Origin of the sequence: Dyadobacter soli (genome assembly GCF_900101885.1) — a bacterium.
GTDB lineage: Bacteria > Bacteroidota > Bacteroidia > Cytophagales > Spirosomataceae > Dyadobacter > Dyadobacter soli.
Genome location: NZ_FNAN01000006.1, coordinates 115,343 through 230,685 on the forward strand (window position 1 = coordinate 115,343; position 115,343 = coordinate 230,685).

The 115,343-nt window shown below is 49.5% G+C and carries 104 protein-coding genes (2 of these 104 running past the window's edge); 66 read left to right on the forward strand and 38 right to left on the reverse strand.

From position 1 onward, the window contains the following. The 6 genes from BLQ88_RS10820 to BLQ88_RS10845 form a co-directional block, all read left to right on the forward strand. Positions 1-1,374 carry the end of a DUF1553 domain-containing protein gene (locus BLQ88_RS10820; protein ID WP_090149173.1) on the forward strand. Its footprint begins 1,380 nt before the window's first position, so only the last 1,374 of its 2,754 coding nucleotides appear in the window; the start codon falls outside the window, past its left edge; it ends in the stop codon at positions 1,372-1,374. Between the two features lie 360 nt (positions 1,375-1,734). Then, positions 1,735-3,216 carry a DUF1501 domain-containing protein gene (locus BLQ88_RS10825; RefSeq protein ID WP_090149175.1) on the forward strand — a complete coding sequence of 494 codons (1,482 nt, stop codon included), beginning with the start codon at positions 1,735-1,737 and terminating at the stop codon, positions 3,214-3,216. 35 nt (positions 3,217-3,251) lie between these two features. After that, positions 3,252-3,572, forward strand: a complete 321-nt coding sequence (gene rhaM, locus BLQ88_RS10830; protein WP_090149178.1) for an L-rhamnose mutarotase — start codon at positions 3,252-3,254, stop codon at positions 3,570-3,572. 46 nt (positions 3,573-3,618) lie between these two features. After that, positions 3,619-5,145 carry a c-type cytochrome domain-containing protein gene (locus BLQ88_RS10835; RefSeq protein ID WP_090149180.1) on the forward strand — a complete coding sequence of 509 codons (1,527 nt, stop codon included), beginning with the start codon at positions 3,619-3,621 and terminating at the stop codon, positions 5,143-5,145. A gap of 201 nt (positions 5,146-5,346) precedes the next feature. Further along, a complete protein-coding gene (locus tag BLQ88_RS10840) occupies positions 5,347-6,282 on the forward strand; it encodes a sugar phosphate isomerase/epimerase family protein (RefSeq protein WP_090149182.1) in 936 nt (311 codons plus the stop codon). A gap of 70 nt (positions 6,283-6,352) precedes the next feature. Then, entirely contained in the window at positions 6,353-6,799 is a 447-nt protein-coding gene (locus tag BLQ88_RS10845) for a barstar family protein (protein WP_090149185.1), read from the forward strand. A gap of 166 nt (positions 6,800-6,965) precedes the next feature. Here the strand turns inward: BLQ88_RS10845 and pnuC are convergent, their stop codons facing one another. Further along, a complete protein-coding gene (gene pnuC, locus BLQ88_RS10850; RefSeq protein WP_090149186.1) occupies positions 6,966-7,574 on the reverse strand; it encodes a nicotinamide riboside transporter PnuC in 609 nt (202 codons plus the stop codon). Between the two features lie 206 nt (positions 7,575-7,780). On the opposite strand from pnuC, the gene mfd reads away from it, so the two are divergent. Both mfd and gldJ read left to right on the forward strand, forming a co-directional pair. Continuing rightward, positions 7,781-11,128 carry a transcription-repair coupling factor gene (gene mfd, locus BLQ88_RS10860; RefSeq protein WP_090149190.1) on the forward strand — a complete coding sequence of 1,116 codons (3,348 nt, stop codon included), beginning with the start codon at positions 7,781-7,783 and terminating at the stop codon, positions 11,126-11,128. A 122-nt stretch (positions 11,129-11,250) separates the two neighbouring features. Beyond that, positions 11,251-12,513: a gliding motility lipoprotein GldJ gene (gene gldJ, locus BLQ88_RS10865; protein ID WP_090149191.1), complete on the forward strand. Its 1,263-nt coding sequence runs from the start codon at positions 11,251-11,253 to the stop codon at positions 12,511-12,513. A gap of 56 nt (positions 12,514-12,569) precedes the next feature. Here the strand turns inward: gldJ and BLQ88_RS10870 are convergent, their stop codons facing one another. After that, positions 12,570-13,262, reverse strand: a complete 693-nt coding sequence (locus tag BLQ88_RS10870; protein WP_090149194.1) for a ComF family protein — start codon at positions 13,260-13,262, stop codon at positions 12,570-12,572. A 74-nt stretch (positions 13,263-13,336) separates the two neighbouring features. Here BLQ88_RS10870 and BLQ88_RS10875 point away from each other — a divergent pair, with 74 nt between their 5' ends. Then, entirely contained in the window at positions 13,337-14,698 is a 1,362-nt protein-coding gene (locus BLQ88_RS10875) for a dihydroorotase (RefSeq protein ID WP_090149196.1), read from the forward strand. Here BLQ88_RS10875 and BLQ88_RS10880 read toward each other — a convergent pair. From BLQ88_RS10880 to BLQ88_RS10890, 3 genes are all read right to left on the reverse strand, one after another. Further along, positions 14,681-15,106, reverse strand: coding sequence for a (deoxy)nucleoside triphosphate pyrophosphohydrolase (locus BLQ88_RS10880; protein ID WP_090149199.1), 426 nt, complete (start codon positions 15,104-15,106; stop codon positions 14,681-14,683). The genes BLQ88_RS10875 and BLQ88_RS10880 overlap by 18 nt on opposite strands. An 88-nt stretch (positions 15,107-15,194) precedes the next feature. Further along, positions 15,195-16,220, reverse strand: a complete 1,026-nt coding sequence (ruvB, locus tag BLQ88_RS10885) for a Holliday junction branch migration DNA helicase RuvB (RefSeq protein ID WP_090149200.1) — start codon at positions 16,218-16,220, stop codon at positions 15,195-15,197. Positions 16,221-16,321: 101 nt separating this feature from the next. Next, on the reverse strand, positions 16,322-19,144 hold the full coding sequence (locus BLQ88_RS10890) for a PKD domain-containing protein (RefSeq protein ID WP_090149203.1): 2,823 nt from the start codon (positions 19,142-19,144) through the stop codon (positions 16,322-16,324). Positions 19,145-19,422: 278 nt separating this feature from the next. Here BLQ88_RS10890 and BLQ88_RS10895 point away from each other — a divergent pair, with 278 nt between their 5' ends. The 3 genes from BLQ88_RS10895 (at position 19,423) to BLQ88_RS10905 (ending at position 22,444) form a co-directional block, all read left to right on the forward strand. Further along, positions 19,423-20,454: a PorP/SprF family type IX secretion system membrane protein gene (locus BLQ88_RS10895; protein WP_090149205.1), complete on the forward strand. Its 1,032-nt coding sequence runs from the start codon at positions 19,423-19,425 to the stop codon at positions 20,452-20,454. Between the two features lie 99 nt (positions 20,455-20,553). Further along, positions 20,554-21,336 carry an NIPSNAP family protein gene (locus tag BLQ88_RS10900; protein WP_090149207.1) on the forward strand — a complete coding sequence of 261 codons (783 nt, stop codon included), beginning with the start codon at positions 20,554-20,556 and terminating at the stop codon, positions 21,334-21,336. Positions 21,337-21,433: 97 nt separating this feature from the next. Beyond that, positions 21,434-22,444, forward strand: coding sequence for a zinc-binding dehydrogenase (locus BLQ88_RS10905; protein WP_090149812.1), 1,011 nt, complete (start codon positions 21,434-21,436; stop codon positions 22,442-22,444). Positions 22,445-22,446: 2 nt separating this feature from the next. Here BLQ88_RS10905 and murQ read toward each other — a convergent pair whose 3' ends face one another. Beyond that, complete coding sequence (gene murQ, locus BLQ88_RS10910; protein ID WP_176884969.1) at positions 22,447-23,250, reverse strand: N-acetylmuramic acid 6-phosphate etherase; 804 nt, start codon at positions 23,248-23,250, stop codon at positions 22,447-22,449. A gap of 327 nt (positions 23,251-23,577) precedes the next feature. Between murQ and ilvD the strand changes: the two genes are divergently transcribed. The 14 genes from ilvD (at position 23,578) to BLQ88_RS10980 (ending at position 39,190) form a co-directional block, all read left to right on the forward strand. Continuing rightward, the gene (gene ilvD, locus BLQ88_RS10915) at positions 23,578-25,263 is read left to right on the forward strand and encodes a dihydroxy-acid dehydratase (protein WP_090149209.1); all 1,686 of its coding nucleotides are present in this window, start codon (positions 23,578-23,580) and stop codon (positions 25,261-25,263) included. Positions 25,264-25,314: 51 nt separating this feature from the next. After that, positions 25,315-27,075: a biosynthetic-type acetolactate synthase large subunit gene (ilvB, locus tag BLQ88_RS10920; protein ID WP_090149212.1), complete on the forward strand. Its 1,761-nt coding sequence runs from the start codon at positions 25,315-25,317 to the stop codon at positions 27,073-27,075. A 19-nt stretch (positions 27,076-27,094) separates the two neighbouring features. Next, a complete protein-coding gene (ilvN, locus tag BLQ88_RS10925; RefSeq protein ID WP_090149214.1) occupies positions 27,095-27,628 on the forward strand; it encodes an acetolactate synthase small subunit in 534 nt (177 codons plus the stop codon). 64 nt (positions 27,629-27,692) lie between these two features. Continuing rightward, entirely contained in the window at positions 27,693-28,739 is a 1,047-nt protein-coding gene (gene ilvC, locus BLQ88_RS10930; protein WP_090149217.1) for a ketol-acid reductoisomerase, read from the forward strand. Positions 28,740-28,866: 127 nt separating this feature from the next. Then, the gene (ilvA, locus tag BLQ88_RS10935) at positions 28,867-30,123 is read left to right on the forward strand and encodes a threonine ammonia-lyase IlvA (protein WP_090149220.1); all 1,257 of its coding nucleotides are present in this window, start codon (positions 28,867-28,869) and stop codon (positions 30,121-30,123) included. 23 nt (positions 30,124-30,146) lie between these two features. After that, the gene (locus BLQ88_RS10940) at positions 30,147-31,307 is read left to right on the forward strand and encodes a hypothetical protein (RefSeq protein ID WP_143016829.1); all 1,161 of its coding nucleotides are present in this window, start codon (positions 30,147-30,149) and stop codon (positions 31,305-31,307) included. 15 nt (positions 31,308-31,322) lie between these two features. Then, entirely contained in the window at positions 31,323-32,171 is an 849-nt protein-coding gene (locus BLQ88_RS10945) for an AraC family transcriptional regulator (protein WP_090149225.1), read from the forward strand. A 61-nt stretch (positions 32,172-32,232) separates the two neighbouring features. Further along, a complete protein-coding gene (locus tag BLQ88_RS10950) occupies positions 32,233-32,439 on the forward strand; it encodes a hypothetical protein (protein ID WP_090149228.1) in 207 nt (68 codons plus the stop codon). Between the two features lies 1 nt (position 32,440). Continuing rightward, a complete protein-coding gene (locus tag BLQ88_RS37530) occupies positions 32,441-32,734 on the forward strand; it encodes a type II toxin-antitoxin system RelE/ParE family toxin (RefSeq protein WP_374754758.1) in 294 nt (97 codons plus the stop codon). A gap of 181 nt (positions 32,735-32,915) precedes the next feature. After that, positions 32,916-34,319, forward strand: a complete 1,404-nt coding sequence (gene leuC, locus BLQ88_RS10960; protein ID WP_090149233.1) for a 3-isopropylmalate dehydratase large subunit — start codon at positions 32,916-32,918, stop codon at positions 34,317-34,319. Positions 34,320-34,409: 90 nt separating this feature from the next. Next, entirely contained in the window at positions 34,410-35,006 is a 597-nt protein-coding gene (gene leuD, locus BLQ88_RS10965; protein WP_090149237.1) for a 3-isopropylmalate dehydratase small subunit, read from the forward strand. Between the two features lie 80 nt (positions 35,007-35,086). Beyond that, on the forward strand, positions 35,087-36,649 hold the full coding sequence (locus BLQ88_RS10970; protein ID WP_090149239.1) for a hydroxymethylglutaryl-CoA lyase-like TIM-barrel protein: 1,563 nt from the start codon (positions 35,087-35,089) through the stop codon (positions 36,647-36,649). Between the two features lie 52 nt (positions 36,650-36,701). Continuing rightward, positions 36,702-37,772: a 3-isopropylmalate dehydrogenase gene (gene leuB / locus BLQ88_RS10975; RefSeq protein ID WP_090149242.1), complete on the forward strand. Its 1,071-nt coding sequence runs from the start codon at positions 36,702-36,704 to the stop codon at positions 37,770-37,772. A 263-nt stretch (positions 37,773-38,035) separates the two neighbouring features. Continuing rightward, complete coding sequence (locus BLQ88_RS10980; protein ID WP_090149244.1) at positions 38,036-39,190, forward strand: 2-isopropylmalate synthase; 1,155 nt, start codon at positions 38,036-38,038, stop codon at positions 39,188-39,190. A gap of 141 nt (positions 39,191-39,331) precedes the next feature. On the opposite strand, the gene purU is transcribed toward BLQ88_RS10980, so the two are convergent. Beyond that, a complete protein-coding gene (purU, locus tag BLQ88_RS10985; RefSeq protein ID WP_229212677.1) occupies positions 39,332-40,141 on the reverse strand; it encodes a formyltetrahydrofolate deformylase in 810 nt (269 codons plus the stop codon). A gap of 169 nt (positions 40,142-40,310) precedes the next feature. Between purU and msrC the strand changes: the two genes are divergently transcribed. After that, entirely contained in the window at positions 40,311-40,796 is a 486-nt protein-coding gene (gene msrC, locus BLQ88_RS10990; RefSeq protein WP_090149818.1) for a free L-methionine (R)-S-oxide reductase MsrC, read from the forward strand. Between the two features lie 61 nt (positions 40,797-40,857). Here msrC and BLQ88_RS10995 read toward each other — a convergent pair whose 3' ends face one another. Then, positions 40,858-41,154, reverse strand: a complete 297-nt coding sequence (locus BLQ88_RS10995; RefSeq protein ID WP_090149248.1) for a muconolactone Delta-isomerase family protein — start codon at positions 41,152-41,154, stop codon at positions 40,858-40,860. A 245-nt stretch (positions 41,155-41,399) separates the two neighbouring features. Between BLQ88_RS10995 and BLQ88_RS11000 the strand changes: the two genes are divergently transcribed. The 6 genes from BLQ88_RS11000 to BLQ88_RS11025 all read left to right on the forward strand — a co-directional run bounded on the left by BLQ88_RS11000 (position 41,400) and on the right by BLQ88_RS11025 (position 47,388). Then, a complete protein-coding gene (locus tag BLQ88_RS11000; protein WP_090149250.1) occupies positions 41,400-41,969 on the forward strand; it encodes an RNA polymerase sigma factor in 570 nt (189 codons plus the stop codon). Beyond that, on the forward strand, positions 41,938-43,506 hold the full coding sequence (locus BLQ88_RS11005) for an anti-sigma factor (protein ID WP_229212660.1): 1,569 nt from the start codon (positions 41,938-41,940) through the stop codon (positions 43,504-43,506). The genes BLQ88_RS11000 and BLQ88_RS11005 overlap by 32 nt, the downstream gene beginning before the upstream one ends. 98 nt (positions 43,507-43,604) lie before the next feature. Next, complete coding sequence (locus tag BLQ88_RS11010; RefSeq protein ID WP_229212661.1) at positions 43,605-44,837, forward strand: serpin family protein; 1,233 nt, start codon at positions 43,605-43,607, stop codon at positions 44,835-44,837. Between the two features lie 306 nt (positions 44,838-45,143). Next, positions 45,144-46,322 (forward strand): LVIVD repeat-containing protein, encoded by a 1,179-nt coding sequence (locus BLQ88_RS11015; protein ID WP_090149256.1) that lies wholly within the window; start codon positions 45,144-45,146, stop codon positions 46,320-46,322. A gap of 1 nt (position 46,323) precedes the next feature. Beyond that, positions 46,324-46,902, forward strand: coding sequence for a hypothetical protein (locus BLQ88_RS11020; RefSeq protein ID WP_090149258.1), 579 nt, complete (start codon positions 46,324-46,326; stop codon positions 46,900-46,902). A 12-nt stretch (positions 46,903-46,914) separates the two neighbouring features. Further along, a complete protein-coding gene (locus BLQ88_RS11025; protein WP_229212662.1) occupies positions 46,915-47,388 on the forward strand; it encodes an META domain-containing protein in 474 nt (157 codons plus the stop codon). A gap of 19 nt (positions 47,389-47,407) precedes the next feature. On the opposite strand, the gene BLQ88_RS11030 is transcribed toward BLQ88_RS11025, so the two are convergent. Both BLQ88_RS11030 and BLQ88_RS11035 read right to left on the reverse strand, forming a co-directional pair. Further along, entirely contained in the window at positions 47,408-48,529 is a 1,122-nt protein-coding gene (locus BLQ88_RS11030) for a glycosyltransferase family protein (RefSeq protein ID WP_090149261.1), read from the reverse strand. Positions 48,530-48,531: 2 nt separating this feature from the next. Continuing rightward, positions 48,532-49,398 carry a UDP-2,3-diacylglucosamine diphosphatase gene (locus BLQ88_RS11035; RefSeq protein WP_090149263.1) on the reverse strand — a complete coding sequence of 289 codons (867 nt, stop codon included), beginning with the start codon at positions 49,396-49,398 and terminating at the stop codon, positions 48,532-48,534. A 173-nt stretch (positions 49,399-49,571) separates the two neighbouring features. On the opposite strand from BLQ88_RS11035, the gene BLQ88_RS11040 reads away from it, so the two are divergent. The 5 genes from BLQ88_RS11040 to BLQ88_RS11060 all read left to right on the forward strand — a co-directional run bounded on the left by BLQ88_RS11040 (position 49,572) and on the right by BLQ88_RS11060 (position 55,205). Next, a complete protein-coding gene (locus tag BLQ88_RS11040; RefSeq protein WP_090149266.1) occupies positions 49,572-51,041 on the forward strand; it encodes an energy transducer TonB in 1,470 nt (489 codons plus the stop codon). Between the two features lie 133 nt (positions 51,042-51,174). Further along, a complete protein-coding gene (locus BLQ88_RS11045; RefSeq protein ID WP_090149268.1) occupies positions 51,175-52,038 on the forward strand; it encodes an SPFH domain-containing protein in 864 nt (287 codons plus the stop codon). Between the two features lies 1 nt (position 52,039). Beyond that, on the forward strand, positions 52,040-52,222 hold the full coding sequence (locus BLQ88_RS11050; RefSeq protein ID WP_090149271.1) for a type II toxin-antitoxin system antitoxin: 183 nt from the start codon (positions 52,040-52,042) through the stop codon (positions 52,220-52,222). Between the two features lie 56 nt (positions 52,223-52,278). Continuing rightward, the gene (locus BLQ88_RS11055; RefSeq protein WP_090149273.1) at positions 52,279-54,459 is read left to right on the forward strand and encodes a S9 family peptidase; all 2,181 of its coding nucleotides are present in this window, start codon (positions 52,279-52,281) and stop codon (positions 54,457-54,459) included. After that, positions 54,459-55,205, forward strand: a complete 747-nt coding sequence (locus BLQ88_RS11060; protein ID WP_090149276.1) for a hypothetical protein — start codon at positions 54,459-54,461, stop codon at positions 55,203-55,205. Before BLQ88_RS11055 ends, BLQ88_RS11060 begins: the two co-directional genes overlap by 1 nt. A gap of 55 nt (positions 55,206-55,260) precedes the next feature. Here the strand turns inward: BLQ88_RS11060 and BLQ88_RS11065 are convergent, their stop codons facing one another. The 3 genes from BLQ88_RS11065 to BLQ88_RS11075 form a co-directional block, all read right to left on the reverse strand. Next, complete coding sequence (locus BLQ88_RS11065) at positions 55,261-56,781, reverse strand: M28 family peptidase (RefSeq protein ID WP_090149279.1); 1,521 nt, start codon at positions 56,779-56,781, stop codon at positions 55,261-55,263. Between the two features lie 90 nt (positions 56,782-56,871). After that, positions 56,872-57,855 carry a porphobilinogen synthase gene (gene hemB, locus BLQ88_RS11070; protein ID WP_176884972.1) on the reverse strand — a complete coding sequence of 328 codons (984 nt, stop codon included), beginning with the start codon at positions 57,853-57,855 and terminating at the stop codon, positions 56,872-56,874. 200 nt (positions 57,856-58,055) lie between these two features. Continuing rightward, a complete protein-coding gene (locus BLQ88_RS11075; RefSeq protein WP_090149281.1) occupies positions 58,056-58,742 on the reverse strand; it encodes a response regulator transcription factor in 687 nt (228 codons plus the stop codon). Positions 58,743-58,916: 174 nt separating this feature from the next. Here BLQ88_RS11075 and BLQ88_RS11080 point away from each other — a divergent pair, with 174 nt between their 5' ends. From BLQ88_RS11080 to BLQ88_RS11090, 3 genes are all read left to right on the forward strand, one after another. Next, entirely contained in the window at positions 58,917-59,936 is a 1,020-nt protein-coding gene (locus BLQ88_RS11080; RefSeq protein ID WP_090149283.1) for an alpha/beta hydrolase, read from the forward strand. A 111-nt stretch (positions 59,937-60,047) separates the two neighbouring features. After that, positions 60,048-60,878, forward strand: a complete 831-nt coding sequence (locus BLQ88_RS11085; RefSeq protein ID WP_090149286.1) for an enoyl-ACP reductase FabI — start codon at positions 60,048-60,050, stop codon at positions 60,876-60,878. Between the two features lie 143 nt (positions 60,879-61,021). Then, positions 61,022-61,843 carry a hypothetical protein gene (locus BLQ88_RS11090; protein ID WP_090149289.1) on the forward strand — a complete coding sequence of 274 codons (822 nt, stop codon included), beginning with the start codon at positions 61,022-61,024 and terminating at the stop codon, positions 61,841-61,843. Between the two features lie 11 nt (positions 61,844-61,854). Here the strand turns inward: BLQ88_RS11090 and BLQ88_RS11095 are convergent, their stop codons facing one another. Continuing rightward, the gene (locus BLQ88_RS11095) at positions 61,855-62,529 is read right to left on the reverse strand and encodes a Uma2 family endonuclease (RefSeq protein WP_229212663.1); all 675 of its coding nucleotides are present in this window, start codon (positions 62,527-62,529) and stop codon (positions 61,855-61,857) included. 42 nt (positions 62,530-62,571) lie between these two features. Further along, complete coding sequence (locus BLQ88_RS11100; RefSeq protein ID WP_090149294.1) at positions 62,572-64,113, reverse strand: YifB family Mg chelatase-like AAA ATPase; 1,542 nt, start codon at positions 64,111-64,113, stop codon at positions 62,572-62,574. 133 nt (positions 64,114-64,246) lie between these two features. On the opposite strand from BLQ88_RS11100, the gene BLQ88_RS11105 reads away from it, so the two are divergent. Beyond that, entirely contained in the window at positions 64,247-65,245 is a 999-nt protein-coding gene (locus BLQ88_RS11105; protein ID WP_090149296.1) for an N-acetylmuramoyl-L-alanine amidase family protein, read from the forward strand. Positions 65,246-65,264: 19 nt separating this feature from the next. On the opposite strand, the gene BLQ88_RS11110 is transcribed toward BLQ88_RS11105, so the two are convergent. The 3 genes from BLQ88_RS11110 to BLQ88_RS11120 form a co-directional block, all read right to left on the reverse strand. Next, positions 65,265-65,735 carry a Uma2 family endonuclease gene (locus BLQ88_RS11110; RefSeq protein ID WP_090149826.1) on the reverse strand — a complete coding sequence of 157 codons (471 nt, stop codon included), beginning with the start codon at positions 65,733-65,735 and terminating at the stop codon, positions 65,265-65,267. 86 nt (positions 65,736-65,821) lie between these two features. Beyond that, the gene (locus tag BLQ88_RS11115; RefSeq protein WP_090149298.1) at positions 65,822-66,670 is read right to left on the reverse strand and encodes a TIGR01459 family HAD-type hydrolase; all 849 of its coding nucleotides are present in this window, start codon (positions 66,668-66,670) and stop codon (positions 65,822-65,824) included. Between the two features lie 42 nt (positions 66,671-66,712). Beyond that, positions 66,713-67,753 (reverse strand): hypothetical protein, encoded by a 1,041-nt coding sequence (locus tag BLQ88_RS11120; protein WP_090149301.1) that lies wholly within the window; start codon positions 67,751-67,753, stop codon positions 66,713-66,715. A gap of 158 nt (positions 67,754-67,911) precedes the next feature. Here BLQ88_RS11120 and BLQ88_RS11125 point away from each other — a divergent pair, with 158 nt between their 5' ends. Continuing rightward, complete coding sequence (locus BLQ88_RS11125; RefSeq protein ID WP_090149304.1) at positions 67,912-68,892, forward strand: 1-acyl-sn-glycerol-3-phosphate acyltransferase; 981 nt, start codon at positions 67,912-67,914, stop codon at positions 68,890-68,892. Here BLQ88_RS11125 and BLQ88_RS11130 read toward each other — a convergent pair. Beyond that, a complete protein-coding gene (locus tag BLQ88_RS11130) occupies positions 68,889-70,076 on the reverse strand; it encodes an ATP-binding protein (protein WP_090149307.1) in 1,188 nt (395 codons plus the stop codon). The two genes, BLQ88_RS11125 and BLQ88_RS11130, sit on opposite strands and share 4 nt — an antisense overlap. A gap of 81 nt (positions 70,077-70,157) precedes the next feature. After that, positions 70,158-71,216: a VOC family protein gene (locus BLQ88_RS11135; protein ID WP_090149310.1), complete on the reverse strand. Its 1,059-nt coding sequence runs from the start codon at positions 71,214-71,216 to the stop codon at positions 70,158-70,160. Positions 71,217-71,495: 279 nt separating this feature from the next. Between BLQ88_RS11135 and aroB the strand changes: the two genes are divergently transcribed. Next, positions 71,496-72,530 carry a 3-dehydroquinate synthase gene (gene aroB, locus BLQ88_RS11145; RefSeq protein WP_090149314.1) on the forward strand — a complete coding sequence of 345 codons (1,035 nt, stop codon included), beginning with the start codon at positions 71,496-71,498 and terminating at the stop codon, positions 72,528-72,530. A gap of 93 nt (positions 72,531-72,623) precedes the next feature. Next, the gene (locus BLQ88_RS11150) at positions 72,624-73,199 is read left to right on the forward strand and encodes a DUF4136 domain-containing protein (RefSeq protein WP_090149316.1); all 576 of its coding nucleotides are present in this window, start codon (positions 72,624-72,626) and stop codon (positions 73,197-73,199) included. Between the two features lie 122 nt (positions 73,200-73,321). Here the strand turns inward: BLQ88_RS11150 and BLQ88_RS11155 are convergent, their stop codons facing one another. From BLQ88_RS11155 to BLQ88_RS11170, 4 genes are all read right to left on the reverse strand, one after another. Next, positions 73,322-74,206, reverse strand: a complete 885-nt coding sequence (locus tag BLQ88_RS11155; protein WP_090149319.1) for an NAD(P)-dependent oxidoreductase — start codon at positions 74,204-74,206, stop codon at positions 73,322-73,324. A gap of 24 nt (positions 74,207-74,230) precedes the next feature. Continuing rightward, positions 74,231-75,844, reverse strand: coding sequence for an acyl-CoA carboxylase subunit beta (locus BLQ88_RS11160; RefSeq protein WP_090149321.1), 1,614 nt, complete (start codon positions 75,842-75,844; stop codon positions 74,231-74,233). Positions 75,845-75,949: 105 nt separating this feature from the next. Then, positions 75,950-76,915 carry an MlaD family protein gene (locus BLQ88_RS11165; RefSeq protein WP_090149323.1) on the reverse strand — a complete coding sequence of 322 codons (966 nt, stop codon included), beginning with the start codon at positions 76,913-76,915 and terminating at the stop codon, positions 75,950-75,952. Between the two features lie 104 nt (positions 76,916-77,019). Continuing rightward, on the reverse strand, positions 77,020-77,817 hold the full coding sequence (locus BLQ88_RS11170) for an N-acetylmuramoyl-L-alanine amidase family protein (RefSeq protein WP_090149325.1): 798 nt from the start codon (positions 77,815-77,817) through the stop codon (positions 77,020-77,022). A gap of 243 nt (positions 77,818-78,060) precedes the next feature. Between BLQ88_RS11170 and BLQ88_RS11175 the strand changes: the two genes are divergently transcribed. Further along, positions 78,061-80,817 carry a putative LPS assembly protein LptD gene (locus tag BLQ88_RS11175; protein WP_229212664.1) on the forward strand — a complete coding sequence of 919 codons (2,757 nt, stop codon included), beginning with the start codon at positions 78,061-78,063 and terminating at the stop codon, positions 80,815-80,817. Positions 80,818-80,887: 70 nt separating this feature from the next. Here BLQ88_RS11175 and BLQ88_RS11180 read toward each other — a convergent pair whose 3' ends face one another. After that, the gene (locus BLQ88_RS11180) at positions 80,888-81,286 is read right to left on the reverse strand and encodes a DUF1573 domain-containing protein (protein WP_090149328.1); all 399 of its coding nucleotides are present in this window, start codon (positions 81,284-81,286) and stop codon (positions 80,888-80,890) included. A 208-nt stretch (positions 81,287-81,494) separates the two neighbouring features. Between BLQ88_RS11180 and BLQ88_RS11185 the strand changes: the two genes are divergently transcribed. The 4 genes from BLQ88_RS11185 to BLQ88_RS11200 are packed head-to-tail and all read left to right on the forward strand — an operon-like array spanning position 81,495 to position 86,213. After that, on the forward strand, positions 81,495-83,909 hold the full coding sequence (locus BLQ88_RS11185) for an alpha-ketoacid dehydrogenase subunit alpha/beta (protein ID WP_090149331.1): 2,415 nt from the start codon (positions 81,495-81,497) through the stop codon (positions 83,907-83,909). A gap of 4 nt (positions 83,910-83,913) precedes the next feature. Further along, the gene (locus tag BLQ88_RS11190) at positions 83,914-84,486 is read left to right on the forward strand and encodes a sugar transferase (RefSeq protein ID WP_090149334.1); all 573 of its coding nucleotides are present in this window, start codon (positions 83,914-83,916) and stop codon (positions 84,484-84,486) included. Beyond that, positions 84,480-85,067, forward strand: coding sequence for an acetyltransferase (locus BLQ88_RS11195; protein ID WP_090149337.1), 588 nt, complete (start codon positions 84,480-84,482; stop codon positions 85,065-85,067). Before BLQ88_RS11190 ends, BLQ88_RS11195 begins: the two co-directional genes overlap by 7 nt. Before the next feature lie 12 nt (positions 85,068-85,079). Beyond that, positions 85,080-86,213 (forward strand): aminotransferase class I/II-fold pyridoxal phosphate-dependent enzyme, encoded by a 1,134-nt coding sequence (locus tag BLQ88_RS11200; protein WP_090149340.1) that lies wholly within the window; start codon positions 85,080-85,082, stop codon positions 86,211-86,213. Positions 86,214-86,272: 59 nt separating this feature from the next. Here BLQ88_RS11200 and BLQ88_RS11205 read toward each other — a convergent pair whose 3' ends face one another. From BLQ88_RS11205 to BLQ88_RS11220, 3 genes are all read right to left on the reverse strand, one after another. Next, positions 86,273-87,130, reverse strand: a complete 858-nt coding sequence (locus tag BLQ88_RS11205) for an FKBP-type peptidyl-prolyl cis-trans isomerase (protein WP_090149343.1) — start codon at positions 87,128-87,130, stop codon at positions 86,273-86,275. A gap of 71 nt (positions 87,131-87,201) precedes the next feature. Then, entirely contained in the window at positions 87,202-87,864 is a 663-nt protein-coding gene (gene nth, locus BLQ88_RS11210) for an endonuclease III (RefSeq protein ID WP_090149344.1), read from the reverse strand. A 379-nt stretch (positions 87,865-88,243) separates the two neighbouring features. After that, positions 88,244-88,843: an RNA polymerase sigma factor gene (locus tag BLQ88_RS11220; protein WP_015813074.1), complete on the reverse strand. Its 600-nt coding sequence runs from the start codon at positions 88,841-88,843 to the stop codon at positions 88,244-88,246. Positions 88,844-89,225: 382 nt separating this feature from the next. Here BLQ88_RS11220 and BLQ88_RS11225 point away from each other — a divergent pair, with 382 nt between their 5' ends. Then, entirely contained in the window at positions 89,226-89,921 is a 696-nt protein-coding gene (locus BLQ88_RS11225) for a YjjG family noncanonical pyrimidine nucleotidase (protein WP_090149350.1), read from the forward strand. A gap of 15 nt (positions 89,922-89,936) precedes the next feature. On the opposite strand, the gene BLQ88_RS11230 is transcribed toward BLQ88_RS11225, so the two are convergent. From BLQ88_RS11230 to BLQ88_RS11245, 4 genes are read right to left on the reverse strand one after another with little or no spacing between them, the layout of a single operon-like run. Beyond that, entirely contained in the window at positions 89,937-90,830 is an 894-nt protein-coding gene (locus BLQ88_RS11230; RefSeq protein WP_090149352.1) for a S1 family peptidase, read from the reverse strand. Positions 90,831-90,857: 27 nt separating this feature from the next. Further along, positions 90,858-91,400 (reverse strand): DUF2911 domain-containing protein, encoded by a 543-nt coding sequence (locus BLQ88_RS11235; RefSeq protein WP_090149354.1) that lies wholly within the window; start codon positions 91,398-91,400, stop codon positions 90,858-90,860. A 3-nt stretch (positions 91,401-91,403) separates the two neighbouring features. Further along, on the reverse strand, positions 91,404-92,081 hold the full coding sequence (gene porG, locus BLQ88_RS11240) for a type IX secretion system protein PorG (protein ID WP_229212665.1): 678 nt from the start codon (positions 92,079-92,081) through the stop codon (positions 91,404-91,406). 34 nt (positions 92,082-92,115) lie between these two features. Further along, positions 92,116-93,135, reverse strand: a complete 1,020-nt coding sequence (locus tag BLQ88_RS11245) for an outer membrane beta-barrel protein (RefSeq protein WP_229212666.1) — start codon at positions 93,133-93,135, stop codon at positions 92,116-92,118. Positions 93,136-93,248: 113 nt separating this feature from the next. Between BLQ88_RS11245 and BLQ88_RS11250 the strand changes: the two genes are divergently transcribed. From BLQ88_RS11250 to BLQ88_RS11260, 3 genes are read left to right on the forward strand one after another with little or no spacing between them, the layout of a single operon-like run. Then, positions 93,249-93,875 carry an ABC transporter ATP-binding protein gene (locus tag BLQ88_RS11250; RefSeq protein ID WP_090149358.1) on the forward strand — a complete coding sequence of 209 codons (627 nt, stop codon included), beginning with the start codon at positions 93,249-93,251 and terminating at the stop codon, positions 93,873-93,875. 5 nt (positions 93,876-93,880) lie between these two features. After that, on the forward strand, positions 93,881-95,125 hold the full coding sequence (locus BLQ88_RS11255; protein WP_090149361.1) for an ABC transporter permease: 1,245 nt from the start codon (positions 93,881-93,883) through the stop codon (positions 95,123-95,125). 59 nt (positions 95,126-95,184) lie between these two features. Then, complete coding sequence (locus BLQ88_RS11260) at positions 95,185-95,637, forward strand: DUF3299 domain-containing protein (RefSeq protein ID WP_090149364.1); 453 nt, start codon at positions 95,185-95,187, stop codon at positions 95,635-95,637. On the opposite strand, the gene BLQ88_RS11265 is transcribed toward BLQ88_RS11260, so the two are convergent. Then, a complete protein-coding gene (locus BLQ88_RS11265) occupies positions 95,638-96,723 on the reverse strand; it encodes a complex I subunit 1/NuoH family protein (RefSeq protein ID WP_090149367.1) in 1,086 nt (361 codons plus the stop codon). Between the two features lie 46 nt (positions 96,724-96,769). Beyond that, entirely contained in the window at positions 96,770-97,780 is a 1,011-nt protein-coding gene (locus BLQ88_RS11270; protein ID WP_090149369.1) for a gliding motility protein GldB-related protein, read from the reverse strand. Between the two features lie 16 nt (positions 97,781-97,796). Between BLQ88_RS11270 and BLQ88_RS11275 the strand changes: the two genes are divergently transcribed. Then, on the forward strand, positions 97,797-98,666 hold the full coding sequence (locus tag BLQ88_RS11275; RefSeq protein WP_090149371.1) for an NAD(P)-binding domain-containing protein: 870 nt from the start codon (positions 97,797-97,799) through the stop codon (positions 98,664-98,666). Between the two features lie 218 nt (positions 98,667-98,884). On the opposite strand, the gene BLQ88_RS11280 is transcribed toward BLQ88_RS11275, so the two are convergent. The 3 genes from BLQ88_RS11280 to BLQ88_RS11290 all read right to left on the reverse strand — a co-directional run bounded on the left by BLQ88_RS11280 (position 98,885) and on the right by BLQ88_RS11290 (position 102,198). Continuing rightward, positions 98,885-100,036, reverse strand: coding sequence for a TlpA disulfide reductase family protein (locus tag BLQ88_RS11280; RefSeq protein WP_090149373.1), 1,152 nt, complete (start codon positions 100,034-100,036; stop codon positions 98,885-98,887). Positions 100,037-100,067: 31 nt separating this feature from the next. After that, positions 100,068-101,558 (reverse strand): Asp-tRNA(Asn)/Glu-tRNA(Gln) amidotransferase subunit GatB, encoded by a 1,491-nt coding sequence (gene gatB / locus BLQ88_RS11285; RefSeq protein ID WP_090149375.1) that lies wholly within the window; start codon positions 101,556-101,558, stop codon positions 100,068-100,070. 97 nt (positions 101,559-101,655) lie between these two features. Then, positions 101,656-102,198, reverse strand: coding sequence for a c-type cytochrome (locus BLQ88_RS11290; RefSeq protein WP_090149378.1), 543 nt, complete (start codon positions 102,196-102,198; stop codon positions 101,656-101,658). A gap of 274 nt (positions 102,199-102,472) precedes the next feature. On the opposite strand from BLQ88_RS11290, the gene rpmG reads away from it, so the two are divergent. The 6 genes from rpmG (at position 102,473) to BLQ88_RS11320 (ending at position 106,671) form a co-directional block, all read left to right on the forward strand. Further along, entirely contained in the window at positions 102,473-102,655 is a 183-nt protein-coding gene (gene rpmG / locus BLQ88_RS11295; protein ID WP_019944752.1) for a 50S ribosomal protein L33, read from the forward strand. A gap of 102 nt (positions 102,656-102,757) precedes the next feature. Further along, entirely contained in the window at positions 102,758-102,910 is a 153-nt protein-coding gene (locus tag BLQ88_RS11300) for a DUF4295 domain-containing protein (RefSeq protein WP_015813059.1), read from the forward strand. Between the two features lie 88 nt (positions 102,911-102,998). After that, entirely contained in the window at positions 102,999-103,961 is a 963-nt protein-coding gene (gene ftsY / locus BLQ88_RS11305; protein WP_090149381.1) for a signal recognition particle-docking protein FtsY, read from the forward strand. 102 nt (positions 103,962-104,063) lie between these two features. Next, entirely contained in the window at positions 104,064-104,681 is a 618-nt protein-coding gene (locus BLQ88_RS11310; protein WP_090149384.1) for a hypothetical protein, read from the forward strand. A 130-nt stretch (positions 104,682-104,811) separates the two neighbouring features. Then, positions 104,812-106,122 (forward strand): 30S ribosomal protein S12 methylthiotransferase RimO, encoded by a 1,311-nt coding sequence (gene rimO, locus BLQ88_RS11315; protein ID WP_090149387.1) that lies wholly within the window; start codon positions 104,812-104,814, stop codon positions 106,120-106,122. A gap of 72 nt (positions 106,123-106,194) precedes the next feature. After that, the gene (locus tag BLQ88_RS11320; RefSeq protein WP_090149389.1) at positions 106,195-106,671 is read left to right on the forward strand and encodes a DUF4293 domain-containing protein; all 477 of its coding nucleotides are present in this window, start codon (positions 106,195-106,197) and stop codon (positions 106,669-106,671) included. A 51-nt stretch (positions 106,672-106,722) separates the two neighbouring features. Here the strand turns inward: BLQ88_RS11320 and BLQ88_RS11325 are convergent, their stop codons facing one another. Continuing rightward, on the reverse strand, positions 106,723-107,697 hold the full coding sequence (locus BLQ88_RS11325) for a KpsF/GutQ family sugar-phosphate isomerase (RefSeq protein WP_090149392.1): 975 nt from the start codon (positions 107,695-107,697) through the stop codon (positions 106,723-106,725). A gap of 93 nt (positions 107,698-107,790) precedes the next feature. Between BLQ88_RS11325 and recQ the strand changes: the two genes are divergently transcribed. The 5 genes from recQ to lhgD all read left to right on the forward strand — a co-directional run. Beyond that, the gene (gene recQ / locus BLQ88_RS11330; RefSeq protein WP_090149395.1) at positions 107,791-110,004 is read left to right on the forward strand and encodes a DNA helicase RecQ; all 2,214 of its coding nucleotides are present in this window, start codon (positions 107,791-107,793) and stop codon (positions 110,002-110,004) included. 55 nt (positions 110,005-110,059) lie between these two features. After that, a complete protein-coding gene (gene purD / locus BLQ88_RS11335) occupies positions 110,060-111,349 on the forward strand; it encodes a phosphoribosylamine--glycine ligase (RefSeq protein ID WP_090149398.1) in 1,290 nt (429 codons plus the stop codon). A 117-nt stretch (positions 111,350-111,466) separates the two neighbouring features. Beyond that, complete coding sequence (locus BLQ88_RS11340) at positions 111,467-113,080, forward strand: regulatory iron-sulfur-containing complex subunit RicT (RefSeq protein ID WP_090149401.1); 1,614 nt, start codon at positions 111,467-111,469, stop codon at positions 113,078-113,080. Between the two features lie 69 nt (positions 113,081-113,149). Further along, the gene (locus tag BLQ88_RS11345) at positions 113,150-114,343 is read left to right on the forward strand and encodes an anhydro-N-acetylmuramic acid kinase (protein WP_090149403.1); all 1,194 of its coding nucleotides are present in this window, start codon (positions 113,150-113,152) and stop codon (positions 114,341-114,343) included. Positions 114,344-114,366: 23 nt separating this feature from the next. Further along, positions 114,367-115,343 carry the 5' portion of an L-2-hydroxyglutarate dehydrogenase gene (lhgD, locus tag BLQ88_RS11350; RefSeq protein WP_090149406.1) on the forward strand. Its footprint extends 223 nt past the window's final position, so 977 of the gene's 1,200 nt are visible here — the first part of the coding sequence; the start codon lies at positions 114,367-114,369; its stop codon lies beyond the right edge, outside the window.

The window sequence follows — 115,343 nt, forward strand, 5'->3', positions numbered from 1 at the left end:
GCCGATAATGTGCTGATGAATATTGGTACAAAAGCGGAGAATGCGGTTTTGACCTTGCATTTGGATAAGCTCGACGGCCCGGTGCTTTCGACTATCAAAGTCCCGATGCGTGACACGGTAATCGTGGCGCCGATCGTCAAAACGAACGGAAAACATGACATTTATCTCTCATTACATAGCCCCAAAGCACCCGAAGAATGGGTACGCATTACCTGGGCAGCATTTCAAAAAGCGTTGCCAGGCGCCAGCCAGCCGGGTTATGAGCAGGTCGTGAACGACTACGCCACCGCATTGACCCGCCCAACGGAAAGCATGCCGGTACTTTGGGAGGGAAAAGGTGATTTTGCACGTAAAACCAACGTTTTCGTCCGCGGTAACTGGATGGTGAAAGGTCCGGAAGTGAAGGCGGACGTGCCCAAACTCCTGGCACCGATGCCCAAAGGAGCCTCCCGCGACCGCCTCGGTCTTGCCCAATGGATCGTAAGCCGCGATAATGCATTGACAAGCCGGGTAATCGTGAACCGTTTCTGGGAGCAGCTTTTCGGAAGAGGTATTGTGGAAACCGTCGAAGATTTTGGTTCCCAAGGCGCCGAACCATCCCATCCCGAACTACTCGACTGGCTGGCGGTTTCGTTCATGGACGATTATCATTGGAGTGTGAAAAAGTTGCTTAAAACGATCGTCATGTCGGCCACTTACCGGCAGGATTCCCGTTCTGACCAACACAGAAAAGAGAAAGACCCGTACAATGTGTGGCTCTCACGTGGCCCGCGCGTACGCCTGAGCGCCGAGCAGGTACGCGACCAGGCGCTCGCATGCAGTGGTCTGATTTCCAACAAGATGTATGGTCCCAGTGTGATGCCGCCGCAACCGGATAAGATCTGGCAGTCGCCATACAGCGGTGAGAGCTGGGTAGTGAGCGCAGGCGAGGATAAATACCGCCGGGGCGTTTACACTTATTGGAAAAGAACGGCCCCGTACCCATCCATGACCACTTTCGATGCGCCCAGCCGCGAGTTTTGTCAGTCGAGAAGGATTATTACCAACACGCCGTTGCAGGCATTGGTAACCCTGAACGACCCCGTTTACCTCGAAGCCGCTGAAAAATTGGCTTCTAAAATGAAAACCCGCGGCAAAACGCCCGAGCAGCAGCTGAAAGAAGGCTACCGCCTGCTTACGTTCAAGCCGATTGAGCAGAAGAGCTTGAATGTGCTCATGAAAGTGTATAAAGACGCGCTGAACGAGTACAGGCAGAAACCTTCCGAAGTGGATAGTATTTTGGTGTATGGCAAAGAAAAGTCGCCGGAATTGGCAGCGTTGACGGTATCAGCGAACGTGCTGCTGAACCTGGATAACGTCGTGACGAAGGAGTAGCGCTGATGCCCGTTGACCCCTTTCCCCGTCGGCTAAAGTCGACGGAAATAGATTGGGGTCGGGTACAGCAACGCTGGCGAATTGATAAATAGAAGGCAACGTAGCTCGCCCAAGAGGCGGCAACTAACAGCAAAAAAGTATCTATTACCGTCGACTTTAGTCGACGGGTCTTAAAAAACTAAAAAAGGGCCGGAGGCCCGTAGCCCTATTCCCAACCCAGGGTTTCAACCCTGGGTGCTGGCGGTGCCGCTGCTGTGGCGGTGCTGCTGCTGGCGATGCTGATGCTGCTGCTAGCGGTGCTGCTGCCGGCGGCGCTGCTACTGGTGATGATGATACGGGGCAAGGTAACCAAGTCTGCAAATGGAGAAACTACTTAAAGAACTACAACACGCGGAACTGCACCGCCAAACCCGCCGACACTTTTTGCAATCGGCTGGCTTCGGGCTGGGCGCGCTGGGCCTGGGCTCGTTGCTGGGCTCCTGCGGCTCGTCCAAAGCCGGAGAGGTTGCGGGTGCTTCCGAATCGCTGGCAGGAAGCGGCATCCCGCAGTTCGCGCCGAAGGCCAAGCGGGTGATTTACATTCATATGGCCGGAGCACCGTCGCAGCTCGAACTGTTCGATTACAAACCCGAGCTCGTTAAATACCACGGGAAAGACTGTCCGGCCGAGTTTTTGGAAGGCAAGAAGTTTGCATTCATCCAGGGCGTGCCCAAAATGCTTGGGCCACAGGGGAAATTTGCGCAGTATGGCCAATCCGGCGCCTGGCTGTCGGATTACCTGCCCTATTTGCAGACCGTCGCCGACGAAATCACCTTCCTGAAAGCCATGCACACCGACCAGTTCAACCACGCGCCAGCGCAGTTGCTCCTGCATACGGGTAGCCCGCGGCTTGGGCGCCCGAGCCTGGGCGCATGGGCGGTGTACGGGCTGGGTTCCGAAAACCGCAATTTGCCGGGGTTCATCGTGCTCGCCTCCGGTGGTCGCCAGCCCGATGCGGGAAAAAGCGTTTACGGAAGCGGCTTTTTGCCATCGGTATACCAGGGTGTGCAATGCAGGACGGGCGGTGACCCGGTGTTGTACGTGACCGACCCGAATGGTATGAACCGGAACATCCGCAAGAAAACCATCGACGCGATCAACGAAATCAACCGGCAGACTTACGAAGAAGTCCAGGACCCGGAGATTTTGACGCGTATCAGTCAATATGAAATGGCTTTCCGGATGCAGATGTCGGTGCCCGAGGTAATGGATGTTGCCAAGGAGCCGCAATTTATTCTCGATATGTATGGAGTAAAAGCGGGCGAAGGAAGCTTTGGTATGAACTGCCTCCTGGCCCGAAAACTCATCGAAAACGATGTGCGATTCGTGCAGCTTTTCGATTGGGGCTGGGATGGCCACGGTACCAATGCCACCGACAATGTAGAAGGCGGGTTGCGCTCCAAATGCCAGATTTCCGACAAGCCTATTGCCGCATTGATTAAGGATTTGAAAATGCGCGGGTTATTGGAAGAAACGCTCGTCGTTTTTGGGGCGGAATTTGGCCGGACGCCGATGCAGGAGAACCGTAACGGCGTGGTAATGCCCTACATGGGTCGCGACCATCACCTCGAAGCCTACACCATGTGGATGGCCGGCGGCGGCGTGAAGCGTGGGTACAGCCACGGCGAAACCGACGAACTCGGCTACTACGGGGCGAAAGATCGGGTACACGTTCACGATTTGCAGGCTACGATCCTGCATTTGATGGGTTTTGACCATGAGAAATTTACCTATCCGTTCCAGGGACGAAATTTCAGGCTGACGGATACCGAAGGGAAAGTCGTGAAACAAGTGATCGCATAAGCAACAGCATTTTTTAGCAGTATTTAAACCAAACCATGGCGGAAGAAACAGTTAAGGCGTTCAGAATGCAGCTCAAACCCGGATTTGAAGCGGAGTACAAAAAGAGACACGACGAAATATGGCCCGAACTGAGCCAGCTTTTGAAAGAAGCCGGCGTTACGGAGTACTACATTTTCCTCGACGAAGCCACGCTGGCGCTTTTTGCATTTCAAAAACTGGGAAGTAACGATACTACTGCCAACCTGCCTGCCCTTCCGATCATGAAAAGATGGTGGGACCATATGGCCGATATTATGGACGTTAACCCCGATAATTCGCCCGTGGCCATTCCCTGTCGGGAGGTTTTCCGACTGTAATGCATTGATTTTGAATAATCCTAACCCATAATTATTGATTTCCGGTATGCTCATTCCTCTTCTTCAGGCGTCGCCCTGGGCGCTTTTTATCGGGCGTTTCCACCCGGTACTGGTGCATTTACCCATTGGTTTTCTGTTGATTGCGGCCTTAATCGAAATCGGGCGGAGGACCGGCAAGATTTCGGTAAGTGAATCTACCGTGGTTTTTGTGCTGTTCTGGTCGGCGGTGAGCGCCACTTTTGCCTGCATTGCGGGATACCTGCTGTCGTTGGGCGGCGGTTACGACGAAGATCTGCTGGGCGCGCATATGTGGAAAGGCATTGGCGTGGCGGTATTCGCGTGGGTTGCCTGGCTGGTGAAGTCGGACAGGCTTGCCGGTAAACTTTCTTTTGGAAAAGCCGTGTATTTACCCGCATTCGCAGTGGCCGTCGTACTAACGATGACCGCGGGGCACGACGGTGGTTCGTTGACGCACGGCGATGGTTACCTCACCCAATATACTCCCGAGCCGTTCCGTAGCCTTGCGGGAATGGACCCTATTGAAGAAAAGGCAAAGGAAATCAAACCGATTACAGATATTCAGCAAGCGGTTGTTTATAAAGATATTGTGCAGCCCATTCTCGAAGCACGCTGTACGCAATGCCATAATGCAAGCAAGAAAAAAGGCGATTTGCGCATGGACGAGCTTGCATTGCTCATGAAAGGCGGCGAAAACGGCCCGGCGTTTGTTGCAGGCAAAGGTGCTGAAAGTGATATGATCAAACGTTGCCTGCTCGACGAGAGCGATGACAACCATATGCCTCCGAAAGGCAAACCGCAGTTGAGCACCGAGCAAATCGCATTGCTTTCGTGGTGGATCGACCAGGGTGCGCCTGCTGAGAAAAAAGTTTCCGAACTGACTGTACCCGATCAGCTGAAACCAGCCCTGGCATCACTGGGCGGCGGTCCGGCGGCCGGCGGTTCGGCGACGGGTGGTTCCGCTGGTAATGCAAAACAGAAAGAATCCGCTATCGCGACGTTGAAAGTCACCCCGGCCAAGGAAGCCGATATCCAGGCATTGCGCAAAGCGGGATTGATCGTCAATACATTATCGCAAGACCAGAACCTGCTGGAAGTGAGCGCGGTGAATGCACCAAAGTTCAGTGATAAGGATATTGCATTGCTTTTACCCGTTGCAGAGCAGGTAACCTGGCTGAAATTAGGCAGTACTCAGATCACGGATAATGGATTGAAGGAAATTGCCAAGCTGAAAAATCTTACCAAACTCCATCTGGAACATACCGGCGTCACGGATCAGGGCATTGCACAGATCAAAGGGCTGCCGCATTTGGAATATCTGAACATCATCGATACCAAAATCGGCGACGCTGGTTTGAAAAACATCGTCGCACTGAAAGGCCTCCGTTCAATTTACGTCTGGCAATCGGCGGTTACCGATAGCGCGGTAGCGCAAACGGCCCGCCAAACGCCCGGTTTACAGATTGTCAATGGTTTCAGCGAAGCCGAAGTGGCGCAATTCCTGAAAGCAGGGGACAGCACGGCCACCAAACCAGTCGCGGCGTCCAAGAAATAGTCATGAAGTAGTCAGGTGTGGTCAGCCATGGTCAGGTGTAGTCAAGTATTGTCGTCAAGAGGCGAGAATATTCAGTTGCAGCATCAATACCTGACCTAATGACCTCCTGACTACATCTGACAGCATCACTAATGACCAGATCTGACAATATTCAATCATTCAATCATTCAGTCATTCAGTCATTCAGTCATTCAAAATTAAATGAACCGCCGGGACTTCATTAATAACGCCACAGCTGCCGCAGTTACCACAGCCGGCGCGTTGACGACCTTCGAATCCATTGCCGATACGAACAAAGCTGCCGTGCAGTTTGAAAATAAATTATCGTTGAAAGTGCTCGGTACTAACTGGGGCTTTCAGGGTACCACCGACCAATTTTGTGCGGCAGTCAAAAAAGAAGGTTACGATGGCATTGAAATGTGGTGGCAGGGTTCGAAAGACAAGCAAAAAGAGCTTTTGGACGCATTAACCAAACATAAATTGGAAGTAGGCTTCCTTTGCGGATCGGGGGAAAAGGATTATCAAACGCATTTGAAAGCATTCAAATCGCAGATCGATGCCGCTACCACGCAGTGGCCCGTGAAGCCCCTCTATATCAATTGCCACAGCGGTCGCGATCATTTTACCTACGACCAGAACAAGGCATTTATAGACTATACTACCGAGGCGTCGACCAAAAGCGGTATTCCTATTTACCATGAAACCCACCGCGGGCGTATGCTTTTTGCAGCGCACGTCGCCCGGAATTTTATCGAGAAAAACCCTGCATTACGGCTCACGCTCGATATTTCGCATTGGTGCAATGTGCATGAAAGCCTTTTGCAGGATCAGGAAGAAACGGTTCAGCTCGCGCTTACACGCGTGGGGCACATCCACTCGCGTATAGGCCACGAGGAAGGCCCGCAGGTGAACGACCCTCGCGCACCGGAATGGGAAGCGGCCGTGAAGGCGCATTTGGCCTGGTGGGACAAAGTGGTGGAATACAAGGTGAAAAGCGGTGAAACGCTGACCGTGCTGACGGAGTTCGGGCCGCCGAATTATCAGCCAACTGTACCGTTCACACATCAGCCGCTTTCGGATCAGTGGGGTATAAACGTGCATATGATGCATTTGTTAAGAAAGCGGTATTTGAAATAAAACACTACTGAAAGGCTGGACTTGAACGTCCATTTTTCTCTAATTTGCAGTGTTTTAAATCAACGACTCTATGAAAAACACACACTTCCTGCTGGCCCGGGAAGAATCCGAAGTGCGTAAAACGTTCCTGGGCGCATTTGTAGCCCATATTGACGGAGCCAAAGCAACGTCCGTCAAAGATTTTCACGAGGCGATCGCCGCCGCTATGCATTTCCCCGATTACTCCGGCAAAAACCTCGACGCGCTCGACGAAATGCTCAACGACCTCGAATGGATTAATGAAAAGAAGGTCATTATCTATATAGGGAATTCAGGAGAGTGGCTCTCAAAGGAGAAATCCGAAGAAAAGCTGCTGACGGTCATCGATATTTTCGACGCTACCGCCGAAGACTGGAAATGGCTCGACGAGGAAGAGGAAGGAGTGACCAAAAAAGAACTGCAAATCGTTTTCCAGGATTCTCCCCGCATTCGTACGTTGCTCGAAGATCAGGAAATCCCGTTCGATACGCTCGACTGAAACGGTACTTATATTCGGGACGACTGGTTTTTGTCATGTGTTGTCGAGAATAGTCAGAAGAAGTCAAGTATGGTGATTGATAGTCATTTAAAATGATAGTAAATCTCTATTTCGATGCCGCTCATGACTACAATGGCAATAAATGATTACCAATGACCATTCCTGACTATATCTGACCATTAACGTCGCGCCGCCATTGAACATACCCGATGATCGCAAGTATGAGAAAGACGCCGTACAGGATGGCTGTCAAATGCAGGTCTTTGTAAAAATACATGACCACATAGGCGGCGTCGGCGACGATCCAGATGATCCAGTTTTCGAGGTATTTGCGGGCCATCATCCATTGTCCGATCAAGCTGGCGATCGTCAGTGCGGAGTCGGCGTAGGTGAGGCTGGCGTCGGTAAATTTGCCGAGTAAAAAGCCCCAGGAAAGCGTTACCGCGATAAAAATCAATGTAAATAGCGGGTATAGCTTTGCGGGTGTGTGCGTTACGCGTACGCCGTCGTGGTTTTGTCCGCCGAATTTCCACATCCACCAGCCGTAAATGCTCGTCAGGAAGTAATAGCCCTGTAAACCCATATCGGCGTACAAGCGCACCTGCCAGAAAACCACTCCGTAAAGCACCGCATTGATAATCCCGAAAAACCAGCCGAGCACATTCTGCCGGGTGTTGAGGTAAACGCAGATTGCGCCGGTGATGAAACCCAGGATTTCCAGTACTGTTGTGGGCAGCCCTGCCAGGGAAACGGGTTGGTTGAGCCAGTCGGTCATGAGGGAGTTATGGTGTGAAAGGTAAAAATAAAATGATATTCCGGATTTTCGCGCTGGGGCATTTCAGGCTATTTTTGCAATTGGAACAACGTGGTAACAAAACTGGTACGACTGTTGTTATAAATTTCGGCCGGTCGGGAAATTCCCCGAAACGGCTTTTTGCGTTACATTTCACTGCGGCTGAGGCCGCGCAGCATTCGATATAATTGGAAGTTAAAGACTTATTGACACTATACGGAGGTGATAGCTACCTGGACGTGCTGAGCACGCAGATCGCCTCGAAGGACGCGGAAGCGGCGCATGTGCAGATCAAGGGACTGGTAGGAAGCCTCGATGCCGTGGTTGCGGCCTCATTGCAGCATAAAAAGAAAGCGCCGGCAGTATACATTCTCAGCGACCGCGAAGAAGCCGCCTATTTCCAGAACGACCTGCAAAACCTGCTGGGCGGCACGGAGGTGCTTTTTTACCCCACATCCTACAAAAGGCCGTACCATTACGAAGAAGTGGATAATGCCAATGTGCTGATGCGCGGCGAGATTTTGAACAAACTCAGCGCGGGCCGCAGTACGCCGGTACAGATTGTGACTTACCCGGAAGCATTGTTTGAAAAAGTAATCAACAAGCGCTCGCTAAAAGCCAATACATTTTCGGTTAAGGTAGGCGAAAAGCTCGATCCCGCATTCCTGACGGAGTTTTTAAACAGTTATGGCTTCGAAATCACAGATTTTGTATTCGAAGCCGGGCAGTTTTCGGTGCGTGGGGGTATTCTCGACGTATTTTCATTTGCCAACGAGCACCCGTTCCGGATCGAACTGTTTGGGGATGAGGTGGAAAGTATCCGCTCCTTCGACCCGGATACGCAGCTTTCAATCGAGAGTGCGAAACAGATTAACATTGTCCCCGACATTCAGCAAAAGCTGTCACACGAAACACGGGAATCGTTCCTGAGCTTCTTCGCCGACGAGACCGCATTGTGGTTCAAAGACGCCGAATTGACCTTGGAAGTCATTGAAAAATGCTTCGAAAGGGCTGAGAAGGCGCTGGAAGAAGTGACCGGCGGCGGCGTGCAGATCGTTTCGAATCCGAATGAGCTTTTCGAAACGCGGCGCGGGTTTTTGAACCAGGTGAAGAAGTTTAAAACAGTTGAATTTGGCAAGAAATCATATTTCAAAACCGAAATGAAGCTGCCTTACTCTTCGAAACCGCAGCCTTCATTCAATAAGGATTTCAAAAGGCTTCTGGATGATTTGACTGATAATCAGAACAAAGGTTATGTCAACATCATCGTTGCCGAGCAGCCCAAGCAGCTCGATCGACTGGAACGGATTTTCGAAGATCTTGATCCATTTGTGAAGTTCCGGCCGATGCACATTTCGCTGCGGGAAGGTTTTGTGGATGATAATATGAAAGTGGCGTGCTACACCGATCACCAGATTTTTGCCCGTTTTCATAAATACCGGTTGAAAGAAAAGTTCAGTAAATCCAAGGCGATGACCTTGAAAGAGCTGAAATCCTTGCAGGTAGGCGACTTTGTGACGCACGTCGATTACGGCATCGGCCGTTTTGCCGGAATGGAGCGGAAAGATGTGAATGGTAAAGAGCAAGAGGCGGTGCGACTGATTTACCGGGATAATGATTTGCTGTATGTGAGCGTGCACAACCTCCACAAAATTGCCAAGTATACCGGCAAGGAAGGTACGCCGCCTGCGATGAGCAAGCTGGGTTCGGGTGAATGGGAGGCTAAAAAGTCGAAGGTTAAGAAGCAGCTGAAAGACATTGCCCACGAGTTGATCGCGTTGTACGCCAAACGCCGCCAGGCGCCCGGTTTTCCGTTCTCGAAGGACAATTACCTGCAAGTGGAGCTGGAATCTTCTTTTATATATGAAGACACGCCCGACCAGGCCACGGCCACGGCCAATGTGAAGGACGATATGGAGAAAGGTCACCCGATGGACCGGCTGGTATGCGGGGATGTAGGTTTTGGTAAAACCGAAATCGCGATCCGCGCGGCATTCAAGGCGGTTTGTGACAGCAAGCAGGTGGCGGTGCTCGTGCCTACGACCATTCTGGCCATGCAGCATTTCAAGACATTCAGCGAACGTCTGGCCGATTTCCCGGCGCGGGTGGGTTATATCAACCGTTTCAAATCGGCAAAGGAGATTAAGGACACATTGAAACAGGCTGAGGAGGGTAAAATCGATATTCTGATCGGTACGCACCGCATTTTGAACAAGGATGTGAAATTCAAAGACCTGGGCTTGCTGGTCGTCGATGAGGAACAGAAGTTTGGGGTAAAAGCCAAAGACCGCTTAAAAGAAATGCGTGTGAATGTCGATGTACTCACGCTTACGGCAACGCCTATCCCACGTACATTACACTTCTCACTCATGGGCGCGCGCGACCTTTCGGTAATCGCGACTCCACCGCCGAACAGGCAGCCGGTTACTACGGAAGTCCATACATTCAGCGAGGAATTCATCCGCGATGCGATCAGCTTCGAAGTGCAGCGCGGCGGGCAGGTATTTTTTGTCCATAACCGCGTGAATGATATCGAATCCATTGCCAACATTATCCTTCGTCTCGTGCCCGATGTGCGGATAGGCGTGGCGCATGGGCAAATGGAGGGCGATAAGCTGGAAAAAGTGATGATGAACTTCATCGACGGCGAGTACGACATCCTGGTTTCGACCAATATCATCGAATCAGGGATCGACATTGCCAATGCGAATACCATTATTATCAACTCCGCGCATATGTTCGGGCTCTCGGACCTGCACCAGATGCGTGGCCGGGTGGGGCGCTCGAACCGGAAGGCATTCTGCTACCTGCTCACGCCGTCGGTATCGACGCTCGCGAGCGATTCTCGCAAACGTTTACAGACGTTGGAAGAGTTTTCGGACCTTGGCGACGGATTCAAAGTAGCCATGCGCGACCTCGACATTCGCGGCGCGGGTAACCTGCTGGGCGCCGAGCAGAGCGGTTTTGTGAATGACCTGGGCTATGAATTGTACCATAAAATGCTCGACGAGGCGGTTCAGGAGCTGAAAAGCAACGAGTTTAAGGACCTGTTCGAAGGCGTATTCAGTCTTCCGAAAAACCTGGTGCCGGACACGCAGATCGAGACCGATTTCGCGACGTTGATTCCGGACGATTATGTTAAAAATATTTCGGAAAGGCTGTCGTTATATACCCGCCTCGATAATATTGCGACAGAAGATGAGCTCGGGAAATTCGAGAAAGAAATCCTCGACCGGTTCGGTCCGGTGCCGCATGAAGTGCAGGATCTGCTGAAAACGGTCCGTTTGCGCTGGGAAGCAGAGGCTTTGCAGTTTGAAAAACTGACTTTGAAAAGCAATACGATGAAAGGCTACTTCGTTACTTCGCAGAATGACGAATTCTTTCAGTCGGCGAAGTTCGGGCAGGTGATCGATTACATTAAAAAACATCCCAAACAAATTTCGCTTAAAGATCAGAAAGGCAAGCTGATACTGATTTGCGAGGACATTAAAAGCATTGATCAGGCGCGCCAGGTACTCATGGAAATGACCCAGTAGAAAGTGGCCCTCAGTTACCTGATAATTGATTTTTAAAAATAATATCGATTGATTTCATACATTTGCGGTTTCGCATACTATAAAATACCAAACACTTAAGTCACTTTAAAGCAATGATTTGCATGCAAAAGATGGGTACCCGGTCGATCGCGCTGATTCTGATTGTGTTATTAGCGGCAACTGCGTGTAGTAAAAAGAAGCCAACCAGCTTGAAACCTGGCAAGACCAGTTCGAAAACAGGCTTGGCTTACAATGGTAAAGACGGGTTCGAAGTGAAGCAATACAAAGCTTTGCCAGCCGGTCCGGACCTTGTGTACATTGAAGGTGGCCGTTTTACGATGGGTTCGCTGGAAGAGGATGTGATGACACGCCGGGATAACCCGAAAAGGACCGTCAGTATCCAGTCTTTCTATATGGACCAGACGGAAGTGGCGAACGTTCACTACCTTGAATACCTGAATGCGGTTCAGAGAGATTCTTCCGAAGAATTTTACGCAAAAGCGCTTCCTGATACAAACGTTTGGTTCAACGAATTGTCATTCAATGACTCTTACGTAACGATGTACCTGCGTCACCCGGGTTTCCGCTTGTACCCTGTTGTGGGTGTATCATGGGTTCAGGCTAATGATTACTGCGCTTGGCGTACCGCTGCCGTAAGCCAGTCCAACAATGCAAAAGGCGCTGCCGCCGCAGGTGGTAAGAAGAAAAAAGGATTCTCGTTTGGTAAGAAGAAAAAGGCAGAAGGCGAAGCGGTTGCAGCAGCAGCCGATGCGCCCGCACCACAACTTCGCATCGAAAGCGGTTACGTAATGCCTCCATACCGCCTTCCAACAGAAGCTGAATTCGAATATGCGGCTATGGCGATGATCGGAACGCAGTATTCTGATGAAAATCAGGCTAACTCAAGAATTTATCCATGGGATGGTTCAACAATGCGTAATCCACGTGGCCGTAAGCAGGGAACAATGCTCGCGAACTTCAAACGTGGTCCCGGTGACTACGCAGGTATCGCAGGTAAATCCAACGATGGCGCGATCATTACCCAGGAGATCCGTTCGTATCCTGCCAACGACAATGGTCTTTACGACATGGCTGGTAACGTAAGCGAATGGGTTTACGACGTTTACCGTCCGCTTTCAAACTCTGATGTGAACGACTTGAACTCTTTCCGTCGTGACGGTTATCAGGATGAAGCGAAAAACTACGATAGCAAAAATAACAACTCGATGGTTGACGACAAGCTGAGAGTTTATAAAGGTGGTTCATGGTCTGACGTGGCTTACTGGTTGTCTCCGGGAACACGCCGTTACATGGATCAGGACTCTGCAACTGCAATGGTAGGCTTCCGCTGTGCGATGATCGCAACCGGAACGCACAAGGAGTAAGATTCAGATAATATCAACGAAAAGCCGCTGTTCTTCCGAACGGCGGCTTTTTGCATTCAATGCTGGGCCAATGCGATGGTGAGGATGTGAAATCGCTTGCAACCGGCCGCCATCAATGTCCTGGTGCATTCTTCGAGTGTAGCACCGGTAGTGAGCACATCGTCGATCAGGATGATGCTTTCCGCGGAAAAGCCTTCTTTCACCGCAAATACACCCTGCACATTCTCCCTCCTTTCCACTTTGCTTTTCCCCGTTTGCGTATCGGTGTATTTCACGCGTTCCAGCATCCCGCCCGACCAGGGAATGCCGGTTGCATTGGAAAAACCTTCGGCAAGCAGGTCGCTCTGGTTATAGCCGCGTTGCTTTCGCTTTTTGCGGTGCAGCGGAATGCTGAGGATCATTCCCGCATCGGGTAAATGCTCGGAAACCTGTAATTCCTGCCCGAACATGTAACCCAGCAATATGCCCACCTCTTTGTTTCCTTTGTATTTCAATGCGTGTAACAGCTTTTGCACTTTGCTTTTTTTGGTAAATACTAAAAATGAATGCGTGGAGAGTACTTCCGGCAGGTTCACAAACTTGAATTGCAGTAATTCACCATGAATACCTTCATTACCGACGCGCGGTAACGAAATGCGGCATAAGGTGCAGATTGTGGCTTCATTGCCTTGCAGTACGCGGTCGCAACCCTCGCAGCAGCGTGGGAAAAGGAGGTCGGCGAAATCGCGGAGAAGTTGTTTCAGGTTCATTTTTGTGTATTGGAATGAGTGAATTTCAACCGGTCTGAATACCTTTGCACGACATCAAACCATCGCCGCCACCTATGACAACGCTGATCGTAAATGCCCAGGTCGTAAATGAAAACCAGGTTCAGTATTTAGACGTACTAATTGAAAATGGTCACATCAAAAAGATCGAAAAGGACTTACAAAATGTGCAAGCGGATAGGGTGATTGATGCAAAGGGACTTTTTCTCATGCCCGGCGTGATCGACGACCAGGTGCATTTCCGCGAGCCGGGGCTGACGCATAAGGCGAATATTTATACCGAATCGAAGGCGGCGGTTGCCGGCGGCGTTACTTCCTTCATGGAGATGCCCAACACCGTTCCCAATACGCTGACACAGCAATTGCTGGAAGACAAATACCAGATCGGCGCCAATACTTCCCTGAGCAACTACTCCTTCTTCATGGGTGCCTCGAACGACAATTACGACGAGGTGATGCGCACCGATCCTACGCAGGTTTGCGGGATCAAGATTTTCATGGGTTCTTCAACCGGTAACATGCTCGTGGATGCGCCGGAAGTGCTGGAAAAGCTTTTCGCCAACGCGCCGTGCATTATTGCCACGCATTGCGAAGACGAGCCTACCGTAAAAGCAAGAATGGCGATTTTCAAAGAAAAGTATGGCGATGATGTGCCTTACGACATCCACGCATTGATCCGTAATGAAGAGGCTTGTCTCAAATCTTCCACATTCGCCAGCTCGCTCGCGCATAAGCACGGCACGCGATTGCACATTCTTCACATTTCGACGGGCGACGAAGTGCCTTTGTTTGAGGTAGGGACGCGTAGTAACGGCAAAATCCTGCTAGCGAATGGCCAGCCCAAACTCGTAACAGCCGAGGCGTGCGTACACCATTTGTGGTTCGACGCCGAAGATTACCGGAGATTGGGTAACGATATCAAATGTAACCCGGCCATCAAGGCGCCGCATCATAAGGAGAAAATCCTGCAAGCCGTGCTCGACAACCGCATCGACGTGATTGCGACTGACCACGCACCGCATACAATGGAAGAAAAAGCGCAGCATTACTGGCAGGCACCATCCGGCTTGCCTTTGGTACAGCATACTTTGAACGTAATGCTCGAAATGAGCAGGGCCGGAAAGATTTCGATTGATCGCGTGGCGGAGAAAATGAGCCACGCCGTAGCCGATTTGTTCGATATCAAAGGCCGTGGCTACATTCGTGAAGGTTGCTGGGCAGATTTGATCCTCGTTGATTTGAATGCGACGACGCAGGTGGAGAAATCCAATCTTTACTCCAAATGCGGTTGGTCGCCATTTGAAGGCACGGAATTTCACTCACGCATTACACATACGTTCGTGTCGGGCCACCTGGTCTACGAAAACGGGCAATTTGATGAAACGGTGAAGGGAAAGCGGTTAAATTTTAGCCGCTAGGTAATCGTAATAGTTCTTGATTACATTCAGATCGGCTTCGGTCCAGTCGAGGGTAGGAAGATCGTCGGGATCGAGCCAGAGGATCTGTTCGTGCTCGGTCAGGATAAAATCGATGGTATCAACTTTGCAAACAAACGGTACCAGTACGATTTCACGCCAGCCCTGGTCTTTGGAAGTTTCAGGAAGTTTATCGATGATTTCGACGGACACATTCAGTTCTTCCATGATTTCACGGAATAATGCCTGTTCGTCTGTTTCGCCTTTTTCGAGCTTTCCGCCGGGAAATTCCCATTGGAGGGGGAAGGACAATGCCGCGCTGCGCTGCCCGGCGAGTACTTTTCCATTATGTTCAATCACAGCACAGGGCACTCTCACTACCAACTTTTCGGAAACCAGTACTTCGATCATAGGAGGCGGTTACGCTAATTCACCGCAAAATTACAATTTTCAGGTTTATGTTGTATGTTAATGTTAAAACTTCTTAAAAAGTTAATGCTCAGAACAATTCACCCGAACGATGGCGCGGCAAAATACCGAGGTGCTTGAATGCTTTTTCGGTCACTTCGCGGCCGCGCGACGTGCGTTTGATATAACCTTCCTGAATGAGGAATGGCTCATAAACTTCTTCGATTGTATCCGCCTCTTCTCCGCAGGCAGTAGCGATGGTAGATAAGCCTACCGGTCCGCCTTTGAATTTCTGAATAATGGTGCTCAAAATGCGGTTGTCCATTTCGTCAAGACCGTTTTGATCTACGTCCAACGCCAGCAAAGCCATCTCTGCAATGGCTACCGTAATGCGGCCATTTCCCTTCACCTGCGCAAAATCGCGTGTCCGGCGCAGCAAGTTATTTGCGATACGTGGCGTTCCGCGGCTGCGACGGGCAATTTCATAAGCTGCATCTTCTTCCAGAGGCGTCCCCAGAATGGAAGCCGAACGTTTCAGAATGGACGAGAGCAATTTTGCGTCGTAGTATTCCAGCCTCGCATTAATCCCGAACCTCGCACGCAGGGGCGACGTAAGCATGCCCGCGCGCGTAGTCGCGCCTATGAGTGTGAAAGGGTTCAGTCCGATCTGAATGCTGCGGGCATTCGGGCCGCTATCGAGCATAATATCGATTTTATAATCCTCCATGGCAGAATACAGGTATTCTTCCACGATCGGGTTCAATCGATGGATTTCGTCGATGAAAAGAACGTCGTGCTCCTGCAAGTTGGTGAGCAGGCCGGCGAGGTCGCTGGGCTTGTCGAGGACCGGGCCTGAGGTGATTTTAATGCCCGAACCGAGTTCGTTTGCGATGATATTCGATAATGTGGTTTTCCCCAAACCCGGAGGGCCATGCAGCAGCACGTGGTCGAGCGCGTCGCCGCGCTGGCGGGCGGCCTGCACGAATATTCTCAGGTTTTCAAGAATTTTGTCCTGCCCGGTAAAATCCTCGAAAGACAGCGGCCGCAACGCGCGTTCGATGTCTTTATCGGTATTGGAAAGATTTTCTTTATCTCCGGACAGATAATCCTGGCGCATAGTCGGTTGAACAGATAGTGAAAACCAGCCGTCCGGTTCAGCGGCGGCTGGTTTGATTTTATTTAACCAAAAATAATTGTTTTAATCTGCAAAAGGAAAGCTTAGCGGATCACCATCACCGATCCGCGCTTGACGGTCGGGTTACGTTCGGGGTAATACAGCGCCTCGTACGAAATGATGTAAGGGTAGCTGCCGGGCTGCACTTTGAGGCCCTTGTAGGTGCCGTCCCAACGCGCCTCGATATCGGTAGTAGCGAAAATCACCTCGCCCCAGCGGTTGTAAATGCGCATTGAGAAGTTGGTATAGTAAGCTCCGAACACTTCCAGGATCTCGTTGTGCCCTTCCCCGTCGGGCGTAAATGCGTCGGGTATGAAGAAACGCGGCTCGCATTTATCGATTACTTCGGTGGTTTGCTCGACTACACAACCTTCCTTGTTCGTGGCACGCACCGTGTATTTTCCTTCCTGGTTGACGCTAATCGTTTGAGTGGTTGCGCCCGAATGCGGCCATAAGTATTCATAGGGCCCTTGGCCGTTCGCGTCGAGTATGACAGATTGCCCATCCGGAATGCAAATGAAGTTTTCCGGTGCCAGGCCAAGGATAGGAGAAGGACGTTCGCCTATTTTAACAGTATCCGAGTTGTAGCAGTCGTTTCTGTCTTTTACAACTACAAAATATTCTCCGGGTTGGCCGATGGTAACCTCGCGGGTTTCCTGGCCATTGCTCCATTTGAACTCGATCCAGCGCTCGCTTTCCACGCGAAGAACAACAGAGCTGTCGCGGCATAATGTAGTATCGGGGCCGATCGAGAAGGCAGGCGGCTTGCGCAGTGTGATTTCGATGGTATCGGCAGCAAAGCAATCGCCCTGTGGCCCGTTGAATGCAATCGCAACGTACTGGCCGGTGGAAATTGCATTGTAGGTGCGGCCACGCCCAACGACGCGTCCACGGCTTACCCACGCATAAACTTCCGCCTCGACTTTCATATCCAACGGCACGTAAGCGCCGCAAGTATCCTTGTCAGGTCCCAGATCGATATTCGAAGGTGTTTCATAAATGGTAACCTCCTGCACGATCGTAGTGTCGGTACATTTATTGGTGGCGCGCATGGCGACCATGTAAGTGCCCGGTTTGGTATAAGTATAAGTGGCCTGCTGCTGCTTGGATGGGGCCGTAAACTGGCCATTTCCAAGAAAATCCCACGAATAGCTGTCCTCGATAGGATCGCACATCGGGCTGGCCTGGAATGTGGTAGGCTCATTGGTACAGAACCCGTCCGCTTCAAATCCGGGCCCGGAAGACTCCTGCGTGAAGTCCTGGACCATATTGGGTAAACCGAGCTGGCTTTTCTTGCCTCCGAGATTTGCGCCGTCGCGCTCATAGTCGACGCCCGTTAGCGAATTTCCTTCCGGCTCGCCTATCGTTGCCAGGTATTCGCTTCCCTCGATGGCCATGTAAATCCGTCCGTCGGGCCCGAACTGCAATGCGCCGAACTTCTGCGTGGCCGAGCTGTCGATGGTAATGGCTGTTTCAATGACCAAACTGTCGGGCAATGTGAGGTCGTACTGCTTTAAAAGGGATTTCGTGCCGTTTTCGCCTTGGAATGAGACGTACATTTTTTCACCGGTCGGCGAAAATTCGATACCATATGCAATGGGCGGCGCAGGGCCGAGATCCATCGTTTTTTTGTAGGTCAATGTGCCCGTCGAGTCGTCGAAAGTAAACAGCTCCACATAGTTTCTTGCAGGACCCGGCACTACCACGGCCAGCTGGCGAAAGCCGGTGGTACTGTCCGGCGCCGAAAATTTCATATAACCCTCAGCCTTATTGGTGCTATCATGGGCCATCCCGAGTTCGGGAGCGGCTACTTCCACAAGGCCACCGGTAGTAGCGTGGAAAATGCGGAATTTGTTGGTGCCGTAATCGTGCGAAACCACCCAATATGTGCTGTCACGGTCGTTGCGAACAGAGGCAATGCGCTCGGTGGTAGGTGTTTGGAGTGTCGTGTTTTGTTCAATAATCTGTCCCAGACCATTGTTGCGGCGCATATCCACCACGCTGACAGTCAGCAGCTTCTCGCCGTTGATATCCGAAGTTGTAAATACATTATATAAGTATTCACAGCCCTTACAGGTGGGTTGCGGGACGATTAGAACTGATTGCGTCGAGTTTGGACTACCCTTCATTGGCGCGCACGTTCCGAACGTGCACGTCATTTCATCGCCGTTCTTATTCCATATTTTAATACCATCCGAATAGAATAGCAGCTGACCTTTAGAATTCGCAATCGACGATGTTCCTTCGGGTGTATTCAGTTTACCATCGGTTAATGGTGTAGGAGGTGTATTTGAGAAGTCAAGCCCTGCATTGCCTCCGAAGTACCATTTGGAGCCTTCCTGTGCTTGCGGTTCCATACAGATCTTGACATTGATCCGGTCCTGCATTTTACAGCCATTGATGATCACTTCCACGGAATAGCAGCCTGAACTGTCTACCTTTAATGTTTGTGTCGTGTCGCCTTTGGGATACCATATGTACTTCGCACCGGCCGGTGCCCCATTGGGATAAGGGTCGAGAATAAGTGTGTCGCCTTTACAAATGGTCGTATCTGTTCTCCATTGCTGGAATTGCGGTGGAAGCTCGCCGATAGTCACAGATTGTGTAACTATTTCATTAGTACCGTTCGCCAGCGTCCTGACCAGTGTAACCGTATAAGTACCCGGAAGCGCGTAGGAATGCTGCGCATTTCGCCGGGTGTCGGTAGCGCCACCTTCGCCGAAGCTCCACCGCCATGCAGTCGCAGCGCGGAGTGTATCGCTGAACGTAGTCGAGTCCGCTTCGCAATCGGGGTTCTGCATGCATTGTCCTTTTACCAGGAAGGGTGCGGGCGTTTGTGCCATGGCACTTGCACCGAGGAGGAGCATGAGCAGGCAGAGGACATAAAAATTTCGGTGGTATCTATTATAAAATCGCCCCATGTTTCGTTAACTGTTCAAACACCCCTAGCCGTCTCATAGAATATTCAAGTTACCCGACATTACTAACGAAAATAAAATGTTAAAATTTTGTGCGGTAATGTCGTAAAAACCACTCTAATTTGAATATTAATACGCAATTTGAGGATAATTTGTGAATTTAATCAGGTAATTTTTTTGAGTCCAAAAAGGGGCCGTTTTTTGGAAAGCGGCGAGCAAACACATCTATGATCAAGCGTCTACTTCCTCTTTTCATACTGACACTGCTTTGCCTGAAAGGTTGGAGCCAGGATCCGCAATTTTCCCAGTTCTACGCGAACCCGCTGTACCTTAACCCGGCATTGGCAGGAGGGGCGCTGGCACCGCGTGCAACCATTAATTACCGCAACCAGTGGCCATCATTATCAGCCAACTTCGTGACGACTTCAATAGGCGCCGATGTATTTTTGCCTAGCTACAATAGCGGCCTGGGCGTGCTGGTAACAATGGATAGCCAGGGCTTGGGTAACCTTAAATCCACCGAAGCCGCATTGCAATATTCCTATCAGATCCAGTTCAATGAGCTTACTTCGCTGCGCCTTGGTATCCAGGGAGGCATAGCTTCGCGGACGCTCGATTATTTCGGATTGACATTCGGTGACCAATATAATAATGGTGGATTAACAGGCCAGCCTTCGGAAGATCCGTTCGCAAAAGGGGGGCCAAATGTGTTCTATGCCGATTTTGGCGCCGGTGCAATGCTCTATTCCGACTGGTACTGGGCCGGAATTTCCGCACATCACCTCAACCGCCCCAACCAGGCATTTTCGGACCTTACAGAAGCGCGCTTGCCGGTGAAAGCCAGTTTGCAGGCCGGATTGCGCATTCCATTTGCAGGTTACACATTCCTGGGTGATGAAATCGATAAGGAAAAGACTATTTCTCCCGCCATTATGTACAAAAAACAAGGCAAATACGACCAGTTCGATGCCGGTATGTACGTGACCATCGAGCCGTTGGTGATCGGTGCATGGTACCGCGGAATTCCTTTCAAGAAATACGAGCAGAATATCAATAACCACGAGTCGCTGATCTTCCTGGCTGGTTACCGGCAGGATAAGTTCTCGATCGGGTACAGCTACGACCTTACCATTTCTACATTGGGTGCGGGCAGCGGCGGCGCGCACGAGATTTCCCTGTCCTACGTTTTCGCACCGCTGGAATCCAAGCCGAAGCGCCCGAAAACCCGCAAGCGGCAGCTTTCTTGTCCTAAATTTTAATACTCAGCAAAAAATTAGTCGGTATTCAGGTAGGGTAAACCTGGTGGTGGAAAGTCTTTTCAGGTGGTTATCCACGAATCAAAAGACTTTCAAAAGCACATGTTCAAACACCGAAACCTGACTTTCCTCCTGCTACTTTTTACAGTTGCATTGAGCGCTGTTGCCGCGCCGCCCAAGCGGGAATTTTACGAAATCAAAATTTACCATCTTAAAAACACGGATCAGGAAGCTCGTGTGGAAGCATTCCTGAAAGATGCTTATGTCCCTGCCGCGCACCGCGCCGGCATCAAAAATGTGGGGGTTTTCAAGCCCGTCGCGACCGATACAATGGCTGGAAAGCTGATTTACGTGCTTACGCCTATCAAATCGCTTGACCAGCTTTTGACATTGCCTAAGACTTTGGACAAAGACGCCGCCTATGCATCGGCAGGAAAGGATTATATTGAAGCTAACTACAAGAATCCGCCTTACGCCCGCTTCGAATCGATCGTGTTGCAAGCCTTTACGGACGCACCCATGCACATGAAGCCTAACCTGACAGGCCCGAAAAGCGAGCGTGTTTACGAGTTGCGCAGCTACGAAGGTTACACAGAGAAGATTTACCAGAATAAGGTGAAGATGTTCAACGCGGGGGGCGAAGTTCCGCTGTTTGTGCGCCTCGGTTTCAATGCCGTATTTTATGGCGAAGTGATTGCCGGCAGCCACATGCCGAACCTGATGTACATGACTACTTTCGAGAACAAGGCCTCGCGTGACGCGCACTGGAAATCGTTCACTGAAGATGCTGAATGGAACAAATTGAAAGTAAATCCCGAGTATCAGAACAACGTTTCAAAAAACACCAGCTTCTTCTTGTATCCCACCGAATATTCGGATATATAGCATCTGAATCGGTTCCAATCATTTTGAAATGATGAATCAGGGCAGGTTCCGTCACGGGCAGGCCGGTTCATCATTTTTTTGTTTAAACACCAATATTATGAAAGCCGCCATATTAAAGAACCTTCATGAGCCGCTGGTGATTGAAGAAACGCAAAAGCCCAATCCCGGCCCGGGCGAGGCACTCGTCGAAATAAAAGCCGCGTCGCTCAACCACCGCGATGTCTGGATTCAAAAAGGACTTTACCCCCGCATTACCACGCCCATTATCCCGGGTTCCGATGGCGCAGGCATTGTGACGGAAGTGGGTGACGGCGTCGCCAAAAGCTGGATTGGTAAAGAGGTGATCATTAACCCCTCGCAAAACTGGGGCGATAATCCTGATTTTTACAGCGAAGATCACAAAATTCTCGGTCTGCCGGATAACGGCACATTTGCCGGATTCGTCAAAACCGAAGCGCGTTACCTGGCTGAGAAACCTACGCATTTGTCATTCGAAGAAGCAGCAGCATTGCCCATGGGCGGGCTTACGGCCTGGCGTTCGCTGATGACGCGCGCACGGTTCAAAGAAGGTGATCGTGTGCTCGTAACGGGTGCGGGCGGGGGCGTGGCGCTTTGCGCGATCCAGTTTGCCATTGCGGCGGGCGCGGAAGTGTGGGTAACCTCGGGCTCCGACCAAAAAATTCAGAAAGCGATCGAAATGGGCGCGAAAGGCGGCATTAATTATAAAAACCCGACCTGGTTCCGCGACCTGCTCGTGAAAGCGCGCGGGCCTAAAACAGGTTATTTCAATGTGATTATCGATAGTGCCGGCGGTCCCGGCTTTGCCAAACTGATCGATATCGCTGCTCCGGGCGCACGAATTTGCTTCTACGGCGGCGGCACCGGCAATATCACCGACATTGTTCCCGCGAAAGTATTTTTCAAACAGCTCAATATCTACGGCAGTACCATGGGTACCGAGCAGGAGTTTGCCGATATGGTGCAGTTTGTAGGTGAAAAGCGGATTGTACCGATAATAGACAAGGTGTTTCCGCTGGAAGAAGCCGAGCAAGCACTCCGCTACATGGATTCCGGGCAGCAGTTCGGCAAAATCGTGCTTTCGATATAATGCTACTTGCGCACCGCTTCGATGGCTGCGCGGACGCTGCCGTGCTCATCGAGCAGTGATTGTGCCTCGTCGGGTGAGATATTCAGTTCATCAATGATCATACGCAACGCCCTGTTGACCAGTTTTTCGTTGGTGAGCTGCATATCCACCATTTTGTTTCCCTTCACCTTGCCCAGGCGGATCATCACCGAGGTTGAGATCATGTTCAAAGCCAATTTTTGCGCAGTACCGGACTTCATACGGGTGCTTCCGGTCAGGAATTCAGGTCCTACTACGATTTCTACCGGGTATTCGCAGGCTTTTGCCACAGCAGAACCGTCGTTGCAGACCACGCAGCCTGTCAGTAAGCCTGCGTTACGTGCCTCGTTCAAGCCGCCGATCACGTAAGGCGTGCGACCGGAAGCGGCTATTCCTATTAATGTATCGTTTTCGTTTGGAGCAAAAGCCGCGAGGTCTTTCCAGGCCTGGTTCCAGTCGTCTTCTGCATTTTCCACCGCTTTGCGAATGGCCGTGTCGCCGCCGGCGATGATGCCAACCACCAGATCGAACGGCACGCCGAAAGTAGGCGGGCATTCGGAAGCGTCCACCACGCCCAATCTTCCGCTGGTACCAGCGCCGATGTAGAACAGCCGGCCGCCGTTTTTCATCCTCGGAACGATCTGTTCCACCAATGCTTCGATCTGCGGGATCGATTGCTGAACGGCATGAGGCACCGTCTGATCCTCCTGGTTGATGGAGGTCAGAATGTCGTGAACACTCATTTTTTCGAGGTCATTGTAGTTCGAAGACGATTCGGTTGTCAGCATTGTGGTTCGTGGTTTATGGAATTCAAAATTAAATCTTTTCCGATAATGATGTTGCACCGGGAAGAAATTTGGTATTTATCATAGATTAATAACAAAAAAAGCGTTGAATGTTTGGAAAATAAAAAGATTGGCTCCTAATTTGTAACACCAAGTCAAAGCCAGCGAAAATTCGCTAGACTTAAATGTTCCGCTAAAATGAAACTGACTCTTATCGTCCCGGTCCTAATTATCGTCATGCAATAGCGTGAGTGGGATGATAGCACATAACTGGCACCTCACTCACCTAACCGAGTGGGGTGTTTTTATTTTAAATACAATCATTCACCAATGGCGACAGAATTAAACAGATTTTCGAAGACCCTTACCCAGGAAGTGACCAATCCCGCCGCACAGGCAATGCTTTATGGAATTGGTTTGAAAGAAGAAGACTTTGTGAAACCCCAGATCGGGATTGCCAGCACAGGTTATGAAGGTAACCCGTGCAACATGCACCTGAACGGTCTTTCGGTGTATGTAAAACAAGGGGTGAATGCGAATGATATGGTCGGCCTGATCTTTAACACGATCGGTGTTTCGGATGGTATGACCAATGGTAACGACGGTATGCGCTACTCGCTGCCGAGCCGTGACATTATCGCGGATTCGATTGAAACCGTGGTAGCTGCGCAATGGTACGATGGCGTAATCGCCGTGGTAGGTTGTGATAAAAACATGCCGGGCGCCATTATGGCGATGGCGCGCCTCGACCGTCCTTCTATTATGGTGTACGGCGGAACCATCCGTTCGGGACATTATAAAGGACAGAAACTCGACATCGTTTCAGCATTCGAAGCGTTGGGTAAGAAGTTCGCGAACAATATTTCTGACGAAGATTATAAAGGTGTAATTCAAAATTCGATTCCCGGCCAGGGGGCTTGCGGCGGTATGTATACTGCCAATACAATGGCTTCTTCTATCGAAGCGATGGGGTTGAGCCTGCCATTCAGCAGCTCTTACCCGGCTACGCACGAAGGCAAGCAGGAAGAATGCAAGAAAATCGGTGCGGCGATGAAGAAATTGCTCGAACTGAACATTACGCCGAAAGATATCATTACTAAAAAGTCGCTCGAAAATGCGTTGACGGTGGTAATGGCGCTGGGTGGTTCTACCAACGCGGCATTGCACTACCTCGCCATTGCTCGCGCTGCGGGCATTCCATTGACTTTGGATGATATTCAGGCGATCTCGGACCGCACACCGTTTATCGCGGATTTGAAGCCTAGTGGTAAATACTTCATGGAAGATATCCTGGAAATCGGTGGTGTTCCTGCGGTTACCAAGTATCTGTATTCTGTTGGTCTGATCCACGGCGATTGCATTACTGTAACCGGTAAAACAGTTGCTGAGAACCTCGCTGAGGCTCCTGACCTGGATTTTGAGAAGCAAAAAATGGTCTTCCCGATCGAAACGCCGATCAAAAAGACCGGTCACATTCAGGTACTTTACGGAAACCTGGCTCCGGAAGGATCGGTTGCCAAGATTACCGGTAAGGAAGGTCTGACATTCGATGGCGAAGCGAAAGTATGCGAACACGAATCGGAGATCATTGAAATGCTTGCCAAAGGAGAAATTAAAGCCGGGCACGTAGTGGTGATCCGCAATGCAGGTCCTAAGGGCGGCCCGGGTATGTCGGAAATGCTGAAACCTACTTCTGCGGTAATGGGTGCAGGACTTGGAGACAAGATCGCATTGATCACCGACGGTCGTTTCTCGGGCGGTACCCACGGTTTCGTGGTAGGCCACATTACCCCGGAAGCATTCGACGGCGGCCCTATCGCATTGGTGAAAGACGGCGACCGCATTAGCATCGACGCCAACACCCGCGTACTGAGCCTGCACATTTCCGACGAAGAAATGGCAGCCCGCAAAGCAGCCTGGGTACAACCCGCGCCACGCTTTACAAAAGGTATGCTCGGAAGATATATCAGAACCGTGAAATCAGCCAGCGAAGGTTGCGTGACTGACGAAGCGTAAGCATTAGTGAAGATTAAGGAGAGGATTCATCCGACTAAATAATAGAAAGTCATGGGATTTAATGAAAATCAAACTGCAACAATTCAGGGCGCGGAACCGGTGGTTTCGGTGGCCAAGCCGGAGCTGATCAATGGCTCGCATGCGGTGATCCAGTCGCTGATTGCGGAAGGGGTGAAAACCATTTTCGGCTATCCGGGCGGCGCGATTATGCCGGTGTATGATGCGATCTATGACTATCAGGATCAGGTCAACCACATTCTCGTGCGCCACGAGCAGGGCGCGGCACACGCAGCCGAGGGCTTTGCACGCATTACGGGCGAGGTAGGGGTCTGTCTGGTTACTTCGGGACCCGGTGCTACCAACCTGGTAACAGGTATCGCCGACGCGATCATCGACTCTACACCGATGGTCTGCATTATCGGCCAGGTAGCTTCGCATTTGCTCGGTACGGATGCATTCCAGGAAACGGACGTGATGGGCATTACCATCCCGATCACCAAATGGAACTACCAGATCACCAATGCGGATGAGATCCCTGAAATCATTGCTAAGGCATTTTACATAGCAAAATCAGGCCGTCCGGGACCGGTTTTGATCGATATTACAAAGGATGCGCAGCAGAAACTGATGACGAAGCCTTTTGTACACAAAAAGACGGAGAAACTGCTGAGCTATCACCCACGCCTTGCGCCAAAGGACGAGCAGCTGGCGGCGGCTGCGAAGCTGATCAACCAGGCAAAACGCCCGTTCCTTTTCGTAGGTCATGGTGTACAGATTTCCGGCGCGGAGCAGGAATTGATCAAATTCATTGAAAAAACGGATATTCCTGCTGCTTCTACATTGCTGGGTCTTTCATCGATGTCGGTTGACCATCCTAACTACATGGGCTGGCTTGGCATGCATGGTAACTACGGTACCAATGTGCTGACCAATCAATGCGACCTCATTATCGCCGTCGGAATGCGTTTTGATGACCGCGTGACCGGTGATTTGAGCCGCTATGCGAAACAGGCGAAAGTGGTTCATATCGAAATAGATCCGGCCGAAATCGACAAGATCGTGAAAGCCGATGCACCGGTGGTAGGCGATGCTAAAATTGCATTGGAAATGTTGCTTCCACTAGTGAATGAGAACAATCACGAAGCCTGGAAAGCGGAATTCAAGAAATATGACCTGATCGAGGACGAGAAAATCACGCAGCCGGAATTGGCTCCTACCACGGAGAAGATCAAAATGGCGGAAGTGATCCGTACGCTTTCGGATAAAACCAAAGGTGAGGCGGTGATCGTAGCGGATGTTGGCCAGCACCAGATGATGACAGCCCGTTACTACCAGTTCAAAAAACCAAGTTCCTTCATTACTTCGGGCGGCCTTGGAACGATGGGTTATGCATTGCCGGCTTCATTCGGAGCGAAAGTAGGTGCGCCGGACCGCGAAGTGGTGGCGATGATCGGCGACGGTTGCTTCCAGATGACCATTCAGGAGCTTGGTACTATTGCGCAAAGCGGTTTGCCGGTGAAAATCATTATCCTGAATAACAACTTCCTCGGAATGGTACGCCAGTGGCAACAGCTTTTCCACCAGAAACGCTATTCGTTCGTGGAGCTGCAAAACCCTGATTTTATCACCATTGCCAAAGGTTTCGGCATCGACGGCCATACCTGCGCGAAACGCGAGGATTTGCACGCGTCGCTGGATACAATGCTGGCTTCCGACAAGCCTTACCTGTTGGAAGTATTGGTAGAGAAAGAAGAAAACGTGTTCCCGATGGTGCCAACGGGTGCCTGCGTAGCCGATATCCGTTTGGAATAATATAAAAGAGAAGGAAATCATGACATCATACACCATTTGTGTTTTCACCGAGAACACGATCGGCATTCTTAACAAGATCACGACCATCTTCACGCGGAGACGGATCAATATCGAAAGCTTAACCGTTTCGGAAACCGAGCGTAAGGGTATTTCCCGTTTCACGATCGTCATCCGTCATGAGTCGCGTGATGCGGTGGAGAAGCTGGTCCGCCAGATCCGCAAGATCATCGAAGTACTTGCGGTTTTTGGGTATCTCAATGAGGACATTGCGTACAACGAGATCGCATTGTTCAAAGTTTCGACGCCGATCGGTGCTAAACCGCTTGACATTGAGACTATTAATAAAGCTTATAAGGCCTGGGTCGTTTACTGGCACCTTACTTACGTGATCATCCAGAAGACGGGTACAGAAGAAGAAATCTTTGAATTTTTCGACTATATCAAACCCCACGAAATCCTCGAATTCGTTCGCTCGGGACGTGTGGCGGTGAGCAAATCGCCTCAGACACTGGTAGATTATCTGCCCGAAGCTGAGTGGGAGTATTACCAATAGTCTATAAAGTTTTAGTAGTATTGCTTTTAAATTCGTAGTAAATCAATAATCCAATCAATAATCAATGGCAAAATTAAATTTCGGCGGGGTCGAAGAAGAAGTAGTAACCCGTGAAGAATTTCCACTTGAAAAAGCACGTGAAGTACTTTCTACTGAAACTATCGCTGTAATTGGTTACGGCGTACAAGGCCCAGGCCAAAGCTTGAACATGCGTGACAACGGATTCAATGTAATCGTTGGTCAGCGTAAAGGTGGTAAGTCTTGGGACAAAGCCGTTGCTGACGGATGGGTACCAGGCGAAACGCTTTTCGAATTGGAAGAAGCATTGGCAAAAGGAACTATCATTTGCTACCTGCTTTCGGATGCTGCTCAGATTGAGCTGTGGCCTACTGTTAAGGCAAACCTTACTGCCGGAAAATCGCTGTATTTCTCACACGGTTTCGGTGTAACTTATAAAGATCAGACCGGCATCGTTCCTCCTGCTGACGTGGATGTGTACCTCGTTGCTCCAAAAGGATCGGGAACTTCACTTCGTCGCATGTTCGTAGAAGGAAAAGGATTGAACTCTTCTTTCGCGGTATTCCAGGATGCTACCGGCAAAGCGCGTGAGAAATGTATCGCAATGGGTATCGGTGTAGGTTCAGGTTACCTGTTCGAAACTGATTTCTACCGCGAAGTAACGTCCGACCTTACTGGCGAGCGTGGTACTTTGATGGGTGCTATCCAGGGTATTTTCGCTGCACAATACGAAGTGTTGCGTTCAAACGGCCACACGCCGTCAGAAGCATTCAACGAAACCGTTGAAGAGCTGACCCAATCGTTGATGCCATTGGTTGCTGAAAACGGTATGGACTGGATGTACGCTAACTGCTCTACAACTGCACAGCGTGGTGCTTTGGATTGGTGGAAACCTTTCCGTGACGCTACCAAGCCTGTTTTCGAGCAACTTTACAACTCTGTAAAGTCAGGCGAGCAAGCTTCTATCTCGATCACCCGAAACTCACAACCTGACTACCGCGTGAAACTGGAAGCTGAATTGGCTGAACTGCGTGAATCAGAAATGTGGCAAGCAGGTACTACTGTACGCGGCCTGCGCCCAGAAAGAAACTAATTGTTTCAAAAAATAAGGAAACTGGATTGTTTCAAAAATAATCCATTGCCGTTGACTTAAGTCAACGGCAAAAAGATAGAAAATGGAGCTTTGCTTTTTGCAAAGCTCTTTTGTTTCAGAATCATTTATGAGCACTTCCCATCAACTTCCGACTCTCGACAACATCTTCCTCGCCGCCGAACGCCTGCGCGGGGTGATTAACCACACACCGATATTTTTTAATGCACATCTTTCGGAGCAGTACGGGGCTAATATTTATCTCAAAAGGGAAGACCTCCAAACTGTTCGCTCCTATAAAATCCGCGGCGCCTATAACAAAATGGCGAGCCTCACACCCGAAGCTCTCGCGGGCGGGGTCGTTTGTGCGAGTGCAGGCAACCACGCGCAAGGCGTAGCGTACGCGTGCCGGAAAATGGAGGTGAAAGGGGCGATTTTTATGCCTACAACCACACCAGCGCAGAAAGTGAAACAAGTAAGATTGTTCGGCCAGGAATGGATTGAAATCCATTTGGTTGGCGATACTTACGACGACGCTTACCACGCTTCCATGGCCTACCGCGACAGTACCAATGCCGTTTTCGTGCATCCGTTCGACGATTTGCAGGTGATCGAAGGTCAGGGGACCGTTGGTCTGGAAATTTTTAAAGATGCCGATTTTAAAATCGATTACCTGCTGATGGCCATCGGCGGTGGCGGGTTAGCGTCGGGTATTTCCACTGTTTTCAAACAACTTTCTCCCAAAACACAGCTCATAGGTGTTGAACCGGAAGGCTCTCCCACAATGCACAAATCCATTCAGGAAGGGCATGTGGTGACGCTGGACAACATCGATAAGTTCGTGGACGGCGCGGCCGTGAAGCGTGCCGGCGATATTACATTTGACATTTGCAGCAAAAGCCTGAACCAGATCCTGCTCGTGCCGGAAGGCAAGGTATGCTCTTCGATTTTGCAGCTTTATAACGAAGAGGCCATTGTAGCGGAGCCTGCCGGCGCGTTGACCGTCGCTGCATTGGACTTGATTAAGGAAGATATTAAGGGTAAAAATGTAGTCGTGCTCATCAGCGGCGGCAACAACGACATTACCCGCACCGAGGAAATCAAGGAGCGCTCATTGCTTTATGAGGGTTTGAAGCATTATTTCATCATTCGCTTCCCGCAGCGCTCCGGCGCATTCCGCGAGTTTTTGAATGTCCTCGGGCCGAACGATGACATCGCGCGATTTGAATACGTGAAGAAAACAAACCGCGAGCAAGGGCCTGCATTGGTAGGAATCGAATTGAAAAGTCGGGAAGATTTCGCCCCGCTGATCGAGCGAATGGATGCAAACCGGGTGGTTTATGAGTATTTGAATGATCAGCCGGATTTGTTTCAGTTTATGGTGTAAAATGTAGCATTGATATTGTTTTTATGAATTCAGCTTTACGACGGAAATCTTGTTGTTTTATTGCCGGTGTGCTATTGGCTGTGATAGCTGTTACCCAAAGCTTCGGCCAGGGGCGGATGCTGGATGGTTACATCGTTTCAACTCAGGGCGACACGGTCAGGGGCTTTATACGGTATGACGGCTGGGGTACCAGTCCGATGGCGGTTGATTTTGTAAAGGAGAAAGGAGGACAAATCGAAAGAGTAGGTGCGGATGCTGCGCCGCAATTTTTTCTTACTCCGCTCAATGAGCATTATATCAGTAAAAGAATTGGTGTACTGAACATTGACCTGAGCATAACCTACGAGATCGCGCCATCATTTGAAGCAAAGGATTCAGTGACCGTTTACTTGCGCGAAATAACGTCAGGCCCGAAAGCTACATTGCTGGAATACCTGGATTTGACGGAAAGGCCGCATTACTTCGTCGAGAAAGATGGCAAGCTGACGGAGTTGCTTTATTATCCGTTTTACAGGCTCATCCGTGGTAGAAAGTACCTCATTCAATATGATGAATATGAACGCCAGCTGCCTGCATTGCTTTCTGACGGAGCCGATCCGGGACCCGTTCGTGGCTACTCGGCGAGAGACCTGGGGCGCTACGTTGACCGGTACAATGGGGTATCGGATAAGGCTGTTAGTAAGGCACTTTCGGCGGAATCTGAAATGGAAATCGACTTCTTTGTTATGGGCGGGGTGGAAAGTTGGAAGGAGGAAGAAGTTAATCTAAAAACAAAACCGACATTCGGGGCCGGTTTGAGGGTCAACCTGCCGAGGCGGTTTCACAATCGTTACTTCAAGATTTTGTTTTCATCGCAGGGAAGTATTTCTGAAACCGAGATTTATGGTTACACTTTTGGACAGAATATCAAACTAAATACGCTGGAAGTGGGTGCCGGTACCTACATGGGTTCTGGCAATTTTCGCCCTAACCTTGGATTTGAATATAGTTTTGGATTCAAAGGCTGGCGTAGTACCATTTTAGGTCCGCACGCAGGCATTTCCTTCCGGCGGCAGCTGAGTTTGGAAGTGTCCCATTTTGCCAATTTCGGATCGTTGTTTTCCGATGTCGGATTTTTTAACCAGCCACGAATCAGCTTGAATTACTATCTCAACCTGAACAAACTTTTCAAAAGCCGGAAATAACCATCCGCTTGTACAATGCTCCGCGTACCATCCGACATCAGCTCCCAGGAATTTGAGTCCCTGAAAATTCAGGATATGACTTTCGTGGCCTACCGGAACGAGGTGTATCCATCCAGATACGACGTGTTTTTTGAGGAGCATGCCGTGATTGTGGTGCTGGAAGGTGAGAAGAAGTTCACGAGCCCGACGCAGGAAGTACATGTAGAAAAGGGAGATATCCTGTTCATTCAGAGGGGTTTTTACTTGATGTCGGAGTCGATTCATGAAGCTTACAAAAGTCTGGTCTTCTTTTTTGATGAAAAGCTGCTAAAAGAGTTTGTAGGGTTGCATCCGGAGCTTTTTGATGCGCAAAAAGACGAAGAGACAGTCGAGTACCCGATTCTGCTTTTGAAGTCGGATGATAATTTTGAGAAATTCATTCAATCCGTATTCCCTTATTTCCGGTCCCGGACGGAATTGAAGAACCACTTCCTACGGTTGAAGTTCCAGGAACTGCTGCTGCATTTGATGGAGCTGGATAACTCAAACCAGCTACGGGGTATTTTATACAGCTTATACAAGGGAGAAAAGGTCGATCTTTCGTTTTTGATGAACAGCTATTACCTGAAACCCCTGACCTTGAATGAGCTGGCGCGGCTTTCGGGTCGCAGTTTGTCGGCATTTAAGCGGGATTTTCAGGATGAATTCAATACTTCACCTGCATTATGGCTGAAAAACAAGCGGTTGGATTATGCGGATTTTCTGTTGAGGAATAGTACGAAAAACGTTTCTGAAATCAGTACGGAGATTGGATACGAGAGCGTTTCGCATTTTATCAAGACTTATAAAGAGAAGTACGGCACCACGCCAAAGCGGCAGGGGTGAGTGGGCTATGCTTATGGAGGTAAATCACTATATTTGTTTACACTAATATTTGGATTAGCAAATGGAGGCAATACACGTTTATCCGACCAAAGATCAGGAAAAGGCTGTAATCGCTTTTCTGGAAGAAATGCGAATTCCATTTGACAAAGATGAAGAATTGCCGGAGCACGTGTTGAAAGGGATTGAGACTGGTAGAGAGGAGATACGGGCTGGCAAGTATATGACCTTGGACGAATTCATAAGCAGAAAACAGGATAGTGACCTATGAGGTGATCTTGGCGCCTAAGGCAGTCGAAACATTCGACGCCATTTATGACCAGATTACATTAAGATTTGGAAAGAATTCTGCGAAGCAATTCAACCGAAGGGTAATTCAAATCTTACGGACAATAAGTATCACTCCTTTCATCTTCAAGAGCACCCGGGAAAACCAGAACATTCGCAAAGGATGGATTCATAAGAATTGCTCTTTTTTCTACGAAGTCGCAGGTGATCAAATATATGTATTGTTCTTTTGGGACAATCGGCAAGAGCCGCTTATGGAACCTGATCCATTGGAATAAAGATTTCCGCTCAAACCTCGCTGCTAAACCAAAATCACTATTTTTTGACCTATTACCGTTATACATATTCCTTTTATTATGCGGTAATTTGTAATGTCAGTTCTCCTTTTAAGAAAGGCGTTGATTATCAGCTCTTTCTTTGAAGCCTGAACTACGAGGCGAAATTCTAATTTTAATCAAAATGAGTAATCAAGCGAGTACCCTTTTCGACAAAGTGTGGGATGCCCACGTTGTCCGTAAAATCGAGGACGGTCCGGATGTGTTCTTCATCGACCGCCACTTTATCCACGAAGTAACAAGCCCTGTTGCTTTCCTAGGACTCGAAACCAGAGGCATTGGCGTGATGTACCCCGAGCGCACTTTCGCTACGGCCGATCACAACACCCCGACTATCAACCAGCACCTTCCTGTTGCCGACCCGCTTTCGGCAAACCAGCTGAAAGCCCTCGAATCCAATGCTGCGAAATACGGCATTTCGCACTGGGGACTGGGCCATGCCCGCAATGGTATCGTGCACGTGGTTGGACCTGAAAACGGTATTACGCTACCCGGTATGACCATCGTTTGCGGTGACTCGCACACTTCTACCCACGGTGCATTCGGCGCGATCGCGTTCGGTATCGGTACTTCTGAGGTGGAAATGGTGCTTTCTTCGCAATGCATTATGCAGCCTAAGCCTAAGAAAATGCGTGTAAACGTGAATGGCCAGCTGGGTAAAGGGGTTACTCCGAAAGACGTTACGCTTTATATCATTTCAAAACTCACTACTGCCGGTGCAACGGGTTATTTCGTTGAATATGCAGGGGATGTTTTCGAAAATATGTCGATGGAAGGTCGTATGACCGTCTGCAATATGAGCATCGAAATGGGTGCACGCGGTGGTATGATCGCTCCTGACGAAACTACTTTTGCCTACATCAACGGCCGCGAGCAAGCGCCGAAAGGCGAGAAGTGGGACAAGGCATTGGCTTACTGGAAAACGCTGAAAACAGACGAAGGCGCTGTTTTCGACAAAGAATATAACTTTGATGCAGCCGACATCGAGCCGATGATCACTTATGGTACCAACCCGGGAATGGGCCAGGGTATCACCCGCGCGATCCCTACTTCGGATCAGGTGGAAGGCGGCAAGGCTACTTACGACAAGTCACTGAATTACATGGGTTTCCACGAAAACGAGAACATGCTTGGAAAGCAAATCGATTACGTTTTCATCGGTAGCTGTACCAATGGCCGTATCGAGGACTTCCGCGCATTTGCGTCGATCGTGAAAGGTCGTAAGAAGGCTGATAATGTAACGGCGTGGATCGTACCGGGCTCGCACATTGTGGAGGCGCAAATTAAAGAAGAAGGTATCCTGGATATCCTGACCGAAGCTGGTTTCGAGCTCCGTCAGCCTGGCTGCTCGGCTTGTCTGGCGATGAACGATGACAAGATCCCTGCCGGCAAATATGCAGTAAGTACCTCTAACCGTAACTTCGAAGGTCGCCAGGGCCCAGGCGCGCGCACGTTGCTCGCAAGCCCGCTCGTAGCAGCCGCAGCTGCTGTCACCGGCGTAGTAACCGACCCGAGAACTCTGTTATAAACAAGCGAGACCCAGAACCCCGGCTTTCAAGCCGGGGACCAGGGAAGCACCGCAACAACCCAACTGCCGGCAGATGCTGGCCTCAAAACAATGGCTTACGATAAATTCACCATACTGAAAAGCTCGGCAGTACCTTTGCCGATCGAAAACGTCGATACCGACCAGATCATCCCTGCGCGCTTCCTGAAAGCGACCAAGCGTGAAGGATTTGGCGACAACCTCTTCCGCGACTGGCGCTACAATGGCGACGACACGCCGAAACAGGATTTCGTGTTGAACAACCCGATTTACTCCGGTAAAATCCTAGTAGGAGGTCGCAACTTCGGTAGCGGTTCCAGCCGCGAGCACGCTGCCTGGGCGATCTACGACTACGGTTTCCGTTGCGTGATTTCCAGCTTCTTTGCGGATATTTTCAAAGGTAACTCATTGAATATCGGTATTTTACCTGTACAGGTGAGCCCTGAGTTTCTGAACAAAATCTTCGAAGCGATCGAGGCTGATCCGAATGCAGAGCTGGAAGTGAACCTGCCAGAGCAAACTATCACGATCGTTTCTACGGGAGAAAAAGAATCTTTCGACATCAATGGTTATAAAAAACATAACCTGACGAACGGCTTCGACGATATCGACTATCTGCAAGCTATGAAGGGAGAGATTAAGGAATTTGAAGCAGAAAGGATATTTTAACAGGCTGTTGGCGATCGGCAGTCGGCTGTCGAATCTGATTTTCTGACCGCCGACTGCTGACCGCCGACGGCCGATCGCTTATGAAAAGCCGCTACATAGAAATAATGGACACGACACTCCGCGATGGTGAACAAACCAGCGGGGTGTCGTTTTCCGCATCGGAGAAACTGACTATCGCCCAGATCCTGTTGCAGGAAGTGAAGGTCGACCGCATTGAAGTAGCCTCGGCACGCGTGTCGGAAGGTGAATTTCAGGCGGTTAGGAAAATCACGGACTGGGCCGGTGCGAATGGTTTTCTGGATAAAATAGAAGTACTCACGTTCGTCGACGGCGACGCGTCCATTAACTGGATGGTACAGGCCGGCGCGAAAGTGATGAACCTCCTCACGAAAGGGTCGCTCAATCATTTGACCCACCAGCTCAAAAAGTCGCCGGAAGCGCATTTCGAGGACATTCGCAATGTGATCGAACTTGCGGAGACGAAAGGCATTCAATGCAATGTATATCTCGAAGATTGGAGCAACGGAATGCGTAGTTCGAAAGAATATGTTTTCCAATCGCTTGATTTTCTGACTACAATGCCGGTCAAGCGCATTTTGCTGCCTGATACACTGGGCATTCTCACACCGTTCGAGTCCTACACATTCATCAAGGAAATTGTAGATCGCTATCCTAACCAGCATTTCGAATTCCACGGTCATAATGACTATGACCTTGGTGTAGCGAATGTAATGGAAGCGCTTCGCGCGGGCGTGCAAGGTCTGCACCTGACTGTGAACGGCATGGGTGAGCGCACGGGCAACGCGCCGCTCGCGAGCACGATTGCGGTGATCAACGACCTGATGCCGGAATGTACGACGGCGGTCAATGAGAAGTCGCTGTACTCGATCAGCAAGCTGGTGGAAACGTTTTCGGGGATTCGCATTCCTGCTAATAAACCGATTGTAGGAGAAAGTGTTTTTACACAAACTGCTGGTATTCATGCAGATGGAGATAAAAAGAACAATCTCTATTTCAGCAAACTGATGCCCGAACGCTTCGGTCGTCAGCGTTTGTATGCATTGGGGAAAACTTCGGGCAAGGCGAATATCGAGAATAACCTCCGCGACCTGGGCATTTCGCTTTCGGATGCTGATTTGAAAAAGGTAACCCAACGCATTATAGAGCTCGGCGACCGTAAGGAAGTGGTGACACCGGAGGATTTGCCCTACATTATCTCCGATATCCTCGACAGCGACGCGATCGAGGAGAAGGTGGTGATCACCAACTACGTGCTCACGCATTCCAAAAACCTGAAACCTTCTGCCACATTGCAGATATCTTTTGGCGAAGAAGTTTTTGAAGAGAATGCGCAGGGCGACGGCCAGTATGATGCATTTATGAATGCATTGAAAAAGATTTACGTCAAAAAGGGGATCGAGTTGCCAATGCTGAGCGATTATGCCGTACGCATTCCGCCGGGCGGTAAGACGGACGCATTGTGCGAGACGATCATTACCTGGGAAATCAATGGCAAGGAAGTCAAGACACGTGGTCTGGATTCGGACCAGACGTTCTCGGCCATCAAGGCGACGCAGAAAATGCTCAATCTCATTGGCGTTCCCGAAAATAAAATTGAACCAATCGCTAATGCATTGTCGTAAGGCAGTGCATTTATTTTGTTTATAATTTATTGAATATCAATTAAATCACTTGATGAAAAAGCATATCCTTATCGTTCCGGGCGACGGAATCGGACAAGAAGTTACAGAGGTAGGAAAGGCAGTGTTGGTAAAAATCGCCGAGAAATTCGGTCATGAATTCACTTACGACGAAGCATTGATGGGCCACGTGGCCATCGAAGCGACGGGTAACCCGCTTCCGGATGAGACATTGGAGAAGATGCGCAACTCTGACGCAATCCTTTTCGGTGCCGTTGGTCACCCGAAATACGACAACGATCCTACCGCCAAAGTTCGCCCTGAGCAAGGCTTGCTGAAAATGCGTAAAGAGTTGGGTTTGTATGCCAACCTCCGTCCGATCAAGTTGTTCGACGAGCTATTGGGCGCTTCTTCCATCCGTCCTGAAATCCTGAAAGGCTCGGATATCCTTTTCTTCCGTGAATTGACCGGCGATATCTATTTCGGAGAAAAAGGTCGTAAAAACGATAACAACACTGCCTATGACATCGCGGAATATAGCCGTTACGAAGTGGAGCGCATTGCCCGCAAGGCATTCGAAGCTGCTCGTACACGTGGCAAACGTCTTTGCTCAGTAGATAAGGCTAATGTTTTGGAAACCAGCCGTCTGTGGCGTGAAGTGATCCAGGCATTGGCTCCTGAATATCCTGACATTACTGTTGAACACCAGTTCGTGGACGCAGCAGCGATGATGCTCATCAAAGATCCTAAGCGTTTCGATGTGGTTGTAACTGCAAACTTGTTCGGAGATATCCTTACCGACGAGGCGAGCCAGATCGCCGGATCGATGGGTATGCTCGCTTCGGCGTCTGTCGGCGACAGCACCGGCGTTTACGAACCGATCCACGGCTCGGCGCACGACATTACTGGTAAAGGTGTCGCAAACCCCTTGGCATCAGTACTTTCAGCTGGATTGCTCCTCGATATTTCATTTGGTTTGAAAGAGGAATCGGAAGCGATTATTTCGGCAGTTGACAAGTTGCTGAAAGATGGTTTCAGAACGCGCGACATTGCCGATGCAACCACTCCGGCCGATAAGGTGCTGAACACCCAGCAGGCAGGCGAAGAGCTTTTGAAAAGAATCTAAAAAATTTCAAAGTTTTGCCAAACAATATTTGTTGCATTCAAAACTTGTGCTTTCTTTGCAGAAGAAACTCGCGGTCAGCGAAATTTCGCAACAATAATATGAGCCAACAAGATAACCTCATTCTCAATCTCCAACAGCTACCGTGAGGCCGGGAAAGGTTATGTTTTGATAAGTTACAGACCCTTTCCCGTGACAAGGAAAGGGTTTTATATTGCCTGAAATATTGTTAAATTCGTGTCCCATTAAAAAATTAATACCCACCAATGAGTAATCGAGTTCAGATCTTCGACACTACTTTACGAGACGGCGAGCAGGTTCCTGGCAGCCAATTGACCACAGAAGAAAAAATCGTGGTTGCTACACAACTCGAAAAGCTGGGGGTAGATATTATCGAAGCCGGCTTCCCGGTTTCAAGTCCCGGAGACTTTCGTTCTGTTGTAGAAATCTCCAAAGCGGTTCGTGAGCCGATCATTTGTGCGCTCTCGCGTGCGGTGCAAGGTGATATCGACGCTGCTGCCGACGCATTGCAGTATGCACAGCGGGCACGTATCCACACGGGTATCGGTTCATCCGACATTCATATCCAGCATAAATTCAATACTACCCGTGAAAAAATCATTGAAAGAGCAATCGCGGCTACGAAATATGCTAAATCCAAAGTGGAGGATGTTGAATTCTATTGCGAAGATGCAGGCCGTGCAGACCTGGTGTTCCTTTCGCAACTGGTAGAAGCGGTGATCGGCGCCGGAGCAACGGTGGTGAATATTCCTGACACGACTGGCTACTGCTTGCCAGATGAGTACGGAAACAAAATCAAATACATTTTCGAACATGTTTCGAACATTCATAAAGCTACTATTTCGATCCACTGCCACAATGACCTCGGCCTGGCGACTGCGAACTCCATTGCAGGTATCAATCAGGGTGCGCGTCAGGTAGAGGTTACGATCAATGGTATCGGCGAGCGCGCCGGTAATACTTCGCTGGAAGAGGTGGTAATGGCATTGAAAGTACACCAGGAGCTGGGTCTTGAAACGGGCATTAACACGCAGCACATTTACCCGACAAGCCAACTGGTGTCGAAAATGATGCGTATGCCGGTGCAAGCCAACAAGGCGATCGTGGGCCGCAATGCATTCGCGCATTCATCGGGTATCCACCAGGACGGCTTCCTGAAAAACAATTTGAACTATGAAATCATGAACCCGCAGGACGTGGGTGTCGATAAGTCCGACATCGTACTGACTGCCCGCAGCGGACGCCATGCATTGAAGCACCGCCTGGAATTGTTAGGGTTCTCCTTCGAAAAAGCAGCGCTTGACGAACTGTATACGCGCTTCCTCGAAGTAGCCGATATTAAGAAAGAAGTTAACGACGGAGATCTGGTTGAGCTGGTGCGGACAGCGGAAGCGGTTTAATTAGAATATCCTTAGAATTAGTTAACAGCTTGAATCTGAATTTGATGTTTTAAAGAATTTTTTGTAAGATTACATATTCAATAACATCCATCAGATTGCAAAAAGCCCTCGGTGATTCTGACTAAGGGCTTTTTCTTTGTTTTACAGGATAATGGTGCGGTTGTGATGAATGAAAACGCGGTCGTTAAAAACCAGTTTCAAAGCCTTCGAGAGCACCGATTTTTCTGTATCTTTTCCCAAAGTCGCCATATCCGAAGCGGTCAGTTTGTGATCGACTTCCTTCACATCCTGCGCGATGATCGGACCTTCGTCGAGGTCGTCGTTCACAAAATGCGCGGTTGCTCCAATGATTTTCACGCCACGTTCGTAAGCCTGCCGGTAGGGGTTTGCCCCGATAAATGCGGGCAGGAATGAATGGTGGATATTCACGATCCGGTTTGGAAAATGTTCGACGAATTGCGGGGTGATAATGCGCATATATTTAGCAAGCACCACATAATCCGGACGGTAAATATCCAGCGTTCTCAGTATTACTTCCTCATGCTCTTCGCGGGTTTTGTTTTCATGCGAAATAAAATGAAAAGGTATCCCAAACTTGCCTACCAGCGGCTGCAACGTATTATAGTTGCTTATAACTGCCATTATCGTCGCATCCAGCTCATTGAATGCGTAGCGGATCAGCAATTCGCCGAGGCAGTGGTGCTCTTTGGTCACCATCAGCACAATGTCCTTATTCTTTTTCGGGTTAATGCGCAGGTTCAGTCCTGCCGGTAACTCGGTTTGAAGAGCTTTTAACAATTCAGGAATATCGGTTTCGCCTTCGAATTCGGTACGCATGAAAAAGTAGCGCGAAGGGCTCACATATTCGTCGTTACTGATGATATTCTGATTGTGGGCAAAAAGAATGCGGGTAACGTGATAGATCAAGCCCTTGTGATCGGGGCCGTCCATTAATAAGATATGTCTTTGACTCATGAAGGGTTTGCTTGTGGCACTTGTCGGAGTTCAAATATACAACACAAGCCGTGCTATTAGCCGCTCAGCAATAGTGCATTTCCATATTATTGTAACTATTCAAATGACATCCGTGTTAATCAGGAATAATGCAGTTTTTGATACTATGGCAGAGACATTATTTATTCCAACAGATACAAGCAGAAAAGAGGTTTATGAAGCGCTTTTCCCACAAATAGAGGCGCTTATCGTTGATGAAAGCGACCTTACGGCCAACCTGGCGAATATAACTGCGGTTTTAAAAGAGGCATTCGGGTTTTTCTGGGTGGGGTTTTATCTCGTGAAAGAAGGGCAACTGGTGCTCGGCCCGTTTCAGGGGCCCATCGCATGTACGCGTATACCCTTTCACAAGGGCGTGTGCGGCGCGAGTTACTCACGCGCCGAAACCATCGTCGTACCGGATGTAGAGCAGTTTCCGGGCCATATTGCGTGCAGCTCGGCGTCGCGTTCGGAAATTGTAGTGCCGGTTTTTCATAGGAACGGAACAGTAGCAATGGTGCTGGACGTGGATAGCGACCAGCTCGATGATTTCAGCGAAACGGACCGTGAAGCATTGGAAAAAGTGGCAGCGCTGATCACCCGAAAACTCTGATTATAATTAAAAAGCCTCGCACCGGTACCGGTGCGAGGCCATAAAATGTCGTGGAGTGTTATCAGTTCAATGAAAACATGGGCAAACGAAGCGCCACAACGTTATTGAACATTAGCTTGGTTATTTTAGGATCCATATAATCGATCAGCGGAAATTCCGAGACGAGCGACATTACTTCAAATTCAGTTTCTGCTCTAACCACACACCAGAGCCGCGAGTAATCATCGGACAAGGCATAAGACATCAGCCTTCCTTGCTCCATCAGTTCATTAATCTTTTTTCTCTGAGCAGGTATTTTTGCTGTGAAATCTTCCGACATGACAGCCGGCAGCTGGATTTCAACCATATATTGGCTCATGGGCGATAGATTTTAGGTTGTATTTATTAAATGATATGCGCCGCTGAATAGTTCCTTGGCGCTAAGTGCCCAGCATTTGACAATAGTTTTCCAGATGTTCCAACCATTTTGATAATGAGGGTGTCAGACAATTTACGACGTGCACGAGAGCACAAGTCGGATCATAACGCAACAGTAATCGGCTATCTTATGGGTAGAGGTGCTGAATTTATTTACAAACCGAACGAAGCACCCCTAACCTTCGGATGACGTTTAACGAAAAGGAACTGGTGACAGGCTGCAAGCAGCGTAACCGCATCGCCCAGAAACAGCTATATGATGTTTTTGGGGGTAAGCTGTTCGCTATTTGCCTGCGCTACACGAAAAACCGCGCCGACGCGGAAGACGTGTTGCAGGATGCCTTCATCAAAATTTACGAAAACATAGATTCTTTCAGGGCTGACAGCCCGCTGGAATACTGGCTCAGATCGGTGGTAGTAAACACGGCGCTGAACCATTTGCGGCAACAGAAATACCTGAAAGAACTGGATGACATAGATGTGCATCATAATGGTCTGTCGGACAGGGAGTTTACGCTGGGTAATTTCCAGATGCAGCAGCTCATGGAAATGATCCGTGAATTGCCGCCCGGCTGCCAGACGATCTTCAATCTCTACGCGATTGAAGGTTACCAGCACAATGAGATCGCCCAGATGTTGGGTATCTCCGAAGGAACGTCTAAGTCGCAATACTCGCGGGCAAGGACATTACTTCAACAAAAATTGAACAAAGAAAAAAGATTTGATGATGGATCCGTCCAACATAAACAATTTTGAAGATCAGTGGAGAAAGGCCTTGCAGGAGGCTTCCGAAACTCCCCCGCCGTCTGTGTGGGAGAGTATCGAGGCGCGTCTTGACGGGGAGCAGTCGAAAGTAGTTCCGCTTTGGTGGCAATCACCGAAAATCTGGTATGCGGCCGCTTCCATGGCTGCCTTGCTCGTGGTAGGCGGCGGACTTTGGATGTCGGATATTAAAACAAACGAGAAGCCACAGGTAGCTGTAAGTACAGAATCCGTTAGGAAATCTGAAAGTAAGGGCAGCCAAATGGCCGAACAAGTTCCGTCTGCGAATGAAAGCCTGAATACCGAGAAACTGGCTGCGAATGACCAAAAAACTTCCAGCGAAGCGAAAACGCTAATCGAATCCAAAACGCCATCTGTAAAATCAAAAGGATATCAATCAATTGAACAGCAAATTGAAATTGCTGCATCAAATAATGTGAATGCTGCTGTAAAGCATGAGAATGCATTTACAAAAGCAAAAAATTCATCTCAGGACCAGCCGGGCATAGCTGCTGTCGAAGGGGCTCAAAAACCGGTCGCGAAAAGTGGTTCAGGCAATGAAATAATTAGTACAACTGCAACGCCTGTCGAAAGCGTACAGCCTGTCGAGATCGCAACGGCGAAAGTTGCCGGGAATGGTAATGCGGCAGCATTAGCAGATGAGAACCAATCCATTTCAGCACAGCTGCTGGCTTCGTTGCCTTACAGTGATTTGGATGTGTATGTACAAAATCGCCACATTTTCTTCCGTCCTCAAATCCAGATCGAAGAGCCGGTGAAGGAGAAGAAGCCGAAAGAATATTATGCAGGCTTGGGTGTCATGCCGGCGTCGTTTAACCCGGATGTACAACTGAAAGAGGCGCCTATGGCTTTTTCAGCGCAGTCGGTCAGCCAGAAGCGGGCTACTACCGGGTCGAGCCAGGCCAGGGCTTCCTACGCGGTGCAAACCCAGGGCGGAGTGCGTATATCCAAGCACTGGTCTGTGGAGACGGGTATCAGTTATCTCCGGGGGAACTCGGCTTACGAAGGCGGCGGTTACGTGCTGAATGCATATAGTAACCTGTCTTCTAATGTTTTGGAAAATGCATTGGCAGGATTAGCGAGTAGCCCTTCGGCTGACAAGGCTGCGGGTTTCAATAACGGTGCATTATATATAGATGTTGCCAAAAAGGTAAGCAACAATTACCAATACCTCCAATTGCCGGTACAGGCAGGCTTTACATTAAATCCCGACAAGAAATTCAGCTATTCGGTACTGGGCGGGATGATGGCGAATTTCTTTTTGGTGAATGAATTGGAATCCGCTTCGGGCGAGATTATCCGGACAACCGCGAGTGATGACATTTACCGTGGCATGAACTGGGCCGCGACCACAGGATTGAGATTGAATTATAAATTGTCCTCGAACTGGGGCGCCAACCTGACAGGCTCTTATCAAAGGGCTGTTTCATCCGGTTTTAAATCCAATCAAAGCCTCGATTCACATCCTTATTTGTATGGGGTTTCGTGGTCTGTTCGCTATTCTTTTTGAGATAATTCGAAAAATTTTCCAACCATTGCCGGTTGATTTGAATCTATCGATTTGTGGGTTGATTGTGGAGAAGGAAAATATCCTTGCATCTGTTAGCCATGAAAATTTTAAAGAAGTCGATCACCATTCCGATGCTGGCAGTAGCAATGCTGCTAGGCTGCACAAAGGACAATGTCGAGCCTGGTAACGAGGTAAATCCGGTGGAAATACCGGCCTCGGTTTCCAATGGGACAACGTCTTTTGCATTCGACTTTATTCATGCGTTACAGGGAACGCAACCCGCACAAACGAATTTCTTTGTATCGCCGCTTAGCTTGCATATGGCATTAGGAATGCTTTTGAATGGCGCCGAAAAAGAAACCGCCGGAGAAATTCAAAAGACCTTGAAAATGGATGCCGTTGCATTGGCCGATTTAAATGCAGCATATAAAACATTGATCAACGATCTGCCGGTTGCAGATTCGAAAGTGAGTCTGGGGTTGGCGAATTCTATTTGGTATAAAGATGGTTTTTCAGTTGAAAATGATTACCTGGGCCTGCTGAAAAGTTCGTTTAATGCGGATGCAACCGGGCTGCCCTTTAACGATGCCGCGGTGAGCCGGATTAATCAGTGGGCAAGCGACAAAACGAATGGGAAGATCAAAAATGTACTGGAATCCATTTCGGCCGATCATGTAATGTTCCTTTTGAATGCATTGTATTTCAAAGGCGACTGGAAAGCAAAATTCGATTCGAAGAACACAAAAGACACACCATTCCTTTTAGAAAACGGGCAGAGTCAAAACGTAAAGATGATGTTTTCCAGCTCGGATTATAAAATAGCAGGAGGAAACAATTTCAGCGCCGTGCAGCTTCCTTATGCCAATGGTCAGTTCGTAATGACTTTGCTGATACCGACTGGCCAGAACACCATCGATCAGGTATTTAAAGGCCTTACTCGCGAAACCTGGAATGAAGTGAACGGTAAAATGTATCAAACTGGCGTGACAGTAGGTCTACCCAAATTTATATTGGAATACAAAGCAGATCTGAGTAAGACCCTTTTTAATATGGGGATTCGGAAAGTGTTTTCCAGCGGAGCGGAATTAGGAAAAATTAATAAAGGCGCGAGGCTGTTTGTTGACTACGTAAAACAGGATGCCTATTTGGGGATCGACGAAAAAGGAACCGAAGCTGCGGCTGTTACAACGATAGCGGTGGGCGTTACCAGCGCCGGCCCCAAAGAACCGCCAAGATTCATTTGCGACCGTCCATTCGGTATCGTGATCAGCGAAAATACTTCGAATACGATTCTTTTTATGGGTAGAATTAACAATCCGGAATCGAAATAGCAATGCAAGAGAGCATTTAAAAATATCAAAGATAAAAAATACCGGTTCGCCGGTATTTTCGGGGTGCGTTATCGTCCGAAGGCCTTGCTTTCGGACGATTTTGTTTTGTATTCCAACCAATTACAAAAAAATACTGTCCTGCACTTACCCAAGTTGAAATATCATTTTTACTAGCCTCTAAAACCTAACCGTATGAAACCTAAACTTTTACTGTTATGTGTCGGAGCTTGGCTTTGCTGGTCTTGCAACGATCAATGTAAGGAAACGCGCGTCGTGCGCCGTGTCAGCAACGTTACATATTCCTTGATGGAGCTCCGGACGCAGGTTAAATCCGAATCGCCGCGTACTCTGGAGCAGCCCGGCAAGATGTATGTGAAGGGCAAATATTTATATGTGAATGAAATTAAAAAAGGTATTCACATCATCGACAATGGAAATCCTGCCAGCCCGAAATTTGTAGCTTTCATCAATATCCCGGGCAACGGCGACATAGCGGTTCGTGACAATATTCTCTATGCCGATAGTTTCTGCGACCTCGTTTCGATAGACATTGCCGATCCCGCAGCGCCGAAAGAAGTAGGCAGGGTTAAAAGTGTATTCAAAACCGGTCTTTTCGACGGAGGCGGATGGTCGCTGAATGAATCGGTGGGCGCCATCAACGATCAGAATGTGGAATGGATTGAGGAGACGGTAAAAGTTAGCTGCGAGGACAATGTTCCACCGACGTCCTGGTGGGGCGGCGTGATCTGGATGATGGCCGATAGGGCGTCTTTCAGCAGCGGAGCTTCTGCTTCACCGCAATCTTCGGGTGCCAGCAATGGTCAGGCAGGTTCCATGGCACGTTTCGCGCTGGACCGTAACTTCCTCTACGCCGTCAGCCAGACCCAAATGCATCTTTTCAAAATAGATAAACCCGCCCAGCCGGTTGATTTTACGACCATCAATCTTGGCTGGGGTATCGAAACGATTTTCCCCTATGGTAACAAGCTCTTCATAGGCTCTTCAACCGGGATGTTTATTTATGATAATACCAATCCCGCAGAGCCGAAACAACTCTCGAATTTCCAGCACGGCCGCGCCTGCGATCCCGTGGTGGTGCATGAGGATATTGCGTACGTAACGCTGCGCACGGGTACCGCGTGCGCGGGAAGCCAGAATCAGCTCGACCTCGTCGATGTAAGCAATCCGGCTGCTCCGCAGCTCATTAAAAGCTATCAGATGGAAAATCCGCACGGCGTGAGTATCGATTTTCCGACACTTTACCTTTGTGAGGGCGAACACGGCCTGAAAGTTTTCGACGTAAAGGATAAATTTCTGGTGGACCGTAATCAGCTGGCGCATTTCAAGGATATGCATGCCTATGATGTGATTTCGCTCGGCAAAACATTGCTGCTGATCGGCGAGGACGGATTTTATCAATACGATTCGTCGAACCCGAAGGATTTGAAAATGCTGAGCAAAATTCCGGTCGGTAAGGCGATGTGATATGAAAAAGATCGCAATTTTAATGTTGCTGTTGGGTACGACAGCAGCGTACGCGCAGAAGGCCAGGCCGGTGCGGTACGTCAACCATACGGAATTCGGAGGATTATTTGGCAGGGTGAAATATCCGAATCCTTATAATAACAATGCAGAACAGGTCGACAGTAAAACGAGCCTGACCGTTCAGACATTCAACGGCGTGCAGATTCATGAAAAACTGTCAGCCGGGGTAACGCTGGGCATAGATTGGTATAAGACCGCATTGCTGAATCCCATCGCGGGAGGTGTCCGCTATGATTTCGTAACCAGCAAAAACGTGAAGTTGTTCGGTACCGTCGATGCAGGCTATGCATTCGCGTGGTTTCAAGATGATTCGGAAGGGGCCGCTACGAAGGGGGGATTAATGGTCAATCCGGGTGTGGGTATGAAAGTTGGACGGCCGGGAGTAGCTGCATTTACCATTGCATTGACCTACAAAAGACAGGAAGCGCACATTACCAAAGTGCCGTTGTGGGATCAGCGGGAGCGGTTTGAGGACCGTGTTTATAACAGGCTTGCATTACGGTTAGGAATCAGTTTTTAAATTAAATAAGCCATGAAAAGAATTGCTCACCTATTTACCTGCTTCATTTTCCTCGCATTGACCGCTTTTGAATGCGACAACGGCAAATATTGTTGTGACATGCCCCCATGCTCGGAAATTGCATCGCTGGACGGCACGTGGCGCCTCGATTACTTCCAGAACACCGTAAGTAGCGTAGTTGATAGAGACCCGGAAATCAGCGGAAAAAGCGTCGTTTTCACATTCGAAGACGATAAAAGCAACGGCACGATTGCCGGCCACACTTTTGTAAATACGATCAGTGGGGCTTACACGCTTGGATCAGGCTGCACTTTCAAAGTAACGAGCTTTGGAGGCAGCAAAGTAGGTGAGCCCGAATGGAGCCGGAAAGCCTGGCTTCCGTCGGATTCAACGGGTGGCAAGGGCATCTATCACGTAACGTCCGATAAGCTGATCCTTCAATTTGATAAAAACCCGGAACAGCTGGTCTTCAAGAAGGATAAGTAAGGTATTCGGGCAGAGAATGTCAGATTTCCGACTGCATTTTCCGCCTGATATCGATTGATTTTTCGAATTCCGCAATTTCCCGCACAAATAGCTGGTGCCCGCGGTGGTACCAGTTCCTGAATTTCTCCGACTGGTCGATATGCTTCGGTAGATAATCAAAAATCACCGATAGGTCAAAGGACTTGGACATTACACCTGCACCTGAAATCACACCGTCAATCGCATTGCATTCCTGCTCGAAGTGGTTCGGTACGGGTACCATCATTACCGGTTTTCCCAAATACATCGCCTCGCAAACCGATTCGAAACCGGCTGTGGTCACCAATGCACGGCAGGTGGCGAGCATCCGCAGGTATTTTTCGCTATTGATCTGGTGAAAGGTAAGCGTACTATCAAAAACAACTTCCTCCGAAGCACCCGCATTATCCCAGAAGCAATGCAGCTGCACATCCTTATGCTTTTGATGCCATTCGATCACCTGTGTGCTCAGGCTGTGGTGCGTCATGTACACAAGGATAAATGAGCCTTGCTGAGGCGTCAGTCGGGTTACTTCCTTGCGCAGCAATGGCGGCACCACCGTGATTTTCAGTTTTGGCGCCGAAGGCATTTCGCGGAACGACAATGCGAGCCTGTTTGCCGAAAGCCAGGAGGTCGACTTCGAGTTGAGGTTAATAAGGAACTGATTGACCCGACTCTTTTCGGGAAATATAAATTTCGGGTGAAGCAAGAGGTACTGATGCGCAATGCAGATCATCGGAATTCCCGAGCGGTAGATCATATTGTACAGCCCGCCGTAAGTATCGTAGAAGCTTACGATCAGATCGGGATTGATCTGCTTCACCGTTTCATGAATGCGATGGAGACTTTTGAGGTATTTGGGCAAATGTGCCAAGTGTGTGGCAATGGTCCGACCTACATTCATGCCGCCGCCCTGGACTTTGTAAATGATATTAGGCGCCTCGAAATGATGCACTGGCGCGAAGATCTGCTCCTGGAAAAACGAAGGGATATTCCGGCCCGGCGAAGTTCCCACCATCGCGCCTACTACCTTATGTCCCGCACTACGCAGGATCTGGCCGAGCGAAATGGCTTGCGTCAAATGCCCACGGCCCTCTCCCTGAACCAGAAAAAGGATTCTCATAATTACAGATAGCGCTGATTCCGCCCCGTCAGAAAACCGGTGAACGCCACTTGCTTCTCGATGCCGGGGAAGTTTTCAACGACTTTTTTGGTACTCGTTTTTTTTACTGGCTTTTCGACGATCTCCTGCTGGTCGTAGTAAAGCAGGCTCCAGTTCCCGTCGAAATCCTCAACCAGCGCACTCAGGGTCTCGACCCAGTCACCCGAATTCATGTATTTGATACCATCGATCTCGCGGATCGCCGGGTGGTGAATGTGCCCGCAGATCACGCCGTCGCAGCTGCGCGAACGGGCCAGTTCGGTAAGCTTTTCTTCAAAGTCGGTCATGTAATTCACCGCCATTTTCACCGACTGCTTCACGCGTTGCGATAAAGAGTAATAGGAGAGACCGCGCCATGCGCGATATTTATTGTAAAATTTATTGACCCACAGCAGGAACGTATAGCCGATGTCGCCCAGGTAGGCGAGCCATTTCAAATGCGTGGTAATGGAGTCGAAAACATCGCCGTGCGTGACGTAAAACCGCTGCGTACCGGATGTAAGAATGTAATCTTTACGGATCTGGAAATGCTTGCCGAGGCGTAATGGGATGATCTGGTCAAGGAAATCGTCGTGGTTGCCGCGGATGTAGATCACTTTCGTTTTGTTATCCTCTATCATTTTCAGCACGCGTTTGAAAAACAACGTATGTTTGCGTTTCCACACACCATACTTTTTCAGTTGCCACGCGTCGATAATGTCGCCATTCAGGATAAGCTTTTTGCATGTGTAGCTTTTCAGGAAATTGGTGACCTCTTCTGCCTTCGACCCTCCTGCTCCGAGGTGAACGTCAGAAATGATGATAGTTCGAAAGTGAGTTGTATCTCCCATGATACAAATTTTCTCATTTTATATTACCTGGATATTATTCACAGGTTATCAGTAGGTTAAGTTTGTACTAAAAACTACTTCTACAATCCAATTTTGAAATATTTGCAGAGTAACTATGAGTTTCTTTAAAAGAAAAACATCATTTTTACTGTCCGCATAACTCATCAACCCTAATGAAAAAATTACTTACGCTATTGTTATTTTCGGGTGTGCAGGCATTCGCTCAGCAGGTGTATCTGCCCCATGAAGTGGAAAAGCAGGCTGAGCCGGCCGGCGGGCTTACGGTACTCAATCAGTTTATCAGTTCAAACCTTCAAATACCGTTTGAAAGCTCGGTGAAGGGAGTAAACGGTCGCGTTTACCTCAAAGGCGTGGTGCAGCCCGACGGCAGTATGACCAACATCGAGGTGACGCGCGGGATTGATACTTTGTGCAACTCGGCCGCCGTGCGGGTATTGGGCATGTACCGTGCATGGAAGCCCGCGATGCTGGGCGGACAAAAAGTGCGGCAAAACGTATTCTTTCCTGTAACATTCAAAGCGGAAGCCAGGCCCGGCTACGATGCGTCACGGCTTGCATTTGTTGATTATTTCAATGAAGTATTTGTTCCCGTAGATTCTGCGCAAGCTACCTACCGGCGCACTACGCCCGTCGATAGCCTCGGTTTTATTTCCGGCGATGTGGCTTACGAGGAATCGAAAAGAAAGAAGTGGAAAAAGCTTGGCGAAGCGAAGTTTGCGAGGACACAAATCCGCTACAAATCGAATTATGTAAACCCGGGCCGCGACTCGATAGCCGCCTACCGCATTTCAGCACGGGATTACAACGAGGGCAGCCACGCCAGCGAAGCCATATTTAACCAAGAAGGACAAATCCTCTCTTATACCGAGTATGGTGTCGATGGAAAAGCCGCACTCATCAAAGATTACGACCTCAACGGCATGGTAAGGCGGCAGCAACTCCTTAGCGATTCCCTGGTAACGGACGTTTATTGGGACGTTAATGGTCAAATCAGGGCGCACAGGGATTTTCCCGTCAATAAAATGGGCGTGAAAGAAGAGCCGCTACTAATGAATGCCTGGGGACCGGATGGCGTGCAATATGCGAAAAACGGGGAAGGCTATTGGATGGCCGTCGGCGAAACGCCTGATGGAAAGTGGCTGTTCGAGCAGGGGAAGATTACCCAAGGAATTAAGGACGCGAAGTGGGTTGGGAAGCTGGCCGACAGCACGCAGTACTATGAGGAAGTTTATGATTTAGGTCAATTCAAATCCGGCGTTTCGTGGGTGAGCGGGACGAAAATGACCTATGAAAAACCGCAGGTTCAGCCCGAATTCAAAGGGGGTATGAAAGAGTTTTACAAATTTCTTGCGTCGAATATCCGGTATCCGCCCAACGCGGCGAAAAGCGGTGTTACGGGGCGGGTAATGCTGTCGTTCGTAGTATGCGAGGACGGTTCTATGTGTGATTATAAAGTGGAAAACAGAATAGGGCACGGAATTGACGAGGAAGCGCTGCGGGTGGTTAAGCTCATGAATGGGAAGTGGGAGCCCGGCGTGTTACGTGGCCAGAAAGTCAGGGTCAAATACAATTTGCCCGTCAACTTTCAAATGGAAACCACGCGCATAGTTCAGTACAGATAAAAAGGGTTAACCGCCACTCATCCGTTCCCGGCGCCAGTCACAGGCTCCGGGAATTTTTTTGTCCCAAATGCATTAGGAAATAGCAATTGATTTGATAATATTGTGATATCACTTTAATATCAAATCAAAAGCTATGACTGAAAAGGAACTACGCTCAATATCAGGCTTTGCGCTATTCGGGATCGGGCTGCTGATGCTGTTTGCCGGCTCTTTCGTTTTTACCATGAACGGCGCGCCGCTAATGGGAGGACTTATCTTTGCTTCGGGCCTCGTCATCCTGCTAGGCCTCACGGTCATCAACCCGAACGAAGCGGTCGTAACCACATTTTTCGGCGATTATATGGGTACGATGAAGCAGAACGGACTCCGCTGGGTAAACCCGTTCTTCCGCAGGAAAAAAATCAGCCTGCGCGCCCGCAACCTGAACGGCCAGAAACTGAAAGTGAACGACAAGCTCGGTAACCCCATCGAAATCGCGGCGGTGGTCGTGTGGCGGGTGGGCGATACCGCGAAAGCTTCTTTTGAAGTGGATGATTACGTGAAATATGTCGAGATCCAGTCGGAAGCGGCGGTGCGGCATTTGGCAGGCATTTACGCTTACGACTCAATGGAAGACGAGGAAGCGAACATTCAGGAAGTAACCCTGCGAGACGGCAGCGGGAAGATCAACGAAATGCTGGAAGCGGAGCTGACCGAACGCCTGAGCCGGGCCGGTATCGATGTCCTGGAATCGCGGATCAGCCACCTTGCGTATGCGCCCGAGATCGCGGGTGCGATGCTGCAACGCCAGCAAGCCTCGGCTGTGGTAGCGGCCCGTCGGCAGATTGTGAATGGTGCCGTGGGAATGGTGGATATGGCATTGGCCATGCTTTCCGAAAAGCAGATTGTGGAACTCGACGAAGAGCGGAAGGCCGCAATGGTGAGTAATTTGTTGGTAGTTTTGTGCGGAGAGAAAGCGGCGACACCCATTTTGAACGCCGGAACATTGTATCCATGATATGGCGGAGAAAAAAGCATTTGTGTTGCGGATCAATCCTGATATGCTTAGGGAGCTGGAAACCTGGGCACAGCAGGATTTCCGCAGTTTGAACGGACAGATCGAGTTTTTGCTGAGCGAGGCATTGAAAAAACAAAGGCGCTCAAAATCAAAGGGAAACGACGAAGGCGGTGCAAAAGATTAATTAAAAATGTTAAAATTGCACTTATATAGTTGTCGTACTAATTTTTAAAAGCTCACATGAAGCAAATATTCAGGACACTTTCATTAACAATCCTTTCCTTTCAGCTTTTTGCGCAGATTCCCGACACATTTCAATGGCTACCAGATGGCAGCGGCTACCGCGATGCCGGTGATGGCCAGATTGTGGAAGTGACATTGCCTGCCAATCAGGAGAAAATAATCGTTTCGCCGGCGCAGCTTACTCCGCAAGGCGGCTCGCCATTGACAATCCGCAGCTACGCTATCAGCAAAGCGGGTGATAAAGTTTTGGTGTATACCAATACCAAACGCGTGTGGCGCTACGATACACGGGGCGATTACTGGGTGTACGACATTACCGCCAAGACTTTGAAGCAGCTTGGAAAAGGCTTGCCGGAGTCGTCGCTGATGTTTGCGAAATTTTCGCCCGATGGCAAAAAAGTCGCGTACGTGAGCATGCATAATGTGTACGTGGAAGACCTCGCGAGCAGCGCGGTAAAACAGGTTACCACCGACGGCACGGACCGCGTGATCAATGGTACATTCGACTGGGTTTACGAAGAGGAATTCGATTGCCGCGACGGTTTCCGTTGGAGCGACGACAGCAAGTCGATCGCTTACTGGCAGCTTGATGCGCGCAAGATCCGTAACTTCTTGATGATCAATACTACGGATTCCATTTACTCATTCAATGTACCGGTAGAATATCCCAAGGTAGGAGAAACGCCTTCGCCGTACAAAATCGGGGTGGTGGACATTGCCACGGCGCAGACGAAATGGATGAATATCCCGGGCGATCCGCAGAATACCTACGTTCCGCGAATGGAATGGTCGGGTATGCCGAACGAGCTCGTGATCCAGCAGCTGAACCGCAAGCAGAACGAGAGCACATTGTTCTACATCAATACCGCAGACGGTAGCGCGAAGCCATTTTATAACGAAAAAGATGAAGCCTGGATCGATATCAAAAGCCGCTGGGAAAACGACCCGATGGGCTGGGACTGGATCAATGGAGGTAAAGAGTTTTTGTGGGTGAGTGAAAAAGACGGCTGGCGGCATACCTACCGCGTGAGCCGCGACGGCAAGAAGGAAACGCTCGTTACGGTGGGTAATTTTGATATGATCAGCCCGGTTCGCATCGACGAGAAGAACAATGCTTACTATTTCATGGCTTCGCCTGATAACGCCACGCAGAGCTATTTATACAAAACCACGCTCGACGGCAAAGGCACACCGGTGCGCATTACGCCAGCCGATCAGGCAGGAACGCATGCTTACGATATTTCGCCTTTAGGTAAATTCGGGCGTCATCAGTTCTCAAATGCAAAAACATCGCCCCTGGTTGAATGGATTTCGTTCCCGAAACACGCTTCCATTGATCCTGGCAACTCGATTGCCCAGTCAAAGGACAAAATCAATTCCTCGAAAGCGAACATCGAGTTCTTCCGGGTAAAAACCGACGAGGGCGTGGAAGTCGATGCGTGGATGGTGAAACCTACCAATTTTGATGCAAGCAAGAAATACCCGATCGTGTTCATGGTGTATGGCGAAGCGGCGGGTAGCACGGTGAAAGATGTTTGGGGAACCGGCCGTAACCGCTTGTACGCCGGCAGCATGGCCGACGACGGATACATTTACGCGTCCATCGATAACCGTGGTACGCCATCACCCAAAGGTGCGAAATGGCGCAAGGCGATTTACCGCAATATCGGCCGCATTAACATCAAAGACATGGACGGCGCTGCTACTGCGATGTTCAAACAATTTGCATTCATCGATACCAGCCGCGTGGCCGTACACGGATGGAGCGGCGGTGGTTCTTCCACTTTGAACCTGTTGTTCCAATATCCGCAGCATTTCAAAACCGGTATAGCCGTGGCAGCCGTGGCCAACCAGCTTACTTACGACAACATTTACCAGGAGCGCTACATGGGCATTCCGCAGGAGAACCGGGAAGATTTTGTGAAAGGATCACCGATCACTTATGCCAAAAACCTGCGCGGTAACTTGCTCTACATTCACGGAACCGGTGACGACAATGTGCATTACCAGAACGCTGAAATGCTTGTTAACGAGCTGATCAGGGCCAATAAGGTGTTCCAGTTTATGCCTTACCCGAACCGTACGCACAGTATTTCGGAAGGCGAAGGCACCTCGCGGCATTTGCAATCGCTGTTTACGGATTATCTCAAAAAGAACTGCCCTCCGGGAGCGAAGTAATGCTGAAAAAAATACTAGGCTCGATAGGCCTGGCGGTACTGTTACCGCTGGGCTGCCTCGCGCAGATCAGCGAGGGCACCAAGCAGAGCATCGCAACAGGAAAAGGACTGAATGTGCCGAGGTCGGGCGTTTTTTGGACTTCTCCTACCGAGCAACCCGGCGTGATCGGCGATTTTTATATCGATTCGCTTTGGCGCGACGGTGATGTGAAACTGGTGAAGCCGGTTGCACAAATAGGCGGGCTCGAATCGGACACGATCGCAGGCGTCGAGATCCGTTATAATGTGCTGAATGATGAACTGGAAGTGTTGGCGGATAAAGCTAAAAAGGACATCAGGGTAATTCGCGGCAGCCAGTTGAAAAGTTTCAAAACTAATAATGGCCTTGGCGAAGTAGAATATGTGAATCTCGCGAGCTTTGACCCGAACGGAGAGGCAAAAGGCTTCGGAGCGGTGCTGGCGTCCGGCAAGATCACGTTTGCGAGAGTGTATAAGACAAAGATTACCAAGCCGAACTACAATCCCGGCTTTGGTACCGGAGAAAAGAACACGGTCGTAAGGCTTACGACAGACTATTATCTGCTCTCAGGCTCGGGAGTTCAGAAAATCAGTTTAAGCAAAAAGAGCCTGCTGGCTGCCATGGCTGACAAAAAGCAGGAAGTAGAGCAATATTTGAAGGAAAGCAATCCGGACCTTAAAGATGAGGCACAGGTAGCAAGTCTCATTCAATTTTATAACTCCAAATAGAAAGAGCCCTCCGGAACCGTTCCGAAGGGCTCTTTTCTTGATATTCCTGCAAAAATTACTTCCCGTATAACTTCTTGGCGGCCGGCTCGTACTTATCGCCAGCGCTCCATTGCGGTGCCGTTTTGCGGTCGGCGATCAGGCGCGTCGCGTAGGTGTACGCCTGACTGAATTTCAGCAGATAATTGAAATCGACCGTTTCGGGATGGTCGGTTACCTGGTGATAATTCTTCATAATGTCGCCATTGAATTCCTTGAAACCCGGCGTGAAGGTCGGGGCGGGAATGCCTTCTTTGGCAAAACTCACATTATCCGACCGGTCGAAAAGTCCCTGCTCCGGCGAAGGATCGGCGAAAATGCCGAGGCCAAAAGCCTTGCAAGCTGCTTCGATCTCCGCGCGAGCGCCGGTGCGGTCGAGGCCCATTACCGAAACAATAGTAGTATCATTATAACCTGCACCGTCGGAATTGATATTGAAAATGCATTTGTTCAAAGGCATGATCGGATGCGACGCGTAGTACTTGCTGCCCAGCAAACCCACTTCTTCGCCGGTCAATGCAACCAGAACAATCGAACGTTTCGGCGGGTTTTTGGCCAAAGCTTCCGCAGCGGTGAGCAATGCCGTTACGCCAAATGCATTATCGCGGGCGCCATTGAAAATGCTGTCTTCGGGCGTGTACGTCTGGCCGCCTTGCTTGCCTACACCCACGTGATCGTAATGCGCGGAGAGCAGAAGGTATTCTTCTTTCAGTTTCGGATCGGTACCGGGAATGTAGCCGGCGACATTGTAGCTGTAAACAGGCTTGGCCGCGCGTCCGGAAGTTTTGAAACTAACCTCCTTCACTGCACGCAATGCACGGGCGAATTTGGCTTCCTTGCCATTTACCCAGGCATGCGGAATGGATTTCGTGGCAGTACCCTCTGCCAGCGAGATTTTTTCCCCTGCAAAAAACTTGCTTACCGTATTCCATGGAATAGGCGCATTGAAAAGCTCTATAACCGCAATAGCCCCTTTGTCCTGAGCGAGTTTGCGCTTTTCAGTTGAAGTAGCGATGATTTCGGAGGGCGTCTGTGTTTCCGGCGTGCCGCTTTCAACCAATACAATTTTGCCCTTCACATCCAGTCCTTTGTAATCATCCCAGCTTTTGGCGGCATTTTCCAGACCAAAACTCGCATACACGATTGGTGCTTTCAGGTCCACCGCGTCGCCGGCCATTAACAGCCAGTCGGTGCCGCTTTTCATGATCTCGGCATCCGCGGCGATCTCGCCGCTGCCATTAGCACCCATTTTTTCGAATGGTACCCGCTGAAAGTAGCTCGAAGTACCGGTTTCGGCATTGCCTGGCACGGGTACCACGCCCATTTTACGGAATTGCTCGGCAATGTAGCGGGCCGCTACGAAGTTCCCCTGCTCCCCTGTGCGCCTGCCCATGAGCTCGTCGCCCGCGAGGAAACGGATATGGGCTTCGGTTTCAGATTTTTTTACTTGAAATTCAGGTAATGACGAAGTCTTTTTCTGGGCGTCGGCGGGAAGGGTAAGGGCCAAACCGAGCGGTAACAGTAGTAATGATAGTTTCATGACTGTTTTAAATGGGTTTCAAAAAGAAAATGTGAAGACGTAAGTTAGCCAGACATCTTCACATTTATATGTTGTGATAATTGAAAATCCTTACCGTTTGTTCAATAGTAGAGCCGCTTCTTTGGCGAAATAGGTGAGAATGCATTTGGCACCGGCGCGACGGATGCTCGTGAGCACTTCCATCATCGCACGCTCGCCATCGAGCCAGCCGTTTTGCGCAGCAGCTTTCACCATCGCATATTCGCCTGAAACGTTGTATGCGGCAATAGGGATGTCAAAGTTTTCGTCGAGCAGTCGGATGATATCCAGGTACGACAATGCGGGTTTCACCATCAGCATATCGGCTCCTTCTTCAAAATCCAGTTGTGCTTCCAGTAATGCCTCCCGTTTGTTGGCGGGATTCATTTGGTAAGTCTTTTTATCCCCAAACTTCGGCGCCGATTCCAATGCATCGCGGAATGGGCCGTAGAATGCGCTGGCATATTTGGCGGAATACGACATAATGCTCACATCGGTGAATCCATGCGCGTCGAGGTGGCGGCGGATGAAGCCCACGCGGCCATCCATCATATCGCTCGGGCCGAGAATGTCGGCGCCCGCTTTGGCTTGCGCCAGCGACATATTTGCGAGGATTTCAAGCGTGGCGTCGTTCAGTATCTTGCCGTTTTCTACGAGTCCGTCGTGACCATCGGAGCTGTATGGGTCCATAGCCACGTCCGTCATGATCACGAGTTTAGGAAACTGCTCCTTAACCGCCGTGATCGCTTTCAGGTAAAAAGTATCTTCATGATAGCTTTCCGACGCGAAACGGTCTTTTTTACTTTCCGGATAATTGGGAAAAAGATCAATGGCTTTAATGCCGAGATCGGTCACTTCTTTGAGCTCTTCGAGCAGGTTATCGAGGGAATAGCGATAAATGCCGGGCATCGACTTCACCTCCGACTTCTGCCGGGTTCCATCGACAACAAACATGGGAAAAATGAAATCGGATACCTGCAAATTGGTTTCCTGCACCAGGTCACGCACACCTGCGGATTTTCTATTGCGTCGGGGACGACGGGATAATTCGATCATGATATTGACAGTCGGCGATCGGCACAAGGCCGTCGGCTTTTATGGAAGCTTATTGAAATACTTTAAAGAAAAACCCCACAAAGAAACGCAGAGTTTCCTAAACCACTCCCTTTTTCCAAACCACTCCCATTCTTACCTGCGCGTTCCTCCCTTTCCTCCATTCTCCCGTTCCTCCCTACGTGGGCCGCCCTTCCTTTCTTTCAACCAACCATCAACTTAAACCCTTCCCCATGCAAATTCATAATCTGGATCGAAGGGTCCTGGCGGAGGTATTTGCGGAGCTTGGTAATGTAGACGTCCATGCTTCGCGCATTGAAATAGGAATCGTCGCCCCAAATGGTTTTCAATGCAAAGCTGCGGCTGATAGGCTGGTTGAGATTTTGGCAAAACAACCGGAGCAGCTCCGATTCCTTGCTCGTCAAGCGTGCAGAAGTTTCGCCGATGGATAATTGCTGATGGTTATAATCAAAAGTATACTCGCCAATCCGGAACATTTTGGTCTCTTCCTGCTGGTCATTCTGGCGGGTATAGCGCCGGAGAATGGCCTGGATGCGCATGAGCAGCTCCTCGCGGTCGAAAGGCTTGGTAACATAATCATCCGCCCCTACCCGGAATCCCTGCATCGTATCCTCCTTCATCGACTTCGCCGTTAAAAAAATAATAGGCACATCTCGTCCACTCATACGCACCTCTTTTGCGAGCGAAAAGCCGTCTTTTTTGGGCATCATCACGTCGAAAATGCACAAATCATATTCTTTATCCACAAAATGCTGCCAGCCTTTCTGCCCATCAGTAGCAAGGTCGGTAGGAAAGCCTTTATCGGTCAGATATTCCTGAAGAAGCATTCCGAGGTTGGCGTCGTCTTCAACGAGTAAAAGATTGGGCATTTGGAAAACGGGTAAATCGGTTAGGTTTGCAAGATACGACATCCCGGCGCGGGGTGGGTTGGCCTGTGAATAACAGAATTCAGGAAAAATTGCTGAATGGTTACATCCTGCGTAAATTAACCCGATAAAACTAGCGATCTTTCGAATCTCTGAAACCTTCTTAATTCATAAAAAATGTTAAAATTCATCCTATGGGTCGCCGCGATCCTCGTGATCCTCGGTGTCGTGTACATTTCCGGGCCCAAAGTGCCGGAAGCACGCCTTACGCCTGTTTTACCCACTGTTACCAGTGACCTCGTGAAGCTGGAAGAAGAGGTAAACCGTACCGAAAAAGCCACGCCGCTCCTGAAACCGGACAACGAGGCGCGCATTGTGTGGGCGAACGACAGTTTGAAGCAGAAAACCACATACAGCATCGTGTACATCCACGGATTCGGCGCCAGCTGGGCCGAGGGCGATCCTGTTCATAAAGATCTTGCGAAAAAATACGGGGCCAACCTTTACCTCGCGCGTATGCACGACGCCGGTATCGCAGATACGAATGCATTGGACGACCTCACTCCTGCCAATTTCCTCGCGGGAGCGAAGCGTGCGCTGGCGATCGGGAAGGTTTTGGGCGACAGTGTGATCGTGATCGGTACTTCGGCGGGCGGGCTGCTTTCCGTTTACCTGGCCGCTACCCATCCGGAAATCAAAGGGCTGGTGCTCTACTCGCCTTGTATGGCCATTGCCAACCCGGCCATGAAGCTCGTAACCGGCCCATGGGGCCAGCAGATCCTGCATAAGGTGATGGGTACCCACAATATGGGCAAAGATTCTATTCCGGCGCAGGCGCAGTTCTGGTTGCAGGGTTACCATACCAATGGCCTTACTACGTTGCAGCAGATGATCGACGCCATTGCGCGGCCTGAGATCTTTGCGGAAGTGAAAATGCCGGTTTTTGTGGGATATTATTACAAAGATGAGGAGCACCAGGATAAAGTGGTGTCTGTGAAGGCGATCCGCAAAATGTTTGAGGGACTCGGTACACGGGCTGAGCTGAAAGAGGAAATGGCATTTCCGGAAACCGGTGACCATGTGATCGGCTCGCATTTACGGTCGAAGGATGTAAAGAGCGTGTACGAGGCCACTGACCGGTTTTTTCAGGAAAAGCTCCATTTGAAACCAGTAGAAAACCTTATTGCCCAGCCTTGAACGGGTACAGGAAGGCCGTTACGGGCGCGGATATTGTGGTTAAACCCGCTAAAAATGCTTTACTTTGCCGGCTTGAACAGACATCCTAATTAATCAACAATAAAAGGAAACATGGCTTACGGTTTATTAAAAGGAAAAAGAGGAATTATATCGGGGGCATTGGACGAAAACTCCATTGCCTGGAAAGTAGCGCTGAAAGCGAGGGAAGAAGGTGCCACGTTTGTACTGACCAACGCACCGATCGCGATGCGTATGGGCGCTATCAATGATCTGGCGAAGCAATGCGACGCTGAGATTATCCCTGCCGATGCTACTTCCATGGAAGATATCGAGAACCTTTTTACCAAATCGACCGAGATCCTCGGCGGCAAGATCGACTTCGTATTGCATTCGATCGGAATGTCGCTGAATGTGCGCAAAGGCAAGTCCTACGGTGACCTGAACTACGACTGGTTCCAGAAAGGCCTGGATATTTCGGCCATTTCGCTGCACAGATTTTTGCAGGTAGCCGAAAAACTCGACGCGATCAACGACTGGGGATCGGTTGTGGCATTATCCTACATTGCGGCCCAAAGAACCTACTCATTCTACAATGATATGGCTGAGGCCAAAGCGATGCTCGAAAGCATTGCCCGCAGCTACGGTTACCGTTACGGAAAAGCTAAGAATGTGCGCGTGAACACCATTTCGCAGTCGCCTACCAAAACGAAGGCCGGCTCGGGTATCGAAGGTTTCGACGCATTCTATGATTTCGCGGAAAAAATGAGCCCGCTGGGCAATGCTTCGGCGGATGATTGCGCTAATTACGCGATCACGCTCTTCTCCGACCTCACCCGTTTCGTGACGATGCAGAACCTGTACCACGATGGCGGCTACTCTTCGACCGGTATTTCGGAAGAACTCGTGACGATGATCCAGCAGCAGGCACAGCAGCAGCAATAATCATTCAGGCTAAATATTCAGGAACCCTTCAAGGCACGCGTTTTGAAGGGTTTTCTTTTTGTACTAAAATAAATGCGTATACACACCGTTTCGCGTTGTGTAATGTTTGAAGGATCGATTAGTTTAGCCAAATAAATCCACCTATGAATCAAGAGAATCGTCACCCCTTTTTCAGCAAACTTGGGGCGCAGGCAAGCCGCCTGTTGCTCGCAGCCTTATTTCTGACATTGTTTTCATGCGGAGGCGACAAAGAAGAAGCCACCAAGGAAGCCGCAACGCCCGACTCGCCGATGTACACACTGGTGTTTCTTGATAAAACACAGAGCGTACACGTCGATAAACGCTACGTGAACGACAAGTACCGCCAGGCTTTGACCGACATTATCGAGCAAAACATGAAGAACAAGGGCGATAAGCTGGAAGTCTATTTCATTCACGAAAACACTTCAAAAGCCCGCGCGTTGTCGCTCACCGTTCGCAGCGAGCGAGATAACCTCGAAGGCGCCAATGCTACCGACCGGGAAGGCATTGAAACGGCATTCCAGCTTACATTGCAAAAGGAGAAGGGCATCTACCTGCGCCAGCTTCTTGCGAAACTCAATCAGCAAAATACCGGTGCATCAAACCTTTCAACAGACATTTGGGCCAGCTTGCCCGTAATCGCCAAAGCCGGAGAAAGCGGGTCGGAAGTGAAAGTGTATTATTTCAGTGATATGGTAGAAAGCGTAAAAGGTGCTGATCGCCGCGATTTTCACACGAATCCGCCCAAAAGCGATGCGGAAGCTGAAACGGACGCCAAAGAAGATACCAAGAAACTGGAACGTTATGCGATCGGCTCGCCACAGGTTACCATTGTATCCCCCTTCGAACCTACTGCTTCAAGCAAAGAGAATAACCCGCACGTGACGCACTACTGGCAGACGCTCTTTCAAGAGCTGGGCGGGGTAAGTGTAGAGGAACTTTGAGTAGTTGGGTATTATAGGTTTTGGATGGCTTTCAGGTTTTCCACCTTGTCGAATATGCATCGGATTGGAATCTGGAAGCCATCAATTACAAAACTTCTGACATTCTGAGTACCAGATGTCAATATCAATTCATACTTTTTATCTACCAGGTGATATTGTTCGAGTATTTCGGTTTCCGGATCGATAATCCAATATTCTTCAATTCCGTGCGCCTGATAATCTTCAAATTTGAGACCGCGATCTCGTGATCTCGTCGATGGCGAAAGTATTTCTACCACCAAGTCAGGAGCGGGGAATATTGTATGATCATTTGACAATGTCTCTGCCCTTGGGTTCTTGAAGAAGCAAACGTCAGGTTCGTAGTCGTTTCTTGTAAGCGCGATCATCACATTGTCATATCCAACGAAACCGATCTCTTCCCTATCGACATAAATGCTCATTATTCGATAAAGCAAGCCACTGGCGATCGCATGTTTCTTCTTTACAGGAGAATGAACCACAATCTCTCCATTAATGAATTCGATTTTTTCCTGCTCCGTAATGTCATTGTAAAATTTCAACCGACGTTCGCGTTCCTGATCGAGCGCTTTCTGCACCGCATCCAGCACCAGATAGGCATCCGGCACATTCATAATCTCCGAGACAATACGATTACTCATCTCTGTTGTCAATTGTAGTGTTTCCAAATTTAACAAAGTTTAAGGTGAAAAGATAGACTATTTGCACTGCTATCCAGCCCAATTCTCCCGGTCCAGACTGCGGTATTGAATCGCTTCGGCTAAATGTTCGACCTTAATATCATCGCTATCGGCGAGGTCGGCGATGGTGCGGGAGACTTTGAGGATGCGGTCGTAAGCGCGGGCAGAAAGGCCGATTCGTTCCATAGCTTTACGGAGGAGCATTTTACCGACATCTTCAATAATGCAGATTTGTTTTACCATTTCAGGCGTCATCATCGCGTTGGAATAGATTTCCTTGTGGTTTTTGAAGCGTTCGGTCTGGCGCTCGCGGGCGCGGATCACCCGTTCGCGAATCTGCTCGCTGCTTTCGGATTTGCGGGTGGAGGAGATTTGATCGAAGGAAACAGGCGTCACTTCTACGTGTAAATCAATGCGGTCGAGGAGCGGGCCGCTGATTTTGTTGAGGTATTTCTGAACGACGCCCGGGCCGCAGACGCAGTCCTTGTCGGGATGGTTATAGTAGCCGCACGGGCAGGGGTTCATGCTCGCGATGAGCATAAAGTTCGCGGGATATTCGACGGCCATTTTTGCCCTCGAAATACTTACCCGTCTTTCTTCCAAAGGCTGCCGCATTACTTCCAGCACAGATCTTTTGAACTCCGGCAGCTCGTCCAGGAACAGTACGCCATTATGCGCCAGGGATATTTCGCCCGGCTGCGGATAACTTCCCCCGCCTACCAATGCGACGTCGCTGATCGAGTGGTGCGGCGAACGGAACGGACGGCGCGACACCAAAGTAGCCTGCTTGCCCAGCCGCCCCGCTACCGAATGGATTTTGGTCGTTTCCAATGCCTCGGGAAGACTAAGCGGCGGTAATATGCTGGGAATGCGCTTCGCGAGCATGGTTTTACCGGCTCCCGGCGGACCGATCATGATCGCATTATGCCCGCCTGCGGCTGCGATTTCCAACGCGCGTTTGATATTTTCCTGGCCTTGCACATGCTCGAAATCGGCTTCGTAGTCGTTTTGCGAGGTGAAAAAGAGGTCGCGGGTGTCTACGATGAGCGGTTCGATATTTTTCGTTCCCTTGAAAAAATCGATAGCATCGGCCAGTGTTTCGACGGCGATCACGTCGAGGTTGTTGACGATAGCTGCTTCGGACGCGTTTTCAGCGGGCAGTACAATGCCTTTGAAGCCTTGTTTACGCGCTTCGATGGCAATGGGCAACACGCCTTTAATGGGCCGGAGAATGCCGTCGAGGGAGAGTTCACCGAGGATAATGTATTCTTCGGGGTTGCGCATGCTGGCGAGTTGGTCGGAGCATTGCAGCGTGCAAATGGCAATGGGCAGGTCGTAGGCGGAACCTTCCTTGCGGATGTCGGCCGGTGCGAGGTTTACGACCAGTTTCTGGCGCGGCATCTTATAGCCGAAATGTTTCAATGAGGCTTCTACGCGCTGCTGGCTTTCTTTTACAGCGCTGTCGGCCAGGCCGACCATATAAAATCCCAGCCCCTGACCGACATTGACTTCAATGGTGATGATCGTGGCATCGACGCCGAAAACGGCACTTCCGTAGGTTTTGGCAAGCATAAGTGTGTGCTTTGAGTAAATAGAAAAATTTTATGCAAAAATAGCATGAAAAAGGCGAAAGCGGGGAAACCGCACGCAAGGCTTGCGCAACCGCCTGATCATTCCTAATTTAAGATTCTATTATACTAAGCCCATGAACCGCATTCTCCTGACCCTGTTACTTTTCGTAGGTATCATTTCAATTACCGTAGGCCAATCAAAGCGAAAGCCGCTGAAAGGAAAAACCATTTGCATCGACCCCGGGCACGGCGGTACCGCGGCTACCGATAGCTATCGAGTAGGCCCTGGCGGTGAGCGGGAGGAGTGGATTAACCTGCGTGTAGCGCTGCTGTTACAGAAAATGCTCGAAAAGAAGGGTGCAAAAGTGGTTATGACGCGTGTGGAAGATGTCGAAGTGCCATTAATAGACCGTTCGAAACTTGCCAAAGACCGCAAATCCGACCTTTTCGTCTCGATCCATCATAATGCGACTGCCGATTCATCCGTCAATTTCCCCATCATTTATTTTCACGGGAATATGTCGGAGAATGTAGGCAGTGTAGATTTCGGGAAGGAGCTTGCTGCGCGATTATTGAAGTACCTGCATAGACCTAATACGCCGGTTTCGCTCGTCTCCGATTTCACGATTTTCGCGGATGCCGGCGCCTCGGTACTCAGAAATACCTACGGAATGCCTGCGCTACTGGCAGAAGCATCGTTCTTTACGAACCCATCGGAAGAGCAGCGCCTCAAACAACCAGAGCATAACCAAAAGGAAGCATTAGCCTACACCGAAGCGATTGTCGCGTTTTTTGCAAAACCTGTTGCGCCTATCACTGCAAAGAATTCCAAAGTGCCCGTGATTCCCGCATTTAAAGTATTCCAGGAAGCCGAGCGCATGACGCCCATCGCGAAACGCTGGCGGCAGGATTTCGAAGAAGGAAAAGTATTTATGACCAAACGCGACACCGCATTGCTTCGGGAATCGTATGAGCTATTCACCCGCTCGGCCCGCTCTTTCCCCGATTCCTGGCTTGCCGGGCAATGCCACCAGAACCGGGCCGTACTACTCCGAAAATTGGGTAAAGCCGTTGAAGCCGGGCAGGAAGATCAGCGGTTTAAGGAATATTATGTGCCTTTGAATGGCAGGTAAAAGCCTATACTTCCCGCGTCTATTTAAACAATGCCCGTAAATCGATGGTAATGTCGGTAATGGGGTCTATGAATACACATTCGGTGAAATTCTGAACTGGCTGGTTGGGAAGAAATAGCTGGATGGTTTGAATAGAAGGCATTACAATCCACGCCGAATGTACGTTTGAGGGAAAGTAAATCTTCCAGATTTTGCCGGTCAACGCATCGTACGCCTGCGTAGGTGAGAGGATTTCGATAGCGGTGATCGGAGGTTCGGTGTAGCGGATAATGTCCTCTTTCCAATTGAAAGAAAGGTTCTGAAAAATCGAAAGATCGGGTTTGCTACGCCCTGCCCGTAATTCGAGTTCGAGCTCGGGCATGATGTCGAACCGCTCGTCGTATTGCGAGAGCAGGATACTTAGCCGGTAAATCAGGCGTGAATGGTTCAACGACATGGCTTCCTCGAGAGGAGTTTCAATTTCGGTGATTTCAATTGCCTGGATTGCCATAACCATTGTCGTTTTACCAAAGCTAACAAAAAATCCGCACCAATTTCCGGCGCGGATGGGAGTAATGTGCAAGCGACAGCTTTGAGTTATTCAACCACGGCCGATACGCAAATGTAGGTAGGAATGATACCGGTGGCGCGGATACGTACCTCCGCGTCTTCCGCCTGCGTGTTACCTGTGAGCACGAGCGCGGTGTCGAGGCCGAACTTGTTGCCGCCCAGAATGTCGGTATTCAGCGTGTCACCTACCATGAGAATGTCTTTTTTGCTCACATTCGGGTAGTTTTTAATATGCTGGTAGGCAAATATGAACATTTGCGGGTCCGGCTTGCCGAAGCGGATAAATTCCCGCCCGATCGTGTTCTCGATCATCTTCGCCAATGCGCCGATAGCAAAGGAAACGCGGCTCTTCGATGCCGGATAGGTCTTGTCGGTGTTCGCTACGATAACCGGGATATTCCGCTTGCGAAGCAGGTTAAGCGTTTTGGTCAGATCGGTATTCCAGTCGAAGCCTTCATCGTCCAGGAAAACCAATGCATTGATATCACTCACATTATTCAAATCCAGCTGGCGGATCGAAAGTGTTTTGAGTTCTGAAGTCTCAATATAATGCGCGGAGTTTTCGGTTCCGAGATAGGCCACAGTCCCTTTTCTTACTTTCAAATCCAGGTACTCGCGGGCGAGCATACCCGAGGAGATGATCCGGTCGGGCGTAACATCGTTGATCCCCAGGTTCACATAGCTCTGCGCAAGCTGCTCGGGGCTGCGGGAAGCATCATTGGTTACCACATAAAAATCCTTCTCATGTTCACGGAGGTAGGCAAATGTGTTTTCAATGCCGGGGATCAGCCCGTTATACGTTTTCAGCACCCCGAACGCGTCGAAGAAAATTACGTCGTATTTCGAGATGACGGATTTGAAATTATCGAGTACCATACAGTTTGGTGTCTTTGGAGTGAATAGGATGACAGGAGGTTACTAGATTTTCAGGGCACGCAGGATCTTGTCGGCATCGAAGCCGTCGATCGACGGAAAATACAGCTCGTAGGCCTCGCGCTGCAACTTGGTGCAATACGAGCGGTGGAAAAAGTATTTACCGTATTTAATCACATAATTCAATATAAAAAAGCGGTAAGCTTCCTTCATAAAGCGCACCTCGTTCTCGGAAAGCGGGTATACCTTGTGATATTCCTGCAAGAACATAATGAACCGCTCTTCCATCAACGGCCCGATGAGGTAGCTGAACACCGTCCTGTCACCTACATTGGAGCATACCCGGCTGAAAAAGTAGAAGTCCATCACGCGCGACGACACCCGGAACCAGTCGTAATCCCAGCGGGAAAACAGCTTCATATCTTCGGTAACCGAGAAATTTCCGATGTTCCAATCCACGAAAACCGGCATCAGGTCGAACGAGCTGACGTTCAGCCGCTGGATATTCTTCATGAAAATATCGCATTGCTTTTGCAGGATATTGATGTACCCGCGGTGCTCGTACTGGCCCGTGTCCGTTTCGAGGATTTCGAGCAAATGGGTAATGTCGGTACGGAGGTTTTTAGACGATTTCGGAATAGACCGGCTCGCCCGGAAACACGCCTGGTGGAACTTCGCCGCCTCGGTACCGAGCTTTCGGATATGCTCTTCTTCCAGCCGCCGCGGCATGCGGTTCATGGCGCGGATAGGGTTGTAAAAAACCACCCAGGTATCCACAAAATCCTCCTGGTAACGATAGGTGTAAACCTGGTTATTCTTCACCAGCGACTTCGCGAGGACATTCTCGAAAGGGTAGAGCAGGTTATTGGAAAGGGCCTGTATAATGCGGTGGTCCTCCTTGAAATGTTCGTATTTACCAAAATAGGAAAGTTTTGCCACCACTTTATCGTCGTTATCGAGGGTGACGCGGAACACGTGGTTGGTCGAAACCTTGGCACTGATATCTTCTACGAATTTGACCCCGATGGAACTATCGAACCCTGCCCAGGCTTTCCGGATGATTTCGGGATAATCTTTTAAACGCATTCCTGATCTCGCATTAACTATAAAAAAGTAGACTTCATGCTCGGGGAGCATTATTGGTGGCTTCAAAGGTAGCAAACTAGCCGGAGCAGAATACCCTGGCTGTTAGGATTGAATAAAAAAATAATCACATAATTTTGCGAAAACTTACTTTTTGAACTTTGTTTTACTACTTCTCGCGTTTTCTGGTCCGCCTTGCATTGCCTATTTATCTGAGAAAGCTTTGCGTCGTCAATTTCGATAAATTACCCAAAGGAGCGCCGCTGCTGCTGGCCTCCAACCATCCCGACTCTTTTTTCGACGCGGTAGTGATCGGCTCCGTGCTCGAACAGCCCATTCATACGCTCACACGCGGGGACGTTTTCCGCAAAAAAGCGGCTGCATTCTGGCTGCGGCAGATCAACCTGATCCCGGTCTTTCGCGGGTCGGAAGGTAGGCAATATCTTAAAAATCACGATGTTACCGCGCAGGAAAGTCACGATGCATTGAAGCAGGGCGATGCCGTAGTCGTGTTCTCGGAAGGTATTTGTGTAAACGAATGGCGCCTGCGCCCCCTCGGCAAGGGTACCGCGCGGATGGCCTATAAAATCTGGTACGGCGACGATGCCCTCCAAAGCATGAAAGTGATCCCGACCGGCCTGAATTACGAAAACTTCCGGGGCCCGGGTAAACGCGTTTCACTCAATTTCGGCGAAGCCATCGCGGCCGACGACATTCAAACCAGCCCACAGGAATACGAAAAGTGGCTACGGGAATTCAACGAAATCCTCGATCGCAAAATGAACGGGGAAATCCTCACCATACCTGCCGACCTGCCCAAAGCCGAGCAGCAGCGACAATTGAGTGCATTCTTTGATAAATGCGCCGCGCCGAAGGCGAAAAGCAACCCGTTACTTGGCGCAATAGGCTGGATCGGCCGGACCGTTCACTTCCCATTATATTCATTCTTCCGCAAAAAAGCCGCCAAACTCACCGCCCGCTCGGTTTTTTACGATTCCGTGCTGTTTGGTATGCTGCTGTATCTGTATCCTGTGATTGTGGGACTGCTTTCGGTTATTGTCGCTGTTTTTGCAGGATGGCAGATTGGATTGAGTGTGTTTGTGGGGTTGCCGTTGCTGGCGTGGGTTGGCAGCAAGTATTAAGCCGGTTCCGCAATCATTTTAAGCGTTTTTAAATGCCCTATCAGCTCGTGGATGTTGCAATGTATCCATTGCGGACGCACAGCCGCATTACCGCCATTGGGCGTCACTACATAATTGTTCATAGTTTTCAAATCGGCGACTGATTCCGTAGACCCCCTTTTCAACGCCGGCGCCAATGATAGTTTTATTTCAATGGAAACGACGGGCGTAACCCCATCGACCAGCACTAAATCCATCTCGGCTCCGTTGGAAGTCCGGTAGAAATAGGGGCGTATGGCTGGATCAAGCAATGGGATAATTTGCTCTATCACATAACCTTCCCACGACGCACCTGCGATCGGGTGCATGATCAGGTCTTCATAATGGCGGACATTAGTGAGAAAATGCAGATTACCCGAGTCGCGAATATAGATTTTCGGGCTTTTGACGATCCGCTTGCTCACGTTCACAAACCATGGCTCCAATCGGCGTACGAGGTAAGCCTGTTCCAGTATTTCGATGTATCGCTTGACGGTGGGATTAGCCATTCCCAGCGAATTGCTTATTGTCGCATAGTTGAGTAGTGAGCCATGTAAATGCGAGATCATTCGAAGGAAATTATTGATTACCGGTATGGTCGCATTGATGCCTAGTTGGGACAAATCCTGTTCAACATAGGTTTTGATAAAATTCTGCTGCCATTGATACCAGTAGTCGTTATCGGGTGCAAGGAGTGCATCAGGGAAACCGCCCCGATGCCAGTGCGTTACTTGCGGAATGAATGCGCTTTCGGCCTCGGAGCGCAGGATGGGTGACAGTTCGTGATAAGCGATCCTGCCTGCGAGTGATTCGGAGCTTTTTTGCAGAAAGTCGGGAGACGCGGACCCGAGTAATATAAAGCGTGCAACCTCGCGTTTGCGATCCACCAATGCGCGGAGTTGGGGAAACAATGGCAGTAGACGTTGAACTTCATCTATGACGATCGTTTTGTCGATATTATTCTCGAGAACCCAGGTTGTATTTTGAGAAATGGTCTGGAAATCCTCGATGAGTTCAAGATCGTAATAGACGGCAGGCTTGCTCAACTCGTTCATAAGCTTTCTCGCCAATGTCGTTTTACCGACTTGACGAGGCCCTAAAATCCCGACTATCGGAAAGTAGTTAAGTGAGCGAAGAATGCTTTGTTCGAGTGCTCTATTGATCATTAACCATGTAAATTTAACAGTGAAGTGTAAATTTACATGGTTAATCTAATAAAATTGTATTTTATTAATACAAAAAATGTATTATTTATCCTTCACCTTCCCCAGCCCCATTGCCTTCAACATCCAGTTTGGAAGCGGTTTCCTCAACCCGCGTTTTTGCAGATCCAGGAACCAGCCGAGTTTTTTCAGGATGGGTACCTTGTGCGTTTCTACGAGTTCGATCAGCGTGCCATCCGGATCTTCAAGGTAAGCGAAGCGACCGGCCGCATTCTCCATACCGAATGAGCTTTCGCTGTCGATGGTGAACGGGTAGCCTTGTGATTGCAGCTTGGTCTTTAGAGCGTCCATATCCAGGGTGTCGAAACACAGGTGAATGTACCCGCAATCACCCCAGAAGCGGTTTTCGAATATCTTTTTGGGCGTGCGGTCGATCGCTTGCACGAGTTCGATCTGCACGTCGCCGAGCAGGCGGCTGAATGCGCCGTCGGGCGTGAAGCTTTTGCGGAGGAGCATTCGGCGGAAGCGCTGGCCGGGAATGGAGGTCGGCAGGTCTTCGAAAACGCCCGTTTTGTCGTACACCACATTTAATGGTTGCAGCAGGTTTTGGTAAAAAACAGCTGCCTTATCGATATCCGAAACGCCGATCACTACACCTGCCACGCCGCCGACGTTTTTTCCTTTGGTCTGAAACCAGGTAGCGTCGCTGGTGATCTGGAATACATTACCGTAAGGGTCGGTCCCCCAGAAACCTTCGCCTTCGGGCAGTTGCACGAGCGGGCCTGTGGCTTCCTTGGAATGGTTTTTCACCCATTCGTGCGCCTTTTTTACATCGGGAGCCTTGAAGCGGATCGCATTGATGCCGAGGTCGCCGATCTCCACTTTGAAATTCGCAGGTTGCGAAACGCGGCTGGTGAAGGACCATATTTCCAATCCGCCGCCGCCGGCCATGTTAAGTACCAGGGCTGCCTGCCGCGACTGCACTTTGCCGCCGGTATAGGGCGTCATGAGTGGGGCATCGGCTTTTTCATCGAATATGGGTACGTCGAAACCCAGCACCTGCCGGTACCATTTCCAGGTTTCGGGCACGTTCTGGCAACCAATTCCTACCTGTTGAATTCCAGAGATTAGCGGAGCACTCATCTGTTGAGGTTATATGAAGATAAAGGTGGATAATCTTAACGAAGGGGCAATTTTACAAAATAAAAAGCAAACGAGCCGTGGCACAGGCATTTGAACTGGGAATGCGACCTGTGGAAAAAATTCTCGGAATACAAAAACTAAATGATTATTTGATAAGCATAATAATTGCTATCTTTAAAATGGTTTTCCAAAATTTTATTTCAATAACCTGGAAATCAACGCATCCATTTGGTTGCACTCATCGTATCTGTGATGAGCCCGTCTCAATGATAGTCTAGAATGAACCAATCCGTAGTAATTGCACCGATAGGCGAGAGCCTACCGGACTTTTTGAGTTCCAAACAGTATTCAAAAATTGTAGTAATAGCAGATAACAACACCAAAAGGCATTGTTATCCGATTTTGAAGGCGTTTTTGCCCAGGCATAGTGTTGTAACCGTTCCCAGCGGCGAGGCGCACAAGACATTGGCGACTTGCGAGAAAATCTGGGAATTCATGACGAAGGAGGAACTCGACCGGCATGCATTGGTGATCAATGTTGGCGGCGGGGTGATCGGCGACATGGGTGGTTTTTGCGCTGCGGTGTACAAGCGTGGAATAGATTTTATCCAGGTTCCGACGACTCTGCTTGCGCAGGTGGATGCGAGTGTGGGAGGCAAGTTGGGGATTGATTTTCAGGGTTTCAAAAACCATTTGGGCGTTTTCAACATCCCGAAAAGTGTGCTGATCGACCCGGTGTTTTTGAAAACATTGCCGGAACGTGAAATACGCTCAGGATTTGGAGAGATCATCAAGCATTGCCTGATTGCCGACGGTGCGAAATGGGAGGAAATCAGGGCTAAGGATTTCGAAGCCCAAAACTGGCCCGACCTGATCGCGCATTCGGTGAAGATCAAACAGCAGGTAGTGGACCAGGACCCGACGGAGAAGGGTTTGCGGAAGATATTGAATTTCGGGCACACGCTCGGCCACGCGGTGGAGACGTGCTTTTTGAATAAAACCCCCAAAGAAAGGCTTTTCCACGGAGAAGCGATCGCGGTGGGGATGATCATGGAAGCGTACCTGTCGTTCGAGCGGAAAATGATCGACCAGCAGACGCTGACGGACGTTGAGGAATTCCTGTTCGCGACTTACGGAAAAGTGAAGATTAAGCCGGAGGATGTCGAGGAAATCATTGCTTTGACGCGGCAGGACAAGAAGAATAAAGGAAAAGAAATCAGGTTTTCATTGCTGAGTGGGGCCGGGCAATGTGCCTTTGATATTGTAGTAACAGCGGCTGAAATGCGGAGATCAATAGCTTATTATTTGGGATAGATTTACAGGTTCGGCATAAGCTATTGGTAGTGTAAGAGGAGTATTCAAAAATACATTCTTGATATATTTTAATTCACAACCTGACAAATTTAAATGCTTATGCTGAGGTCTATTACTATTTATGCCGCTTTACTGCTCGTAGTCGTGATTGCAGGGTGTTCCAGTGGCCGGAAAGTGTTTGTGGAGCATGATTACAGCTACGAAACCAATTTTAAAGATTACTCTTCTTATACGTTTCTGGAATGTGAGAGGGATACCAATAATCTTTGCACCGAAATTTATGAGGCAATCCGCCGCCAGATGCAGGTAAGGGGCTACAAGCTGACTGCCGAAAAGCCTACGCTGCTGGTGAACTACGGTATTTTCTACGATAACCTGCGTTACCAGGGCTACATGCAGCCGGTAATTAAAAACTGGGTGGATACGGAGAACGAGGGATTCCGCTACGAACCGATCAAATACGCGCTCGACAAGGGTACGCTGATCGTTTCACTCATCGACGCGGAGAGCGACCAGGTGGTATGGAGAGGGTATGCTTCGGGGATATTCAAGGGTGTGGAAAGCTCCAATAACCATTACCGGAGTGTTGTAAGGCGCATTTTTGACCAGTATCCGTTGTTCGCGAAAGGTTACGACCCGCGGAGGTACAGCGAGCAGGTTGGAAGATAATTGCCAATCAGAGATTGGCGACATAGTTCATGCCAACCCGGAGGTTGGCACGATCTGTCATATTTGAGAAAGCCGGAACCTTGCACTCTTAAACAGAATGCAGGATTCCGGCTTTTTTTATGCTATTTGGTTAAACCGGCGTCGTCGGACGCGCCTAGTGCCAATGCGCCCCAATCCAGATTCTTGCGGCCTTTGGCGAGACCAGAAATGAAACGATTTTTGATAATGTCGGCGAAAGGCATCGGCGCATTTACATTGGACGCGGTTTGGAGCGTCAGGTTAATGTCTTTCAAACCGAGCGGATAGCGAAAAGCGACGGGCTCGTAGGCGTGTTGCGCTACTATTTTGCCATAATTCTGGAAAATAGGTGCAGCAAACAAAGTCGACGTCAGCATTTCGTAAATGCTTTGTCTCGAAATACCATTCTTCTCGGCCATCGTGAATGCTTCGCCCATCATTTCAAGGCTGCAAGCGATCATAAAATTACCCGCAAGCTTAATCACATTTGCCGCGCCCGGATCATCTCCGAAATCGAAAACCCCTTTTACAAAATTTTCCACAATCGGCTTAATGCGCTCTTTCGCGCCTGCATTGCCCGACAGGCAAATATTACCCACCTTCGCGCGTACGGCTTCCGGGCGGGCGAATATAGGCGCTCCCACGTAATGCGCGCCGTACCACTCGTGTACCTGCGCGAGCTGGCGCGAGGTTTCGGGCGAAATGGTACTCATAGACACATGGACGCCGTCTTTCCCGAGTTTTTCAACTAGCTCCATGGAAAACAATTCTTCTACGGCTGCATCGTCGGCGAGTACTGAAAATACAATGCCGCCGGCGGTAATGGCTTCGATCGGTTCGTCCACGACCGTAGCGCCGAGTTTGATCAACGGCTCTGCTTTCGACTTCGTTCTGTTCCAGACAACAAGTTCATAACCCGCTTCGAGCAGGCTTTCAGCGATAGGAGTACCCAGGTTCCCGAGTCCGAGAAACGCTATTTTTTCAGACATAATGATTGGTTTAGATAATAAAAATCAGACTTGAATGACACCTACATTGAATGGCTTCTCAATGGGTGCCTGGTCGGCGGCGGTAATGCCTTCCGAAATAATGCGCCGCGTCTCCACCGGGTCGATAATGCCGTCCACCCAAAGTCGCGACGCGGCGTAGTAGGGAGATAATTCGTTGTTGTAGCGGTCTGTGATTTGTTTCAAAAGTTCCTTCTCCGCTTCCGGTGTGATCGTTTCGCCCTTGGCTTTCAATGTGGCGGTTTGCACTTGGAGCAGAGTCCGAGCTGCCGTGGCGCCGCTCATTACCGCCATTTGGGCTGTTGGCCAGGCGAAAATTAATCTCGGATCATAGGCCTTACCGCACATGGCGTAGTTTCCGGCACCATAGGAGTTGCCGATGATGAATGTAAACTTCGGTACCACCGAATTGGCAACAGCATTCACCATTTTCGCACCGTCTTTGATAATACCGCCCTGCTCGGCGCGGCTGCCTACCATAAAGCCGGTGACGTCGTGGAAGAATACGAGTGGGATTTTCTTTTGATTGCAATTCATGATAAACCGGGCTGCTTTATCGGCGGCTTCGCCGTAGATCACGCCGCCCATTTGCATTTCGCCTTTGCCGGAGCGTACCATTTTACGCTGGTTCGCCACGATGCCTACGGCCCAGCCATCCACTCGGGCGTACGCGCAAATAAGGGTTTTGCCGTAATCGGGTTTGTATTCGTCGAGCTCGGAGTTATCCACAATGCATTCCAGAATGGGGAGCACATCGTAAGGTTTGAGGCGGTCGGTGGGGAGGAGGTTGTAGATTTCCTCCGGCTGGCGTGCCGGCGATTTTGAAGTTTTGCGGTCGTAGCCGGCGGATAATGGCTTGCCGATTTTATCGATATGCCTTTTGATCGCATCCAGGCAGGATTTATCGTCGGGGAATTTGTTGTCGGTAACACCGGAAATCTCGCAATGCATGGCCGCGCCGCCCAGCGATTCCGCGTCGATATCCTCACCGATGGACGATTTGACCAGGTAAGGCCCCGCCAGGAACACCGAGCCTGTGCCTTCGACAATGAATGCCTCGTCAGACATAATCGGCAAATATGCGCCGCCGGCCACACAAGCGCCCATAATAGCCGAAATCTGAACGATGCCCATGGCCGACATTTGTGCATTGTTTCGGAAAATGCGCCCGAAATGTTCCTTATCGGCGAACACTTCTGCCTGCATCGGTAAAAATACCCCCGCGCTGTCCACGAGGTAAATAACCGGCAGCCGGTTTTCCATCGCGATCTCCTGCGCACGAAGGTTTTTCTTCGCTGCAATCGGGAACCAGGCACCAGCTTTCACTGTGGCGTCGTTGGCGACGATCATACATTGTTTTCCAGAAACATAACCAATACCTACCACCACGCCGCCTGACGGGCAACCGCCTTCTTCTTCATACATGCCATCGCCCACAAATGCGCCTATTTCCAGAAATTCGGAGCTCGTGTCGATCAGGTAATCGATGCGCTCCCTGGCTGTGAGTTTGCCTTTCTGGTGCTGGGCTTCGATTTTTTTCTTGCCGCCGCCGAGCTTTACCTGCTCGTATTTCTGGTTGAGGATTTCGATAAGGTGTGGTAGGCTTTCCTGGGTGGTCATGATGATGAAGAATGGTGTGAAGTGATTGAAATGGGCTTATTTCAAATGTAAAAAGTCGTTCACCGGTAAGCAAACGACTTTCGTATTTATTTAAAATAGCGGCTCCTATTTGATGGTAGTGGCCGTGTCCAGCGGTGATTCGGCCGGGCCTTTGTCTTTTTTACCAAAAACCGAAACATTGATATACCGCTTCGGATGCTCGCGGAAGTTGGTGAGCAGCTTGTTCATGCTGATCATCGTGCGGTTGAGGTTATTGTATAATGTCTCGTCCTTCACAAGTTTTCCAGCGGTTCCTTTGCCTGATTCAACGCTCGCCAGCAAGGTATGCAGTTCTTCAATGGTCTTTCGCGCGCTGGTAACGGTTTCGCCGAGGCGCAATGCATTCAGCGAGTCGGCCAGCGTGCCGGTTTTGGCGAGCAATGGTTTCAGTTCCTTTTCGGTTTCGACGAGCGAGGTTGTGAGCTTGTTCAGGTTCGAAGTCATCGAAAGCAGGTTAGCCCGGTTCTCAGTCAGCAGTCCTTGGAGGCTGGTACCCGTCTGATTATAATTTTTCAAAACCTGGTTCAGAATCAAACCTGTTTCCTGAAAACCGCCTACCACGAGGTCGAGGTTTTTAATGAGGGAATCGGCGTGCGAAACGAGGGGTAATGCTTTTTCCTGCAAAACAGCCGAAATACCCGATTCTTTCCGGGCCACGAGCGTGTCGCCGTCTTTCATCGGAGCGCCGGTACCCATGGCCAAGTGGATCACCTTGCCGCCCAGCAGGCCGCCATCTGCGAGTACCGCACCTGTTCCCTGCGGAACCGCAATGCCCTTTTGTACATCGATAGTTACCAGCAGCTGGTTCCCGCGTTTTTGAAGTAATGTGATTTCCTGCACGCGACCGACATTCAAACCATTCAGCAGAACGGGATTGGAGGCCGTCAGCCCATCGATATTGTCGTAAACGATGTGGTATTTATATGTTCTGGAAAAAACGTCGGAGCCTTTGAGGATATGAAAGCCGAAATACAGCATAATAATGGCGAAAAGTGCCATAGCTCCGACTTTTGCTTCTCTTGATATTTTCATGGACTATTGGTTTGTCCTGCATATAACAGCGGCAGGCTAAGCGGTATTAACACCAAAGTATCAAAAATTGTTTTGACAAATCAAAGCAATATGTGACCGTTGAGCTACCGGTCCATATCTTTTTTGTACGCCATAAATGCGGAATGAATGCATTTGGCCACCTCTTCTTGTCCGGCATCGGAGCTCAGGTATTCTTCTTCGTCGGGTGACGACAAAAAGCCGGTTTCGATCAGTACACTAGGCATTGCGCACCGCCATAGCACGAGGAACCCGGCCTGTTTTACACCGCGGCTGTCGCGCTCGGAGACCGACTGGAATTTCTTTTCGATCAGGTCGGCCAGTTTTAAACTGCTGGAAATGAATGCGCTTTGGTAGTTCGCGAGCATAATGTGCGCAAGCGGCGAGTCGGGATCGAAGCCTTTGTATTTCTGTTTGTAGTTCGTTTCCTGCAAGATTACCGAGTTCTCGCGTTTCGCCACTTCCAGGTTACCCTCGGTTTTGTGCAAACCCATCACGAAAGTTTCAGTACCTCTCACAGTTCTGGAACGCGGTGTGGCATTGCAGTGGATGGAAATGAAAAGGTCGGCATTGTTGCGGTTGGCGAATGCGGAACGTTCACCGAGTTCGATGAAAACATCGGTTGAGCGTGTGAAAAGCACTTTTACATCGGGCGTTTCTTCTTTGATTTTCTTGCCCAGCTCCAATGCTACTGCCAGCGCTACGTCCTTTTCCTTGGTATATTTGCCCCTGGTGCCGGGGTCTTTGCCGCCGTGGCCGGCGTCGATTACTACTGTGTTGACCTTGCTTCCCGACTTCGCAGTAACCGGTTCCTGCTGAAAAACAAAGGCAACACTCGCCAGCAGAAAACTTGCTACAATTACTAATTTAAGAAGTTTTAACATTATTTTTTAGTTGGGGCCTTACGCGAAAGGGGTTTCTCTGCTAATTTTGAAATTCGTTATGCAAAAATACGCTAATTGTTAGAACTGAAAAGAAAGGCGATTATTATATCGTCGGTAGTTGCGGCGTTTCTCCTGTTCAGCACTGTGGCATGTGTGCAGCAACGCTCCAAGGGTTCCGGGAAAAATCAGGGTAAGCTTAAAAGTTCGACTTCTGCAAAGCAATCAGCGGATTCCCTTCTTACAGTGCAAAAACAAGCAGGTGCGGATACTTCCGGAACCGGCAAATCCGGCGCGTCCGTTCCAAGAGGTGGTGTGAATGCGGATAGTACGCTCACAGGCAATGTGTTAGCTGCTGATTCTACTGCCGCCGACTCCCTTAAAAATCCGGACGATCTCGAAAATGCCGTAGAATATACCGCAGAGGATTCCACGATCATGGACGCTGTTTTGAAGCAGGTGCATTTGTACGGCAATGCGGAAGTGAACTACGGAACGATCAATCTCAAAGCCAGCTACATTCGGCTTAACTGGGTTACCAACGAGGTTTACGCGATTGGCACCTATGATTCAACGGCCAAAAAAATGGCCGGGGAACCGATTTTTCAGGATGGGCCCGAAACGTATAATACCAAAGAGATAAGGTATAATTTCAAGTCCAAGAAAGCACTGATCCAGGGGATCGTCACCCAGGAAGGGGACGGTAATATCCGGGGAGAAAAGGTGAAAAAGGACACGGAGGGCAATTTTTACATCAGGCATTCTATTTACACGACCTGTAACCTCACGCACCCGCATTACTTCATCAATGCGCCGAAAATCAAGATGGTGAACAAGAAGCAGGTCATTTCGGGGCCATTCAACCTGGTGATCAGTGATGTGCCGCTGCCCATTGGGTTACCATTCGGTTTTTTCCCTTTTCCCAAAAAGAAAGAGAATGGAACAAGCGGGGTAATCTTCCCGACATATGGCGAAGAGCCGAACGGACGCGGTTTTTACCTCCGCGACGGCGGTTACTATTTCGCGATCAGCGAGTATGTGAATGCGATTATTACGGGGCAGATTTATTCCAATACCAGCTGGGGACTCAGGCTTACTTCGAGCTATATCAAGCGCTATCAGTATTCGGGTAACTTTTCGCTGGCTTTTAACAGGAATAAGTCGAGTGATGAGATCCAGAGGCGCATTGGTTCCGGGATCACCAACGATTTCAGCATCGTGTGGTCGCACGCTCCTAAACCGCGCGGCAACTCACAGTTTTCTGCGAATGTAAATGTGAGTAGCAATACTTATAACCAGCAGCAGGAAATCAATATAAATAAATATACCTCCAACGTAGCGAGCTCCTCGGTACAATACAACCGTACATTCGGGCAGTACATGCGAGCAGCCGGGTCGTTACGCGTGAACCAGAACTTCGGTCAGATCGACCCTAACCAAAATGGGAAGCGCACCGGCGGAAAGACCAACGTCTCGACCGATTTCAGTTTCGGCGTCAACCAGATCGCACCATTCGCATTGAAGGGTGGCCGCGGGCGCTGGTATGAAAGCTTCCGTCTCGGGCTGGACTTCAATGGTAATTACGCATTAGCCAATGCATTGACGGCCATCGATACTTCTTACAACAGCCTGGGCTTCGTGGTAACCGACGCCAAAATCGATACCTCGCGCCTCAACAAGACGAAAGTGGTGGCATTTAACCTGAACAACCTGCCCGACATGCTCAAAGACGCGCAGTTCACAGGCCGGTACAGTCTCCCTATTTCATTGCCTAACTTTAAGGTGCTGCGTTTTGTGAACATTACACCGAGCATGTCGTTGTCGGGAGAGGTATTTACCAAACAATATAAGTACACCAAAACAGGCCGCGATTCGATCCGGATCGATACATTGAGAAAAGTAGGAACCGAGTATTCCTACAACTTTGGGGCCGGTATGAACACGCGTTTCTACGGGACGTTCTTCTTCGGCGGAAAGCGCCTGGAAGCGATTCGTCATACGGTAATTCCTTCGGTGTCATTCACTTATACACCTGATTTTACCGGGGAATCTTTTGGCTTTTACGAAAGGATCCAGGTAGAAGATCGTAAGGGTAATGTCCGCGACCTTTCGCTTTCCAGGTTCAGGGGCGTGGGCTCGGGCATAGCAAACGGGCGTGCGTCGAGTGTCATTTCATTCAGTTTGAACAACTCGTTTGAAATGAAACTCAAAACCAAGAGCGATACCGCCGCGCAGCAGTTCGAGAAGGTATCGCTGCTGGATAACCTGAGTTTGGGCGGTAGCTACAACCTCCTCGCCGACTCATTGAATTTGTCGAACATTACCGTCAATGCCAACGCGCGGATCGGTCGTAACCTGAACCTGAACTTCAACATGAACCTCGACCCGTACACCTACGTGGCGAACCCTAATATTGTTGGAAACCAGATGGGGACGAAAGTGAACAAGTATGCGATCACTTCTGGGCAAGGCCTTGCCAATTTGCAGAGTTTAGGCTTTACATTAGGTACCAATTTTTCCCCCAAAAACAGCTCTTCCAACACCAATACCCCCAATAAACAACCGACTACCGATCCTAACGACCCCAATGCCGCGGCCAAAGAGGAGGCAAAGGAGTATATCGCTCAAAACCCCGATCTGTATGTGGACTTCAATATCCCGTGGAATGTGTCCCTGAACTACAACTTCGGGCTCACGAAACCGGGGTTATCAAAGGCTCAGATTATCCAGGCCGTGCAGGCTACGGGGGACCTCAGTTTGTCCAAAAACCTGAAAGTGACCGTCAGTACCGGTTTCGACTTCGTGGCATTCCAGCCGACGATCACCCAGATAGGCCTCATGCGGGACCTGCATTGCTGGGACATGAGTTTCAACTGGACACCATTTGCAGGCAGCGCGGCCCGGGCGAGCAATTACAGCTTCACATTGAAAGTGAAGTCGGCGATCCTGCAAGACCTGAAAGTAACCCGCCGCCGGTCATTCTACGACAGAGCTGCCTATTAATCAGCTATTTGTGTAAAAACAAAAATGGCCGTCCCAAAGGAACGGCCACTGCAATGCTTGCGGAATATGCTTATTTCGAAGATGGCTTCGCTGCTGATTTCGGAACCACTTCTCCATTCAGGTAAAGGGTAATAGAACCACCTTCCGTGTTACTGAAAACGGTCACAGGCTTGTTGAAAGGACCTGCCGCGGCCGCGTTGAAAGTAGCTTTAACCGAACCGGTTTTTCCTGGAAGTACCGGCTCTTTCGACCATACGGGTGTAGTACATCCGCATGAAACGGTTACGTTAGAAAGGATTACGGGATCTGAACCTGTGTTGGTGAATACAAATTCGTGTGTTACAGGAGTGCCTTGTGGTACTTTGCCGAATTTGTGTGTTTCTTCTTTGAATTTCAGAACACCTTTCTGTGCAAAACTTACGGTGGTCAGCCCGAGGATCAATACCAGCGCTGAAAAGAATACTTTCATAGTTGTAACTATACTTTAAGTGGTGAAAAACTTACTGTTAAACAAGATTAATGCTTAAAAAGCTAAATATAATAATCATTAACCAATATTAACAATGCCCCAAAAGTACGCGTTCCGATGCCCGGGTTATTATTTTCCTGCATAATTTTGGCTTGCATTCAAAATAACGTAATTTAACTTACGGATTAAAACCCATGATTTTTTGCATATGCTTCAAAATGATAGTTTGACCGGTTCCAGTGTTTTGAGTAAGGAGGATATTATCGATGATTACCGCTTAGCATGCGAAAGTCGTCAGGTAAGTTTGCTGGGAAGGAAGGATACAATGGGCGGCCGATCTAAATTCGGGATTTTTGGAGATGGTAAAGAAGTAGCACAGATTGCACTTTCCAAAGTTTTTCAACCGGGTGATTTTCGCTCGGGATATTATCGGGACCAAACCATTGAAGCGGCTGTCGGGAATTTGACCTGGCAGCAATTTTTTGCCCAAATGTACGCCCACGCCGACCTCGAACACGAGCCTAACACCGGCGGACGCTCCATGAACGGCCACTTTTCGACCCGCTGGGTAGATGAGAACGGCGACTGGCTCGATCAGACCAAATTGTACAATTCCGTTTGCGATATTTCTTCCACCGCCGGGCAGATCCCCCGCTCGGTAGGGCTCGGGTATGCCTCTAAATTATACCGCGAAAACCCCGACCTGCATGGTATGACCACCTTTACCCGCAAGGGAAACGAAGTGGTTTTCTCGACAATCGGCGATGCTTCTACTTCTCAGGGAATGTTTTGGGAAGCGATGAATGCGGCCGGTGTATTGCAGATTCCAATGATCGTTTCCGTATGGGATGATGGTTATGGAATATCGGTTCCTGTTGAATATCAGACCACTAAGGGTAGCATTTCAAAGGCATTGGCGGGATTGCAGCGCAATGAGGACGGCGAGGGCATCGAGATATTGACGGTGAATGGCTGGGATTATCCTGCGCTTGTTGAGACTTATCAAAAGGCAGCCAAAATCAGCAGGGAACAGCATGTGCCCGTGCTGGTACACGTTACCGAACTCACTCAGCCACAAGGACATTCTACATCAGGTTCACACGAGCGCTATAAATCGAAACAACGCCTCGCCTGGGAGCGTGAGCATGATTGCAATGTGCGTTTCCGCGACTGGATACTGAAAAACGGCTATGCCACCGACGAAGAGCTCGAAGAAATTGAACGCGAAGCCAAGGAAAAGGCCCTGCATGAGCGGAATGCGGCATGGCAGGCGTACCGGAAAGAGCTGGATGCGGAATTTAGCGATACAATCCAGCGCTTGCAGGCAGTAGCGGCAGGAAGTTCCTTCGCAGCGGAAGTGAACAATGCAATTCTCGAACTCCAAAAAACCTACCTGCCTGTGCGCAGGGATATGATCACGATCGTGCGCAAGGTTTTGAGGATTATCGGGAAAGAAGAGAATTCTGAAAAATATGCATTGCAGCGTTTTTTGCAGGATAATCTCGAAGTGAATAAAGAGCGCTTCAATACCCATCTGTATAGCGAAACACCTTATTCGCCCATGCTCGTGGAGCCGGTAAGCCCCACATTTTCGGAAAATAGCCCGACAGTGGACGGTCGCGAAGTGATACGTACCTATTTCGACGCGCTTTTTGCCAAAGACGAACGCGTTGTTGCGTTAGGCGAGGACATTGGCTTCATAGGCGATGTCAACCAGGGCTTTGCGGGCTTGCAGGAGAAATACGGCGAAATCCGCATTACCGACACAGGCATCCGCGAAACGACAATCATCGGTCAGGGAATAGGAATGGCCATGCGCGGCCTGCGACCGATCGTTGAGATTCAATACTTCGATTACATTTACTATGCATTGGCGACGCTTACCGACGACCTTGCGTCGCTCCGGTATCGGACTGCCGGCGGCCAGCGTGCGCCGTTGATCATTCGCACGCGCGGCCATCGCCTGGAAGGTATCTGGCATTCCGGCTCTCCCATGGGCACCATGCTGAGCAGCTTGCGCGGCCTGCACGTGATTGTCCCGCGGAACTTCACCCAGGCAGCGGGTTTTTACAATACATTAATGAAAGGAGATGATCCTGCATTGATCGTAGAACCGCTGAATTCGTATCGTCAGAAGGAAGTTTTGCCCGATAATGTGGGTGATTATTACATTCCGCTTGGCCAGCCTGAAATTTTAAGAGAAGGAAATGACCTCACAATTGTTACCTACGGCTCAATGTGTCGTATAGTAATGGAGGCCGCTTCTCAATTGCAGCATTCAGGAATTGAAGTTGAAATCATCGATGTGCAGACATTGCTGCCGTTCGATGTGGACAACCGGATAGTGGAGTCCATTAAAAAGACGAACCGGGTCATTTTCGCCGATGAGGACTTGCCCGGAAGTGCATCGGGTTTTATGATGCAGCAGGTTTTGGAAAAGCAGCAGGCTTACCGCTGGCTCGACTCGGCGCCGGTAACCATTGCAGCGAAAGATCACCGCCCGCCTTACGGTTCGGACGGGGATTATTTCTCAAAACCAAATATGGACGACATTTTTGAAACTGTTTACAACATCATGCGAGAAGCGGCACCAGATAAATATCCGGAGCTGTTTAACGTATGATCGTATGTATCGTTCAAAAGGAAAAAGAATCTTAGACATTTTACTGGCGGCAACGGGGCTACTCACCTCGTTGCCGCTTTTTATTGTGCTGCCGCCTGTTTTGTGGGTGTATTTCAAAGGTAACCCCTTCTTTGTGCAAGTCAGGCCGGGGTTGAATGCGCGGCTGTTTGCGATCTTGAAATTCAGGACAATGCATGGTAATGGGCGGCCCGCAGCTGGATTTGGCAAATTTCTGCGTAGATCGTCGCTCGACGAGTTGCCGCAGTTTTGGAATGTGCTGGTGGGAGAAATGAGCATCGTCGGCCCGCGCCCATTACTCGCCGAATATCTGCCTCTTTATAATGTAAACCAACTTTCCCGGCATGCAGTGAAACCCGGTATGACGGGACTCGCGCAGATCAACGGACGGAATGCATTGAGCTGGGAAGAAAAGTTTGAATACGACCTTCATTATGTGGAAAACCTTTCATTAGCGCTCGATCTTCGGATCATTTGTGCGACGATGGTCAACGCATTGTCGTTCCGCCAAACCGCGGCAACGGAAGCATTACCATTTAAAGGAAATGAAGTATGCTGATTTTCGGAGCGGGTGGCCACGCGAAGGTGGTACGGAGCATACTTGCGGCGCGTGGGGAGCATGTCGGCGGAGTATTTGATGATAATTGGCAAGAGAAAGCGCAGGGTAACCCAATGTTACGCGGTTATGATCCGATGTTTAAGCCACTCGAAAAGCTGATTATTGCGATTGGTAATAATTATGATCGTCGTAAAGTCGCAAAGAGTATTACGCATTCGTTTGGCAGAGGCATTCACCCTACCGCTATTGTCGATCGTTCGGTGAATGGCGGCGAAGGCATTGTTATCGTCCATAATGCGGTGGTACAAGCCGAATGTCGCATTGGCGATCATGTAATCATCAATACCGCGGCTATCGTTGACCACGAATGCATTATTGATTCCTTCGCACACGTAGGCCCGGGCGCTACGCTGTGCGGGGGCGTGCATGTGGGCGAATGCGCGCTCGTGGGTGCAGGAAGCGTGGTATTACCAGGTGTAAAAATCGGCAGGGAATGTGTGATAGGAGCGGGCTCGGTGGTGACCTGCGATGTGCCCGATTTTGCGATAGTGGCGGGAAACCCCGCCAGAATTATTCATTAATCAAAACACACTATGCAATACAAAATCTATCTCTCGCCCCCGCACATGAGCGGGTGTGAGATGAAATACGTTCAGGAAGCATTTGACAGCAACTGGGTAGCGCCCGCCGGACCGAATATCGATGCTTTCGAGGAAGAATTGTGCCGGTATACCGGCAGCAAGCATGCATTGGCGGTGTCATCCGGTACGGCCGCATTGCATTTGGCATTGCTATCGCTGGGCATCGGGCCGGGTGATATTGTACTTTGCCAGTCGCTTACATTCGTTGCTACGGCGAATCCAATCATGTATGTGGGCGCGACGCCCGTTTTTATCGACAGCGAGCCGGTTACCTGGAATATGTGTCCCAATGCGCTGGAAGACGCTATCCTGCATTACATAAACCTCGGAAAAAGGCCGAAGGCAGTAATAGTCTTGCATTTGTACGGAATGCCTGCGATGCTTGACGAGATTTTGTATTTGTGTAAAAAATATGAAATCCCGCTCATTGAGGATGCCGCGGAGGCATTAGGCTCGGAATACAATGGCCGCAAGGTGGGGACCTTTGGTGATATCGGTATCCTGTCGTTCAATGGAAATAAAATCATCACAACGTCCGGCGGAGGGGCTATGCTATCAGGTAACGCTCAGTACATTGAAAAAGCACGTTTTCTGGCGATGCAGGCCCGCGAGCCTGTCCGACATTATGAGCACCGCGAGGTTGGATATAATTACCGGATGAGCAACATTTGCGCGGGAATCGGGCGCGGACAGTTGGAAGTGATTGATGAAAGGGTGAAGCAGCGCAGGGGTAATTTTGAGTTTTATTTTCAGCAGTTGAAAACCCTACGAGAAATAAATTTTCAGAAAGAGCCAATTGGCGTTTTTAGCAATAGATGGCTGACGGCAATGACAATTAGTAGATCAGTAGCTAGTCGAGTGAATGTAAATACTATTCTTAATGAGTTGAATAACTACGGCATTGAATCCAGGCCGGTTTGGAAGCCAATGCATCTTCAATCAATATATGCCTCACAAAAATATTTCGGTAATAATATATCGGGAACGTTGTATGAGCAAGGCATATGCCTTCCTTCTGGAACAGCCATGCATGAGGCTGATTTAAGATATATATGCGGTATAATTCTAAACAAGTTACAACGCTAGTGCCACGAACAAAAAAAGACCGCCGAAATGGGCGGTCTTTCAAGGCGATTTCGCGTTAACTATTGGATTTCAATTTCAAATTGAAGCGGAGAATAAGGGAGAATCGTTTTGGTCCATGTTTTGCCATATCCTAATTTGGACGGGAACAGGATTAATGCTTTTTCGCCTTTTCTCAATTTTCTGATTGCCCTGTCGAATCCAGGAATGGTGTTTGGGCTACCAGTGACGAAGCTGCTCGTATTTTCATCGAATTTCGTGTCGTCGAGCAGCCTTCCTACATATTTTACATTCACCGATTTTCCTATTCCGATCGTGTCACCGGTTACAGTATTAGTTCTCACGATTACGAGGTTGTCGGGTGTTCTTTCCGACACGGTATAACCTTTTTTAGCGATAAAATCGTCGATCTGCTGCGGCTCGGTACGCGTTTTGATAAATTCAACTTCAAGGCGGATAGGTGAATAAGCGGGGATATTCACCCTATCCACGGCACCTGAGGCCAGGTAGAATGGCAGATAGAATGTCGCTTTTTCGCCGGTTCTCAATTTGAAAATTCCCAACTCAATACCTGGCCAGTATACACCACCGTAAACCGGTAGAGAAAATTCGGTTTTATTGTCCTCAGTAGAAGATATAACCTTGGTACCATTCAGCAGATAGCCGGTGTATTTGATGGTCGCCGCGTCGCCGATCTGCGCTTTTAAGCCGGCTGGGTTTGCCTTTCTGATAATATAATAATAGCCGGCAGAATCTCTCACTGCCTTCGAGCCTAAGCTGTCGGCTTGCAATGCGGCCTGGATAGCTGTTTCATTTTCGGCGATCTTCTCCTCATCCCTATTCGTCACATCTTTCATACAAGACGACAAGCTGACGACCACAGTCAATAGGATACACCAAACCAGATTAATACGCTTCATTTCTTTTCTAAGTAATTAATGGGAATGTTTTAGTTTTTGGGTAGACTCTGTGTGCCCGGGATTGGTTGTAATCACGAGTGAAAAACGTCGATTTTTACATTTTTTTCAAAGTATTTGCAAAATGGCGACAGCGGGCATTGGAAGCATTGCGGGTTGCGCGCGGTACACACGTAACGCCCGTGCAGGATAAGCCAGTGATGCGCCTTATGGATCAAATGCTTCGGAATGTGGCTCACCAGCTCCTTCTCCACGGCCAGTGGCGTCTTGGCGGTAAGCGGTACCAGACCGAGTCGGCGCGATACCCTGAATACGTGGGTGTCCACAGCCATTGCAGGCATGCTGAAAACGACGGAGGCAATCACATTCGCCGTTTTACGACCGACGCCAGGCATTTTCTGCAATTCTTCTACTGTTGATGGCACTTCCGAATGAAACTGTTCCACCAGCATTCTCGCCATGCCTACCAGGTGTTTGGCCTTGTTGTTGGGGTAGGAAATGGATCTGATATAGGTGAAAACCTCTTCCGCATTGGAAGCTGCGAGTGACTCGGGGTCCGGGAAGCGCTCAAAAAGTTTCGGTGTCACAATGTTCACGCGCTTGTCGGTACACTGCGCAGACAAGATTACGGCTACCAGCAGTTCATACGGGTTGGAATAATGCAGTTCGGTTTCGGGTTCCGGGAAATTTTGGGTAAAATAGTCCAGGAACAGCTTATAACGTTCTTTTCTTAACATAATACAATCATGGTCCTGCGAAGGGTTGAGTAACCGACACAGAAATCTAACGGAACCTGCGACGAGCGAACTGGCTGCCGGTTCAAATCTTAAAGGTAATGACAACTTCCAGCCACCGGACCGATGGCTGGATACAAAAAAACCTGCCGACCCGCCCTAGTAAAGGAGTGCAGCAGATTTTCTAGGAGAGAATTGTCGCGAATATCTGAAAACTTCTGAAATCACATTCTCGGAAGGAGTCCGCGTGATTTTATTCATCTGATTCTGGATTTCCAGGGAATCGAGATAAAAGTTCATCAAGTTGTCGTCAAGTGCGAGCGCCTCAACAATCTGTTCATTTTCATTCTCAGTTGTTTCGGCATATAAATACCTTACAACATCATCGTAGGTAAAGGTTTTTGTCATACTGTGGGGCACGTTGGTTAAATTGCTTACGCAGGTTTATCAACGCGTAACGCATTCTCCCCAATGCCGTATTAATACTCACACCCGTGGCATCCGCAATTTCCTGAAAGCTCATGTCCTCATAGTGGCGCATGATCAGAACTTGTTTCTGCACGTCGGGCAACCGCTGGATCATCTCCCGCAGCTGCTCATGTGTCTCCTGACGAATCTGGATCGACTCAACGGAATCTTCCGAAAAATCCAGCGTGTTGAAAACACTGCTCCCATCTTCGAACACTACATTGGGGTAGCGTTTATCGCGTCTGAAATAATCAATGGCGAGGTTGTGTGCGATACGTATAATCCATGGCAGGAACTTCCCTTCGTCGTTATATCTCCCACCTTTAATCGTGTCAACTGCTTTGATAAATGTATCCTGTAATAAATCTTCGGCTACATATTGATCCTTGACAATCAGATAAATAGTGGTGTATATTCTCGACTTATGGCGCTGAACAAGCTTTTCGAAAGCCTTCTCATTGCCCCGGATATACAATGTTACCAACTCACTGTCGCTAACTTGGACTTTCTCCATTTTCCTATTCGATTTAGTTAACGTAGAGCAGTTCGTCGATATTGTTTCTCCTTTCCGGTTTGGTGAAAAATTAGATGTGACTTTTTGGCATTTCGAATTATACGAATCAAAGAAATAGATTTGGAAAATCATTTGCAAATGTTTGACTTTCTTTTTGCAGAAAAATTATTTCCCGTTAACAGATGTTAACAAGTTGTGCATGTTTAAGATGCGTTACATTCGTTGTGAGGGGCGCGTAGACATATTAGAATAAATAATGGTATTTAATAAATAATCTACGATGTGCTTGTCGAGTTAGATCGATTTTTGTTCCCCGAAGACAAAATTTCTCAGCCGCGTATCGTAATTTCACTTTTCTTATAAAAATTGAATTTTTCCCAGAATGAAATACAGGCATATCTTCTTCGATCTGGACCACACACTTTGGGATTTTGAAAGAAATTCGTCCGAGTCACTGGAAGAAATTTTTCATCATCATCAGCTTACCCGCTACGGCATTCCCTCACTGGAAGCATTTGTGTGTTGTTTCCTTAAAATAAATACTGCGTTATGGGATGCATTCGACCGTGGACAGTTGCACCATAGCTATATACGTGAGAACCGTTTCAAAATGGTTTTCGAAGAACTAGGTGCCGAATGTCCGCCCGAGCATACAGAAATCGGAGAATTGTACCTCACGTCGCTGCCTACCAAAAAGCATTTGCTCGAAGGCGCACTCGATTTGCTGAATTACGTTTCCGAGGCAGGTTACGGCATGCACATTATCACCAATGGCTTCAATGAGGTTCAGGCACGGAAGATCGCCAGTTCGGAAATCGGCCACTTTTTTGAAAACGTGGTGACTTTCGAATCGGCCAGCGCTAAAAAGCCCGACCGGCGGATTTTTGAATTTGCATTGGAACTGGCGCAAACGACGGCGGAAGAAAGCCTGATGGTCGGCGACAACTGGATTGCGGATATTCAGGGGGCGAAGCAGGTGGGGATGGATACTGCCTATATGAATCCGGCCGGATTGCAGTTCGACGAGCAGCCTACTTACAATATCCGCAGGCTGGAAGAGCTCATACTTGTGCTTTAAGCGAAAATAGGTCCGTCAGGCAGGGTCCGCTTCGTAGTACCGGATATTCTTTTCTTTTAAAAACTGCTTGATCACATCCACATGCACGCATTGCCCGACATTCAGGAACGGATAATTGGAAACCCGCTTGCGATGCCCGTCGATGGTTACCTCGCGGTTGACCTGATCGAACCCCAAATGCAGGTGCCGCGTGGAACTTTGCATTCCGTAAATAATGCCGTTCTGGTCAAAGAGCGGGCCGCCGCTTTGGCCGCGTAGACCCGGGGTACTCATTTCGATGCCTACTACTTCGCTGTTATCGCCGATATGGCGGGTAATGATGCCGTCGATCGGGAAACTGGGGGTTTTGATTTTCCCCTCGGTGGTCCATTCGATATCTCCTGTATGCTTGTTGAACCGGTAATTGGTGAATTCGGGAAACGGATAGCCGAGCCGGCACAGGTAGCGGCCCTGCTTCACGAGCCTGGAATCTTTCAGAAAATGCGCGTGGGACTGGTACTGCTTCGATTCGTAATGCCGGAACTGAATGATTGCGAGGTCCTGGGTAGGGTGCAGGTGAACAGTGAGTCCTTTGTAGGCCGAAACGCAATGAATGAAATTGAAAAGTATGCGGATCGGGCTATCGGGCGCGATCTTGTATTGGGTTTCCAGCAAATTGCGTTGCGTGGCAAGGCCGGGATCTTTCTCGAATTTGCGCAGTTCCCCTTTGAATTTCAGGTAATTTTCATAAATGCTGTTGGCATAAAGGATCTGCCGCGCAACATGTCGGCACGTAACTGCGAAACCGTCTTCATTTACAAAAAACAATGTAGCCGTACCGGGAACGATGTCGCTTCCTGCGTAGTACCGAATGATAAAGTGAACCGGACGGGTAAACTGATCTATTTTTTCAATAGCATCAACAAACATAAAAAAACTGGCCGCAGCCGAATCGAACTAAGGGTGGGTAAAGGGAACGAGTGCCTCCGTCTGGTCCCAGCTAAGGACCATATTGACACCATTGGGGATTTCTTCAAAATAAATCTGGAATACTTCCTGCACCGACGGGCGGATCCGGATCGGTACTTCCACGCTCATGACATTTTTGCCGTCGTTGTAGTCCGTGCCCCATTGCCCGGTTTCGGAGTTGAGAATAATTTTCCAGCTGCTTTGCCCGGGCACCGAATAAAGCGAATAGGTACCGGCTTTCACCGGCTTGCCGCCCATGATCACATCTTCTTCAAATTCGATGAGCGTTGCCTCATTGGCACCGGTGCGCCACACTTTTCCGTAAGGCAGCAATGCTTTGTCTTGCTCCCTGCCGAAAATCAAACGGCCTTTTTTGCTGGGCTGCCCGTAAGATATGTTGAGTTTAACTCCGTTCTGACTGGTCTCCGCTACCGCCTCGGGGCTGAACGATTTGGTATATTTTCTAAGTCCCCAAAAGCCGGCAAATGCAATAATGATCAAGGCAAAGACAATCAGTAGAATTCTTTTCATAAATCAGGGGCAGAAGATTTTGTAGAAGGTGTAGCTCACCGAAAGGCGCACGTAAAAATAGGTATCTTTTACAGAAGGATCTCCTTGTTGGAGCTTGTCGGTGCTAGTTGGATCACCGCCCAGGTTGTCGAGGTAGTCCGTAAAGGTTTTGCGGGTACCATATTCCAGGCCGATGTTCCAAGGGCGGCGGATCTGGTACTTAATGCCTACACCATATGGCAGGACGAGACCGGAAGTTTTGTAAGATCCCGTCTGGATATTGGGGTTAAATTTGTTAAACCCAAGTCCGCCAAATACATAAGGGCTCCAATTGACTGCAAACCGGCGATCCTGGAAATTCAGGAAATTGTACTCTGCTACGGCATTTCCTTCAAAAACCGTGGTTCGGAACGACATATTTCTGGCTTTCTGAAACGGATCATCGCTTTTGCTATCGTCGGCACCGATGAGGCCTCCCGCAACTTCCGCGCGGAGAGATAATGCCTGATTTGGGTTGAAACGGAAGAAAAGACTTCCGGCCGGTTTGAAAAAACGAAAGCGAAAAGTCGGTGAAATGTCTCCCCGGTAATTGAAACCTCCGATTCCCGCACCAAGCTCGATTCTTTGGGCGCACACGTGTGAGACGGTCAGAAAAAAACAAATACCTGCCAGCGCTATGGCCGGCAAGTATCGTTTATTCAAATGTTTGAAAATGTATTTCAACGGGGTAAGTCGATTATCTCAGTGGCGGACATTTTATCTGCGAAGGCAGCATGTAATGGACGGTGATCATCCCGAACAGGTAAGCATCTTTTTGAGTCGGGCTGTTACCGCGATCGGTGCCGGGTGCGCCGAAACCGGTAGTAGGCAGCACTTGCAGCGGATTAGCCCCCTCCGGTAATACACCAGGATAGTTGGCATTGAGGAACTTGCCGATGCCTTCCGTGCGATCTACGCCTTTGCGCACCGCGATTTGTTCCGCAGTTCGGTTTGCCATATGCCCGGCCAACGGATCGTCCGCGAACAAAGCAGGGTCGGCGTAGGCGCCGTGTGCGTCGTCGAGGTAATCTGTAAACGTTTTGCGGTAACCCAGTTCAGCAGAAATATCGAATTTGGAATTGATTTTATACCGAACACCAATACCGACAGGGATAGCAAACTGTACGAGCGAATAAGGCTTGGCATACCCCTCATTACCCTGGCCCTCGGTGCCCAGCGGTTGCAATTTCACCCAGTCGCCTTTGAGCGAATCGAGTGCTTTCGGGTTATGCGCGGTAAGCGCGACGCCGGCGAACAGGTACCAGCCCAATTGAGGACGGCGATCGTAGCTGCGGTTGTCGGGTGTTAGTTTGTAAATACCCTGCACGGAAAACTCTTTAAGGTCATTGCGGAAATGCAGGTTCCGCGCGTAAAAAACACTCGTTTCGTGTTTCGAATCGCGGTTCATAATGTAATCGTCACCGGCGATTCTCGCGTAAATGAAACTGGCACGTGCGGCCAGGCGTGGCGTAAAGTGGCGTGTGTAGTTACCGCCGACACTCCAGCGGATCATTTTGAAGGTAGAAGACAACGGCCTGCGGTAGGGTGCCAAATCACCATAGTAGTTCGCTGTACCAATACCAAAACCTGCCGTAGAATAGGGGACGAAGAAACCTCTGCTTTGTGCTTTTACGTCTTTTGCAGACAGCAACAGCCCCAAAACCAGGGTTAAAGCCAACGCTCCGGATACTCTTCTCAAGTCGAAATTTCTACGCATTTTCAGATCGATTTTTTTGCAAAAATAGAATAGTTGTTGGTTTTCTTCAGGATGCAACACCATTTGAACGACAAATCTTCCTTATCATTGTGTACTCAAAAAGCGCCACAGAAATGATTTCGAGTAACCAGCTTCGGTTTTCTTATTCCGCTCAGAAAAAATTCAGCTTCCCCGATATCCACTGCAATGATAAGGAAACTCTGCTCATACTCGGCCAGTCGGGTAAAGGGAAGACGACATTGCTGCATTTGCTGGCATTACTGCTGACGCCGGAAGCGGGCGATGTCGTTATAGCCGGCAAATCTGTCAAAAACCTCACGCCGCAGGAAATTACTGCAACCCGAGCGAAAAACATCGGTATTATCTACCAGCGCCCGCATTTCGTGAGCTCGTTATCGGTGATGGACAATATCCTGCTTTCCAATTACCTCGCCAATCAGAGAGAAGACCGGCAAAAAGCGCGGCATCTGGCCGAGCAGCTCGGCTTTGTGGACCATTTATCCAAAAAGACAAACCAGCTCAGTCAGGGCGAACAGCAGCGCGTAAGCATTGCGCGGTCGTTGATGAACAATCCCAATATCATCCTCGCCGATGAACCCACGTCCAACCTCGACGACGACAATTGCCAGCGCGTAATCCAGCTTTTGAAGAAACAATCCGCGCAGATCGGCGCGAGCCTGGTGGTAGTAACCCATGACCAGCGCCTCAAAGACGAATTTTCGAACCAGGTTTTTTTGTAAAATATATGAACCTATTCAAGATCAGCATTGCCAATCTTAAAGAAAAAAAGCTAAACAGCTTTCTGAGTGCATTGCTGCTAACCCTCGGCATCGGCATGATATCCCTGCTTTTGCTCCTGAACAAACAGCTCGACGAGCAATTCAAACGTAACCTGAAAGGCATCGACATGGTGGTAGGCGCCAAGGGAAGCCCGTTACAGGTAATCCTTTCCAGCATTTACCAGATCGACGCGCCTACCGGGAATATTCCGCTCGCCGAGGTGAATGCATTGCGCAAAAACCCGTTCGTAAAAACGGTGATCCCGCTCTCGATGGGCGATAATTACCAGGGCTTCCGCATTCTGGGCACGACGCCGAAGTATGTCGAACATTTCAGTGCAAAACTCGCCGAAGGACATTTATATAACGCGTCGATGGAAGTGACGATCGGCAGCAAGGTAGCGCGCGATTCGAAACTGAAAATCGGGGACCAGTTTTCCGGTTCGCATGGTCTGGATTCGGAGGGCGAGAAGCATGAGGATAAGAAATACAAGGTAGTAGGCATATTCCAGCCGAGCGGTACCGTGGTGGACCAGCTCATTATCACCCGTCTTTCGAGCGTATGGGACATTCACGCGCATTCGGAAGGTGCCAATGTACCTGCTGTGGCCGAAGTGGAGCACAGCGATAACCAAACGCACGTAGATCCCGAGCCGGATGAGGAAGGTAAGGAAGTAACCAGCGCATTGATCCAGTTCCGCAACCCGATGGGCCTCATTACCATTCCCCGGCAGATCAACGACAATACCTCGATGCAGGCCGCATTGCCCAGCATTGAGATCAACCGGCTCTTTTCATTGTTAGGAGTAGGAATTGAAACATTAAGAACCCTTGCATTGATCATTATCTCCATAGCGGGCGTGAGCGTTTTCATATCGCTTTACAATTCATTAAAAGACAGAAAATATGAAATGGCGCTGATGCTTTCCATGGGGGCCACACGCACGAGGCTGTTCCTGATGCTGCTGATTGAAGGGTTATCACTCGCCGTGATCGGCTTTTTCGCGGGCATTATCGCGAGCCGCGTCGGTTTGTGGGTGTTTTCCCAATCGGCTGAGCAGGACTTTCACTACTCGCTGGGCAAATTTGCATTGTTACCGGAAGAGATTTACCTGTTTTTCGGCGCATTGGCTATCGGTGTGGTAGCGGCTGCATTACCGTCGCTGGGCATTTACCGGCTGAATATCTCGCGGACACTGGCGGAGGAATAATAATGTGTGTAAATTTGTTAAACCGGTACAACTCATTGTAATACAAAATTCGAATACTGATGAAATCTGTCAAAATCAGCATATTACTCTTCTGCATCGTCTCGCTATTCGCTTTCAAACCGGCCGTTGAACCGGTGAAACTGACCTGGGAAACCCTGCGGGATGTGACTTTTAAGAAGAAATGGTATGCCGAAGAATCGATCTACATGCTGCACCCGACATTCGGGCCGAGCGTGCAGAAGCTGAAAAACCAGCAGGTTTCGATTACCGGTTACATTCTGCCGGTGGATCTGGAAGCGAATTTGTACGTACTTTCCGCATTTCCGTTCAGCGCATGTTTTTTCTGCGGCGGTGCCGGCCCGGAAACGGTCATGACCCTGAATTTCAAGAAGAAGGATGGAAGGAAGTTCAAAACCGACGAACGCCTTACTTTCACCGGTACATTGAAACTCAATGCCGATGATATTTACCAGATGAACTACATTCTGGACGGCGCGGAGATTACCAAATGATCAGACGCCGATCAGGCGCCAAACTCCTGAGATAAAGAATAATACGAGTCCTACGGGCGTGAGCACCTTCCAGCCCAGGTACATTAACTGGTCTACGCGCAGGCGCGGAAGCGTCCAGCGCGCCCACATCTGTATGAGAATGCCGAACAGGGCTTTCGACAACAGCCAGAAAATACCTGTCACATAGCCAAAGAATGTGCCCGGCTCGCCGCTCGTCCAGTCCGCCAGTTTCAAAGGGCCGATATTCGGCAGCGGCGTATTCCAGCTTCCAAGAAAAAGAATAGCCCCCAGCAGCGACACGAGCAGCATCATGCCGTATTCCGAGAGCATGAACAATGCCCAGCGCATGCCGGAATATTCGGTGTGAAAACCTGCTACCAGCTCCGATTCGCCTTCGGGAAGATCGAAAGGCGCGCGGTTACATTCGGCTAGCGTCGCGATGAAGAAGACGACGTAGGCGATCAGCAGGAATGGATTGCGAACGATATTCCAGGACAAAAACCCTCCGACACCGGTAACGTCGATACCCAACTCCCGCATACCGAAAAGGTACATCGTTTCGGGTGTGTAAATGCCTTGCTGATAGCTGATAACCTGCAAATCGAGCGTTTGGGTGAGCATTACGACACATAATATCGAGAGACCCAGCGGTATTTCGTAAGAAACGATCTGTGCCACGGCACGCATCGCACCATACAATGCAAATTTGTTATTGGAACCCCAACCGGCCATCAGCAGCCCGATTACATCCACAGATACGATCGTCAACAGGAAGAACACGCCCACGGCTGCGCCCGAACCGGCCAGTTCCGGCGCAAGCGGTACCACGGCAAACCCTGCAAAAACGGATATGAAAATGACAAAGGGAGCGATCAGAAACAGTCGCTTATCGGCGGCTTTGGGTACAATGTCCTCTTTTTGAAGCAGTTTGAGCAAGTCGGCGAAGAGCTGCAACAGCCCCCATTTACCTACTTCCATAGGCCCCAGACGGTCCTGAATGAAGGCCGAAACCTTCCGTTCCAGATACACACCGATCACGACGAAGCCGGGGACGAGCAGGAGGAAAATGATGAGCGTAAAAGGCATTAAATGCTATGCGGACATTGGTTTGACGCAAAAGTAAGTAAAAAACTTACTCGTCTTCGTCTGTTTGCCCCTTATATCCCGATTCCTGCAAAATTCGGCCCGCATTATCGATGGCCATGAGATCGGTAAGCTTTGTATCGGGATTTTCGGCCTGGAACCGGCTCACGATCCGCCAGCCAACCCACCGGCCGATGGCGCCAGGTACTTTGTTGCCGATTTCAGTCGTGAATGGGCGGTCGTCGATAAACTTGCGCTTTTTCAGATCGCTTTTTTCGTAGAGTAGTTTGCTGGAAATGAAGTATGCCCAAATATCCGTCTGGCTGTTATAGGTTCTTCGCAGATCTTCTTCCGAATAGCCGATAATGAGGCTGTCGGGCGTTTGCGGCATGATTTGCTTCACAAATTCATAACCCTTACCGTAGCCGATCATATCCGAAAGCAAGGTCTGGTCGCCTACATTCATGTAATTGAATTGATTGGATTCAAAGAAAACGATCGACGGGACAATGTACTCGCGTTGGTAGCGACGGAGCTGATAATCATATACGTTGGGCCGGTAACGCGCCGCCGGACCGCCGAAATAATCGAGGCCGATGACGATCAGCGAATCGGAAATATACAGGTCGTTGCCGGTGAAGCCCGTCACAATAAAATCGACCTCAGGAATTCTGAATTGGGGATAATGGTATTTAATTTGCTTGAATGCATCGGTAAGCGGGTTCAGAATGCGGGTTTTGCGGTCGCCGATGATTGAATCCAGCTGTGCGCGAAATGCCTGTAAATCGGGATTTTGAATAATTGTAAACAAATGCGCCGCCAGTTTGCCCGGCTCGACAGCTGCATCCGTAAAATAGTCCTGCGCCAAATAGGGATGGCTATCGAGGAACTTTTGTACGTCTTCCACCGATTTGCAGGAGAACAGCTCCTCGTCGAGATTTTTGGAAACTAGTTCAAACCGGATATTGCTCGTATCAGCCTCCTTGCGCTGGTCGGTTTTACAAGAAAATTGGAGGAAAGCTACGAACAGAATGCACAGTAAGGACCTGAAATAAACCATTTGGCGGAGAGAATATATGTCGGAACAAGTTTCAAAAGTAGAAAAAAAACGCATAAGCATCCTGGGCTGCGGCTGGCTGGGGTTTCCATTAGCTAAACGGTTACTCGGCAGCGGTATTACATCGCAGGTGAAAGGTAGCACCACATCCGAGGCGAAGCTCGATCAGTTTGCCGCTGCCGGTATCGACGGCGTCCTGCTGCCATTAAATCCGGAAACCGGCCTAGATAAGGGCATTTTGGATGCATTTTTCGATGCCGACATTATCGTGATCTCCATCCCGCCGCGAACGTCCCAAAATGTGGCCGGCAACTATTCCACGCAAATGCAGATGGTAGCCGGGGCAATCCGAAGGTCAGCGGCAAAGGAAGTAATTTTTATAAGCTCAACCGGCGTTTACCGTGATCTGAGCCAAACCGCCGTGGAGCCGGATGTACAACTGCCCGAGCATTCAGCCCAGCCCGAAATGGTGGCGGCCGAAAATGCAATTGCCGCATTAAGGCCTGAGAAAACGGTTACTATCCTCCGGCTAAGCGGCCTGCTGGGCTACAACCGCATTCCCGGCAAATATGTACAAGGGCAAAAGGACATGACGACCGGCGATATTCCCGTCAACTACATCCATCGTGACGATGCGGCCGGCATTATTAAAGCCATTATGGAGCAAGGCATTCAGAACGAAACGTTTAACATTACCGCTCCTTTTCACCCGACACGCAGCGAAGTGTACGTGGATTCCTGCGCACAATTCGGCTGGGAAGCGCCAACATTCAAAATGCCGGATCAGCACCCGCCGTTCAAGTTGATTTCAGGCGATAAATTTTCGAAAACCTACCAATACGAATTTAAATACCCCGATCCACTGCTGTTTCATTATGAGAGTTTATGAGTTTCGAGTTTATGAGTTTAGAGTCAAGAGTTTAAAGTATTGAGTTCAGAGAACTTAACTCCTGAACCTTAAACTCATAAACTCTAAACTCCTGAACCTTAAACTCTAAACTCTAAACTCATAAACTTATAAACTCATAAACTCCCAACTCTCACAAACGCAAAAAATCCGCAAGGATTAGTCCTGCGGATTTTATTATTTATAAACCAAAAAGTGTATTACTGGGCTCCGAGCAGCTCGGTTAGCTTGGTTTCAAGCGCCGCGCCGCGGAGGTTCTTTGCAATGATTTTTCCTTCTTTATCGAGCAGGAATGTGGCTGGTATCGCATTCACGCCGTAGGATTGCGCTACACCGGAATTCCATTTCTTCAATTCCGAGCCGTGCAGCCAGGTGAGCTTGTCGCGCTCGATGGCCGTTTTCCATGCTTTTTCGTTATCGTCGAGCGAAACGCCGTAGATGTCGAAACCTTTATTTTTGAACTTGTCGTACATGCGCACCACATTCGGGTTTTCCATCCGGCAAGGACCGCACCACGAAGCCCAGAAGTCGATCAGCACGTATTTGCCGCGCAACGACGACAATGCAACCGGCCTACCATCCGGGCTGTTGAGCGTGAAATCAGGGGCAACTTCGCCTACGGCAAGGCCAGCCATTCTTTTAACAGAACCGATAAAACCTTTCGCCAGCGTAGGCACGGGATCTACCTTCGCATAGTCATCGGCCAGCTTCTTCAAAACGTCCAGGTCGTTTTCGGGCGTAAGGAAGTTGTTGGCAGCAAACAGCGCAATGAGCGAAGTGCCCATTTCAGGAATCATCTGGCGCAATGCAGTTACCCTTTCTTTCTCCGCTGCCTGGTAGGCGACCTGTATTTCCTGAATTTTTTTAGTATCCTTTTTCTCTTCCGCCGCCGTGTACGCTTCATTCCACCCCGTTACTTTCGCCGCAAATGCCTGCATCAACTGGTCGACTTTGGCATAATACTCCATGTTTTTGGAACCGGTGATGGCTACTTTTCCGCCATTGCCTTTATCGTCGCGCGGGGTACCGTCGGCTGTTACATTGAAAGTCTCGCCGCCTTCTACCAGCAAGGGAAACTTCTGCCGATCGGCGATATTGATGGTAAAAAAGCTGCCGCGGTCTTTATCGATGCCTTTCAGCGTAAAAGTGCCGTCGGCGCTCAGTTGAGCAGAATCGAGTTTGATAGAAGATCCGGTTGCCGTGGATTGCGACAGAATGATTTTTTCGCCTTTGGAACCGTTTTTAACCTTTCCATTCACGGTAAAGCCCTTCGGTTCAATCTGCGCCATGACCTGGAAGCTCAGCAACGCGCCTCCTAAAACCAATGCACTCTGTTTGATAAATTCCTTCATGATCTTCTGTATCTGATTTTCAATGTGTGAGCTACAACTTTTGCGCCAGCAACTGGTTCACAAGCTTCGGATCGGCAGCCCCGTTCGACTTTTTCATTACCTCGCCGACGAACAGCCCCATAAGCCCTTTTTTACCTTTTCTATAAGCCGCAACCTTGTCGGGCATGGCGCCTATCACCTCATCTACCAACGTTTCGAGCTCGTTTGTATTGCTGTTTTGCAGCCAGTTATTTGACTGCGCGATCTCCGAAGGCGCGCGTTCCGGCTCGGCCAGCATGACCGGGAAAATCTTCTGCGCGGCCACGGAATGGCTCACTGCACCCGACTCGTTCAGCTCGATCAATGCAGCCAGATTACCGGCGCTGATGGGGAAATGCGCGATGTCGCCGTGGTGATCGTTGAGGTATGATTTTACAGCGCCCATCAGCCAGTTGGAAGCCGCTTTAAAGTGGCTTGTTTTGGCACAAACTGCTTCAAAATACTCGGCCAGCTCGCGCGTATCGGTCAATACCGCGGCGTCGTAGGATGGGATACTGTATTGATTTACAAATTTTTCGCGCAGCTCATGCGGTAAGGCAGGCATGCTGGTCTTAATGCTTTCCAGCCACTCGTCCGAAACCACTACCGGGCTCAGGTCGGGATCGGGGAAATAGCGGTAATCGTTCATCGTTTCCTTCACGCGCATACCGTAGGTCTGCCCGGTTTCCACATCGAACATCCGCGTTTCCTGCTGGATCGTCTCACCGTTTTCGAGCATGGCTACCTGCCGGCGCTCCTCGAATGCAATGGCGCGCATCATGTTACGGATCGAGTTCATGTTTTTGATCTCGACTTTCGTTCCATATTGTTCAGCGCCGTGCTTGCGTACGGACACGTTCACGTCCGCGCGCAGGGAACCTTCTTCCATATTACCGTCGCTAATACCCAGGTAGCGCACCAATCGGCGGATTTCGGTCACAAATGCCCCGGTTTCTTCGGCAGAGCGCAAATCCGGCTCCGATACCATTTCCACGAGTGGTGTCCCAGCCCGGTTGTAATCGAGCATGGTTTCGGTGTGGCTACCGTCGTGCACCGATTTCCCCGCGTCTTCCTCCAAATGGATGTGGTGGAAACGGATGGTTTTTTCGGTGAACTGGCCATTGTGTTTAAATGAAATGGTCACGCCACCTTGCCCGCAGATCGGTTTTTTGTCCTGCGAGATCTGGTAACCCTTCGGAAGATCGGGGTAGAAATAATTTTTGCGGTCGAAGATGGTCCTTTTGCTGATAGAACATCCGCAGGCGAGGCCGAGGCGGATCGCATATTCGACGGCTTTTTTATTGACTTTGGGCAAAGTTCCCGGCAATGCGATCGTCAGCGGACCGATATTGGTGTTGGGTTCTGTGCCAAAAATGTTGAAATCTCGGGTAAACAGCTTGGATTCCGTCAGAAGCTGGCAATGCACTTCAAGCCCAATTACGGTTTCATAAGTGGCCAGAAGTTCATCGGTAACGTCAGCGGGGTGGATGGCAGTTTGACTCATATTATATATACTAATGCTTTCGCAAAGATACAAATACGGGCCGTCCATAGCATGAACGACCCGTATTTTATGGATTATAGCCGGTTTCTCTATTCAATTAAAGACCGTTGATCCAGTTGGCGATAACGATAATGTCAGCCTTCGGAACGTGTGCCAATGGCGCCATCGGAGGATAGCCAGGCCAGTGTTCAGGTTTTGGATTATGTACTAATTCCACGATCTGGTCCGGCGTATATTTTTTCTTGGCTACTTCCGAGTAAGCAGGGCCTATCACTTTGTCGTAAGCCTGGTGGCACGCGAAGCAGGCGTGTTTGTTCAACAATGCGGAAACGTCGGCAGGAACGGGTTTGCGTTTGGGAGCAGCTGCTACGGCCGGTGCAGCTGCTGCGGCCGACGTATCGCCGGGTGCTGCCGGTGCCGCCGCGGGTTTGGCCGCTGCTTCGGCTTTTGCCTTATCCGCAGCTTCCGCCGCCACTTTTCTATCGCTTTGGAGCTTCACCAGGGCCGATTCTTCCCGTGCTTTGCTGCCTGAGCCGTACCATTGGTCATATTTGTCACGGTCTTCTTTGGAAGAACAACCGATGAAGAAAGAAACTGCCAGGGCCATCAGGGCCAAAGAAGCGCTTTTTTTGAGTGTCATTGTGTTAATTTTTAAGAATTTTCGCCAGATTAAGGTTGCGATACCAAATCGACCACGAAGAAAGCAAGTTTGCGTTAGATTTCCGTCATGAACCTGACAGAAATTAGGTTAAATCACGAAAAAGACCGGATGTATCAACTTGTCAGACAATTCATTACTAGGGTGCAGGTTGGAAAAAAATATGCAAAATTTCCGGTTTATTTGTCTGTAATTGTTGCGATTAATTGTAAAACGCTTTACTTTTGCACTCCTATTTGTAAAACGATGTAAAGCAATGGCTAAGAAAGGCAATAGAGTACAGGTCATTTTGGAATGCACAGAACAGAAAGAAAGCGGTGTTCCAGGCATGTCACGTTACGTGACCACAAAAAATCGGAAGAATACGCCAGGCCGTATGGAATTGAAGAAATTCAACTCTTTCCTGAGACGTTATACAGTCCACAAAGAAATTAAGTAAGTTCGTTTGTTACCGGTTAACTGTCACGTGAAGCTGAACAATAACTGGGTAAGCGGGCAACAGTTAATCATTAACAATATAACTTCTAACTGATATACAGACATGGCAAAGAAAGTAGTTGCTACCCTGAAAAAAGAAGGCGGTAAAGCATTTGCGAAAGTGATCAAAGCCGTAAAATCTCCTAAAACAGGAGCTTATACCTTCAAAGAAGAAATCGTTCCCCTGGACGGCGTACAGGGTGCATTGAAAAACTAAGGTTATCCTCGGTTTTGATATTGATTTTAAAAAGTCCCTTTCCGGGACTTTTTTGTTTTATTTTTGAGCCATAAATGTAATCGTCACTATGGGTTTATTTGGCTTTTTTTCAAAGGAGAAAAAAGAAACATTAGATAAGGGACTCGAAAAAACCAAGGACAGCTTCTTTGGCAAACTGTCGCGCGCGATCGTAGGTAAAACGACCATCGACGAGGACGTGCTCGATGAACTGGAAGATATACTGGTGAGCTCCGACGTAGGTGTGGAAACGACCGTGAAGGTCATCAAACGCATCGAGGAGCGTGTAGCGAGGGATAAATATGCATCGACCGCCGAGCTCGACAGCATTCTGCGCGAGGAAATCGCCGCATTGCTGACCGAGAACAAATCGATCGACAATCAGGACAGCTTCGAAACAGAGCATTTGCCGAAACCTTACGTGATTATGGTGGTGGGAGTGAATGGGGTAGGTAAAACGACGACGATCGGCAAGCTGGCGCACCAGTTTCACCAACGGGGCCATAAAGTGGTACTCGGCGCGGCGGATACCTTCCGTGCGGCGGCGGTGGATCAGTTGAAACTCTGGGGCCAGCGCGTGAATGTGCCGGTGATTGATCACGGGATGAACACCGATCCGTCGGCTGTCGCATTCGATGCATTGAAAAAAGGTATTGAAACAGGCGCGGATGTGATCATTATCGATACCGCCGGCCGCTTGCATACGAAAGTGAACTTGATGAACGAGCTTTCGAAGATCAAACGCGTCATGCAAAAGATCATCCCTGATGCGCCGCATGAAGTATTGCTCGTTCTTGACGGCAGTACCGGCCAGAATGCGGTCATTCAGGCACGCGAGTTCACCAAGGTAACCGAGATTACCGCACTGGCCATTACCAAACTCGATGGTACCGCGAAAGGCGGCGTCGTGATCGGTATTTCGGACGAGTTTAAAATCCCGGTGAAATACATTGGCGTAGGCGAGAAAATGGACGACTTGCAGGTCTTCGACCGCGCAGAGTTCGTGGATTCGCTGTTTAAGAAAATAGGATAATGGCCGCTGATCGGGTTAAGTAACCGTTCGGCTATTGTAGTTTTTGATCAAATTTGAAAAAGGTATCTTGGAGAAACTGTTTGTCTCCGGATACCTTTTTTCATGGATACGCTGCTTGTCTTTTTGATTGTTTTCGTACCGTTTGGCTGGTGTATGTGGAGCTTGCTGCGGTTCACGCGTGACACGATCGGTACGAATTCGCCCATGAAAGTTTCAAGGCTTTACGAGACTACCGCCTGGTGGTATTGCACGAGAATTGAAAATATTTTCGTCTTCTATGCGCTGCTCGTAGGGGTGTTTTTATACAAATCCTCACTATTCGGGTATATTTCTTACACGGTTGATTACCAGATATTGATAAGGGTTTCGATGTTTCTTGCTTCGCTATTTTTGTTGGGAGCGGGGCTTTTGATGTTGGCCGTTAAACTGAACCATTGGGCCTATATCAAGGACATTACCATTGAGACATTTCCCGAGCTGCATCAGCTGGAAATCGCATTTAAGGATGTGGTGTTGAGACTTAGTGACGGTGACATTCAGAAATTGGTTGTTTACCATAACGACAATCCAAAAATGCCACTGGGTTATGCTAAATGCTATCTGACGAATGGCGATCATTTCGTGATCCCTGGTCGTACCAGGGGCGAGTGGGTAATTGTGGAATACTTCAAGAACATTCCGACAGAGTCTGTGGTTCGGCGTTTTCCTTTCATCCGATAGTATTTCCTATTCATTTTTTCACGAACTTTGCACCCCATTTCGCCGTTCATTATCAGTCACTTTGAGGCAGAATGCCGGTTAATCCATTCAAAGCATACAGCCTAAGGCTTAGAGCCTACGGCCCATTACAATGAAAACCAAAGGAATAGTTAAGAATAAAGTCAATATCGTAACGCTGGGTTGCTCCAAAAACCTGGTCGATTCGGAAGTACTGTACACGCAGCTCAAAGGCAATGGGTTCGCGGTGGACCACGAGTCGAAAAAGGACGATTCGCAGATTGTCGTGATTAATACCTGCGGGTTTATCGATAATGCAAAAGAGGAATCCATCAACACGATTTTGCGCTATGCCGATGCCAAGGCGGCAGGGATGGTGGATAAAGTGTATGTTACAGGCTGCTTGTCGCACCGGTACAAGGATGAACTGGCGGTTGAAATACCCACAGTAGACGCGTGGTTCGGGACTAATGAACTTCCGCGCCTGCTCAAAACCCTCAAAGCAGATTACAAACACGAGCTCGTAGGCGAGCGCCTGCTCACCACGCCCGCGCATTACGCGTACCTGAAAATCGCCGAAGGCTGCGACCGCCCGTGCTCGTTCTGCGCAATCCCGCTCATGCGCGGGGGCCACGTGTCGCGCTCGATCGAGGATCTGGTAAAGGAAGCTAAATCACTGGCCAAACGCGGTACCAAGGAACTCATCCTCATTGCCCAGGACCTGACTTACTACGGTCTGGATATTTATAAAAAACGTAACCTTTCGGATCTGCTCCGTAACCTTTCCGATGTGGAAGGCATTGAATGGATCCGCCTGCAATATGCCTATCCGGCGGGCTTCCCGATGGACATTCTGGATGTGATGAACGAGCGGAGCAATATCGCCAGATACCTCGATATGCCGCTGCAATCGGGCTCGACGGAAATGCTGAAACTCATGCGCCGCGGCATTACCCGCGAAAAAACCGAAGCGCTGATCCATTCGATCCGCGACAAAGTGCCCGATATCGCATTGCGTACCACGCTGATCGTCGGCCACCCGGGTGAAACGGAAGCGCTGTTCGACGAAACCTATGAGTTCGTAGAAAAAATGCGTTTCGACCGTCTGGGTGCATTCCAGTACTCGCACGAAGACAATACGCATTCATTCACAATGGAGGACGACATCGATCCGGAAATAAAGCAGGAGCGCGCCGACGCCATTATGGAGTTACAGCAAGGCATTTCGGCGGAACTTAACCAGGCGAAGATCGGCAAAACATTCAAAGTGCTGTTCGATCGCAAGGAAGGCGGCTATTTCATCGGCCGTACCGAATTCGATTCACCGGAGGTTGACAATGAAGTACTCGTACCGGCGAGCCAGTACGTGCGTCTGGGCGATTATGCGCAGGTGAAAGTGACTTCCGCGGAAGAATTTGACCTTTACGGCGAAGTGATTTCCTGATGCTATTTCGGGCAAATGGCGTCTTTGCCTAAATTTGCCCTTCAATTTGAAAAGAACAACTCTTAAAAAAGCATGTTACAACGTATTCAAACAGTTTTCCTGGCAATGGTCGTCATCGGAATGGGTATTTTCCTCGCCTTCCCGATCTGGTCGAAAGTAGCATTGGCAGGCGGACAAAGTGCCGATCTGACAGCCCTGAGGCTGCATCACCAGATCAACGAAGTGCAATCCAATGTTCAGCCGCTCTATTACCTCGTCTTCCTGGCGATCCTGGTGGCAGGTATAGCGGCATATGCGATCATGAAATTCAAAAACCGGGTGCTGCAATCGGCATTGTGTGCGGTCAATTCGATATTGCTGACCGTACTCATGGGGCTTGTGATCTATTTCACATTCTACAAATCGGCCAAGCTTTTCGATGTGGAGCTTCCGGGTAAATACGAAATCGGCTTCTACGGATTGGTAGGCGCCATGCTCGCCAATGTGTTCGCCAACCGCTTCATTCGCAAAGACGAGCGGGAGGTGCAGCAATCGAAGCGCTTCAGATAGTATAGCACAATAGCCCAGGCCTTAAGGCCTGGGTTGTGGTACGGGCCTGGGTTAAACCAGTCCCTCGCGCAGCAGATCGTGCAAATGCACGAAGCCCAGCGCCTTTCCTTCTTCTACCACCACTACCTGCGTAATGCTCCGGGATTGCATTATCTCCAACGCATTCACCGCATATTCATCAGGTGAAACCGTAATCGGCGACTGCGTCATAATATCTCTCGCGTGCAAATCCAGCAGTCCTGCCGCACCATAAGTTTTCAGCATTCTGCGCAAATCACCGTCGGTAATAATGCCGGCCATTTGGCCGTTTTCGCTCACCACCGCCGTCGCACCAAGCCTTTTTGAAGTCATTTCCAGGATCACCTCCTGCAATGTAGCCTGCTCGTTCACGGTCGGCAATGCATTATGGGGGTAAATGTCGCATACTTTGAGGTACAGCCGCTTTCCAAGTGACCCGCCTGGATGGTACCGTGCGAAATCGTCGTGTGTGAAGCCGCGTGCTTCCAGCAGGCAAATGGCTAATGCATCGCCCAATGCCATCGTTACGGACGTGCTCGTGGTAGGTGCGAGGTTAAGCGGGTCTGCCTCCGCGGGGGCGTGTGCGTGGAGCGTGAGAATGCAGTTTTTGGCCAGGTAAGAATCCTTGTTACTCACCATCGCGATCATCTGCACACCGGTGCGTTTCAGCAACGGCACCAGCACTTTGATTTCGGGCGTATCGCCGCTTTTGGAGATCACGATCACCACGTCGTTGTCCTGGATCATGCCCAGATCGCCGTGAATAGCGTCGGCGGCGTGCATAAATAATGCCGGCGTTCCCGTAGAGTTGAGCGTGGCTACAATCTTCTGTCCTACAATGGCGCTTTTACCCACACCGGAGACGACAACGCGTCCTCCGGAATGCAAAATGGCATATACGCATTTTTCAAATTCGTCATCAATCAATTCTATCAGATTACGCACAGCTTCTGCTTCCTGACGTAATACTTCTTTTGCGGTTGACTGAATATTTTTTATTAATTTCAAATCTGAAACACAGTTTAGAGAGACAAAAACGTCATTATTTATTTCAAAGCGCAAAGATAGGGAAGTTTGGAATAACCATTTTGTGAACAGAGTATGGTACAGCAGGTTGATAAAGTCGTAACAGACAGTTTAAAAGGGAAGCTTAAAGAAATATTTGGATACAGTCAATTCCGCGGAGATCAGGAAGTTATCATACAAAATATCCTATTAGGTAAAAATACATTTGTGATCATGCCTACGGGCGCGGGCAAGTCTCTCTGCTACCAGCTTCCTGCACTCGTCAGCGACGGACTGACCATCGTGATTTCCCCTCTGATCGCCTTGATGAAAAACCAGGTCGACCAGCTCACTGCGTTCGGTATCAACGCCCAATTCCTGAATTCCACGCTTACCAAGGCCGAAATGACGCGTGTCAAAACCGACGCGCTCGACGGAAGCCTCAAACTGCTCTACATCGCCCCGGAATCGCTCACAAAAGAAGACAATCTCGATTTTCTCAAAAGAGTAAAAATCTCGTTCGTAGCCATCGACGAGGCGCATTGTATTTCGGAGTGGGGCCACGATTTCCGGCCTGAATACCGGCGCATTTACGGCATTATCGAGAACATCGGGAGATTACCCATTATCGCGCTCACAGCCACGGCAACACCCAAAGTGCAGCAGGATATTCGCAAAAACCTGCAAATGGAAGAAGCGGAGACCTATAAATCTTCTTTTAACCGAAAAAACCTTTACTACGAAATACGTCCGAAAAAGGACATTAAAAAGCAGCTCATCCGCTACATCCGAAACAATAAAGGCAAATCGGGCATTGTATATTGCCTGAGCCGGAAAACGGTGGAAGAGGTCGCGGAGCTATTGAATGTCAACGACGTACGTGCATTACCGTACCATGCCGGACTCGACGCCGGTACACGGATGGGCAACCAGGACGCCTTCCTGAACGAGGAATGCGACGTGATCGTGGCGACGATCGCCTTCGGAATGGGGATCGATAAGCCGGATGTACGTTTTGTGATCCATTACGACGTCCCCAAGTCGCTCGAAGGCTATTACCAGGAAACAGGCCGCGCAGGCCGCGACGGGCTGGAAGGTAACTGTCTGATGTTTTACAGCTACGACGACATTCAGAAGCTCGAAAAGTTCAATAAAGATAAAACCGTTACCGAACGCGACAATGCGCGCCATTTGCTGAACGAAATGGTGGCCTATTCGACATTGGGCGTATGCCGGCGGAGACAATTGCTCAGTTATTTCGGGGAATATCTCGAAAAAGATTGCGGGTTTTGCGACAACTGTAACAAACCTACGGAAAAGATCAAGGTGCAGGAAGATGTCGCCCTGATCCTTAAATCGGTAGCACTTACAGAGCAGCGTTTCGACGCCGACCACATTGCCGATCTGCTTACTTCTACCGACAACCAATACGTAAAGAGCTACGAGCACGATCAGCTGGAAGTTTACGGTAAAGGTCTGGAACTGAATGAGTCGCGTGATTATTGGGTGTCGGCCATTCGCCAGCTGGTTATCCTGAATTACCTCGAAAAAGACGTCGAAAATTACGGAGTGATCAGGCTGGGAGATAAAGGTGCCAAATACCTGAACGACCCTTACCCCGTCACGCTTCAAAAAGATCACAACCTCGACGAGGAGGAAGTGAAGCCGGAGGACGACGACAAGGAATCCGTGAATGGGAACGGCAGCGCACATGCCTACGACGAGGCATTGCTCGGAATGCTCAAAGCATTGCGTAAAAAGGTGGCCAAGGATAAAAACCTGCCGCCGTACGTGATCTTCCAGGACCCGTCGATGGAAGAAATGGCCACAACTTACCCTACTACCCAGCAGGAAATGGCGCAGATCAACGGCGTCGGAATGGGTAAGGTACAGAAGTTCGGCCGGCCGTTTATCGAGCTCATCTCACGTTACGTGGAAGAAAACGAGATCGAAACGGCAAAGGATGTGGTGATCAAATCCACGGTCAACAAATCCAAAATCAAGATTTTCATCATCCAGCAGGTCGATAGAAAGGTGAGCCTCGACGAGATCGCCGAAGTGAAGGACCTTGCATTGGCGGATGTGATCGAAGAAGTGGAACACATTTGCTACTCCGGTACGAAACTCAACCTGGATTATTATATCAACCAGGTGATCGACCGCGAGCGGCAGCAGGATATTTACGATTACTTTATGACCGCCGAAACCGACAACATTAGCACTGCGCTGAACGAATTTGAGGGCGACGAAGTCAGTGAAGAAGAATTGCGGCTGATGCGGATCAAGTTTTTGTCGGAACTAGCCAACTAGCACCCCCGGATTACTTGCCGGACAATCAGTTTTTTTTGAATTTTTAAAACCAGTTATGAACATACTCATCTTGGGATCGGGCGGAAGAGAACACGCTTTTGCCTGGAAAATAGCCCAAAGCCCTCTTTGCGATACCTTATTTATGGCTCCCGGAAACGCCGGAACAGCAGGCATAGCAACGAACCTATCCATTTCTTACAACGATTTTGACTCCATTGCCAACGCGGTAATTGAAAATAACATCGAACTCGTGATCGTAGGCCCCGAAGAACCGCTGGTGAACGGAGTTGTCGATTATTTCAATGCGCGAGAAGACCTTTCGAAAGTACGCATTATCGGTCCCGACAAGGCGGGTGCCCAGCTCGAAGGCAGCAAGGATTTCTCAAAACAATTCATGCAGAAATACGGCATTCCGACCGCCGCTTCGCGCACATTCACTGCCGAAGACGTGGAAGTAGGTTTGGAATACCTCGAAAACCACCCGCTGCCGATTGTACTCAAAGCCGACGGCCTCGCTGCCGGCAAAGGCGTGATCATCGCCGAGAAGCATTCCGATGCGACGCAGGCGTTCCGCGAAATGCTGCTGGACGGCAAATTCGGCAAGGCTGGCAACAAAGTTGTGGTGGAACAATTCCTGAAAGGGATAGAATTGTCGGTTTTTGTGCTTACTGATGGAGAGCACTACAAAATCCTGCCCGAAGCGAAGGATTACAAGCGTATCGGCGAGAACGATATGGGCCTCAACACGGGCGGAATGGGAGCGGTGTCGCCTGTCGTGTTTGCGGATGCGAATTTTATCCGGAAAGTAGAAGAGAAAGTTGTTAAACCGACATTGTTTGGCCTCCAAAGTGAGGGAATTAAATATGTTGGCTTTATATTCATCGGTTTGATGAACCTCAAAGGAGAGCCTTATGTGATTGAATACAACGTCCGTATGGGCGATCCCGAAACCGAAGTAGTAGTACCGCGGATCCAGTCGGATTTTGCGATGCTCATGGCGTCGACGGCCAAAGGTACCCTGCAAGATTTCGAATTGCAGATCTCGCCACAGGTGGCTGTGACGACGGTAGTGGTTTCGGGCGGTTATCCCGAAGATTACGAAAAAGGAAAAGTGATTTCGGGAACAGACAAAGTGGAAGATGTGCATGTATTCCATGCAGGGACCACTTTTAATGCAAACGCCGAAGTCGTGACAAACGGAGGACGGGTAATGGCCCTCACAGGCCTGGCCAATTCCCTCGAAAACGCAGTGCACAAGTCGCAGCGGGCTGCACAGGTGGTGCAATACGAAGGAAAGTACTTCCGGCACGATATTGGCGTGGATTTAATTCGTTATAACGATTGATGAAGCGGAGTAATTATGGGATGTGGATCATGTTCATCCGGGGGGTGCGGTACTAACGGTACGGCCGTCGCAGGATGTGGAAGTAAAGGAAACTGCGCAACTGGCGGATGCAATAAAATGAATGTTTTCGATTGGCTCAGTCACATGGACGTGCCGTCGGGACAGCGTTTTGATGTCATCGAAGTCAAATTCAAAGGCGGCAGAAAGGAATATTTCCGGAATATAAATCAGCTGGAATTCGTCACAGGCGACTATGTGGTCTGTGAAATGGCTTCCGGCCAGCATATTGGAACGGTATCGTTGCAGGGCGAGCTCGTGCGCCTTCAGATGAAGCGGAAGAGCGTTCAGATGAACGACGACCTGCACGTGATCTACCGCATTGCGACGGAGAAGGATCTCGACAAGTTCACGCAGGCGATGGCGCGCGAAATGCCTACGCTCTACCGTACGCGCGAGATTATCCGCGATATGAAGCTTAATATGAAGCTTTCGGACGTGGAATACCAGTCGGATAATACCAAAACGACCTTCTACTATTCGTCGGAAGAGCGCGTGGATTTCCGGGAGCTGATCAAATCGCTGGCTTCGGAGTTCAAGGTACGCATCGAAATGCGGCAGATCAGCCTGCGCCAGGAAGCAAGCCGCCTAGGCGGATTAGGCTCTTGCGGGCGTGAACTCTGCTGTTCGACCTGGCTCACCGATTTCAAGAATATTTCAACCGCCGCGGCGCGTTATCAGAACCTTTCATTGAACCCTGCGAAACTGTCGGGTCAATGCGGAAGGCTGAAATGCTGCTTGAACTACGAGCTCGAAACCTACATTGACGCATTGCGGGATATTCCGACGGTGGACGCTCCCCTGAAAACGAAGAAGGGCGTAGCTACGTTGCAAAAGACGGATATCTTCAAGAAAATCATGTGGTTCGGCTTCGATAAGGATACGAACTGGTATCCTGTGCCTATTGATAAGGTGTTGGAAATCATTGATTTGAATAAAAAGGATATTATCCCCGAATCACTCGAAATCCTAACGCCTGAACCTGAAAGAGGTGCGGACAAGGTACCCGGCAAGCTCAACAGCGACCTGGAAAACCTGGACAAAAAGTACAGCGACGAGCAGAAGAAAAAGAAAAAGAAGAAAAGCCGCTCTGGTAAGAACCGCGGAAATGGCGGTCCTGAAAACAGCGCGGGCGAAAGCGCGGGCAGTGATGCGGTAAGTAGCCCTCCTGCGGAAAATACCGGCAGTGCGCCTCAGAATAAAGGCAATAACCAGGGCCAGCGAAACCGGGGTAATAATCAAGGGGGCGAAGGCAGAAACCGGGGTAACAACCAGGGGGAAGGGCCTAGAAACCGTGGTAATAACCAGGGAGACGAATCCGGAAACCGGGGTAACAATCAGGGTGAGGAGCGCCAGAACAAAGGTAATCAGGGAGAGGAGCCTCGCAACAAGGGCAATAATCCGAACGAAGGCCAGCGTAACCGCGGAAACAACCAGGGCGGAGAGCCCAAAAATAAGGGGAACAACAATAACCCTGGTGGTGAGCCCCGCAATAAAGGCAACAACCCGGAAGGGAACCGTAATAGCAATGAAGGAAACCGGAACAACCGGAACCGTAACAGAGGGCCAAAACCTGCCGGCGGACCTTCGGGAGGCGGTCCTTCGGGAGGCGGTCCGTCGGGATCCGCTCCTACGGGAGCCGGACCGAAACCCGAGGGCGAAAGCAACGGGTAATCCTGTTTCCAATGCATCCAACCGGGCCAGCTCATTCAAAGGCTGGCCCGTTTTTTAGCACTACTATCTGTGAAAGAACACGTTGAAAAGCTTTACGCGTTGAGCGGCAAGCCGTCGCGGCGCATTATCGGCCTTATGTCGGGCACTTCGCTTGACGGGCTGGATGTGGCGCTTTGCCTTGCGGAAGGCAGCGGACCGGAGACGAGGCTGCGAGTGGAGTATTTCAAAACGCTACCTTACGAGCAGGATTTCAGAAATGCGGTACGCGAGATTTTTGCTAAAAGGCAGATTGATTTTCAGCAATTGGTATTGCTCAATCCATTCATCGGTTTGCGACACGGTCAGATGATCCTTGAATGCCTCGCTGAATGGGGCATTAATGCATCCGAAGTCGATCTGATTGCCAGCCACGGGCAAACCGTATTCCACGCACCGCGAAAGCAGCATGGCATCGCAGCTTTCCCGAATGCGACATTGCAAATCGGTGACGGCGATCATATTGCAGTTAGAACCGGCATTATTACGCTAAGTGATTTCAGGCAAAAACACATTGCGGCAGGCGGCGAAGGTGCGCCGTTGGCTGTTTATGGTGATTATTTTTTGTTTTCTCAAAAAGACGAGAACCGCATTCTGCTGAATATGGGCGGCATTGCCAATTTCACATTCCTACCCGGCAGCCTGGATGCATCATCGGTTTTCACGACCGATACCGGCCCCGGAAATACATTGATCGACGCATTCGCGCGCCTGCATTTCGGAAAACCTTTTGATGAAAATGGCAGCATGGCAGCCAGCGGAAGAGTCAATAAAACATTGTTGAATGCCCTGAAAGACGCTCCGTTTTTCGGTCAGCCATTTCCGAAAACCACCGGCCCGGAAGTGTTCAGTGTCGATTATGTGAAGAATGCAATACAGCTTGCCGGACAAGACGCGGTAGAGCCGAAAGATTTAATCGCTACTCTGACGCAGTTCAGCGCGGAGACGATTTCGGAAGCGATTCATAATGCAATGGGGGAGAATAAGGCATTCGAAGTGTACGCGAGCGGCGGAGGCGCGCATAATCCAGTCCTGATGGGCGCGATTGGCAGGTTACTGGGCCGGAATATTCGTCTGATCGATGAGCTGGGGGTTGCGGGAGATGCGAAGGAGGCTGTATTGTTTGCCGTGCTGGCCAATGAAGCCGTTGCGGGAGAAGCGGTGTATTTCGGTGAAAAGAAAGGCGTACCGGGCGTTTCGATGGGGAAAATATCCTTCCCCGGTTAAGTAAGGAATTAGTATTTGAATATATGTACGACATTACCATCATTGGCGGGGGGATTGTAGGCCTCGCAACAGCCCTCCGTATCAAGGAGCAGCAACCTGCATTGAAAGTGCTCCTGCTCGAAAAGGAAAACGAAGTAGCCAAACACCAGACCGGCCACAACAGCGGCGTGATCCATTCGGGATTGTATTATAAACCGGGCAGCCTGAAAGCGGTTAACTGCATCCGCGGTTACCAGATGCTAATTGATTTCTGCCAGAAGGAAGGTGTTGCGTATGATTTGTGTGGAAAGATAGTGGTGGCAACTACCGAGGAGCAGCGACCATTACTCCGTAACCTCTTCGAACGCGGAAACCAGAATGGTTTGACCGAAAACCGCATGATTTCGGAGGGAGAAATGAAGGAGATCGAGCCGCACGTGAAAGGCCTGGAAGGCATCTGGGTGCCTTATACCGGCATTATCGATTATAAAACGGTTTGTGAAAAATACGCGGAAAACTTTCAGAAATTCGGCGGCGAAGTACGGTTTAACGAAAAGGTCACCGACATTAAAAACCGCAATACGCATTCGGAAGTGGTGACTGCTACCGGGAAAGTATTTGAAACTAAACTCGTAGTCAATTGCGCCGGGCTGTATTCCGATAAAGTAGCGCAATTGACACAGCCGGAGAACATCAATGTCCGCATTATCCCGTTCCGCGGCGAGTATTACAAGCTCCGTCCGGAGAAGCATTACCTCGTCAAAAACCTCATTTACCCGGTTCCTGATCCTAACTTCCCGTTCCTGGGCGTGCACTTCACGCGCATGATCGAAGGCGGTGTGGAGGCGGGGCCTAATGCGGTTTTTGCATTCAAAAGGGAAGGTTATAACAAGCTGGACATTAACGTGCCGGAAATGCTCGAATCGCTTTCGTGGCCCGGTTTCCAGAAGGTAGCGATGAAATACTGGCGCACCGGCATGGGTGAATATTACCGTTCGTTCTCCAAAGCCGCATTCACCAA

What these genes read in the sequence shown, in the direction of transcription:
- BLQ88_RS11235 (WP_090149354.1), bottom strand. Translation starts at nt 91,400, where the DNA reads ATGAAAAGAATTCTACTGATTGTCTTTGCCTTGATCATTATTGCATTT.
- BLQ88_RS11225 (WP_090149350.1), top strand. Translation starts at nt 89,226, where the DNA reads ATGAAATACAGGCATATCTTCTTCGATCTGGACCACACACTTTGGGAT.
- gatB (WP_090149375.1), bottom strand. Translation starts at nt 101,558, where the DNA reads ATGAGTCAAACTGCCATCCACCCCGCTGACGTTACCGATGAACTTCTG.
- BLQ88_RS11275 (WP_090149371.1), top strand. Translation starts at nt 97,797, where the DNA reads ATGTCGGAACAAGTTTCAAAAGTAGAAAAAAAACGCATAAGCATCCTG.
- BLQ88_RS11255 (WP_090149361.1), top strand. Translation starts at nt 93,881, where the DNA reads ATGAACCTATTCAAGATCAGCATTGCCAATCTTAAAGAAAAAAAGCTA.
- BLQ88_RS10995 (WP_090149248.1), bottom strand. Translation starts at nt 41,154, where the DNA reads ATGAGCCAATATATGGTTGAAATCCAGCTGCCGGCTGTCATGTCGGAA.
- BLQ88_RS11320 (WP_090149389.1), top strand. Translation starts at nt 106,195, where the DNA reads ATGTTACAACGTATTCAAACAGTTTTCCTGGCAATGGTCGTCATCGGA.
- BLQ88_RS10880 (WP_090149199.1), bottom strand. Translation starts at nt 15,106, where the DNA reads ATGATCGAAGTACTGGTTTCCGAAAAGTTGGTAGTGAGAGTGCCCTGT.
- BLQ88_RS11195 (WP_090149337.1), top strand. Translation starts at nt 84,480, where the DNA reads ATGCTGATTTTCGGAGCGGGTGGCCACGCGAAGGTGGTACGGAGCATA.
- BLQ88_RS11205 (WP_090149343.1), bottom strand. Translation starts at nt 87,130, where the DNA reads ATGAAGCGTATTAATCTGGTTTGGTGTATCCTATTGACTGTGGTCGTC.
- msrC (WP_090149818.1), top strand. Translation starts at nt 40,311, where the DNA reads ATGGCAGAGACATTATTTATTCCAACAGATACAAGCAGAAAAGAGGTT.
- BLQ88_RS11260 (WP_090149364.1), top strand. Translation starts at nt 95,185, where the DNA reads ATGAAATCTGTCAAAATCAGCATATTACTCTTCTGCATCGTCTCGCTA.
- BLQ88_RS10895 (WP_090149205.1), top strand. Translation starts at nt 19,423, where the DNA reads ATGATCAAGCGTCTACTTCCTCTTTTCATACTGACACTGCTTTGCCTG.
- ilvC (WP_090149217.1), top strand. Translation starts at nt 27,693, where the DNA reads ATGGCAAAATTAAATTTCGGCGGGGTCGAAGAAGAAGTAGTAACCCGT.
- BLQ88_RS11045 (WP_090149268.1), top strand. Translation starts at nt 51,175, where the DNA reads ATGACTGAAAAGGAACTACGCTCAATATCAGGCTTTGCGCTATTCGGG.
- BLQ88_RS11200 (WP_090149340.1), top strand. Translation starts at nt 85,080, where the DNA reads ATGCAATACAAAATCTATCTCTCGCCCCCGCACATGAGCGGGTGTGAG.
- BLQ88_RS11310 (WP_090149384.1), top strand. Translation starts at nt 104,064, where the DNA reads ATGGATACGCTGCTTGTCTTTTTGATTGTTTTCGTACCGTTTGGCTGG.
- BLQ88_RS11090 (WP_090149289.1), top strand. Translation starts at nt 61,022, where the DNA reads ATGAATCAAGAGAATCGTCACCCCTTTTTCAGCAAACTTGGGGCGCAG.
- rhaM (WP_090149178.1), top strand. Translation starts at nt 3,252, where the DNA reads ATGGCGGAAGAAACAGTTAAGGCGTTCAGAATGCAGCTCAAACCCGGA.
- BLQ88_RS10950 (WP_090149228.1), top strand. Translation starts at nt 32,233, where the DNA reads ATGGAGGCAATACACGTTTATCCGACCAAAGATCAGGAAAAGGCTGTA.
- gldJ (WP_090149191.1), top strand. Translation starts at nt 11,251, where the DNA reads ATGCAAAAGATGGGTACCCGGTCGATCGCGCTGATTCTGATTGTGTTA.
- BLQ88_RS11185 (WP_090149331.1), top strand. Translation starts at nt 81,495, where the DNA reads ATGCTTCAAAATGATAGTTTGACCGGTTCCAGTGTTTTGAGTAAGGAG.
- BLQ88_RS11010 (WP_229212661.1), top strand. Translation starts at nt 43,605, where the DNA reads ATGAAAATTTTAAAGAAGTCGATCACCATTCCGATGCTGGCAGTAGCA.
- BLQ88_RS10870 (WP_090149194.1), bottom strand. Translation starts at nt 13,262, where the DNA reads ATGAACCTGAAACAACTTCTCCGCGATTTCGCCGACCTCCTTTTCCCA.
- ilvA (WP_090149220.1), top strand. Translation starts at nt 28,867, where the DNA reads ATGAGCACTTCCCATCAACTTCCGACTCTCGACAACATCTTCCTCGCC.
- BLQ88_RS10825 (WP_090149175.1), top strand. Translation starts at nt 1,735, where the DNA reads ATGGAGAAACTACTTAAAGAACTACAACACGCGGAACTGCACCGCCAA.
- BLQ88_RS11020 (WP_090149258.1), top strand. Translation starts at nt 46,324, where the DNA reads ATGAAAAAGATCGCAATTTTAATGTTGCTGTTGGGTACGACAGCAGCG.
- leuD (WP_090149237.1), top strand. Translation starts at nt 34,410, where the DNA reads ATGGCTTACGATAAATTCACCATACTGAAAAGCTCGGCAGTACCTTTG.
- BLQ88_RS11165 (WP_090149323.1), bottom strand. Translation starts at nt 76,915, where the DNA reads ATGAAAATATCAAGAGAAGCAAAAGTCGGAGCTATGGCACTTTTCGCC.
- BLQ88_RS11085 (WP_090149286.1), top strand. Translation starts at nt 60,048, where the DNA reads ATGGCTTACGGTTTATTAAAAGGAAAAAGAGGAATTATATCGGGGGCA.
- BLQ88_RS10970 (WP_090149239.1), top strand. Translation starts at nt 35,087, where the DNA reads ATGAAAAGCCGCTACATAGAAATAATGGACACGACACTCCGCGATGGT.
- BLQ88_RS11150 (WP_090149316.1), top strand. Translation starts at nt 72,624, where the DNA reads ATGCTTATGCTGAGGTCTATTACTATTTATGCCGCTTTACTGCTCGTA.
- BLQ88_RS11075 (WP_090149281.1), bottom strand. Translation starts at nt 58,742, where the DNA reads ATGCCCAATCTTTTACTCGTTGAAGACGACGCCAACCTCGGAATGCTT.
- BLQ88_RS11080 (WP_090149283.1), top strand. Translation starts at nt 58,917, where the DNA reads ATGTTAAAATTCATCCTATGGGTCGCCGCGATCCTCGTGATCCTCGGT.
- purU (WP_229212677.1), bottom strand. Translation starts at nt 40,141, where the DNA reads ATGGACGGCCCCGATCACAAGGGCTTGATCTATCACGTTACCCGCATT.
- BLQ88_RS10845 (WP_090149185.1), top strand. Translation starts at nt 6,353, where the DNA reads ATGAAAAACACACACTTCCTGCTGGCCCGGGAAGAATCCGAAGTGCGT.
- BLQ88_RS11055 (WP_090149273.1), top strand. Translation starts at nt 52,279, where the DNA reads ATGAAGCAAATATTCAGGACACTTTCATTAACAATCCTTTCCTTTCAG.
- ilvB (WP_090149212.1), top strand. Translation starts at nt 25,315, where the DNA reads ATGGGATTTAATGAAAATCAAACTGCAACAATTCAGGGCGCGGAACCG.
- BLQ88_RS11135 (WP_090149310.1), bottom strand. Translation starts at nt 71,216, where the DNA reads ATGAGTGCTCCGCTAATCTCTGGAATTCAACAGGTAGGAATTGGTTGC.
- BLQ88_RS11230 (WP_090149352.1), bottom strand. Translation starts at nt 90,830, where the DNA reads ATGTTTGTTGATGCTATTGAAAAAATAGATCAGTTTACCCGTCCGGTT.
- BLQ88_RS11250 (WP_090149358.1), top strand. Translation starts at nt 93,249, where the DNA reads ATGATTTCGAGTAACCAGCTTCGGTTTTCTTATTCCGCTCAGAAAAAA.
- BLQ88_RS11060 (WP_090149276.1), top strand. Translation starts at nt 54,459, where the DNA reads ATGCTGAAAAAAATACTAGGCTCGATAGGCCTGGCGGTACTGTTACCG.
- ftsY (WP_090149381.1), top strand. Translation starts at nt 102,999, where the DNA reads ATGGGTTTATTTGGCTTTTTTTCAAAGGAGAAAAAAGAAACATTAGAT.
- BLQ88_RS11050 (WP_090149271.1), top strand. Translation starts at nt 52,040, where the DNA reads ATGGCGGAGAAAAAAGCATTTGTGTTGCGGATCAATCCTGATATGCTT.
- ilvD (WP_090149209.1), top strand. Translation starts at nt 23,578, where the DNA reads ATGGCGACAGAATTAAACAGATTTTCGAAGACCCTTACCCAGGAAGTG.
- BLQ88_RS11180 (WP_090149328.1), bottom strand. Translation starts at nt 81,286, where the DNA reads ATGAAAGTATTCTTTTCAGCGCTGGTATTGATCCTCGGGCTGACCACC.
- rpmG (WP_019944752.1), top strand. Translation starts at nt 102,473, where the DNA reads ATGGCTAAGAAAGGCAATAGAGTACAGGTCATTTTGGAATGCACAGAA.
- BLQ88_RS11015 (WP_090149256.1), top strand. Translation starts at nt 45,144, where the DNA reads ATGGAGCTCCGGACGCAGGTTAAATCCGAATCGCCGCGTACTCTGGAG.
- BLQ88_RS11170 (WP_090149325.1), bottom strand. Translation starts at nt 77,817, where the DNA reads ATGTTAAAACTTCTTAAATTAGTAATTGTAGCAAGTTTTCTGCTGGCG.
- BLQ88_RS11110 (WP_090149826.1), bottom strand. Translation starts at nt 65,735, where the DNA reads ATGGCAATCCAGGCAATTGAAATCACCGAAATTGAAACTCCTCTCGAG.
- BLQ88_RS11115 (WP_090149298.1), bottom strand. Translation starts at nt 66,670, where the DNA reads ATGGTACTCGATAATTTCAAATCCGTCATCTCGAAATACGACGTAATT.
- BLQ88_RS11280 (WP_090149373.1), bottom strand. Translation starts at nt 100,036, where the DNA reads ATGAAGGAATTTATCAAACAGAGTGCATTGGTTTTAGGAGGCGCGTTG.
- BLQ88_RS10890 (WP_090149203.1), bottom strand. Translation starts at nt 19,144, where the DNA reads ATGCTCCTCCTCGGTGCAAGTGCCATGGCACAAACGCCCGCACCCTTC.
- nth (WP_090149344.1), bottom strand. Translation starts at nt 87,864, where the DNA reads ATGTTAAGAAAAGAACGTTATAAGCTGTTCCTGGACTATTTTACCCAA.
- BLQ88_RS11100 (WP_090149294.1), bottom strand. Translation starts at nt 64,113, where the DNA reads ATGCTTGCCAAAACCTACGGAAGTGCCGTTTTCGGCGTCGATGCCACG.
- purD (WP_090149398.1), top strand. Translation starts at nt 110,060, where the DNA reads ATGAACATACTCATCTTGGGATCGGGCGGAAGAGAACACGCTTTTGCC.
- BLQ88_RS11000 (WP_090149250.1), top strand. Translation starts at nt 41,400, where the DNA reads ATGACGTTTAACGAAAAGGAACTGGTGACAGGCTGCAAGCAGCGTAAC.
- rimO (WP_090149387.1), top strand. Translation starts at nt 104,812, where the DNA reads ATGAAAACCAAAGGAATAGTTAAGAATAAAGTCAATATCGTAACGCTG.
- BLQ88_RS11025 (WP_229212662.1), top strand. Translation starts at nt 46,915, where the DNA reads ATGAAAAGAATTGCTCACCTATTTACCTGCTTCATTTTCCTCGCATTG.
- BLQ88_RS11040 (WP_090149266.1), top strand. Translation starts at nt 49,572, where the DNA reads ATGAAAAAATTACTTACGCTATTGTTATTTTCGGGTGTGCAGGCATTC.
- BLQ88_RS11035 (WP_090149263.1), bottom strand. Translation starts at nt 49,398, where the DNA reads ATGGGAGATACAACTCACTTTCGAACTATCATCATTTCTGACGTTCAC.
- BLQ88_RS10840 (WP_090149182.1), top strand. Translation starts at nt 5,347, where the DNA reads ATGAACCGCCGGGACTTCATTAATAACGCCACAGCTGCCGCAGTTACC.
- BLQ88_RS11220 (WP_015813074.1), bottom strand. Translation starts at nt 88,843, where the DNA reads ATGGAGAAAGTCCAAGTTAGCGACAGTGAGTTGGTAACATTGTATATC.
- BLQ88_RS11300 (WP_015813059.1), top strand. Translation starts at nt 102,758, where the DNA reads ATGGCAAAGAAAGTAGTTGCTACCCTGAAAAAAGAAGGCGGTAAAGCA.
- BLQ88_RS11105 (WP_090149296.1), top strand. Translation starts at nt 64,247, where the DNA reads ATGAACCGCATTCTCCTGACCCTGTTACTTTTCGTAGGTATCATTTCA.
- BLQ88_RS11340 (WP_090149401.1), top strand. Translation starts at nt 111,467, where the DNA reads ATGAATGTTTTCGATTGGCTCAGTCACATGGACGTGCCGTCGGGACAG.
- leuC (WP_090149233.1), top strand. Translation starts at nt 32,916, where the DNA reads ATGAGTAATCAAGCGAGTACCCTTTTCGACAAAGTGTGGGATGCCCAC.
- BLQ88_RS10905 (WP_090149812.1), top strand. Translation starts at nt 21,434, where the DNA reads ATGAAAGCCGCCATATTAAAGAACCTTCATGAGCCGCTGGTGATTGAA.
- murQ (WP_176884969.1), bottom strand. Translation starts at nt 23,250, where the DNA reads ATGCTGACAACCGAATCGTCTTCGAACTACAATGACCTCGAAAAAATG.
- aroB (WP_090149314.1), top strand. Translation starts at nt 71,496, where the DNA reads ATGAACCAATCCGTAGTAATTGCACCGATAGGCGAGAGCCTACCGGAC.
- ruvB (WP_090149200.1), bottom strand. Translation starts at nt 16,220, where the DNA reads ATGCGCCAGGATTATCTGTCCGGAGATAAAGAAAATCTTTCCAATACC.
- BLQ88_RS11120 (WP_090149301.1), bottom strand. Translation starts at nt 67,753, where the DNA reads ATGCGTTTAAAAGATTATCCCGAAATCATCCGGAAAGCCTGGGCAGGG.
- BLQ88_RS11005 (WP_229212660.1), top strand. Translation starts at nt 41,938, where the DNA reads ATGATGGATCCGTCCAACATAAACAATTTTGAAGATCAGTGGAGAAAG.
- BLQ88_RS11290 (WP_090149378.1), bottom strand. Translation starts at nt 102,198, where the DNA reads ATGACACTCAAAAAAAGCGCTTCTTTGGCCCTGATGGCCCTGGCAGTT.
- hemB (WP_176884972.1), bottom strand. Translation starts at nt 57,855, where the DNA reads ATGATCGAATTATCCCGTCGTCCCCGACGCAATAGAAAATCCGCAGGT.
- recQ (WP_090149395.1), top strand. Translation starts at nt 107,791, where the DNA reads ATGGTACAGCAGGTTGATAAAGTCGTAACAGACAGTTTAAAAGGGAAG.
- BLQ88_RS10875 (WP_090149196.1), top strand. Translation starts at nt 13,337, where the DNA reads ATGACAACGCTGATCGTAAATGCCCAGGTCGTAAATGAAAACCAGGTT.
- BLQ88_RS11065 (WP_090149279.1), bottom strand. Translation starts at nt 56,781, where the DNA reads ATGAAACTATCATTACTACTGTTACCGCTCGGTTTGGCCCTTACCCTT.
- BLQ88_RS10940 (WP_143016829.1), top strand. Translation starts at nt 30,147, where the DNA reads ATGAATTCAGCTTTACGACGGAAATCTTGTTGTTTTATTGCCGGTGTG.
- leuB (WP_090149242.1), top strand. Translation starts at nt 36,702, where the DNA reads ATGAAAAAGCATATCCTTATCGTTCCGGGCGACGGAATCGGACAAGAA.
- BLQ88_RS11190 (WP_090149334.1), top strand. Translation starts at nt 83,914, where the DNA reads ATGTATCGTTCAAAAGGAAAAAGAATCTTAGACATTTTACTGGCGGCA.
- BLQ88_RS11155 (WP_090149319.1), bottom strand. Translation starts at nt 74,206, where the DNA reads ATGTCTGAAAAAATAGCGTTTCTCGGACTCGGGAACCTGGGTACTCCT.
- BLQ88_RS11270 (WP_090149369.1), bottom strand. Translation starts at nt 97,780, where the DNA reads ATGGTTTATTTCAGGTCCTTACTGTGCATTCTGTTCGTAGCTTTCCTC.
- ilvN (WP_090149214.1), top strand. Translation starts at nt 27,095, where the DNA reads ATGACATCATACACCATTTGTGTTTTCACCGAGAACACGATCGGCATT.
- BLQ88_RS10835 (WP_090149180.1), top strand. Translation starts at nt 3,619, where the DNA reads ATGCTCATTCCTCTTCTTCAGGCGTCGCCCTGGGCGCTTTTTATCGGG.
- BLQ88_RS11160 (WP_090149321.1), bottom strand. Translation starts at nt 75,844, where the DNA reads ATGACCACCCAGGAAAGCCTACCACACCTTATCGAAATCCTCAACCAG.
- BLQ88_RS11030 (WP_090149261.1), bottom strand. Translation starts at nt 48,529, where the DNA reads ATGAGAATCCTTTTTCTGGTTCAGGGAGAGGGCCGTGGGCATTTGACG.
- BLQ88_RS10980 (WP_090149244.1), top strand. Translation starts at nt 38,036, where the DNA reads ATGAGTAATCGAGTTCAGATCTTCGACACTACTTTACGAGACGGCGAG.
- BLQ88_RS11245 (WP_229212666.1), bottom strand. Translation starts at nt 93,135, where the DNA reads ATGCGTAGAAATTTCGACTTGAGAAGAGTATCCGGAGCGTTGGCTTTA.
- BLQ88_RS11265 (WP_090149367.1), bottom strand. Translation starts at nt 96,723, where the DNA reads ATGCCTTTTACGCTCATCATTTTCCTCCTGCTCGTCCCCGGCTTCGTC.
- pnuC (WP_090149186.1), bottom strand. Translation starts at nt 7,574, where the DNA reads ATGACCGACTGGCTCAACCAACCCGTTTCCCTGGCAGGGCTGCCCACA.
- BLQ88_RS11130 (WP_090149307.1), bottom strand. Translation starts at nt 70,076, where the DNA reads ATGATCAATAGAGCACTCGAACAAAGCATTCTTCGCTCACTTAACTAC.
- BLQ88_RS10945 (WP_090149225.1), top strand. Translation starts at nt 31,323, where the DNA reads ATGCTCCGCGTACCATCCGACATCAGCTCCCAGGAATTTGAGTCCCTG.
- BLQ88_RS10900 (WP_090149207.1), top strand. Translation starts at nt 20,554, where the DNA reads ATGTTCAAACACCGAAACCTGACTTTCCTCCTGCTACTTTTTACAGTT.